Annotated in this window: 108 protein-coding genes and 5 pseudogenes (1 of these 113 only partly in view); 45 read left to right on the forward strand and 68 right to left on the reverse strand. The window is 69.8% G+C overall.

The genetic code is table 11. From position 1 onward, the window contains the following. The 3 genes from RNB18_RS27125 to RNB18_RS27135 form a co-directional block, all read right to left on the reverse strand. The coding region (locus tag RNB18_RS27125) for an ATP-binding cassette domain-containing protein (protein WP_311716722.1) at nt 1-2,074 on the reverse strand (2,074 nt) is incomplete at its 3' end. Nucleotides 2,075-2,085: 11 nt separating this feature from the next. Then, on the reverse strand, nt 2,086-2,955 hold the full coding sequence (locus RNB18_RS27130; protein ID WP_266514068.1) for a branched-chain amino acid ABC transporter permease: 870 nt from the start codon (nt 2,953-2,955) through the stop codon (nt 2,086-2,088). Between the two features lie 229 nt (nt 2,956-3,184). Beyond that, on the reverse strand, nt 3,185-3,985 hold the full coding sequence (locus tag RNB18_RS27135) for an SDR family NAD(P)-dependent oxidoreductase (RefSeq protein WP_311716723.1): 801 nt from the start codon (nt 3,983-3,985) through the stop codon (nt 3,185-3,187). Between the two features lie 111 nt (nt 3,986-4,096). Between RNB18_RS27135 and RNB18_RS27140 the strand changes: the two genes are divergently transcribed. The 5 genes from RNB18_RS27140 (at nt 4,097) to RNB18_RS27160 (ending at nt 10,933) form a co-directional block, all read left to right on the forward strand. Further along, entirely contained in the window at nt 4,097-5,137 is a 1,041-nt protein-coding gene (locus tag RNB18_RS27140; protein WP_311716724.1) for an NAD(P)-dependent alcohol dehydrogenase, read from the forward strand. Nucleotides 5,138-5,308: 171 nt separating this feature from the next. Further along, nucleotides 5,309-6,457, forward strand: a complete 1,149-nt coding sequence (locus RNB18_RS27145; protein WP_311716725.1) for a substrate-binding domain-containing protein — start codon at nt 5,309-5,311, stop codon at nt 6,455-6,457. 200 nt (nt 6,458-6,657) lie between these two features. Next, the gene (locus tag RNB18_RS27150) at nt 6,658-8,310 is read left to right on the forward strand and encodes a GMC family oxidoreductase (protein ID WP_311716726.1); all 1,653 of its coding nucleotides are present in this window, start codon (nt 6,658-6,660) and stop codon (nt 8,308-8,310) included. A gap of 5 nt (nt 8,311-8,315) precedes the next feature. Continuing rightward, nucleotides 8,316-9,842, forward strand: coding sequence for a sugar ABC transporter ATP-binding protein (locus tag RNB18_RS27155; RefSeq protein WP_311716727.1), 1,527 nt, complete (start codon nt 8,316-8,318; stop codon nt 9,840-9,842). Then, entirely contained in the window at nt 9,839-10,933 is a 1,095-nt protein-coding gene (locus tag RNB18_RS27160) for an ABC transporter permease (protein WP_311716728.1), read from the forward strand. Before RNB18_RS27155 ends, RNB18_RS27160 begins: the two co-directional genes overlap by 4 nt. A gap of 273 nt (nt 10,934-11,206) precedes the next feature. Here the strand turns inward: RNB18_RS27160 and RNB18_RS27165 are convergent, their stop codons facing one another. Next, nucleotides 11,207-11,422, reverse strand: a complete 216-nt coding sequence (locus RNB18_RS27165) for a hypothetical protein (RefSeq protein WP_311716729.1) — start codon at nt 11,420-11,422, stop codon at nt 11,207-11,209. 65 nt (nt 11,423-11,487) lie between these two features. Between RNB18_RS27165 and RNB18_RS27170 the strand changes: the two genes are divergently transcribed. The 3 genes from RNB18_RS27170 to RNB18_RS27180 are packed head-to-tail and all read left to right on the forward strand — an operon-like array spanning nt 11,488 to nt 13,631. Next, nucleotides 11,488-12,504 (forward strand): DUF4232 domain-containing protein, encoded by a 1,017-nt coding sequence (locus RNB18_RS27170; protein ID WP_311716730.1) that lies wholly within the window; start codon nt 11,488-11,490, stop codon nt 12,502-12,504. After that, on the forward strand, nt 12,501-13,052 hold the full coding sequence (locus tag RNB18_RS27175) for a hypothetical protein (protein ID WP_311716731.1): 552 nt from the start codon (nt 12,501-12,503) through the stop codon (nt 13,050-13,052). The genes RNB18_RS27170 and RNB18_RS27175 overlap by 4 nt, the downstream gene beginning before the upstream one ends. A 42-nt stretch (nt 13,053-13,094) precedes the next feature. After that, nucleotides 13,095-13,631, forward strand: coding sequence for a GNAT family N-acetyltransferase (locus RNB18_RS27180; RefSeq protein ID WP_311716732.1), 537 nt, complete (start codon nt 13,095-13,097; stop codon nt 13,629-13,631). An 87-nt stretch (nt 13,632-13,718) separates the two neighbouring features. Here RNB18_RS27180 and RNB18_RS27185 read toward each other — a convergent pair whose 3' ends face one another. Next, entirely contained in the window at nt 13,719-14,693 is a 975-nt protein-coding gene (locus tag RNB18_RS27185) for a helix-turn-helix transcriptional regulator (RefSeq protein WP_311716733.1), read from the reverse strand. Nucleotides 14,694-14,828: 135 nt separating this feature from the next. Here RNB18_RS27185 and RNB18_RS27190 point away from each other — a divergent pair, with 135 nt between their 5' ends. The 4 genes and pseudogenes from RNB18_RS27190 to RNB18_RS27205 form a co-directional block, all read left to right on the forward strand. Beyond that, a complete protein-coding gene (locus RNB18_RS27190; protein WP_311717021.1) occupies nt 14,829-15,224 on the forward strand; it encodes a RidA family protein in 396 nt (131 codons plus the stop codon). Nucleotides 15,225-15,430: 206 nt separating this feature from the next. Beyond that, a complete protein-coding gene (locus RNB18_RS27195) occupies nt 15,431-15,715 on the forward strand; it encodes a hypothetical protein (protein ID WP_311716734.1) in 285 nt (94 codons plus the stop codon). Further along, complete coding sequence (locus RNB18_RS27200) at nt 15,690-15,977, forward strand: hypothetical protein (protein ID WP_311716735.1); 288 nt, start codon at nt 15,690-15,692, stop codon at nt 15,975-15,977. Before RNB18_RS27195 ends, RNB18_RS27200 begins: the two co-directional genes overlap by 26 nt. Nucleotides 15,978-16,024: 47 nt before the next feature. Then, nucleotides 16,025-16,171 (forward strand): annotated as a pseudogene (locus tag RNB18_RS27205) (IS5/IS1182 family transposase); the annotation flags it as partial. 93 nt (nt 16,172-16,264) lie between these two features. On the opposite strand, the gene RNB18_RS27210 reads toward RNB18_RS27205, so the two are convergent. Further along, nucleotides 16,265-17,479, reverse strand: coding sequence for an RNA-guided endonuclease InsQ/TnpB family protein (locus RNB18_RS27210; RefSeq protein ID WP_311716736.1), 1,215 nt, complete (start codon nt 17,477-17,479; stop codon nt 16,265-16,267). A 52-nt stretch (nt 17,480-17,531) separates the two neighbouring features. On the opposite strand from RNB18_RS27210, the gene tnpA reads away from it, so the two are divergent. Continuing rightward, entirely contained in the window at nt 17,532-17,960 is a 429-nt protein-coding gene (gene tnpA / locus RNB18_RS27215) for an IS200/IS605 family transposase (protein ID WP_311716737.1), read from the forward strand. A 237-nt stretch (nt 17,961-18,197) separates the two neighbouring features. On the opposite strand, the gene RNB18_RS27220 is transcribed toward tnpA, so the two are convergent. The 6 genes from RNB18_RS27220 to RNB18_RS27245 form a co-directional block, all read right to left on the reverse strand. After that, entirely contained in the window at nt 18,198-18,854 is a 657-nt protein-coding gene (locus RNB18_RS27220) for a hypothetical protein (protein WP_311716738.1), read from the reverse strand. A 151-nt stretch (nt 18,855-19,005) separates the two neighbouring features. After that, the gene (locus tag RNB18_RS27225; RefSeq protein WP_311716739.1) at nt 19,006-19,995 is read right to left on the reverse strand and encodes a zinc-dependent alcohol dehydrogenase family protein; all 990 of its coding nucleotides are present in this window, start codon (nt 19,993-19,995) and stop codon (nt 19,006-19,008) included. Next, nucleotides 19,992-20,843 (reverse strand): carbohydrate ABC transporter permease, encoded by an 852-nt coding sequence (locus tag RNB18_RS27230; protein WP_057613595.1) that lies wholly within the window; start codon nt 20,841-20,843, stop codon nt 19,992-19,994. Before RNB18_RS27230 ends, RNB18_RS27225 begins: the two co-directional genes overlap by 4 nt. Next, a complete protein-coding gene (locus RNB18_RS27235; RefSeq protein WP_057613594.1) occupies nt 20,843-21,805 on the reverse strand; it encodes a carbohydrate ABC transporter permease in 963 nt (320 codons plus the stop codon). The genes RNB18_RS27230 and RNB18_RS27235 overlap by 1 nt, the downstream gene beginning before the upstream one ends. Before the next feature lie 85 nt (nt 21,806-21,890). Further along, complete coding sequence (locus RNB18_RS27240; protein WP_394817674.1) at nt 21,891-23,255, reverse strand: ABC transporter substrate-binding protein; 1,365 nt, start codon at nt 23,253-23,255, stop codon at nt 21,891-21,893. A gap of 157 nt (nt 23,256-23,412) precedes the next feature. Next, a complete protein-coding gene (locus RNB18_RS27245) occupies nt 23,413-24,174 on the reverse strand; it encodes a DeoR/GlpR family DNA-binding transcription regulator (RefSeq protein ID WP_311717023.1) in 762 nt (253 codons plus the stop codon). 705 nt (nt 24,175-24,879) lie between these two features. On the opposite strand from RNB18_RS27245, the gene RNB18_RS27250 reads away from it, so the two are divergent. The 4 genes from RNB18_RS27250 (at nt 24,880) to RNB18_RS27265 (ending at nt 28,649) form a co-directional block, all read left to right on the forward strand. After that, nucleotides 24,880-25,137 carry a substrate-binding domain-containing protein gene (locus RNB18_RS27250; RefSeq protein WP_311716740.1) on the forward strand — a complete coding sequence of 86 codons (258 nt, stop codon included), beginning with the start codon at nt 24,880-24,882 and terminating at the stop codon, nt 25,135-25,137. A gap of 181 nt (nt 25,138-25,318) precedes the next feature. Beyond that, nucleotides 25,319-26,464: an ABC transporter substrate-binding protein gene (locus RNB18_RS27255; protein ID WP_057613591.1), complete on the forward strand. Its 1,146-nt coding sequence runs from the start codon at nt 25,319-25,321 to the stop codon at nt 26,462-26,464. 281 nt (nt 26,465-26,745) lie between these two features. Then, nucleotides 26,746-28,005 carry a sensor histidine kinase gene (locus tag RNB18_RS27260; protein ID WP_057613590.1) on the forward strand — a complete coding sequence of 420 codons (1,260 nt, stop codon included), beginning with the start codon at nt 26,746-26,748 and terminating at the stop codon, nt 28,003-28,005. Further along, on the forward strand, nt 28,002-28,649 hold the full coding sequence (locus RNB18_RS27265; protein WP_057613589.1) for a response regulator: 648 nt from the start codon (nt 28,002-28,004) through the stop codon (nt 28,647-28,649). The genes RNB18_RS27260 and RNB18_RS27265 overlap by 4 nt, the downstream gene beginning before the upstream one ends. 363 nt (nt 28,650-29,012) lie before the next feature. Here the strand turns inward: RNB18_RS27265 and RNB18_RS27270 are convergent, their stop codons facing one another. The 6 genes from RNB18_RS27270 to RNB18_RS27295 form a co-directional block, all read right to left on the reverse strand. Then, on the reverse strand, nt 29,013-30,254 hold the full coding sequence (locus RNB18_RS27270) for a cytochrome P450 (protein ID WP_311716741.1): 1,242 nt from the start codon (nt 30,252-30,254) through the stop codon (nt 29,013-29,015). Between the two features lie 27 nt (nt 30,255-30,281). Continuing rightward, nucleotides 30,282-31,262: a PDR/VanB family oxidoreductase gene (locus RNB18_RS27275; RefSeq protein WP_311716742.1), complete on the reverse strand. Its 981-nt coding sequence runs from the start codon at nt 31,260-31,262 to the stop codon at nt 30,282-30,284. Between the two features lie 69 nt (nt 31,263-31,331). Continuing rightward, complete coding sequence (locus tag RNB18_RS27280; RefSeq protein WP_311716743.1) at nt 31,332-32,114, reverse strand: IclR family transcriptional regulator; 783 nt, start codon at nt 32,112-32,114, stop codon at nt 31,332-31,334. Between the two features lie 30 nt (nt 32,115-32,144). After that, the gene (locus tag RNB18_RS27285) at nt 32,145-32,816 is read right to left on the reverse strand and encodes a 3-oxoacid CoA-transferase subunit B (RefSeq protein ID WP_311716744.1); all 672 of its coding nucleotides are present in this window, start codon (nt 32,814-32,816) and stop codon (nt 32,145-32,147) included. Beyond that, nucleotides 32,813-33,508, reverse strand: a complete 696-nt coding sequence (locus RNB18_RS27290) for a 3-oxoacid CoA-transferase subunit A (RefSeq protein WP_311716745.1) — start codon at nt 33,506-33,508, stop codon at nt 32,813-32,815. Before RNB18_RS27290 ends, RNB18_RS27285 begins: the two co-directional genes overlap by 4 nt. After that, nucleotides 33,505-34,710, reverse strand: a complete 1,206-nt coding sequence (locus tag RNB18_RS27295) for a thiolase family protein (protein WP_311716746.1) — start codon at nt 34,708-34,710, stop codon at nt 33,505-33,507. Before RNB18_RS27295 ends, RNB18_RS27290 begins: the two co-directional genes overlap by 4 nt. Before the next feature lie 71 nt (nt 34,711-34,781). Here RNB18_RS27295 and RNB18_RS27300 point away from each other — a divergent pair, with 71 nt between their 5' ends. Further along, entirely contained in the window at nt 34,782-35,663 is an 882-nt protein-coding gene (locus RNB18_RS27300) for a LysR substrate-binding domain-containing protein (RefSeq protein ID WP_311716747.1), read from the forward strand. Nucleotides 35,664-35,798: 135 nt separating this feature from the next. Here RNB18_RS27300 and RNB18_RS27305 read toward each other — a convergent pair whose 3' ends face one another. The 5 genes from RNB18_RS27305 to RNB18_RS27325 are packed head-to-tail and all read right to left on the reverse strand — an operon-like array spanning nt 35,799 to nt 43,372. After that, on the reverse strand, nt 35,799-38,456 hold the full coding sequence (locus RNB18_RS27305; RefSeq protein ID WP_311716748.1) for a discoidin domain-containing protein: 2,658 nt from the start codon (nt 38,454-38,456) through the stop codon (nt 35,799-35,801). After that, on the reverse strand, nt 38,453-40,252 hold the full coding sequence (locus RNB18_RS27310) for a DUF2264 domain-containing protein (protein WP_311716749.1): 1,800 nt from the start codon (nt 40,250-40,252) through the stop codon (nt 38,453-38,455). The genes RNB18_RS27305 and RNB18_RS27310 overlap by 4 nt, the downstream gene beginning before the upstream one ends. Next, nucleotides 40,252-41,118, reverse strand: coding sequence for a carbohydrate ABC transporter permease (locus RNB18_RS27315; protein ID WP_266375211.1), 867 nt, complete (start codon nt 41,116-41,118; stop codon nt 40,252-40,254). The genes RNB18_RS27310 and RNB18_RS27315 overlap by 1 nt, the downstream gene beginning before the upstream one ends. 8 nt (nt 41,119-41,126) lie before the next feature. Continuing rightward, the gene (locus RNB18_RS27320) at nt 41,127-42,071 is read right to left on the reverse strand and encodes a carbohydrate ABC transporter permease (protein ID WP_311716751.1); all 945 of its coding nucleotides are present in this window, start codon (nt 42,069-42,071) and stop codon (nt 41,127-41,129) included. Continuing rightward, nucleotides 42,068-43,372, reverse strand: coding sequence for an ABC transporter substrate-binding protein (locus RNB18_RS27325; RefSeq protein WP_311716752.1), 1,305 nt, complete (start codon nt 43,370-43,372; stop codon nt 42,068-42,070). Before RNB18_RS27325 ends, RNB18_RS27320 begins: the two co-directional genes overlap by 4 nt. Before the next feature lie 98 nt (nt 43,373-43,470). Here RNB18_RS27325 and RNB18_RS27330 point away from each other — a divergent pair, with 98 nt between their 5' ends. Continuing rightward, nucleotides 43,471-44,520: a LacI family DNA-binding transcriptional regulator gene (locus tag RNB18_RS27330; RefSeq protein WP_311716753.1), complete on the forward strand. Its 1,050-nt coding sequence runs from the start codon at nt 43,471-43,473 to the stop codon at nt 44,518-44,520. 509 nt (nt 44,521-45,029) lie between these two features. On the opposite strand, the gene RNB18_RS27335 is transcribed toward RNB18_RS27330, so the two are convergent. The 3 genes and pseudogenes from RNB18_RS27335 to RNB18_RS27345 all read right to left on the reverse strand — a co-directional run. Beyond that, complete coding sequence (locus tag RNB18_RS27335) at nt 45,030-45,467, reverse strand: HflX-like GTP-binding protein (protein WP_301986779.1); 438 nt, start codon at nt 45,465-45,467, stop codon at nt 45,030-45,032. A gap of 147 nt (nt 45,468-45,614) precedes the next feature. Next, nucleotides 45,615-46,118, reverse strand: a pseudogene (locus RNB18_RS27340) (transposase); the annotation flags it as partial. 5 nt (nt 46,119-46,123) lie between these two features. Then, a pseudogene (locus RNB18_RS27345) lies at nt 46,124-46,938 on the reverse strand (IS5 family transposase); the annotation flags it as partial. Nucleotides 46,939-47,090: 152 nt separating this feature from the next. Between RNB18_RS27345 and RNB18_RS27350 the strand changes: the two are divergent. Further along, the gene (locus tag RNB18_RS27350; protein WP_311716754.1) at nt 47,091-47,609 is read left to right on the forward strand and encodes a cupin domain-containing protein; all 519 of its coding nucleotides are present in this window, start codon (nt 47,091-47,093) and stop codon (nt 47,607-47,609) included. A 126-nt stretch (nt 47,610-47,735) separates the two neighbouring features. Here RNB18_RS27350 and RNB18_RS27355 read toward each other — a convergent pair whose 3' ends face one another. Continuing rightward, a complete protein-coding gene (locus RNB18_RS27355) occupies nt 47,736-47,915 on the reverse strand; it encodes a heme-binding protein (protein WP_311716755.1) in 180 nt (59 codons plus the stop codon). Nucleotides 47,916-48,180: 265 nt separating this feature from the next. Between RNB18_RS27355 and RNB18_RS27360 the strand changes: the two genes are divergently transcribed. From RNB18_RS27360 to RNB18_RS54120, 5 genes and pseudogenes are all read left to right on the forward strand, one after another. Beyond that, a complete protein-coding gene (locus tag RNB18_RS27360; RefSeq protein WP_311716756.1) occupies nt 48,181-48,609 on the forward strand; it encodes a nuclear transport factor 2 family protein in 429 nt (142 codons plus the stop codon). A 142-nt stretch (nt 48,610-48,751) separates the two neighbouring features. Continuing rightward, entirely contained in the window at nt 48,752-50,380 is a 1,629-nt protein-coding gene (locus RNB18_RS27365; protein ID WP_311716757.1) for an aldehyde dehydrogenase family protein, read from the forward strand. After that, nucleotides 50,377-51,432, forward strand: coding sequence for a maleylacetate reductase (locus RNB18_RS27370; RefSeq protein WP_311716758.1), 1,056 nt, complete (start codon nt 50,377-50,379; stop codon nt 51,430-51,432). Before RNB18_RS27365 ends, RNB18_RS27370 begins: the two co-directional genes overlap by 4 nt. An 11-nt stretch (nt 51,433-51,443) precedes the next feature. Continuing rightward, nucleotides 51,444-52,382, forward strand: a complete 939-nt coding sequence (locus RNB18_RS27375; RefSeq protein ID WP_311716759.1) for a dioxygenase family protein — start codon at nt 51,444-51,446, stop codon at nt 52,380-52,382. A 106-nt stretch (nt 52,383-52,488) separates the two neighbouring features. Further along, a pseudogene (locus RNB18_RS54120) lies at nt 52,489-53,184 on the forward strand (phosphatase PAP2 family protein); the annotation flags it as partial. Here the strand turns inward: RNB18_RS54120 and RNB18_RS27385 are convergent. Then, complete coding sequence (locus tag RNB18_RS27385) at nt 53,170-53,850, reverse strand: response regulator transcription factor (RefSeq protein WP_311716760.1); 681 nt, start codon at nt 53,848-53,850, stop codon at nt 53,170-53,172. The pseudogene RNB18_RS54120 and the gene RNB18_RS27385 sit on opposite strands and share 15 nt — an antisense overlap. A gap of 7 nt (nt 53,851-53,857) precedes the next feature. Next, nucleotides 53,858-55,294 (reverse strand): sensor histidine kinase, encoded by a 1,437-nt coding sequence (locus RNB18_RS27390; protein ID WP_394817683.1) that lies wholly within the window; start codon nt 55,292-55,294, stop codon nt 53,858-53,860. Between the two features lie 197 nt (nt 55,295-55,491). Here RNB18_RS27390 and RNB18_RS27395 point away from each other — a divergent pair, with 197 nt between their 5' ends. Beyond that, nucleotides 55,492-55,800 (forward strand): hypothetical protein, encoded by a 309-nt coding sequence (locus RNB18_RS27395; RefSeq protein WP_311716761.1) that lies wholly within the window; start codon nt 55,492-55,494, stop codon nt 55,798-55,800. Between the two features lie 279 nt (nt 55,801-56,079). Here the strand turns inward: RNB18_RS27395 and RNB18_RS27400 are convergent, their stop codons facing one another. From RNB18_RS27400 to RNB18_RS27410, 3 genes are all read right to left on the reverse strand, one after another. Next, complete coding sequence (locus RNB18_RS27400; protein ID WP_311717026.1) at nt 56,080-56,247, reverse strand: SDR family oxidoreductase; 168 nt, start codon at nt 56,245-56,247, stop codon at nt 56,080-56,082. A 4-nt stretch (nt 56,248-56,251) separates the two neighbouring features. Then, entirely contained in the window at nt 56,252-56,431 is a 180-nt protein-coding gene (locus RNB18_RS27405; RefSeq protein ID WP_311717042.1) for a hypothetical protein, read from the reverse strand. Between the two features lie 121 nt (nt 56,432-56,552). Beyond that, nucleotides 56,553-57,752 carry an FAD-dependent monooxygenase gene (locus RNB18_RS27410; RefSeq protein ID WP_311716762.1) on the reverse strand — a complete coding sequence of 400 codons (1,200 nt, stop codon included), beginning with the start codon at nt 57,750-57,752 and terminating at the stop codon, nt 56,553-56,555. Nucleotides 57,753-57,899: 147 nt separating this feature from the next. Here RNB18_RS27410 and RNB18_RS27415 point away from each other — a divergent pair, with 147 nt between their 5' ends. From RNB18_RS27415 to RNB18_RS27430, 4 genes are all read left to right on the forward strand, one after another. Further along, entirely contained in the window at nt 57,900-58,679 is a 780-nt protein-coding gene (locus tag RNB18_RS27415) for an IclR family transcriptional regulator (RefSeq protein ID WP_311716763.1), read from the forward strand. 459 nt (nt 58,680-59,138) lie between these two features. Continuing rightward, complete coding sequence (locus RNB18_RS27420) at nt 59,139-59,423, forward strand: polyprenyl synthetase (protein WP_311716764.1); 285 nt, start codon at nt 59,139-59,141, stop codon at nt 59,421-59,423. After that, nucleotides 59,413-60,468 (forward strand): polyprenyl synthetase family protein, encoded by a 1,056-nt coding sequence (locus RNB18_RS27425; protein ID WP_311716765.1) that lies wholly within the window; start codon nt 59,413-59,415, stop codon nt 60,466-60,468. Before RNB18_RS27420 ends, RNB18_RS27425 begins: the two co-directional genes overlap by 11 nt. Nucleotides 60,469-60,572: 104 nt before the next feature. Further along, nucleotides 60,573-61,730, forward strand: a complete 1,158-nt coding sequence (locus RNB18_RS27430; RefSeq protein WP_311716766.1) for an oxygenase MpaB family protein — start codon at nt 60,573-60,575, stop codon at nt 61,728-61,730. 12 nt (nt 61,731-61,742) lie between these two features. Here the strand turns inward: RNB18_RS27430 and RNB18_RS27435 are convergent, their stop codons facing one another. Then, nucleotides 61,743-61,946: a hypothetical protein gene (locus RNB18_RS27435; protein WP_311716767.1), complete on the reverse strand. Its 204-nt coding sequence runs from the start codon at nt 61,944-61,946 to the stop codon at nt 61,743-61,745. Between the two features lie 18 nt (nt 61,947-61,964). On the opposite strand from RNB18_RS27435, the gene RNB18_RS53760 reads away from it, so the two are divergent. Together RNB18_RS53760 and RNB18_RS53765 are read left to right on the forward strand one after the other, a co-directional pair. Continuing rightward, on the forward strand, nt 61,965-62,417 hold the full coding sequence (locus RNB18_RS53760; protein ID WP_394817675.1) for a carboxypeptidase-like regulatory domain-containing protein: 453 nt from the start codon (nt 61,965-61,967) through the stop codon (nt 62,415-62,417). A 171-nt stretch (nt 62,418-62,588) separates the two neighbouring features. After that, nucleotides 62,589-62,756 carry a hypothetical protein gene (locus RNB18_RS53765; protein ID WP_394817676.1) on the forward strand — a complete coding sequence of 56 codons (168 nt, stop codon included), beginning with the start codon at nt 62,589-62,591 and terminating at the stop codon, nt 62,754-62,756. A 139-nt stretch (nt 62,757-62,895) separates the two neighbouring features. Here RNB18_RS53765 and RNB18_RS27445 read toward each other — a convergent pair whose 3' ends face one another. Further along, nucleotides 62,896-63,816, reverse strand: coding sequence for an NADP-dependent oxidoreductase (locus RNB18_RS27445; RefSeq protein WP_311716768.1), 921 nt, complete (start codon nt 63,814-63,816; stop codon nt 62,896-62,898). Nucleotides 63,817-63,907: 91 nt separating this feature from the next. After that, nucleotides 63,908-64,546 (reverse strand): HD domain-containing protein, encoded by a 639-nt coding sequence (locus RNB18_RS27450; protein WP_311716769.1) that lies wholly within the window; start codon nt 64,544-64,546, stop codon nt 63,908-63,910. A 135-nt stretch (nt 64,547-64,681) separates the two neighbouring features. On the opposite strand from RNB18_RS27450, the gene RNB18_RS27455 reads away from it, so the two are divergent. Together RNB18_RS27455 and RNB18_RS27460 are read left to right on the forward strand one after the other, a co-directional pair. Continuing rightward, a complete protein-coding gene (locus tag RNB18_RS27455; RefSeq protein ID WP_311716770.1) occupies nt 64,682-65,656 on the forward strand; it encodes a GlxA family transcriptional regulator in 975 nt (324 codons plus the stop codon). A 127-nt stretch (nt 65,657-65,783) separates the two neighbouring features. Continuing rightward, nucleotides 65,784-66,095: pseudogene (locus tag RNB18_RS27460) on the forward strand (peptide ABC transporter ATP-binding protein); the annotation flags it as partial. 56 nt (nt 66,096-66,151) lie between these two features. Here the strand turns inward: RNB18_RS27460 and RNB18_RS27465 are convergent. The 12 genes from RNB18_RS27465 to RNB18_RS27520 form a co-directional block, all read right to left on the reverse strand. After that, entirely contained in the window at nt 66,152-67,246 is a 1,095-nt protein-coding gene (locus RNB18_RS27465; protein ID WP_311716771.1) for a tartrate dehydrogenase, read from the reverse strand. Nucleotides 67,247-67,358: 112 nt separating this feature from the next. Further along, on the reverse strand, nt 67,359-68,258 hold the full coding sequence (locus tag RNB18_RS27470) for a LysR family transcriptional regulator (protein WP_311716772.1): 900 nt from the start codon (nt 68,256-68,258) through the stop codon (nt 67,359-67,361). A gap of 42 nt (nt 68,259-68,300) precedes the next feature. After that, entirely contained in the window at nt 68,301-69,452 is a 1,152-nt protein-coding gene (locus tag RNB18_RS27475) for a glycerate kinase (protein WP_311716773.1), read from the reverse strand. Continuing rightward, complete coding sequence (gene dctA, locus RNB18_RS27480) at nt 69,452-70,852, reverse strand: C4-dicarboxylate transporter DctA (protein WP_311716774.1); 1,401 nt, start codon at nt 70,850-70,852, stop codon at nt 69,452-69,454. Before dctA ends, RNB18_RS27475 begins: the two co-directional genes overlap by 1 nt. A 227-nt stretch (nt 70,853-71,079) precedes the next feature. Beyond that, complete coding sequence (locus RNB18_RS27485; RefSeq protein ID WP_311716775.1) at nt 71,080-72,219, reverse strand: ABC transporter substrate-binding protein; 1,140 nt, start codon at nt 72,217-72,219, stop codon at nt 71,080-71,082. Between the two features lie 218 nt (nt 72,220-72,437). Continuing rightward, complete coding sequence (locus RNB18_RS27490; RefSeq protein WP_311716776.1) at nt 72,438-72,818, reverse strand: nuclear transport factor 2 family protein; 381 nt, start codon at nt 72,816-72,818, stop codon at nt 72,438-72,440. 36 nt (nt 72,819-72,854) lie between these two features. Beyond that, a complete protein-coding gene (locus RNB18_RS27495; protein ID WP_311716777.1) occupies nt 72,855-73,265 on the reverse strand; it encodes a nuclear transport factor 2 family protein in 411 nt (136 codons plus the stop codon). A 2-nt stretch (nt 73,266-73,267) separates the two neighbouring features. Next, on the reverse strand, nt 73,268-74,074 hold the full coding sequence (locus tag RNB18_RS27500) for an MBL fold metallo-hydrolase (protein ID WP_311716778.1): 807 nt from the start codon (nt 74,072-74,074) through the stop codon (nt 73,268-73,270). A 36-nt stretch (nt 74,075-74,110) separates the two neighbouring features. Then, nucleotides 74,111-74,722 (reverse strand): DsbA family protein, encoded by a 612-nt coding sequence (locus RNB18_RS27505; protein WP_311716779.1) that lies wholly within the window; start codon nt 74,720-74,722, stop codon nt 74,111-74,113. A gap of 152 nt (nt 74,723-74,874) precedes the next feature. Further along, the gene (locus RNB18_RS27510) at nt 74,875-75,369 is read right to left on the reverse strand and encodes a MarR family winged helix-turn-helix transcriptional regulator (protein ID WP_311716780.1); all 495 of its coding nucleotides are present in this window, start codon (nt 75,367-75,369) and stop codon (nt 74,875-74,877) included. 132 nt (nt 75,370-75,501) lie between these two features. Then, nucleotides 75,502-77,556, reverse strand: a complete 2,055-nt coding sequence (locus RNB18_RS27515) for an RICIN domain-containing protein (protein WP_311716781.1) — start codon at nt 77,554-77,556, stop codon at nt 75,502-75,504. A gap of 223 nt (nt 77,557-77,779) precedes the next feature. Continuing rightward, nucleotides 77,780-78,817, reverse strand: a complete 1,038-nt coding sequence (locus tag RNB18_RS27520; RefSeq protein WP_311716782.1) for a LacI family DNA-binding transcriptional regulator — start codon at nt 78,815-78,817, stop codon at nt 77,780-77,782. Nucleotides 78,818-79,372: 555 nt separating this feature from the next. On the opposite strand from RNB18_RS27520, the gene RNB18_RS27525 reads away from it, so the two are divergent. Genes RNB18_RS27525 through RNB18_RS27540 form a run of 4 tightly spaced genes read left to right on the forward strand, consistent with a single transcriptional unit; the run spans nt 79,373 to nt 84,631 of the window. After that, entirely contained in the window at nt 79,373-80,656 is a 1,284-nt protein-coding gene (locus RNB18_RS27525; protein ID WP_311716783.1) for an ABC transporter substrate-binding protein, read from the forward strand. A 38-nt stretch (nt 80,657-80,694) separates the two neighbouring features. Beyond that, nucleotides 80,695-81,675, forward strand: coding sequence for a carbohydrate ABC transporter permease (locus RNB18_RS27530; RefSeq protein ID WP_311716784.1), 981 nt, complete (start codon nt 80,695-80,697; stop codon nt 81,673-81,675). Beyond that, a complete protein-coding gene (locus RNB18_RS27535) occupies nt 81,672-82,556 on the forward strand; it encodes a carbohydrate ABC transporter permease (RefSeq protein ID WP_311716785.1) in 885 nt (294 codons plus the stop codon). Before RNB18_RS27530 ends, RNB18_RS27535 begins: the two co-directional genes overlap by 4 nt. 47 nt (nt 82,557-82,603) lie before the next feature. Beyond that, nucleotides 82,604-84,631, forward strand: coding sequence for a beta-galactosidase (locus RNB18_RS27540; protein WP_311716786.1), 2,028 nt, complete (start codon nt 82,604-82,606; stop codon nt 84,629-84,631). Nucleotides 84,632-84,672: 41 nt separating this feature from the next. Here the strand turns inward: RNB18_RS27540 and RNB18_RS27545 are convergent, their stop codons facing one another. The 8 genes from RNB18_RS27545 to RNB18_RS27580 all read right to left on the reverse strand — a co-directional run bounded on the left by RNB18_RS27545 (nt 84,673) and on the right by RNB18_RS27580 (nt 93,527). Continuing rightward, the gene (locus RNB18_RS27545) at nt 84,673-85,650 is read right to left on the reverse strand and encodes a helix-turn-helix domain-containing protein (RefSeq protein WP_311716787.1); all 978 of its coding nucleotides are present in this window, start codon (nt 85,648-85,650) and stop codon (nt 84,673-84,675) included. A gap of 177 nt (nt 85,651-85,827) precedes the next feature. Further along, nucleotides 85,828-86,865, reverse strand: a complete 1,038-nt coding sequence (locus tag RNB18_RS27550; protein ID WP_311716788.1) for a 2,3-butanediol dehydrogenase — start codon at nt 86,863-86,865, stop codon at nt 85,828-85,830. 42 nt (nt 86,866-86,907) lie between these two features. After that, entirely contained in the window at nt 86,908-87,441 is a 534-nt protein-coding gene (locus RNB18_RS27555; protein ID WP_311716789.1) for a 2,4'-dihydroxyacetophenone dioxygenase family protein, read from the reverse strand. A 208-nt stretch (nt 87,442-87,649) separates the two neighbouring features. After that, nucleotides 87,650-88,645: a 3,4-dihydroxyphenylacetate 2,3-dioxygenase gene (gene hpaD / locus RNB18_RS27560; RefSeq protein WP_311716790.1), complete on the reverse strand. Its 996-nt coding sequence runs from the start codon at nt 88,643-88,645 to the stop codon at nt 87,650-87,652. After that, complete coding sequence (gene hpaE / locus RNB18_RS27565) at nt 88,642-90,129, reverse strand: 5-carboxymethyl-2-hydroxymuconate semialdehyde dehydrogenase (protein WP_311716791.1); 1,488 nt, start codon at nt 90,127-90,129, stop codon at nt 88,642-88,644. The genes hpaD and hpaE overlap by 4 nt, the downstream gene beginning before the upstream one ends. Beyond that, nucleotides 90,126-91,052 carry a 4-hydroxy-tetrahydrodipicolinate synthase gene (gene dapA / locus RNB18_RS27570; protein WP_311716792.1) on the reverse strand — a complete coding sequence of 309 codons (927 nt, stop codon included), beginning with the start codon at nt 91,050-91,052 and terminating at the stop codon, nt 90,126-90,128. The genes hpaE and dapA overlap by 4 nt, the downstream gene beginning before the upstream one ends. Next, a complete protein-coding gene (locus tag RNB18_RS27575) occupies nt 91,049-92,479 on the reverse strand; it encodes a fumarylacetoacetate hydrolase family protein (protein ID WP_311716793.1) in 1,431 nt (476 codons plus the stop codon). Before RNB18_RS27575 ends, dapA begins: the two co-directional genes overlap by 4 nt. A gap of 10 nt (nt 92,480-92,489) precedes the next feature. Further along, the gene (locus RNB18_RS27580) at nt 92,490-93,527 is read right to left on the reverse strand and encodes a ketopantoate reductase family protein (protein WP_311716794.1); all 1,038 of its coding nucleotides are present in this window, start codon (nt 93,525-93,527) and stop codon (nt 92,490-92,492) included. Between the two features lie 153 nt (nt 93,528-93,680). Between RNB18_RS27580 and RNB18_RS27585 the strand changes: the two genes are divergently transcribed. The 6 genes from RNB18_RS27585 to RNB18_RS27610 all read left to right on the forward strand — a co-directional run bounded on the left by RNB18_RS27585 (nt 93,681) and on the right by RNB18_RS27610 (nt 100,890). Next, nucleotides 93,681-95,303, forward strand: coding sequence for a PucR family transcriptional regulator (locus tag RNB18_RS27585; protein WP_311716795.1), 1,623 nt, complete (start codon nt 93,681-93,683; stop codon nt 95,301-95,303). 139 nt (nt 95,304-95,442) lie between these two features. Beyond that, nucleotides 95,443-96,222: a class II aldolase/adducin family protein gene (locus RNB18_RS27590; protein WP_311716796.1), complete on the forward strand. Its 780-nt coding sequence runs from the start codon at nt 95,443-95,445 to the stop codon at nt 96,220-96,222. A 76-nt stretch (nt 96,223-96,298) separates the two neighbouring features. Next, on the forward strand, nt 96,299-97,645 hold the full coding sequence (locus RNB18_RS27595; protein ID WP_311716797.1) for an MFS transporter: 1,347 nt from the start codon (nt 96,299-96,301) through the stop codon (nt 97,643-97,645). A gap of 90 nt (nt 97,646-97,735) precedes the next feature. Further along, a complete protein-coding gene (locus RNB18_RS27600; protein WP_311716798.1) occupies nt 97,736-98,815 on the forward strand; it encodes an MBL fold metallo-hydrolase in 1,080 nt (359 codons plus the stop codon). Between the two features lie 609 nt (nt 98,816-99,424). Further along, nucleotides 99,425-100,459, forward strand: a complete 1,035-nt coding sequence (locus tag RNB18_RS27605; RefSeq protein ID WP_311716799.1) for an MDR family NADP-dependent oxidoreductase — start codon at nt 99,425-99,427, stop codon at nt 100,457-100,459. A gap of 59 nt (nt 100,460-100,518) precedes the next feature. Beyond that, a complete protein-coding gene (locus RNB18_RS27610) occupies nt 100,519-100,890 on the forward strand; it encodes a MerR family transcriptional regulator (protein ID WP_311716800.1) in 372 nt (123 codons plus the stop codon). A gap of 141 nt (nt 100,891-101,031) precedes the next feature. On the opposite strand, the gene RNB18_RS27615 is transcribed toward RNB18_RS27610, so the two are convergent. Genes RNB18_RS27615 through RNB18_RS27655 form a run of 9 tightly spaced genes read right to left on the reverse strand, consistent with a single transcriptional unit; the run spans nt 101,032 to nt 108,316 of the window. Continuing rightward, entirely contained in the window at nt 101,032-101,295 is a 264-nt protein-coding gene (locus tag RNB18_RS27615) for an FAD-binding protein (protein ID WP_311716801.1), read from the reverse strand. A gap of 56 nt (nt 101,296-101,351) precedes the next feature. Next, nucleotides 101,352-101,717: an FAD-dependent oxidoreductase gene (locus RNB18_RS27620; protein WP_311716802.1), complete on the reverse strand. Its 366-nt coding sequence runs from the start codon at nt 101,715-101,717 to the stop codon at nt 101,352-101,354. 28 nt (nt 101,718-101,745) lie between these two features. Continuing rightward, nucleotides 101,746-102,564, reverse strand: a complete 819-nt coding sequence (locus RNB18_RS27625) for an ABC transporter permease (protein WP_311716803.1) — start codon at nt 102,562-102,564, stop codon at nt 101,746-101,748. After that, the gene (locus RNB18_RS27630) at nt 102,561-103,307 is read right to left on the reverse strand and encodes an ABC transporter ATP-binding protein (protein WP_311716804.1); all 747 of its coding nucleotides are present in this window, start codon (nt 103,305-103,307) and stop codon (nt 102,561-102,563) included. Before RNB18_RS27630 ends, RNB18_RS27625 begins: the two co-directional genes overlap by 4 nt. Then, complete coding sequence (locus tag RNB18_RS27635; protein WP_311716805.1) at nt 103,300-104,655, reverse strand: LLM class flavin-dependent oxidoreductase; 1,356 nt, start codon at nt 104,653-104,655, stop codon at nt 103,300-103,302. Before RNB18_RS27635 ends, RNB18_RS27630 begins: the two co-directional genes overlap by 8 nt. Nucleotides 104,656-104,688: 33 nt before the next feature. After that, nucleotides 104,689-105,741, reverse strand: a complete 1,053-nt coding sequence (locus tag RNB18_RS27640) for an ABC transporter substrate-binding protein (RefSeq protein WP_311716806.1) — start codon at nt 105,739-105,741, stop codon at nt 104,689-104,691. 60 nt (nt 105,742-105,801) lie between these two features. Further along, nucleotides 105,802-106,533 carry an ABC transporter ATP-binding protein gene (locus tag RNB18_RS27645; RefSeq protein WP_311716807.1) on the reverse strand — a complete coding sequence of 244 codons (732 nt, stop codon included), beginning with the start codon at nt 106,531-106,533 and terminating at the stop codon, nt 105,802-105,804. Beyond that, nucleotides 106,530-107,420, reverse strand: a complete 891-nt coding sequence (locus tag RNB18_RS27650; RefSeq protein WP_311716808.1) for an ABC transporter permease — start codon at nt 107,418-107,420, stop codon at nt 106,530-106,532. Before RNB18_RS27650 ends, RNB18_RS27645 begins: the two co-directional genes overlap by 4 nt. Continuing rightward, entirely contained in the window at nt 107,420-108,316 is an 897-nt protein-coding gene (locus tag RNB18_RS27655) for a TauD/TfdA dioxygenase family protein (protein ID WP_311716809.1), read from the reverse strand. The genes RNB18_RS27650 and RNB18_RS27655 overlap by 1 nt, the downstream gene beginning before the upstream one ends. Before the next feature lie 666 nt (nt 108,317-108,982). Here RNB18_RS27655 and RNB18_RS53770 point away from each other — a divergent pair. Then, nucleotides 108,983-109,297, forward strand: a complete 315-nt coding sequence (locus RNB18_RS53770; RefSeq protein WP_394817688.1) for a hypothetical protein — start codon at nt 108,983-108,985, stop codon at nt 109,295-109,297. Between the two features lie 447 nt (nt 109,298-109,744). On the opposite strand, the gene RNB18_RS27665 is transcribed toward RNB18_RS53770, so the two are convergent. The 4 genes from RNB18_RS27665 to RNB18_RS27675 form a co-directional block, all read right to left on the reverse strand. Then, nucleotides 109,745-111,004 (reverse strand): vanadium-dependent haloperoxidase, encoded by a 1,260-nt coding sequence (locus tag RNB18_RS27665; protein ID WP_311716810.1) that lies wholly within the window; start codon nt 111,002-111,004, stop codon nt 109,745-109,747. A 134-nt stretch (nt 111,005-111,138) separates the two neighbouring features. Beyond that, complete coding sequence (locus RNB18_RS53775; protein WP_394817684.1) at nt 111,139-111,213, reverse strand: putative leader peptide; 75 nt, start codon at nt 111,211-111,213, stop codon at nt 111,139-111,141. Nucleotides 111,214-111,408: 195 nt separating this feature from the next. Then, entirely contained in the window at nt 111,409-112,221 is an 813-nt protein-coding gene (locus RNB18_RS27670; RefSeq protein WP_311716811.1) for a TauD/TfdA dioxygenase family protein, read from the reverse strand. 222 nt (nt 112,222-112,443) lie between these two features. Next, nucleotides 112,444-112,503, reverse strand: partial view of an LUD domain-containing protein gene (locus RNB18_RS27675; RefSeq protein WP_311716812.1) — the 3' portion only. It continues 570 nt past the right edge of the window; the window shows 60 of its 630 coding nt (coding positions 571-630); its start codon lies off the right edge, out of view; it ends in the stop codon at nt 112,444-112,446.

The following is a 112,503-nucleotide window of genomic DNA, read 5'->3' on the forward strand; positions in this document are numbered from 1 at the left end:
TCTTGATGTGGGGGCGGCGTTGGGGCCCCCGCGGGGTGCGCTGGTCGCCGGGGGCCTGGCGGGGGCCCGGGGTGGGGGGGTGGGTCCCGTGCAGGATCCGGCCCAGGGTGCTCTTGCCCGCGCCGTTGGCGCCGACGACTCCGAGCACGCTGCCCCGGGGGACGGTGAGGCCGACTTCGCGCAGCGCGGTGACTCCGCCGTAGGCGTGGTCCACTGCGTCGAGGTGCACGGCGGGGTTCTCGGTACCCTGGCGGGCGGGGAGTTCGTCCCGTGTGCCTCCCTCGCCGAGGTAGGAGGAGCGCACTCGGGGGTCGTCGAGGATCTCGCCGGGGGTGCCCTCGCCGATCGGCCGGCCGAAGTCGAAGGCGACCACCCGGTGGGCCACGGCGAACAGGTCGTCGAGGACATGGTCGATGATCACGACCGCTGTTCCGAGTTCCTGTTGCCGCACGATCTGCCGCGTCAGCAGCGTGCGCTCGGTGGCGTCGAGGCCGCCGAACGGCTCGTCCAGGATGAGCAGCCCGGGTTCCTCGGCGAGCGCCCGGGCGAGGTCGAGGCGCTTGTGCAGGCCGAACGGCAGCTCGGCCGGGTAGCGGTCCGCGACGTGCGCGAGACCGAAGCGGTCCAGGAGCTCGGCGGCCCTGTCCCGGTCGTGCGCGGTGATACGGCGACGGGTGCACAGCACGTTCTCCAGGACGGTCAGTTCGGGGAACGTCTCGGCGTGCTGGAAGGTGCGCCCGATGCCGAGCCGGCGGCGAGCGGTGGCACGGCTCTTCAGCAGGGGCTTTCCCACGTAGTGGGCACTGCCCGCCACCCGTCCGCCTCCGACGAGCCCGGACAGGACGTTCAACAGGGTCGTCTTTCCGGCGCCGTTGGGCCCGATGATGGCGAGGGTCTCGCCGGCCCGCACGGACAGGGAGGCGCCCTCGAGCGCCTTGAGCCCGCCGAAGGTGACCGCGATCTCCTCGAGTCGCAGCACCTCGTCCGCGGTTGTCCCCGGTGCCGGTACGCGCCGCGGGGACTCGTCCGACGACTCCACCGGTGTCGCGGGGCGCGCGGGCGGACGTCGCAGCAGCCGGCGCGCCGTCCGTCCGAGGAAGAGCACCACTCCGCCCGGCAGGAACAGCAACGCGGTGATGAGGACGACCCCCTGGAGGATCGGCTGTGCCACTCCCGCGCTTTCGGCCACCGTAGGGGCCCAGGTCAGGTACGCGCCGCCGACGACCGCGCCCAGCAGCGTGCCCGCGCCGCCGAGTACGCACGCGGAGATGAGGGCGATCGCCAGTGCCAGGGAGAAGGGGTCGGGGCTGACGAATCCGACGACCAGGGCGAGCAGCACACCCGCCAGTGCCGCGAACACGGCACTGACCGCGAAGGCCAGCGCCGACTGGGCCTCGGGTGCGATGCCGATCGAACGGGCGGCCATCGGGTGGGACTTGGCGGCGACCAGCCGCATCCGCAGGGCGCTGGGCCGGGCCCCAGCGGCCACGGCGAGCGCGATCCCGGCCGCGCCCACCGCGAGGTACTGCGCCTGGGTGCCGGCGCTGGCCAGCGTGCCGAGACCGAGGGCACTGTGCAGTTTCTCCATCGGTATGCCCTGGTCGCCGCCGGTCACTCCGGTCCACTGGCCCATGACCTCCAGCGACACCATGGTGAACGCGAGGGTGAGCAGTGCGACGTACAGCATCGAGAAGCGGGCCCCCGCGGCCCCCAGGAACGCCCCGAAACCCGCGGCGCACACGGTCGCGCCGAGCAGCACGAGCTCCAGTGACCAGCCGTGTGTGCTGCCGTACGCCGCGAAGTAGGCGCCCAGGGCGAAGAACGCGGGGTGGGCGATCGACCAGATGCCCGCCCATCCGGCGAGCAGATTCACCGAGAGGACGAGGATCGTGTAGACGGCCGCGAGGCCCACGGAATACGCCTGGTAGGGCGGGATGGCCCCGGTGTTCAGCACGACGAGGAGCAGTGCCGCGGCGAGTGGCCCGAGCACCGCCCTGGCGACGGTGGAGCGGCTGACGAGCGAGAGGGTGGAACGGCTGACGAGGGAGTTGCTGGAACGACTGACGAAGGACATGTACCGCTCCCTCAGACCCGCTGGAAGGTGCGTACGCCGAACAGCCCCTGCGGGCGGATCAGCAGCACGAGGATGGTGAACGAGAAGACGAATGTGTCGCGGTAGCCGGCCGAGACATAACCTGCCGCCAGGTTGTCCAGGACGCCGACCGTCAGTCCGCCGATGACGGCCCCGTACATACTGGTCAGGCCGCCGAGGAAGATCCCGGCGAAGGCGCGGAACAGCGGAGCGCTGAGCACGGTCGGCACCAGTCCGGCCCGGGGCGCGTACAGGAAGGCGGCGAGCGCCGCGAGGCCGAGCCCGAGGGCCCAGGCGATCCGGGCGATGCGCTGGGAGCCGAGGCCGAGGATCCGTGCCGTGTCGGCGGACTCGGCGACGGCGCGCATCGCGGTGCCGATGCTGGTGCGTCCGAAGAGATACGCCACCAGAGCCATCGCGACGGCGGCCACCGCGATGGTCAGCAGGCTCTGTGCCGGTACGGCGGCGCTCCCGAGGGAGACCGAGCCCTCCACCAGGCTCGGGAAGAGCCGTGGCTGGTCGTCCCAGATCGTGCTGATGGCGCTCTCGGCGATGAGCGAGACGCCCATGGTCATGACGAGCGCCGAGAGGAGTTCCCCCTGTGCAAGCGGCCTGATCACCGCTTCCCGGGCGACCAGGCCGACCGCGGCGGTCGTGACGATCGCGGCCACGGCGGCCAACAGCAGGGGCAGACCGCGCTCGTTCAGCGCCAGCGCCGCGTACAACCCGACGGTCGCCAGGCTGGCGAGGGCGAAGTTGACCACGTCGGTCGCCCGATAAATGATCACCAGCCCGAGGCCCATCAGGCCGTACACCGCACCACTGGCGAGACCGCTCACCAGGATGAGCAGGAACTGATCCACGTCGACCGTCTCCTCGCACCCAGACCCGCGCGCCCGGCGCACTCAGCGTCGCCTGCGCGCATTACAAACTGAACTCAATTCATGAACCGTAAGCAACGGGCCGGGGAGGGGCAATACCCCTGCACGAGTTCCTTCGACCGCCGGCCACACAGAGAGCCTGGGCCGACGACCCCGCCGGGACCGACGGAAGGGATCCCTGCGAGGCGCGCCCGTACGAGCCCCGCCCCGGTCAGGTCGTGAAACGGCCACCGTTGGCCAGTAGCACCGCGCCGACCAGGTTCACCGAGGCCTCGCTCGCGAGGAACAGGGCGATGTCGGCGATCTCCTCGGGCGTCGCGTAAGGGCGCACCCGGGGGTCGGCGAAGCCGCTGCGCAGGACCTCGGGCGTGCGCGCCGCCATCCCGGTCTCCGTCGGGCCGGGCGCGACCACGTTCACCCGGATCCCGGACGCGATGACCTCCTTGGCCACCGCCTGGCTCAAGGCGTGCACCCCCGCCTTGGAGGCCGCGTAGTGGGGATAGCCGACCGGGGTGTCGAAGGCCGAGGACGAGCCGATGACGACGATCACACCCGCCCCCACCGGGCGCATCGCCCGTACCGCGGCCCGCAGCACATGGAAGGTGCCGTCCAGGTTGACGCGCATGACGCGCCGCCAGGACGCGTCGTCGAGCCGGTCGGTCACCTCGATGGGCCGCTCCTCGACCAGGGCGTCCGCGATGAGCTGCTTGGCCTGCGGGTCGTCGACGCCCGCGGCGTGCACGACGACGTCCAGCCGCCCGTGTTCGCGCAGTACGTCGTCGACGACCGCGTCGACCGCGGCGGCGTCCGACACGTCGAGCGCCGCCGCACGCCCGGCCGTCAGCTCCTTGGCGACGGCCTCTGCCCCCTCACCGTCCACATCCGCGACGACCACGGCCCGCGCCCCCTCGTCGGCCACCTGCCTGGCGACCGCCGCCCCCATTCCCGAGGCGGCACCCGTCACCAGTACGACGCTGCCCTCGAACCTGGCTCCTCGCTCGTTCCCGTCCATCCCGCGCACTCCCTCTCGGCCGCATTATGGCGTCGACCCAATCGTTACTGAACTGACTTCACCTCTGTTACCGTCACCGTCGGCCAACTGACAAGACCCGGGACGGTGTGCATGCAAGCGGTGCGGCTTACTGAATGGGGACGGGAACCGGCGCTCGCCGAGGTGGAGCGCCCGGTCCCGCGGGGGACCGAGGTGCTGGTGCGGGTCGAGGCCGCAGGGCTGTGCCAGTCCGACGTCCACGTCATCGACGCGGCCGAGGGAGCACTCCCCTACCGGCCGCCATTCACCCTCGGCCACGAGGTCGCCGGCCATGTGGCGGCCCTCGGCCCCGACGCCGAAGGTACGGCGGCGGGTGAACGCGTGGTGGTCTACGGCCCGTGGGGCTGCGGGAACTGCACCCGCTGCGCCGCCGGTCGGGACAACTACTGCGACCACCGGGGCGACCTCGGCTGGCACGGAGTCGGGCTCGGCCGGGACGGAGGGATGGCCGAGTACCTCCTCGTCCCCTCCGCCCGCCATCTGGTGCCGATCGGTGACCTGCCCGCCGCGCAGGCTGCACCGCTCTCCGATGCGGGCCTGACGTCGTATCACGCCCTCGCCGGAGTGCGGCATGCGCTCGGCGAGGGCAGCGTCGCCCTGGTCATCGGCGTCGGCGGACTGGGGCACCTGGCGGTCCAGATGGTGCGTGCGACCACTCCGAGCCGGGTGCTGGCGGTCGACATCCGGGAGGAGGCGGTGAACCTCGCCCTGCGGTCCGGCGCGCATCTCGGCGTCCCGATGGGGGCGGACACGGCCAAGGTGCTCAGGGCGGAGACCGGCGGCGTGGGAGTCGACGCCGTACTCGACTTCGTCGGCAACGAGGCCACGTTCGCCCTCGCCGTCCAACTGCTGCGCCCCGGCGGGGAACTGGCCGTGGTCGGTAGCGGCGGCGGCCGGCTGACGGTACGCAAGCCGGGCTTCCTTCCTGCGGGCTTTCGGCTCTCCCTGCCGTTCTGGGGCACCCGCCCCGAACTCGCCGAGGTCATCGCCCTGGCCCGTGCGGGCTCACTCCACGTCGAGACGGAGCAGTTCCCGCTGTCCGCGGCCCCCGAGGCGTTCGGCCGGCTGCGTCAGGGGCGGGTGCGCGGCCGGGCGGTTCTGCTGCCCGACTGACACGTGCCTCCTGGCTTCCTGCCGATCGACGCTGGTTGAAGTGACGCGATCAATCGTGTGCACGACTGTTGCCTGCCGGACCCGACGCGCTTACATTCACCTGAACTGAACTCAGGTTGCACGGCATGGAGGCACGGCGTCAGCCGTAGCCCGGTCGACAGGAGAAGTGCCATGAGTCGTCGCAGAACCAGCTCCAAGGGCCGCACCCGCGCCACAACGGCCCTGTTCACCACCGCCGCACTCCTTGCCCTGGCGGCGTGCGGCGGCAATGCCGACGCCGGCACCTCGGCCAAGGCGGCCGGCGGCAACCCCGCCGGCGTCAAGGCGGCCGAGGAGGTCCTCGCCCAGTACTCGAAGCGCCCGACGAGCATCGGCATCACGCAGCCGGTGGGCAAGCCGGTCCCGACCGGCAAGAAGATCGACTTCATCCTGTGCGGCGTGCAGTCCTGCCAGGACCTGGCGAACTACTTCACCGAGGCGGCCAAGGTGCTCGGCTGGAGTGTCAACAAGATCCCCACGCAGGGCACCCCGCAGTCGGTCCAGGCCGCCTGGACGCAGGCCGTGCGCGACAAGCCCGACGCGGTCATCGCCTCCGGATTCCCACGCAGCGTGTTCGCCAAGCAGTTGAAGCAGCTCAAGGGCATGAACATCCCCGTCGTCGAGTCCTCCACGGACGACACCGCGGGCGACGGCATCAGCATGCTCATCGACGGGCCCGACGTCGTGGACATCGAGGGCAAGATCATGGCCTCCTGGGTGACCTCCGACAGCCAAGGTGACGCCGACACCGTCTACTTCGACATGCCGACCTTCGGCATCCTCAAGCCGGTCGCCGACGCCTTCCGCAGCGACTACGAGAAGTGGTGCGCGGGCTGCGGCTACGACAAGGTCGACGTGCCGATCACCGCCATCGGCAAGGACATGCCGGACCGCGTGGTCTCCTACGTCCGCGCCCACCCCAAGGTCACCCACATCGCCTTCTCGCTCGCCCTGCTCAACGTGGGCGTGCCGGCCGCGCTGCGGGCCGCCGGGCTGCAGAACAAGGTCCACACGATCGTCAACGTCGGCGAGTCCACGAACTACCAGTACATCGAGTCGGGTCAGACGCAGGCCGCCGTCGCGTTCAACAACATCGAGAACGCGTGGGCGCAGGCCGACGGGCTGGCACGGCACTTCACCGGCCAGTCGATGAAGGTGACGCAGGACGCCCAGCTGCCGTTCATGCTCATCGACAAGGACAACCTGATCTCGACGAAGACGCAGTTCCCGCTCGTCGAGGACTACCAGGCACAGTTCAAGAAGCTGTGGGGCAAGAGCTGACGTCCCTCCCCGACGTCCCGCCACCGCACTGACGCTTCGCAGTACTGAAGCTACTTCAGCTTGGCTCACGACCCGATCGCGCGACACGGCGCATATGGGAGTCACCGCATGTCCACACAGCTCCTCCATCTCATACGTTCCCGCCCACTGGAGAAGGACCTGACCGTCCCCGAGAGCCCGCGAGTGGAGGTGGGCGCGTGATGGGCAAGGTGATCGAGGCCGACTGGGTGGTCGTCGGCGGTGGCAGCGCGGGATGCGTGCTGGCCGCCCGGCTGAGCGAGGACCCCACCCAGCAGGTCGTGCTCCTTGAGGCCGGCCCGGACTGGCGGTCCGCCGACGCCCCGCCCGAGATGCGCAGCATGAACGGCTGGCGGGCACTGGACGGGACGGCGTGCGCACCGTTCCAGTGGCCCGGTCTGGAATCGCGGCGCAGCACCGCGCAAGAGCGCCGCCCGCATGTGCGCGGGCGGGGTCTGGGCGGTTCGTCGTCGGTGAACGGGATGATCGCCATCCGTGCGCTGCCGGACGACTACGACCGCTGGGCGTCCTACGGCTGTCCCGGCTGGTCGTACCAGGAGATGCTGCCGTACCTGCGGCGCATGGAGAGCGATGCGGACTTCGGCGACCGGCCCCACCACGGCGCCGACGGTCCGATCCCGGTACAGCGGCTCGGGCGTGAGGCGTGGGGCCCTGCCGACCACGCGCTCGCCGAAGCCGCCCTGGGCATCGGCCACCCGTGGTGCGACGACCACAACGGGCCCACCGGGACCGGCGTTTCGCCCTACGGCATCAACGCCCGCGACGGCGCTCGGGTCACCGCCAACGACGGCTACCTGGAGCCTGCCCGGCAGCGGCCGAACCTGCGGATCGTGGGTGACGCGACGGTCGATCAGGTGATCGTCGAGGGCGGTCGCGCGGTGGGTGTGCGGGTGCGCGTGGACGGCACCTGGACGCAGGTCCGCGCCGCGCGGGTCGTGCTCTGCGCCGGGGCCGTGCACTCCCCCTCGATCCTGTTGCGTTCCGGCATCGGACCGGGCGGGCCTGTGGCGTCCCTGCCGGTCGGCGAGGGCATGCAGGAGCATCCGCTGGCGCTGTTCTGGCTCCACCAGCGCCCCGAGGCGCGGCCCGGCCTGAACGAACGGCAGACCAACTGCTGTCTGCGCTACTCATCCGATCTGGCGGGCGCGAGCGAGAACGACATGATGATCGTGTCGATCAACCAGACCCTCGCCCTGCCCGACATGAACGACTCGCACCTGGTGGCCGACGGGGCCCGCGGCACCTGGGGCGGTGCGGGCGGCGGCCACGTCTCGGGCGGTCCCGGGCTGCTCTGTCTGTGGGCCAACCAGGAGTTCTCCCGCGGCACCCTGCGCCTGTCCTCACCCGACCCGGACGTCCACCCCGTCATCGAACAGAACCTGTTGAACGACCCCGGGGACCTGACACGGATGCGGGACGGCGTCCACCGCTGCCTGGAGCTGGTCCGCTCCGGTGCGTTCGACACCGCCTTCGAGCACATCGCCGTCGACCTCGCCGGCACGGGCACCGACGCGCTCGCGGACGACACCGCCATCGACCGGTGGCTGCTGGAGACGATCGGCGACACCGGCCACATCTGCGGCACCTGCCGCATGGGGGCGCCCGACGACCCGCGCGCGGTGGTCGACCCGACCGGCCGCGTGCTCGGGGTCGATGGCCTGTGGGTCGCCGACGCCTCGGTCTTCCCCGAGGTGCCGCGGGCCAACACCAACCTGCCGACCATCGCCGCCGCGGAACGGCTCGCGGACCTCATGACAGGTCGCACGAACCCGACCACCGGCGTCGAGAGCCTGGCCGTACAGGGCGGGTCGTGAACGGGATGACGGACACAGTGACGACAAGCCCGGTGCTGAGCATCACCGGACTGTCCAAGCGCTTCGGCGGAACCCAGGCGCTGCGGGACGTCGATCTGGACATCGCGCAGGGCGAGATCCACGCCCTGGTCGGCCCCAACGGCTCCGGCAAGTCGACCCTCATCAAGATTCTCGCCGGTTACCACCAGGCCGACGCGGGAGCCGACGCCCGGCTGGACGGTGAGCCCTTCGACCTCGGCTCGGACCACGACCGGCTGCGCTTCGTCCATCAGGAGCTGGGCCTGGTGGGCGAGTTGAGCGCGATGGACAACCTGGCGCTCAGCCGGGGCTTCGCCCGCAGCCGCCTCGGCAACATCCGCTGGCGCGAGCAGGAGCAGCGCACCGTGGAACTCGTCCACCGGTTCGGCCTCGACATCGACGTACGCCGCCCCCTGGTGGACGCCACGCCCGTGCAACGCACCGTGGTGGCCGTCGCCGCCGCGCTCCAGGGCTGGGAGGCCGACCAGGGCCTGCTGGTCCTGGACGAACCGACTGCGGTACTCCCGCCGGGCGAGGTCGGCAAGCTCCTGGACATCGTGCGGGAGGTACGGCGGGGCGGGGCGAGCGTGCTGTACGTGTCGCACCGCCTCGACGAGATCTTCCAGGTGGCGGACCGGGTGACCGTCATCCGGGGCGGCCGGCGCATCGCCACCCGGCCCGTGCGGGGGCTGACGCCGCAGCGCCTCGCCTCCCTCATGGCCGGCGAGGCGACGGAGCGTTCCGCCGAGCGCCCGAAGGTCTCTGCGGCTTCACGGTCCGGCGAATCCGCCCTGGAGGCCCGGGAGTTGACCGGCGGTCCGCTCCGGGGGCTCGGGTTCTCCCTCGCCCGCGGTGAACTGCTCGGTATCGCCGGGCTCGCCGGTTCCGGTCACGACGTGCTGCCCTACGTCGTGACCGGAGCCTGGCCCGGTGACGTACAAGGGCAGTTGCGCTGTCCGGGCCGGTCGCCTGAGTGGTCCGACGCCTCCCGCGCCGCCCGCCTCGGCATCCCCCTGGTGCCCGGGGACCGGGCGGCCCACGGTGTGATCGCCGATTTCAGCGTCGCCGAGAACCTCACGCTGCCGCTGCTGTCCCGGCTCCGTACGGGGCGGCGCATCCTCGACGGCCGGCACGAGGCCGCAGTCGTCGACGACTGGGTGGAGCGGGTCGGGATCCGCACCGCAGGCCGCGACGCCCCGATCACCACACTCAGCGGCGGCAACCAGCAGAAAGTCGTCATGGCCCGCTGCCTGGCCCTCGAACCCGACGTGCTGGTGCTGTGCGAGCCGACGGCCGGTGTCGACATCGCCACCCGGCTCCAGCTCTACGACCTGATCAAGGAGCAGGCGGCCCAAGGGCTCGGCGTCATCGTCTCCTCGTCCGACGTGGGCGACCTGCTCGCCCTGTGCACCCGGGTCCTCGTACTGCGCGACGGCCAAGTCGTCCGGGAGATCGCCGGCGATGCCATCACCGAGCCGACGCTCGTCCATGCCATGGAAGGAACCGAAGAATGAGCACCACCGCCGCCGACCCCACCGGCACCGGCCCGTCCCTCGGCGAGCCGACCGAGGCGCCACCCGCCTCGCCGCCGACTCGACCCCCGCTGGGACGCCGTGCGCTGACGGGTCTGTCCTTCACGAACATCGGCGCGGTCTACGTGTGGATCGTGATCATCGTCGTGTTCTCGTTCTGGGCGCCGGACACGTTCCCCACCTGGCAGACGTTCCAACAGGTGCTCAACAGCAACGCGGTGACCGGCCTGGTCGCGTTGAGCGTGGTGCCGCCGCTGGCCGCGCGCGTCTTCGACCTGTCGATCGCCTACACGATGTCACTGACCGGAGTCATCACCGCCAAGGTGATCATTTCCACGGACATCGGCGCCGGGGGCGCGATCGCCCTCGCCATGGGCACCGCCCTGGTGATCGGCGTGATCAACGGAATCGTCGTGGTGACACTGCGGGTCGACTCGTTCATCGCGACGCTGGCGACCGGGTCGCTGATCCAGGCGTTCATCACGATGTTCACCGACGGCACGTCGATCACCGGCGTCAAACTCCTGCGTGAACCCTTCGCGAGCATCGGGCAGAAGAGCGCGGGCGGCTTCACCATCCCCGTCCTCTACCTTCTGGTGGTGGCGGTCGCGCTGTGGTTCGTCCTGGAGCACACCGCGAGCGGGCGCCGCCTGTACGCGACGGGCTTCAACTCGGACGCGGCACGTCTGCAGGGAGTGCCCACCGACCGCCTTCGCTTCCTCACCCTCGTCGCCTCCTCGGCGATCGCCGGATGCGCGGGCGTCGTCTTCGCCTCGCAGATCGGCTCGGGCTCTCCCGAGGCGGGCACGCCCTACCTGCTGTCGTCGTACGCCGCCGCCTTCGTCGGCGCCACCCAGCTCCGCGCGGGCCGCTTCAACTCCTGGGGCACGGTCATCGCGATCCTCCTGCTGGGCACCGGGACGGTGGGCCTCGGCCTCGCGACCTCCGCCCAGTGGGCCCCCAGCCTGTTCACCGGTCTCGTCCTGATCGTCGCCCTGGTCGTCACCGGCGGACGGCTCGGCCTCCGCACCCGCCTGACCCGCCGCCGCGCACCGCGTAAGGAGGCCGCCTGAGGCATCGCCGCGATCAGGCTGTGCGGCCGGTGTGGCGGCGCGGATTGCCGTAGCGGAGTCGGAGCGCGGGCAACTCGGCGGTTCGCACTGGCATCCAGGGGCGCTCTACGATCACCAGGCCCTGCCGCCCTGATCCCGTGACGCGGACGATGGTTGGCCGGACGAGCCGGAGGGGGCACCGTCGCGCCGTATCTGAGCCAAGTCGAGAGCTACGACGTCCCAGAGGAACCGGTGGGTGTGGATCCCCCCTGGCACCCTCGGGCCCGAACTCGCTCATGTGCTGCTGGGCCAGGCGGAGTTGACCCTGGCCCAGCACAACCCGGGCGCGGCGCGGCCGGCTTGCATACAACGGCGGCCTTCGGTGAGGCCGGGAAGCCGCTCTACGAGACCTCGGCCGGTGCCGTCGCCGCAATCGCGCTGAGTGATCACCGCATTGGTCTGGAAGAACAAGCCCGCGCGCAGGCGCTGTTCCAGAGTGATCTGTGACACCGCTGTGACCGGAGGTGTGGGTTCCGCCACAGCCCACGAGGGTGTCCCCCTGGTGAGGTGGGCGGATGTCGACCGCCTCCCGCACCGCTCCCGCCGTCCTCGCCGCTGCCCTGCTGCTCGCCGCCTGCGGTTCCCAGAGCGTCTCGCCGGGCGGAGGTGCCGGCGGCGGCCCGGTCCGGGCGGAGGCACTGTGCCCGTCGGACTTCTCCCGGTACGGCAGTCCGCCGTCCTCAGAACCGTCCGTTCGTCCCTCCGGCACACCGACCGCGCTGCCCCTGCCCTCCGTCGGAGGTACGGCCGAGGACGGCGTCAAGATCACCGCGCTGTACGCCTGGGGTCCGGAGAGCGGCTGCGCGGGAGTCTCCTACAGCGCGGACTTCGAACTGACCAACCAGCAGACGCAGACGGCCACGTACACGCTGACCTTCGGTTTCCTCTCGGCCTCCGGAGGCGCGGTCGACAACGCGGAACAGACCGTCGAGGCGGTCGGGCAGGGGCGGACGGTCAAGGGCACCGTCGTCATGGGGGAGCCGGTCGGGAACGCGCCCGAGGTGACGGGCATAGAGGTGATCAAGATACGCAGCGTTCCAGAAGCCGAGGCGCCGTCCGCCTCGGGAACGTGCCCGAAGTCGGGCATGCGCCTCTACGCCGACCAGGGGGACGCGGCCATGGGGCTGCGCGTCGTCGGCCTGCACCTGGTCAACTGCGGTACCGGGCCTCTTCAGCTCAACGGCTACCCGAAGCTCACGATCCAGGACGAGGACCACCACACCGTGGACGGCGTACACATCCTCCAGGGGACCGATCAGATCAGTACCGGCCTCGGTGGGGACGGCAGGCCGCAACCGGTCGTCCTGCGTCCCGGGGAGGCCGCGGTGGCCCAACTGGCCTGGCGCAACACCACCCAGGCCGGCGAACCGGTGAACGCGCCCTACGTCCGTGTTTGGGCCACGCCCGCAGCCGATCCCGTGACGGTGGCGCCGGAACTCGACCTCGGGACGACCGGAAAGCTCGGCGTCGGTCCGTGGCGGAAGGACGAGACACACCGGGAGCCCGCACCCACCACCACCGATGGTCCGTGATCGCGCTCCTCGCCCTGATCGCGTGCGCGCTCGCCGTGTACGTGCTCGCTCACCCCCGTACGGCACCCGGGATCAAAGTCGTCCTCCTCACCGCGCCGCCAGTGGCCGGAGTCGTCTGGCTTCTCGAGGAGGTGTACGAGAGGCCGTTCACCGCCGTGGCCGTCGCCGCGGTGTTCGTGGTCGTACTCGTCGCGCTGATCGGGCTCCTCGGCCACCCTCGCCTGCCGATCTGGGCGAAGATGATCGTGTTCGCCACGGTTCCGGTGACGGCGCTGGCCTGGCTGCTGGTCGTCACGGCGGACGACACGCTCAAGGACCCCGGCGAGGACCCCTGCTCCATGTACCACGGGGGCGTCGGCGTCTCGAAGGCGTTCCCCCCACAGGCGTACTGCCGCTACGAGTACGGCAGCACCCACAACCTCGCGAGCGGCGCCCAGTTCGTGTTCTGGGTCTGCTTCGCCATCAGCCTGGGGCTGCTGTCGATGGGTCTGTGGCAGGCCGTACGGGACCCGAGCACGCTCGTGCGGCAGTTCCGCTCCCGGGTGTGAGTGGACTTGGCCGGTGCCCGGCGGAGAGATCATGATGGGGGAATGTCTGACAACCGATCAGCTGCGGCACCGCATGTGGTGCGGCTCCCCCAGTACACGAAGGCGGACCAGGAGGAGATCCTGGGCGACGGCGATGATCCCTTCGGTGTCGCCTCGGCCGGCCTGACCTGGCTGCCGAAAGAAGAACACTTCGGAATCAGACACGAAGACCGGCTCGTGGCACACGCCGGCCTGCGGCTACTGCCTGTCGCGATCGGCGCCGCCGAGACAGAGGTGGTGGGAGTCGGCGGGGTGGCCGTCGCACCCGGCATGCAAGGTCAGGGCCTGGCTCGCCTCGTCGTCACAGCTGCCCTGGAGCACGCCCGCACGATGGGTCCAGGGCACGCACTCCTGTTCTGCCGGCCTCCCCTCGTGCCGCTCTACCGTCACCTCGGATGGCACCCGCTCGACACGGACGTACTTGTCGAACAACCCGAAGACCGCCTGGTGACCATGCCGCTGCGGACCATGGTGACGCCTCTGCGCGACGGTGCCCGCTGGCCGTCGGGACCAGTACGGCTGTTCTCGCTGCCCATGTGACACAGGGGACGCCCAAGGGCTGTCCCGCAATGATCAGGAAGCCCCCGCTCGCGGACACAGAAGCTGCGAGAGGTCGTTAAGTCCGTTTCAGGATGAGTCTCCGTAGCGGGTGGCAATCGCAGCGGCGCGGTTGCGTAGGGAGGTGCGCAACCACTGCGGGGCCAGGGCTTCTGCGTCCGTGCTGATCTGCCACAGCGCCCATTCGGCGTGTCTCGAATCTTGGAAGGTCACCTCCAGGCGCAGCCAGCCGTCTGCATCGGCTTCTTCGGCGAGGACGGCCAGCGTGGTGCCCACCAGGTCCTCCCGCCGCGCCGGGTTCACCCGTACCACCACGGTGACTTGGTCGCCGCCTGTCCGAAACCGTGTGCTGCGTTCTTGCCAGGCCCGGTCCAGATCGACCCGCTCTGGTCGCTGTGCCGGTTCGGCGAGTTCTTCGGCGGCCAGGATGCGGGACAGCCGGTAGGTGCGGTCCGTGCCGGACCGCGTGGCCAGCAAGTAACCCAGGTCGCGCACGGTGACCAGGCCGATCGGGTCCACCGTGCGCCATTTCGGGGTCTGGTCCATGGCCGCGTAGTGGATGCGCAGCTTGTGTCCTGCGAACACCGCGCGCCGGACCTCGGCCGCTATGGGGTCAGGCACATCCTCAGCGACCAGCCGACGCGAGAGGAGGTCGGCCTCAGGGTCAATGAGCAACCGCTCAGCCCGACCGGCCGCGGTGTCCCGATAGCCTTCGGGTAGTGCGTCGACGACCTTGAGCATGGCCGAAGCGAGCGCCGAACCGAGGCCGAATGCCTGCGCGCCGCGACGCGATCCAGCGACCAGCAGGGCAAGGGCCTCGTCGTGGTTCAGACCGGTGAGGTCGGTCCGGAAACCGGGCGACAACATGAAACCGCCGTGCCGACCGCGTTCGGCGTAGACCGGGACGCCAGCCGCGGACAGCGCCTCGATGTCGCGCAGCACGGTGCGGGTGGATACCTCCAACTCCCGGGCCAGCGTGTCCGCAGTCAGCCGTCCGCGCTGACGCAGCAGCAGCACCAGCGAGACCAACCGGTCGGCGCGCATACGAGAACGCTATCGAAATACGTGACCAAGGGTGTCGTGATTTGTTTGGAGGCTCCTCAACACGACGTCGAAGACGGCGGCTATCAAGCCGATGGACGTACGTACTCCTACGAATCGAATGGAGCTGACGTGGCAATGGAACGAACCGCGGTCAACCCGGTGACGTGGTCGGTGGAGATGGGATTCAACCAGGGTGAGGTCGTCTCCGGGCATACCCGGACCCTGTACATCTCGGGGCAGACCGCGATGAGCAGCGACGGCAAGCCCCAGTACGACGGCGACATAGCGGCGCAGTTGACGCTGAGCATCGAGAACCTGGAGGCCGTGCTCGGCGAGGCCGGCATGTCTCTCGCGAACCTCGTCCGGCTCAACGTCTACACGACCGACGTCGATCTGCTCTTCCCGCACTACGGCCTGCTGACGGCGCGGTTGGGCGCCGCCGGGGTGGCGCCGACCACCACGATGCTCGGGGTGACACGGCTGGCGATTCCCGGCCAGGTGGTCGAGCTTGAGGGGACCGCAGTCGCGTGATGCGACCTCGCCGCCCCTGCTACTCGTGCCTGTTGAACCGGCACGAGCAGCAGGCGTAAGTACGCCCTCTGAGAGGAGCTCGTGCGCCGCACCGAGCTGACATGAGGTTCGCTCGCTGAGTCCCGGAAATTTGTTGGACCCGTTGACGGGTGCGCATCATAGGGTTCGGGGCGCGGAGACGCAGTCAGTCGGCGAAGGAACGGTGGATGGCGGGACTGTACGAGATCTGGCAGCAGGCGGAGGTGTCGCGCAGGGGCGATGTGTTGTCGGGTTTCATCGCGATGGGCGTGGCCGGGGACGACGACGCGCGACGTCGTCTCGCCCAGCTGGTTGCCGGCGCGGACGCGGCCCTCTCCGCCTCGCCCCCGGAATCGGGGGTCGCCACGGAGTACCTGGACGAACTCGTCGGGTGGGCTGACACGGAGTGGGCCGATCACCCCTATCGTCCCGTGGAAGCCCGGCCTGATGAGGCCGACCCGGCAGACGCGTGACTACGCCAAGGACCTCCGGCACGCCGCACTCTCAGCCGGCGTGCGGGACGAGATGGGCCGCATCGAACTCAGTCTTGAGGTGCGGTTCCTGGCCCTGTGCCGCCAGCCGGGGTTGTCCTGTCGGATCCGACAGGACATCGTCTACGTCGCCGGGCGTGCCGCGATGGCCCTCGACCTCGGGCACTTGGAAGCGGCGGAGCGGAAGATCCGGCGCATGGAACAGGTGGGCTCCATGGAGCCACGGGAGAGCCGCTGCGGCTGAAGCGCCACTTTCCGAAGTACACAGGTGCTGGGGAACGACTTCTTCACGTGGCTGGTGTGATCACGGCGTCGGAACCACATTGGACAGCCCCGTTCAGCGGGCTGCAACCGCACGACTTCCACTGATCGCTACGTTGCGCCGGGAAGGTGCTGAGCTGACTCGTCGAGGGGCCTCCCGGGTCACTGCCGCTAGAAGGCCATCCGCATGTGGCTGGCGGAGGGGACAGTGTCCCCAAGCCTCACCTATAGCCCGTGACTCCTCCGCCGGCTGAAGCCGGGGGCTTCTCGCTATGCCGGGTTGGCGTGGCGACGGACCAGCCCGGCCCGTAATACGTTGGTCGCTGCCACGGTGTCGGCGTGTGCAGTGTGGCCGCAGGCGACGCAGTGGAACTTTTCCTGGGTGGGCCGGTTCTCCTTCGCGCAGTGCCCGCATTCGGGGCAGGTGCGGGAGGTGTTGCGGGGGTCCACTGCGATCACTTCCCGTCCGGCGCTTTCAGCCTTGGCATGCAGGATCGTCAGGAACACCCCCCAACCGGCATCGTGGATCGACTTGTTGAGCCCGGCTTTGGCGGCGGCTCCGTTGGGCAGGAAGGTGCCCGGCCGGTCGTTGTCGGGCCTGGGTTGTGGGGCCTTGCTCATTTGGCGGATCTTGAGGTCCTCGTGCGCAATGAAGTCGTGTGCGCGGACCAGGCCGAGGGCGGTTTTGTGCGCGTGGTCGAGCCGCTGGCGACGCACCTTGCCGTGCAGCTGGGCAACCTTGTCCACCGCGCGCTGGTGGTTGGCGGTCCGGTCCTTCGCCTTGCAGCGGGGGAACCGGGACAGGGCCTGCTGCGCCGCCTGGAGCCTCTCGGATGCACAGCGGCCGTAGCGCGGGGTGGGCACGAACCCGCCGTTCGAGTCGGCGAGGAAGTTCGCGATGCCCAGGTCGATCCCGGCCACGGAGCCGGTCGCGGGCAAGGGTTCGGGCTGGTCCTGCTCGGCGCTGAGCACGACGAACCACTTGCGGCCCTCGCGCTTGACCGACACGGTCTTGACGTGTCCAACCACCGGGCGGTGCTGGTTGACCTTGACGTGGCCGACGCCCTGGAAGCGGACGCGGGTGACGGGGTCGTGCGGGGTGGAGTTCCACCGGCAGCCGTCCCCGTCCTTGGGGAAGTCCACCGTGTCGAACCAGTTCACCCCGCGAAAACGCGGGTAGCCCGGGGTGTCGCCGGATTTGACCCGGCGGAAGAACGCGGCGAACGCTTTGTCGAGACGGCGCAGGGTGGCCTGCTGCGAGGAGAACGACCAACGCCCCTGACGCTCCGGATCGAACGCCCGGATCTCCTTGAGCTGCGCGGACTGCATCCCGTACTTGACGGTGGTCTTCGACGGGTGCCGCCAGGCATCACGCCGCTCCTGCAACGCCCCGTTGTAGAGGGAGCAGTGGTCCCGCAGCATCTCAGCCAGTGCCTGCGCTTGGCGGACGGTGGGCCGCATGAGGAACTTGTACGCACGGATCATCCGGCCCACCCCCCTTCCACGTCAGCCTCCTTGATCATACTACGCTTGGCGTATGTCACCACGCTGGGAGCCAAACCCCGAGATCCGCACCGGGCGTCATGTTACCCACACCCTGCACGCGCACTTGGTGTTCGTCACCAAGTACCGGCGGGATGTCTTCGATGACGACATGCTCAAGCGGTGTGAGGAGATCATGCGCGAGGTGTGCGCGGGCTTTGATGTGGAGCTGAACGAGTTCAACGGCGACAGGGACCATGTGCACCTGCTGGTGCACTACCCGCCGAAGGTCGCCCTGTCGAAGCTGATCAACTCCCTCAAGGGGGTCAGCTCCCGGTACCTGCGGGCCGAGTACACCGGCCGGATCAACCGCGTCGGCATGGGGTCGGTGTTCTGGTCCCGCTCGTACTTCGCCGGGTCCTGCGGCGGAGCGCCACTGACCGTGATCCGCCAGTACATCGAGGGCCAGAAGCGGCCCGTCTGACCGTCACCACGAGAGAGAAGAGACCTACGGCGCTTCGCGCCTCCTTGGCAAGGATGCGTTTCCCTACCCGGCTGAAGCCGGGGATACCCACGCAAGATCAGGGATGGAGCCTTTCGCCGAGAGGCGACCGCCCTCCGCACGCCACCGCACACGGCCCCGGCTGGTCTCCCCCGTCCAGCCGGGGCTTTCGTGCGCGGACCGTCCGCGCGGCCCCGTATTCGGAAGAAGCAGCCGCCTTCAGGCGAGGTGAAGGGCGCTCAGTGCGGTGGTCCAGTCGGTGACGATCGCCTGTTGTGCGGCGGCGAGGGTGACGGTGCCCTTGCAGACCGCGGTGTGCAGCTTCGTCTCCACCGGGTCCTTCGCGTTGTTGACCCCGGAGCCCTTCTTGTGGCCGGGGTCGGCCGGCTCGACCCACAGGTTGCGGTAGTCGTTGGGGTCCCCGCCCAACTGCAGGCTGATCAGGTGGTCGTACTCGGCATCTCCCATGCGTCCGGTGAACCCGTAGGAGGCGGCGTTGAGCTTTTTCTCTTTGCCTGTCACGTACGTGGAGGGGCGTATTCCGGAGGTGTAGCCGCCCTTGCGGCAGATTGTCGAGGCCAGGTTGGCTTGCGTGACCGCCGGGGATATGGCGCCCGGCGTGCACGTCGGGTCCTCCAGCGGTTCTCCCTTGAGGTACCGGTAGTGGCAGGAGCCCGCGGCCGGCTGCTTTTGCACCGTGTAGTGCTTCTGCGGGCCCGCCCCCACTGCGATCGCCCGCCCCGAGCCGGGCGACACTCCCGTCACCGGGCTCTGCGTCCCGGACGACGTCGACGTGCCGAGGGAGACGGGTGAACAGCCTGCCAGCAGCAGGCTGGTGAGCAGGATGGGTGGCACGGTGCGGCGGGCAGAGCGCATGACGGTCCCTCACAGGCAGACGGTGGCATGGTGGCTGAGCAGATGCTCCTCCATGCCGATGTCCTGCCACCGGGCGGGGTCCGGCTTCGTCGTCCGGCACGGCGCCGCGCCCTCGGGTGAGGTCGGCGGCCGTCTCTTCCTATGGCACTGGTCACGGCAGGACCTGGATCTTGCGGCCCTTGCCTGCCTGGAACTGCTCCAGGGCTCCGGCGTAGTCCGTCAGCGGCAGCCGGTCGCTGATGAAGGTCTCCGGGTCGAGCACCCCACCGGCGAAGAGGTCGGCGGCGCGCTCGTAGCTGTGCAGGACGGCCATCGAGCCGGTGATGGTGATTTCCTCGTTGTAGATCCGGTACGGGTCGATCGTGGCCCGGGTCGCGTAGTCGGCGACGCCGAACTGGAGGTACGTACCCCCCTTGCCGACGCGGCCCAGGGCGTCTTGGATGGCCTTGGCGTTGCCGGTGGCGTCGATGACCACGTCCCAGCCGCGCGGGCGCTCGATCGCGTCGGCGGTGGTGACCGCGTTGCTGCAGCCGAGGGTGCGGGCGGTGGTGAGCCGGTCCTCGTTGATGTCCACCATGTCGACGGTGGCCGCGCCGGTGCGTTTGGCGAGTTCCAGCATCATCAGGCCCATGGTGCCCGAGCCGTAGATCAGCACGTTGCTGGCGAGGGTGGAGCGCAGGATGTCGTAGCCGCGCACGGCGCAGGACAGCGGTTCGATGAGGGCGGCGTCCTCGGTGCGGATGTGCTCTGGGAGCTTCACGCAGTTCGCGGCGGGGGCGACCGTGTACTGGGCCGCGCCGCCGGGGACGGTGACGCCGATGGCGTTCCAGCGCTCGCACATGTTGCCGCGTCCGATACGGCAGTAGTGGCACTCGTGGCAGTACAGCGAGGGGTCGACGGCGACCCGGTCGCCGACCTTGAGGTCCCGTACCTCTGCGCCCAGTCCGACGACCTCACCGGCGAACTCGTGCCCGGGGATGATGGGCAGGGTGGGCGCGAACTCGCCCTGGAGGATGTGGAGATCGGTGCCGCACAGGCCGCAGGCTTTTACCTCGATCACCACCTGGCCGGGGCCCGGTGTGGGGTCGTCGACGGTCTCGACGCCGACCTGACCGGGCGAGCTGATGACGGCGGCTTTCACTTGACTGCTCCAAGGGACAGGCCCTGGACCAGTTTGTCCTGGGCGGCGAATCCGGCGATGAGAACCGGCAGGGAGATGCAGACGGCGGCGGCGCACACCTTGGCCAGGAAGAGGCCCTGGCTGGTGACGAAGCCGGTCAGGAACACGGGGGCCGTGCCGGCGACGACACCGGTGAGCACACGTGCGAAGAGGAGTTCGTTCCAGCTGAAGATGAAGCAGATCAGCGAAGTGGCGGCGATGCCGGGCGCGACGACCGGTGCGACGATCCGGACGAGGACCGTGGGCAGCCCGGCTCCGTCGATGGAGGCCGCCTCCAGTATCTCGACGGGGACCTCGGCGAGGAAGGAACGCATCATCCACACCGCGATCGGCAGGTTCATCGAGGTGTAGAGGACGACCAGCAGGGCGACGTTGTCGAGCAGGCCGGCGTTCTGCGCGATGAGGTAGATCGGCAGCAGTCCGGCCACTACGGGCAGCATCTTCGTGGACAGGAAGAAGAACATCGCGTCGGACCACTTGCGCACCGGCTTGATGGACAGCGCGTAGGCGGCCGGGATGGCCAGTACCAGCACCAGCAGCGTCGACATGAGGCTCGCGGAGAAGGAGTTGATGAGCGGCGGCCAGGGGGAGACGCCGGTGCTGGCTCCGAAGAACTCCTTGTATCCCTGGAGGGTGAGCGGCGCTCCCAGGCTCGGCGGGTTGGTGGCGGCGTCGGACTCGCGGTGCAGCGAGGTGAGCACCATCCAGGCCACGGGGAGGAAGAACAGGCTTCCGCAGAGCCAGGCAAGCAGGCCGAGTGCGCCGCGCCTGCGACGCATCGTAAGGCCCTCGGAGGTGGTCGTGGCCATCAGCGGGTCTCCTCTCGGAGCAGGGAAGAGACGGTCCTGAGCGCGAAGGAACCCACAAGGAGCGAGCACAGGACGACGATGACGCCCTCCGCGGAGGCCTGCCCGTAGTCGTGCGCCTGGTAGAAGGTCTCGTAGACCGTGTAGGGCAGGTTGGCCGTGCCCAGGCCGCCGCCGGTGAGGGTGAAGACGGCGTCGAAGTTCTGCACCACGTAGATGCTGCCGAGCAGCGAGGCCAGCTCCAGGTAGCGGCGCAGGTGGGGGAAGGTGAGGTAGCGGAAGACCTGCCAGGTGGTCGCGCCGTCCACCCGGGCCGCCTCCACGGCGTCCATGGGGCGGCTCTGCAGTCCGGCCAGCAGGATCAGCATCATGAAGGGCGTCCACTGCCAGATCAGCGATGCCTCCACGGACATCAGCGGCAGCGAGGACAGCCAGTCTGGTTGCGGCGGGTTGTCGCTGCCGAACAGGCTCCACAGCCAGGTCAGCGAGCCGTTGATCAGCCCGTAGGTGGCGTTGTACAGCGCGTGCTTCCACAGCAGCGCGGAGGCCACCGGTACGACGAGGAACGGTGTGATCAGCATCGTGCGGACGAGGCCGCGTCCGCGGAACTGACGGTCCAGGAGCAGGGCCAGTCCCAGGCCGAGTACCAGGCTGACCAGGACCACGGTGACGGTCAATGTGACGGTCGTCAGCAGCGAGGAACGCAGCTGCGGGTCGGTCACCGCCTCCTTGTAGTTGTCCAGGCCCGCGAAGGCCTTGTTGTCCGGTTCGAGGGCGTTCCAGCGCATGAACGAGATCGCCACGGTGCCCACGAACGGCAGCTGGGTGACCACGATCATGAAGATCAGGGCCGGGAGGAGCGGGGCGCGGCGGGCCCATGCCCCGCGGGATCGCCGGGGAGGTGCGACCTGCCCGGCGGTTTGCGGCGCCCGCGCACGCCGGGTGAGCGAGTGAGTGAGGGTCATCGGTGTGTCTCCGCTGGGCGACCGTCCCCCGGTCCCGTGGGTGTGGGACCGGAGGGCCGGAAGCGTCGGGTGTGTCGGGAGGGGATCACTTGTCCGCGTACTTGGCGGCGACCTTCTCGGCGAGTTCCTGGCCGGCCTTGAGGGCGTCATCGACGCTGGTCTTGCCGGCGATGGCGGAGCTGATCTGCTGGGAGACCTGTGTGCCGAGGTCGGTGAACTCAGGGATACCGACGAACTGGATACCGGGGGCGGGGCGGGGCTGCACTCCGGGGTTCTGCGGGTCGGCGGCCTTCAGCGCGTTCGCGGTGGCTTCGGCGAAGGACGACGCGGCAGCGATGTACTTGGGGTTCTCGTAGGTGGAGGTGCGCTTGCCCGCCGGGACCTTCGACCAGCCGAGCTTCTCGCCGACCAGCTCCTCGTACTTCTTGCTGGAGGCCCAGGAGATGAACTTCCAGGCGTCGTCCTGGTTCTTGCTCGCCTTCTGCAGGCCCCAGGCCCAGGTGTAGAGCCAGCCGGAGCTCTTGGTCTGGTCGACGGGGGCGGGCGCGTAGCCGATCTTGCCTGCCACCGGCGACTCGGAGGATTCGAGCGACCCGGCGGCGGAGGTCGCGTCGTACCACATGGCGACCTTGCCCTGCGTCATGTTGTTGAGGCACTCGGCGAACCCGGACTGCGGGGCACCCGCCTCACCGTGCTTGCGGACGAGGTCGACGTAGAACTTGGTCGCCTTGGTGAAGGCGGGCCTGTCGACCTGGGCCTTCCAGTCCTTGTCGAACCAGGTGCCGCCCATGGTGTTGACCACCGTGGTCAGCGGAGCCATCACCTCGCCCCATCCCGGCAGACCGCGCAGGCAGATGCCCTTCATCCCGGACTCGGCGCCGTCGGCCTTGGCGGCCAGGTCGGCGACCTGCTGCCAGGTGGGGGCGGCCGGCATGGTCAGCCCCTTCTCCTTGAAGACGTCCTTGCGGTACATCAGGAAGGACGACTCGCCGTAGAACGGCTCGGCGTATATCTGGCCGGACGCCGTCAGGGATTCCTGCATGGCGGGCAGGATGTCGCTCTGGGCGAAGGCGGTGTCCTTCTTCGCGTAAGAGGTCAGCGGGGCGAGCCAGCCGTTCTTGGCGTAGATGGGCGTCTCGTAGTTGCTGATCGTGGCGACGTCGTACTGGCCGGCCTGGCTGGAGAAGTCCTGGGTGATCTTGTCGCGGACGTCGTTCTCGGGCAGCACCGTGAAGTTGACCTTGATGCCGGTCTCCTTCGTGAAGTTGTCCGCCGTGAGCTTCTGCAGGTCGGCCATCTGCGGGTTGTTCACCATCAGCACGTTGATGGAGTGCGCGTCCGAGCCACCGCCGGAGCCGCCTGCGCCGGCGCAGGCGGTGAGCAGGGCGCCGCACATGGCCAGCGCGCCCAGTGGCATGGTGCGCCGCAGAACGGTCCTTCTTGAGTTCATGATCGTCTCTTTCATGAAATGTCGGGTGTGAGCAGCAAAGCGGGGAGGGAATGTGGGATCGGGCAGACGGGTGTGGTCGGCCAAGAGAGCAGGGGGTGCCGTCGGGATGGCTCCGGCGGAGTCGTCCCTGGCGTTGGATGAGGGCGGGCTGAGCGGGTCAGACCCGGTGGACGCGGGGTCCCATCAGTGAGTAGCGGTGCGCCTCGGCGCTGGACAGCCCGGTGTCGGTGACGATCGCCTCGAAGTCGTCCACCCCGGCGAAGCGGCAGAAGCTGCTCGCGCCGAACTTGCTGTGGTGCCCCATGAAGACACGTCGGCGTGACACTGCCAGCGCCTTGGCCTTGACGTCGGCCACGACCGGATCGGGGGTGGTCAGGCCGAGCTCGCGGGAGATGCCGTTCGATCCGAGGAAAGCCAGGTCGATGACGAAGCGTTCGAGCATGGCGCAGGCCCACGAGCCGACCGTGGCCAGGGTTCGGGCCCGGACTCGGCCGCCGAGGAGCAATACGGTGACCTGCGGAGAGTCCACGATCGCGGCTGCGGTGGACAGTGAGGCGGTGACCACGGTCAGAGGCCGGTGGTCAGGGAGGAGCGAGGCGAGGAGCTGGGGGGTGTAGCCCTCGTCCACGAACACGGTCTCCGCGTCGCCGAGGAGCTTGACCGCCTCCGAGGCGATACGGCGCTTGTCCTTGACATGCAGCGTCTCCCGTTCAGGAAGGCCCGTTTCGAAGCCCGCGCCCTCGACGGGATAGGCGCCGCCGTAGGTGCGGCGGATCAGGCCTCGGCGTTCCAGAACGCCGAGGTCGCGGCGGATGGTCTCCGGAGCGACGGCCAGACCGACGGCCGTGGTGGTGACCTCGACCCGTCCATGGTGACGAGCGAGCGCGAGAATCCGGCTCTGACGCTCTTCGGCGTTCATCGCACTCACCCGCCTTTCTGTACCGGTCCGGGCGCTGCGTGCCCGGTCTTGCCGCATATTTATATCAATCACTTTTCCGCGCAAACCTGCCCAGAGCGGGCCCTAAACTGCCCGATGACGCCCGATGTGATGAGCGAAAGCCCCAGCTCACGACGGCGAAGGGGAGTTTGTTCCACTTTCCGCTGACCGTGCGGGGCGTCCTCAGTGCCTGGTTCGGGCAGACGACGAACTGTGACCGACCTCATCGTTGCTCGGCTACCGACTGGAACGACCAGGTCGAGGAGCACGTCGCGCGGGGGGGCAAAGCACACCAGGAGGCCAGTCGCCGTGCTGGTGAACGACAAGAAGCGTTCCGCAAGCCGGGCACTGACAGCCGCGTATCCAGCCACAGTGTTGATGTGCCGCAGTCCGGACACGGTTCCGTAGCCATGCCGCTATGCACTAGGCACGGGGCACGCAGACCGGGGCCCGGATGCGCCTTCGGCCGCCCTGGGGACGTGAGAAGCCGAAGCAGCCGACAGCGGAGGCTCCCCCGGCGTCAGGCTTCCGGCTATCGGCTGGCCATGCGTTCCCTCGGACTCGCGGCGGAGATCGACGTCGTCTCCACCAGCTACACCCAGCGGGGAGGGTATGAGGGTGCCAAGGAACTGCTGGCGCGTCCCCGTCGGCCCACGGCCGTGTTCGCCCGGTGCGGACATCGTTGCCATGGGGGTGCTGGAGGCCTTCACCGAAGCCGGGCTGTCCGTTCCCGGCGACATTTCGGTGGCCGGCTACGACAACACGACCTTCGCCGCCTTCGGCCCGCTCTCACTCACGAGTGTCGACCAGGCGGGCACCGAGATCGGCAGAAACGCCGCGCGCCTGCTCCTCGAGCGGATCGCCGACCGCCGGAAGACTTCCGTACAGGTCAAACCCTCTCCGAGCCTGGTACCGCGACGGACCACCGCTCCGCCTCCGGAGTAGAGCGACGCACCGGGACCTGGGAGCCGCGTTCAACCGATCGGTTGAACGCGGCTTCCACCTCTTGGAGGCCTCTTCCCGCCGTACGGACGACGCGAAGTCGAGCTGAGCCGCACGAGAATGACCATCGCCCATGGCGCGCGCCGGGCCTTCTGTGCCACCCCCCTGAGAAAGGTCTCCTCGCATGCCCAGCTTCCCCAGCAGACGACGTGTCCTCGCCGTCGGTGCCGGTGCCGCCCTCAGTGCCGGTGCCTTCGGCGCCTCGGCCATCCCGGCCTCGGCCTCTCCGGCCGCGTCGGGGCGCTCGAGCGGACGCGAGGAAACGAGGTCGCTCGACGAGCTCTATCAGGCCGCCCTCGCGGAAGGCGGGAAGCTCGTCGTCTACGCCGGCGGTGACACGCCGACGCAGCAGGACGGCACCAAGGCCGCTTTCAAGGACCGTTTTCCGGACATCGACCTGACGCTGATCGTCGACTACAGCAAGTACCACGACGTGCGGGTGGACAACCAGTTCGCCACCGACACCCTCGTTCCGGACGTCGTGCAGTTCCAGACGCTCCAGGACTTCGACCGCTGGAAGCAGCAGGGCCGCCTGCTGCACTACAAGCCCGCCGGGTTCTCGAAGGTCTACGACAAGTTCAAGGACCCGCAGGGCGCATGGGTGGCGACGGGAGCGATCGCCTTCAGCCTCGTGTACAGCACGACGGCGGTCGGCTCGGGCGTGCAGCTCACCCCGCGCGACCTGGTCGACCCGCAGTGGAAGGGCAAGATCGCCTCGTCGTACCCGCACGACGACGACGCCGTCCTCTACCTCTACTCGCTGTACGCCCAGAAGTACGGCTGGGAGTGGGTGGCCAAGCTCGCCGCGCAGGACGTGGAGTTCGCGCGGGGCAGCAACTCCCCCGGCGACGCCGTCTTCGGCGGGCAGAAGCCGATCGGTATCGGCACAGCGGGTTCGGCGGTCCCGTCCACGTCGTCCCCCGTGAAGTTCGTCATCGACCCGCGCCACCCGTTCATGGCCTGGGGCCAGCGCACCGCGATCCTCGCGCAGGCCGAGAACTCGACTGCCGCAAAGCTCTTCCTCAACTGGCAGCTGTCCACCGAGCACCAGCAGCAGTCGTTCAACGGCTGGTCCGTGCGCACCGACGTGACTCCCCCAGCGGGCCTGAAGCAGATGTGGGAGTACCCCAACGCCCACGTGGACGGCTTCCCCCGCTTCATGGCCGACCGTGCCGAGGTGGAGCGCTGGAAGCAGACGTTCGCCCTGTACTTCGGCGAGGTCAAGGGCGACCCCACGCCCGGCTGGCTCGGACTGCACCCGGGCGCCTGAGCACTCCGCTGGGAGTGCCGCGATGTGCCGTCGATCGTCTGCGGCACCATCGTGGCTGGTCGCATCCGCGCGGCGGAGCCGCACATGGATGCAGCCCCGCGGCCCCTGCGGGGCGCTGTACCGCACCGGGCTTCACCAGCCCCGCCCAGCCATCGGCCCGGCTGCCGTTCCGCACTCTTCCTCCCGGAGGAACGGCAGCCCCGCTCTTCACATGAGTCATACAGTCGGCGGATAGACTCGGCCACCCTGTCCCAATGGATCATTCATCCAGGGGGTTTGTCGTGTCCGACCCCGGCCCCGTCCACGCTTCCGCGTCGGCCGACCGCAGACGGTTCGGCCCGAGGCAGCTGCCGCACCTGCTGTTCTTTCTTGTCGTCGGTGCCGCGCTGATCCGTCTTGCCCGTCTGAACACCCCGCTGTGCTGGGACATCGTGACCGTCAGCGGGCTGCTCGCCGTGACGTACGCGGCCGGCCTGGCGCGGTGGAGCAGGTGGGGCAGGCTCGCCCGGCACACCTGGGTCGCGGCCCTCCTCCTGCTGTGGACGATCCTCGTGCTGCTCACTCCGCCGCCCCTGACCGGCGCCTACGTCTGGTGCGCCGTACCGCTGGCGTGCGTGGTGCTGGACGCGCTCGGACGCCGTACCGCCGCGGTGGCGTTGACCGCCGTCAGTGCCCTGCTCGTCGGTCAACTGACCCGAACCGCGGGCGGGTTCGACCCGGAGATGGTGCTGATCCCCGTGGCCGCAGTATGGGGCACGGTGGCGCTGTACCGGACGCAGCAGCGGAACGTCGCGGAGCGCCAGCGTCTGGTCGAGGAACTGCGCGGCACCCGTGACGTGCTGGCGGACGAGCGGCATCGCAGCGGCACACTCGAGGAACGCGCGCGCATTGCCCGGGACCTGCACGACACACTCGCCCAGGAGCTGTCCGGCAGCCTGATGCTGCTGCAGGCGGCGGAACAGGACTGGGAGGAACGGCCCGACGTGGCCCGGACCCGGGTGCGCGCGGTCGCCGACGGCCTGGACGCGGGGCTCACCGAGACCCGGCGGATCATCCAGGACCTCGCCCCGCCCACGCTCGCCGAGGCCGGATTGGAGGGTTCCCTGCGGTTGCTGTGCGGGCGGGCCCAGCAGATGGGCGGCGCCGGGCGGGTGGGGTTCCGCACGGTCGGAACCCCGGCCCTCGGTCTGGACGAACAGACCGCCACGACCTTGTTCCGCGTGGCGCAGAGCACGCTGGCGAACGTCCGCGAGCACGCACGGGCCACCAGAGTGTCGGTGACGCTGCGCCATCTCACGGACCGGATCGTGCTGGACGTGTACGACGATGGTGTCGGCTTCGATCCCGCCCGCGTCGGCGGGGCGGTCCGGCGGGGCCGGGGGTTCGGGCTGCCCTCGGCCCGGGCGCGGCTGTGCAGGGACGGCGGTGATCTGGAGATCGACAGCGCCCCGGGGCGGGGCACGCGGATTCGGGCCACTGTCCCGATCCGTGGGGTGCGGCCCGGTCCTGAAGTACCCCTCTCCGCGGCAGCGGCCCAATGACGGCCGCAACGCGACGCGTGCTGATCGCCGATGACCATCCGGTCGTACGGGCCGGGCTGCGAGCCCTGTTGGAGGGTGCCCCGGACCTCGACGTGATCGCGGAGGCCGGCAGTGGCGAGGAGGCCGTACGCCTGGCGCTCGAGCTGGCACCCGATGTCGTGCTGATGGACCTGCGCTTCGCGGGCACGGACTCCGGCATCGACGGAATCGAGGCGATCCGCCGACTGACCGCCCAGGCCCCGGGCATGCCCGTGGTGATGCTGACCAGTTATTCAGGACGGGCCGACGTCGTAGGCGCGCTGGAGGCCGGCGCACGCGGCTACGTCCTCAAGGCGGGGCCGCCGGAGGACCTTTTCCGGGCCGTGCGCAGCGCCGCCGAGGGCGGCTTGGGCCTCGCGCCGGACTTGGTCGGCGACCTCGTCGGGCAGGCGGTCAGCCCTGCACCGGAGTTGACACAACGGGAGAAGGAAGTCGTCCGGTTGATGGCCGACGGGAACAGCAACCGCTCCATCGCGCAAGCCCTCTACCTCAGTGAGGCGACCATCAAGACGCACCTGGTGCGCATCTACCGGAAACTCGGCGTCGACAACAGGGCGGCGGCGGTCTCCGAGGCGGTCCGCCGGGGGCTGCTGGATCTCATCTAGAGAAGCACCGTTCGGCTCCTGCAGTGGCAGATCGTGAGGGGCCACGGCCGACGACGTCCACAACCCGCCGACCGCCGGTAGCCCGGTTGCGCGGCATGATCAGTACGTTGCTGCCGGGGGCAGCACGAAGACAGGCGCGCCCGGGAACGGCGCGGCTTCGCCAAGGTGGTGGTCGCACCGGGCTTCCGGGGATCGAGCGCCCGGACGTCACGGGAGGAGGGTCAACTTGCTGCAGGGGGAGCCGGATTCGCTCAGCGCATGGGCCTTTGCGGCCTCGACGAGCAGGGGGGCGCTGATGCGAACGGGCGGCCTGTGCCACTGCTCGATGGAGGCCTCCGGCGCGTCGTATGACACACCACGGCGCTACGACGACATCGGCCGCGCCGTGTCCCGTCGCGCTCTGCGGACGCGCACGGGCAGGGATGCCCACGAGCGCAGGGTGTTGTTGGGGTGGCGGTGCGGTGTGCCGGTGAGTTCGATGCGCTCGACGCGGCCCGCCAGCGCGGTCAGCAGCGCCTCGGCCTCCAGGCGGGCTACGTGCTGGCCGATGCACTGGTGGATGCCCATGCCGAAGCCGACGTGCCCCGAGGGGTCGCGGGTGAGGTCGAAGCGATCGGGGTCGTGCCAGCGGTCCGGGTCCCGGTTGGCCGCGCCGAGGAACATGAGGATCTTCGTGCCCGCCGGGACGACCGTGCCGGCGAGGGTGACGGCGGTCGTGGCGGTGCGGAAGAAGGTCTGTACCGGGGACTGCCAGCGGACTGCCTCGTCGAACGCGCTCCGCGCCAACTCCGGCCGCTCCCGCAGCCGTTGCCACTCGCCGGGATGGGTAGCGAAGGCGTACAGGCAGGCCGCAAGGCCGTGCACGGTGGTGTCGACGCCGGCTGTGAGCAGGGAACGCACGACCAACGGCGCCTGTTCATACGTCAGGTCGCCACGGTCGGCGGCGCCCCAGATCCGCGCGCCGAAGCCGTCTTCGCTCAACGCCTCCCGTGCGCACTGGGCGTTCACCCATGCCGACAGTTCGGCCACTCGGTGCGCGTCCGCCGCGACGAGGTCGTTGCGCGGGCCGAAGGCGTTGAAGGCCATGTTGCCGTACGGCAGGAGGTGCTCCCGGCCGTCCGGGCCCAGGCCGACCGCGTCCGGAAACGCCCGCAGCGGGAACGCCTGCGCCAGCGCGGTGAAGGCATCGAACTCGGGCCCCTCGGCGAGGACTTGGTCGACGAGTTCCTCGGCCAGCGTCTGCCACGTCTCGCACAGGCGGCGCAGTGCGGGCGGGGCGAGGATCTCGCGCAGCACCCGGCGCGGGGCGTCATGCCGGGGCGGGTCGGCCTCCAGCAGCAGGCTCGGCGGGCGCCACGGCTCCTCGTGGCGGAAGTTGGCCAGCCCCACGCCCGAACCCGACTCGAAGCGCTGCCAGTCCACCAGCGCGGCGTGCACCTGCTGGTAGCGGGCCAGCGCGTGGACGTCGTAGCGCGACAGATACACGACGGGACCGGCCACGCGCAGGGCCTGGTGCAGCGGTTCGGGGTCCAGGAGGGCCTCGTGGGCGAAGGGGTCGGCGTCACTGACGGGCGGCACGGCGGCACGCTTCCATATCTCGGTCATCGCGGCTCCTTGGCAGGTGAAGAGATGTCAGAGGTCGATGACCAGACGGTCGCCGCAGGAGCGCGACACGCACAGGAACATGCAGTCGTTCGCGGCCCGTTCGTGGTCGGCAAGCACCGAGTCCCGGTGGTCCGGCCGTCCCGCCAGCACCGGCGTCAGACACGTTCCGCAGGTGCCCTGCTCGCAGGAGGACAGCACGTCCGCACCCGCGCGGCGCACCGCCTCCAGCACGGACACCTCCTGGGTGACGGTCACGGTCCGTCCGGTGCGGCGCAGTTCGACCTCGAAGGCGGTGTCCCGCACCGGCGCGGACTGCTCGGCGGCGGTGAAGCGCTCGGTGCGCAGGGCGAACGGCGGCCAGGCGGTGCAGGCCGCTTCGACGGCGGCGAGCAGCGGGGTGGGGCCGCAGCAGTACACCTTGGTGTCCGGTCGCGGTGTGCCCAGCCAGGCCACCAGGTCCAGCAGCCCGAGTTCGTCCTGCGGGACGACGTGGACCCGCTCGCCGTAGGCCGCCGTCAGCTCCTCGCGAAAGGCCATCGACTTCCGCGTGCGCCCGCCGTAGAGCAACTGCCATTCTGCGCCGAGCAGTTCGGCTTGACGCACCATGGGCAGCAGCGGGGTGATGCCGATGCCGCCCGCGATGAAGAGGTACTTCTCCGACGGTACGAGGGGGAAGTGGTTGCGCGGGGCGCCGACACCGACGCGGTCCCCCGGACGCAGCCGGTCGTGCACCTGGGCGGATCCTCCCCGGCCCGCGGGCTCCCGCAGTACGGCGATCCGGTAGGTGTGCGCGTCCCATCGGTCGCCGCACAGCGAGTACTGGCGGGTCGTCCCGTCCGGCAGTACCAGGTCGATGTGCGAACCCGGCGTCCAGTCCGGCAGCCGGGCGCCGCCCGGGTGGGTGAGGGTGAGTGACACGATCCCCTCGGCGACGTGCTCCTTCGCGGAGACCGTCAGCCTCGGACCGATGCCGGGCCCGGCATCCGCCACCGCACTGGTTCCGACCACGTTGTCGCCTCCCGTCGTTGGGGTTGCCCGCAGGATGCGCGGCGACGGGAGACGGCCGCGACGGCATTCTCAATCAGTGAGAGACGAATCCTTGAGAGACGAACTTCCGCCGGCTCCCAGTGCGCGGGAAACACCCCGTGCCGCCGTCCGCACCACGGGCACGACGGACGGACCCCCCGCCTCATTGGGCACGATCACCGCCAGCGCGGCCACCACCTCGCCCCGCGCGTCCCGCACCGGCGCGGCGATGCCCAGGGCGTCCGGGTGGACGTAACCCGGGCAGTACGCGTATCCCTGCCGGCGGGCCTCGGCCAGTACGGCCCGCAGCCGCGCGGCGGTGGCGGGAGTGTCCGGGGTGTAGCGGTCCAGGGGCCCGTCGAGGACCCGTTCCCGCAGTTCGGCAGGACCGTGGGCGAGCAGGACCAGGCCGCTGGAGGAGGCGTGCAGGGGGAGGCGGCCCGCGATGCGGGTGTAGTTGATCACGGCCTGCGGTGCGGTCAGCCGTTCCAGGAACAGCACCTCGTCGCCGTCCAGCACTCCCAGCTGCACATGGTGGCCGACGACGTCGTGGACGCCCTCCATGAACGGCATGGCGGCATTCCGCAGCGACAGGGAGGGCGAGGCCCGGGTGGCCAGCTCCCACAGGCGCATACCGATCCTCACCCGGCGGTGGTCGTCCCGGGTCAGGAAGCCGTACGACACCAGCTCGGCCACCAGACGCGACGCGGTCGCCACGTGCAGCCCCGTACGCCGGGAGATCTCCGAGACGGTCAGGGCCGGCTCCTCCGGCGTGAACGCCTCGAAGATGCGTACGGCCCTCGCCAGCACCGACTCGCCGTTCTGTGTCCTCACCCGGCCATCATCGGATCTCGTCCCGGCACGTCAAGCCCGTGTCGGCTCGACGAGGCCGAGCCGTTCCGCGAGCTCGTGGGCGCTGACGCCGTACGTCTCCCGGATGCGTACGCCGTCGGGGCCGACGTCGAAGACGCCGTGGTCGGTGTAGACGCGGCTGACGCAGCCGACGCCGGTGAGCGGGTAGGTGCAGTGCGGCACGAGCTTCGGTTCGCCGGAGCGGGTGAAGAGCGTCATCATCACGTAGACGTCCTTGGCGCCGATGGCGAGGTCCATGGCGCCGCCGACGGCGGGGATGTCATCGGGTTTGCCGGTGGTCCAGTTGGCGAGGTCGCCGTCGAAGGCGACCTGGTAGGCCCCGAGGACGCAGACGTCGAGGTGCCCGCCGCGCATCATGGCGAAGGAGTCGGCGTGGTGGAAGTACGCCGCTCCCGGCAGTTCGGTCACCGGGACCTTGCCGGCGTTGGTCAGGTCGGGGTCGATCGCGTCGCCCTCGGCCTTGGGGCCCATGTTGAGCATGCCGTTCTCGGTGTGCAGCACCACCCCGGAGTCGGCCGGCAAATGGTCGGCGATCTTGGTGGGCTGCCCGATGCCGAGGTTGACGAAGGCGCCGGACGGAATGTCGCGTGCGATGACGGCGGCAAGCTCGTCCATCGAGAGCCGGTGGTCGGCTCGCACCTGATCGCTTGGCGTGGTGGTCATCGTGCCCCCTGGACGGTGTAGCGGCGGGCCTCGACCTGGACGACCCGGTCGACGTAGATGGAAGGCGTGACGACGGCCTCGGGGTCGAGCTTGCCGGGCTCGACGACCTCGTCGACCTGGACGATGGTCGTCGTGGCGGCCGTGGCCATGACCGGTCCGAAGTTGCGGGCGGTCTTCCGGTAGACGAGGTTGCCCATCGCGTCCGCGACGTGCGCGCCGATCAGCGCGTAGTCGCCCTTGATGGGGTATTCCAGCAGGTACCTGCGGCCGTCGATCTCGCGCTCTTCCTTACCTTCGGCCAGCGGTGTGCCGACCGCGGTCGGGCAGTAGAACGCGCCGATGCCGACACCGGCCGCGCGCATCCGCTCGGCGAGGTTGCCCTGCGGTACGACTTCGAGCTCGATCTTCCCCTCGCGGTAGAGGCCGTCGAAGACCCAGGAGTCGGCCTGGCGCGGAAAGGAGCACAGCACCTTGCGCACCCGCCCTGCGGCCAGCAGCGCGGCCAGCCCGACATCGCCGTTTCCGGCGTTGTTGGAGACGATCGTGAGGTCCTTCGCGCCCTGCCGGATCAGCGCCTCGATCAGATCGAACGGCATTCCGGCCAGACCGAAGCCGCCGACGAGGATCGTGGAGCCGTCCTCGATCCCGGCGACGGCGGCGTCGGTGCTTTCGAGGATCTCCGCCCGGCTCATCGGTCCGCCCCCGTGACAGCGCAGTTCTCGAGTACGACGGCCAGGCCCTGACCGACCCCGATGCAGATCGCGGCGACGCCGTAGCGCTGCCTCGTCTCGCGCAGCACCTTGGCCAGCGTGGCGAGGACGCGGCCGCCCGAGGCGCCCAGTGGATGCCCGATCGCGATGGCGCCGCCCTTCTGGTTGACGATGGTGGGGTCGATCTTCCACGCGTCCACGCAGGCGAGCGACTGCACGGCGAAGGCCTCGTTGAGCTCGACCGCACCCACCTGGTCCCAGCCGATCCCGGCCCGGGCCAGGGCACGATTCGCGGCCTCGACCGGGGCATAGCCGAATGCCTGCGGCTCCAGCGCCATCACACCGCGGCCCGCGACACGGGCGATCGGGTCGGCCCCGATCGTGGCCGCGGCCTTCTCGCTGCCCAACAGCACTGCGGAGGCACCGTCGTTGAGGGGGCTGGCGTTGCCCGCGGTGATGGTGCCGCCCTGCTCCGCGGTGCGGAAGACCGGCTTGAGCCCGGCCAGGACCTCCGGCGTGGATCCGGCCCGGATGCCCTCGTCACGGGCCAGGTCTACGCCCTCGACCGGCACCACCAGGTCGTCGTAGAAGCCCGATTCCCATGCCTGGTGGGCGAGTTGGTGGGAGCGGGCGGCGAACGCGTCCTGCCGCTCGCGGGAGATCCCGAAGCGCTCCTGGAGCTGCTCGTTGGCCTCGCCGAGGCTGACCGTCCACTCCTTCGGCATCCGCGGGTTGACCAGCCGCCAGCCGAGCGTGGTGGAGACCGCGGTGACATCGCCGGCCGGGAACGGCTTCGCCGACTTCGGCAGCACCCACGGCGCACGTGTCATGGACTCCACGCCGCCGGTCAGCACCACCTCGGCGTCGCCGGACTCGATCGTGCGGCTCGCCGTCATCGCCGCGTCGAGGCTCGACCCGCACAGCCGGTTGACCGTGGTGCCGGGCACGCTCACCGGGAGCCCGGCGAGCAGCGCCGCCATGCGGCCGACGTTGCGGTTGTCCTCGCCGACGCCGTTGGCGTTGCCCCACACCACGTCGTCGATCGCGGCGGGGTCGAGACCCGGCACCCGGGCGAGCGTCGAGGTGATCGCTGAGGCGGCGAGGTCGTCGGGGCGGACGCCGGCCAGCGCGCCGTTGAAGCGGCCGAACGGCGTGCGTGTGGCGGAGTAGAGGAAAGCACTCATGGAAGCGACGGTAATCCCGGGCCACGATATTCTGAAGTACGCATATCCGAGCCGATTGATATGGACGACATATGGATCTGCGCCACCTGCGGTACTTCGTGGCGGTGGCCGAGGAGCGCCACTTCGGTCGCGCCGCCGAGCGGCTCCACATGGCCCAGCCGCCGCTGTCCCAGCAGATCCGCCAGCTCGAAACCGAGCTCGGCGTACAGCTGCTTCACCGCACCACCCGCCGCGTCGACCTCACCGAGGCCGGCCGGGCCTACCTGGAGCGGGCGCGCGGGATCCTCGCCGACGTCGACGAGGCAGGCCAGCACGCACGGCTCGTCGCCGCCGGCTCGGTGGGCCACCTAGCGATCGGATGCGTGGGCTCGGCGACGTACAGCCTTCTGCCCGCGCTCTCGCGGCGGCTCACGGAGGAGCTTCCCGGCGTCGACTTCTCCTTCCGCGGGGAGATGCTCGCGCCCGACCAGGTCGAGGCGCTGCGCACCGGCGCGATCGACGTCGCGCTGCTGCGCCCTGTGGCCGCCGACCTCTCCCTCACCGTGCACACGCTGCGCAGGGACCGGCTCGTCGTCGCCGTACCCGCCGACCACCCGCTCGCCCGCAGGAAACGGCTGCGGGCGGCGGACCTGGCCGGTGCCGACCTGATCGTGCACTCCGCCGACCGCCGGTCGGTGATGTACGACGTCGTGGTCGGCCTTCTGCGTGACGCGGGCGTCGAGCCGCACATCCGTCACGAGGTTGGTGAGACGTCGACGCTGGTCACGCTGGTGGCCGGCGGCCTCGGCGTCGCCGTCGTGCCCGAGCCCGTGACCGCGCTGGCGCTCGACGGCGTCGCCTACCGACCCCTGTCCGGGGCCGGCGCACGGGTGGAGCTGGCCGTGGCCCACCGCGCCGACCGTTCCGAGCCGCACCTGGAGCGCACCGTGGGGATCATCCGGGCGATGTTCTGAGTCGGGCCGTGAGGGGGCTCGCCCCGACCGGAGCAACTGGACTCCGTCGCGGCCTGACCTCGGTACCCGGCAGTCATCGCAACCGGGCCGGGCGGCGGGGTTCCGCATCCCGTCACCCGGCCCGGCCCTTCCGTGTCAGGGCTTGATCGTCAGCCAGTCGAGCGCGGCGACCCGGCCCGTGCCCTTCGCCACGAGGTAGAGGTCGTGCGCGCCGGTGACCTCGCGCTTCAGGGGGACGGACTGCTCCTGCCAGTCCCCGGTACCCGTGACGGGCACCACCGCGGCCACCGGACCGTCCGGCGCGTCCAGGCGCAGCTGGAACGAGCAGGCCCGTGCGCAGGCGGGGTCGAGTCGTACGGTGAGCTGCTTTCCACCGATGTTCGCCTGGCGGAAGGCCACCCAGTCGCCGGAGCCGAGGACCCCGGTGGCCGCCGTGCCTCGCTCCACCCCTCGTACGCTCGCGGCCCGTTCGGCCTGGAGTGTCGAGGCGGCGTCGGGCCCGTCGCCGTACAGCCGGATGTCGTTGACGACCCAAGGCGCGGGCCCGCTCGCGGTGAGCATGATCCGTACATAGCGGGCGGTGACCTGTCCGGGGAACACCGCGTCCTGGGTGAAGGAGCGGCCGGAGACCCGGGCGAGCGGTTCGCCCCAGTGCGTGCCGTCGCGGCTGACGGAGACCGTGAAGCCGTACGGCTGCTGGCCGCCGGTGTCGCGGCCCGCGTCGAGGGAGAGCCGGTTGAACGTCTTGCTCTCGCCGAGGTCGACGGTCAGGGACTGGCCGGCGGCCTGCGGAGCGGCGCCCGTCCAGCGGGTGTTGATGTCGCCGTCGACGGTGACGGACGCGTCGGTGCCGTCGCTCGCGGTGGCACTCCAGCTGCCGTGCCGTACCCGCTGCTGGCAGCCGGGCAGGTCGCAGCCGGCGGACCAGATGGGTGCGCCGTACTCGTAAGCGCCCTGGTCCGGAGCCGTGCCCAGGGTATCGGTGGTGATGCCGTCGACCACCTCACCCGCGTCGATGGCCGGCGATCCGGCCGTCAGCCACAACTCGCCGTTGACGGCGTTCGTGTAGCCGGGGGTGGCGCTGATCAGGTTGGAGCGGACGATCGGCAGCGGGTTACCCGTCTGCGTCGCGGTGACCGGTTTGGGTCCGATGATGTTGCTGAAGTACGAGCCGGACGCGTCCGTCGCGCCGCCGAGGGCCGACGAGGCGGTACCGATGCCCACGCCGTAGCTGGAGTTGTGGTCCTCGTTGGCGATGCTGGGGCCCGTGTGGCCGTTGAAGTAGACGCCTCGGGCGCCGGTGTTCCAGGCGACGTTGTGGTGCAGGCGGAAGTGGCCGGAGTAGTTGTCGACGTAGTAGCCGTTCTGGCCGCTGGAGTCGTGCGCGGTGTTGTGGTCGATGGAGCTTCCGGTGCCGTTCAGGTAGCAGCACACGTAGAAGGGTGAGCCGTCGCGGGAGGTGCGCATCGCCTCGGAGATGTCGTTGTAGGCGATGCGGTTGTCGTGGTACTCGGTGCCGTTGATCTGGTAGGCGGTGTCGATGGCCGCCCGTCCGGTGCGCCGGATCGTGTTGTGGGTGACCGTGTGGCCGTTGCCGTTGATCTCGATACCGGGGGTGTAGCTGCCCATCCAGCCGACGTCGTGGATGTAGTTGTTGGTGACGGTGTTGCCGTTGCCGCGCACCAGGACGCCGTCACCGGCCGACTGCGCGATCTCGCTGTTCTTCAGGGTGTTGCCGGTGCCGAGGATCTGGACGCCGGAGTCGAGGATGCGCGAGGCGACGATGTGGCCCTCGGCCGGCTCGATCGCGAGATCGCTGTCCGGCGGCATGGGCAGGGTGGAGTACTCGGAGATGTACGTGGCGTGCAGTCGGTCGACCACAACGCCCGTACTGGCCTTGCCCGTTCGCAGGGAAGTGCCCCGCAGGTCCAGGCCCCGCACGGTGACGTACGAGCTGTCGCTCAGGTCGACGCCCCACAGCCGGTGCTTGGCGGTCACCATGTGTCCGGCGATGCCGCCCTTCGGGGGGACCAGGTAGAGCCGGTGCGCGGTCTTGTCGTAGTACCACTCCCCCGGCTGGTCGAGGGCGGCCTTCGACCCGACGAGGTAGTAGTTGCGGTAGGGCTGGTTGCCCATGCACAGCGGGGTGCAGCGATAGTTTCCGCCCTTGAAGTCCAGCTTGCCGGGTGCCGCAGCCGTGACCGTGCCGGTCTGCTGGGCCCAGGGGTTGGAGCCCGCCCACAGGTGCACGGTCGCGCCGGTCCAGTTCGCGTCGGGCAGGTCGGTGTCGTCGATGTGCTGGTCGGTGGAGGTGGTGTCGGCCTCGGCCCAGGTCGCGTTCAGCGGATCGGCCCCGGAGTTGGGCCAACGGCCCTCCGCCGCACGCGTGTTGTCCAGGAACACCGCGTTGAAGTCGGGGTCGGGCGGCAGGTCGGTGTCGGCGGCGACCAGTCCGCCGCCCGCGTCCTTCCAGCCGGTCACCTTCTCGGTCCCGTCTACGGTCACCGGGCCGTCGCCATAGGCGGCGATCGTGACCGGGGCGCCCTCGGTGCCGGAGGGAGGCGTCAGCTGTTCGCGGTAGGTGCCCCTGTGGATCAGGCAGGTGTCGCCGGGGCGGACGCGGTCGAGGCAGGCGCCGATGCTGTGCAGAGGGCTTGCCTGCGTGCCGTAGGCGCGGTCATTGCCCCGGGGGTCGACGTGGTACGTGTGGCCGGACTGCGCCGCCTGCGCCTGCATCGGGGAGGTCAGCAGCGCGGTCACGGCGGCCAGCACGGACAGATGTCTGAGTCTCAAGTCCCGTCTCCAGTCGTCGGATGTGCGGTGGTCGGGGGATGTGCGGTGGTCGGCGGAGGCGCGGTGGTCGTCGGATGGGTGAGGGGCGGAGGTTCTCGCCACGCCGTCTCGGCTTCGCTTCCGTCCGGGGCTCCGAGCACGGCACACCTCAACCAGTGCTCGCCTGGCGGGAGTCGGCCCACGAGTACGGGCAGGGCGGTACGTCGTGCGAGGACGTTCGTGCCGGGCAGACAATCGACGACCTCGCCCTCGCGCCGGCCGTCGAGGTCTCGCAGGCCGGTGAGCCCAGCGGGGGTCGACACCCGCGCGTGTCCCGGCCCGGCCTCGCGGTCCGTGCCCGCGTCCCGGTCGACGGCGAATCCTCCCTCGGCGGTGTGCAGGGCGCGAGCGGTGCGAATGCGGTGGCTGCGCACATGCCAGGGCGCGGCGCCCGTCAGCCAGGTGGTGATCTCCACGTCGGGCCACGGGTGCCAGGTGCTGAGAACCGTGTCGCCGCTGACGTAGTGCGCGGCCGGCTCCTCGCGCACCCGGTAGTGCGCCCCGCCGTCGTCGCTCAGCGCCAGCATCGAGTCGTACGCGCCCTGCTCGAGGCCGAGCGTGCCGTTAGGCAGGCTGAAGCCGAAGCGGGTCGAGTACGCGAACTTGGCGTACTTCTCGGCGCCATGGCGTACCCAACGGTGGTGCTGACGCCCGGCGAGCAGGGTGACGTCGCCGTGCGCGCGCATCAGCACCGCCCCAGCATGCGGCTGGGCGCTGACGGCGGGCAGGACGGGAGCCGGCTCTTCCTTCGCGGTCCAGAACGCGTGCTGTTCCGGCAGCGCGAGCGGCAGATATGCCTTGAGTGACCAGTAGGGCGAGCCCGGCGCGTTGTACTGCTCGGCCAGCGCGGGCTGCGGATAGCCGTACCCGACGGACAGCAGTCCGTCGGGCCCGGTCACCGGCCGCCCGCGCCACCAGCGCAGATGCCGCAGCAGATAGCCCTTCACCTCGCCCCACGGCAGTACGTCGACGCCCGCGAACGGCAGCGCGCCCCAGAAGGCTGCCTGCGCCCAGCGGTAGGTCAGGCTGCGGCCGTACGGGACGGCGGCACCGTCGTCGGCGAACCAGTGCCGGAAGTCGCCGGCGAACCGGGCCGCCCGGTCCTTGAAACGGTCGCCGCCGGTCAGGGTGTCGTACAGCAGGCCGTAGAAGTGCATGGCCCACGGGACGTAGTAGTCGCGTCGTTCGGTGGGGCCGTCCCCGTACCAGCCGTCACCGAGCCAGAACGTGTCCAAACGGTCGAGACGTGCGGTGATCAGCGAACGGTCGTAGGGCACCCCCACCCGGTCGAGGGCGAGGCCGACCAGCACCGGGAAGAAGAGCCAGTTGTTGTCGGTGGTCTGCCGGGGCAGCGCGCTGAGCAGCCAGCGGGCGAGCCGGTCACGTTCGGGGCCGCTCAGCGGGTCCCACCACTGCTCGGGGGCGAGAGCGAGCGCGAAGCCGATGGCGGCCATCTCGACGATGCGCTGGTCGTGGTCGGCCGGCTCGCCCCAGTACTCGGGGTGCGCGGGATCGCTGCCGTGGGCGAGCCCTCGGACCCACAACTCGGCCTGCGGTACCGCCTGTCCGCCCGCCGCGAGGGGCGCCAGTCCCCACAACGGCCTGGCGAACGCCTCCAGTTCGGCGGCGGTGTCGTCATGGATCGCGGTGTTCACGCCGAGCCGTACGCGCGCCCGGCCCGCGCTGAAGCGGGACACCAGAGGATCCACCAAGTCGCGTACTTCCAAGGCCAGTTCGGTGCGTGCGTCGTCGTCCATCAGCCCTTCTCCGCCCCGGCCAGCAGCCCGGTGCGCAGGAAGCGCTGGGCGAGGACGAAACCGATCAGCAGCGGCGCGCAGGCCACGAGTCCGGCCAGGGCCGCCTCCGGCTGGTGGATGTCGAGGTCGGCGAAGCCGCTGGAGTTGTTGACCGCGCCGGTGGACTGCAGCAGGGACATCAGGCCGAGCTGGAGGGTGAAGGTGCGGTCGTCGGAGAGCATCACGAAGGGCAGGAAGAAGTCGGTCCAGCAGCGGACGAAGCCGAAGAAGGCGATCAGTGCGATGGCGGGGCGGGCCAGCGGCACCGCGACCGACCAGAACAGCCGCAGCTCACTCGCCCCGTCGACGCGTCCGGCGTCCAGCAGGCTGTCGGGCAGGTTCGCCTGGAAGTGCAGGAAGGCGAGGTAGACGCCGAAGGGGTAGAAGGACAGCGGAAGGATCACCGACCAGACCGTGCCGGTGAGGTTGAGTGCCGACATCTCCAGGTACAGCGGGAGCACCAGCGCGGCCGGGGGAAGGATCATCGTCACGATCGACAGGGTGAGCAGAGCCCGGCGGCCGGCGAAGTCGTGTTTGGCGAGGGCGTAGCCCGCGGGTACGCACAGCAGCAGCGAGATGGCCACGCTGGCCGCCGCGTAGATGATCGAGTTGCCTATCCACAGGGTGATCTGGCCGTCGTTGTACGACGTCAGGTGTGACCAGGCGTCGCCCACGTTGCCCAACGAGCCGAAGCCCAGGGGTGAGCCGGTGGTCAGGTCGTCGGCCGTGCGGGTGGGTGCGAGGAGCAGCCAGAGCAGGGGCAGTCCGAAGAAGACGGCCGCGCCGAGCAGGAACAGGGCGCGGGCGCCGCGCGACAGAGCGGTCATCGTCTCACTCACCGGGAGTCGGAGGAGTCGGTGGCGTACATACGGGTGCGGGTGATCACGATCCAGGCGGCCAGGACTCCGACCGCGAGCATGGCCAGCGACAGTGCGGCGGCCTTGCCGAAGTCGCCGTCCTGGGTGGCGTAGGTGTAGGCGAGCTGGTTGACGGACCAGGTGGGACTGATCTGGCCGGGGGCGCCGGTGGACAGCACGGTCGGCTCGACGAACACCTGGCTGCCGGAGGCGAAACTGGAGATCAGTACGAAGGCGACGTACGTGCGGACCATCGGCAGTTTGACGTGCCACATGGTCCGCCAGGCCGAGGCGCCGTCGACCTGCGCGGCCTCCAGGACGTCCTTGGGGAGCGCGTTGAGCGCCCCGTACAGGACCACGATCCAGCCGCCCGCGTGCACCGCGACGCCCATCACGGTGAGGACGGCGATGACGCTGCCGCCGGACAACGCGTCCGTGGCGCTCTGTATGTCCATCAGCTTGAGCAGGGGTGAGAAGGGGCTGCTGTCCGGGCTGACCATGAACAGCCACAGCAGGGCGGCGGCTGAGCCGGTGACCGCGCCGGGCAGGTAGTAGACGAGTTGGAGCGCGCTCGTCGTGCGGCCGGGGCGGGCGTGCAGGGTGAAGGCGAGGGACAGGACGGTCAGCAGCAGGATCGGCAGCCAGAGCAGCAGATAGGTCGCCACGTTGGCGGCCGCGTCGCCGAGCCGGTAGTCCTCGAACACGGTCGCCCAGTCGCGCCCGCCGGTGAAGGAGCCGTTGTCGACGAACGAGGTCCACAGGGCGTATCCGGCGGGCGTGAGCCCGAAGACCACGAGGAACACGGTGTACGGGCCGACGAGGATCCAAACGGCTCCGGTGCGGGCGGAGCGGCGTCGGCGGTGGGGTGTCCCCGGCGCCGCCGCCGCGACCGCGGGCGGGCGGGGTGTCGTGAGCGTTTTCATCCGACCGTGTACCCGCTGGTCTTGGCCGCCGCCTCCAGCTTGTCCTGCCAACTCGCCAGTGCGCTGCGGAGGTTGCCGCCGGAATCGACCGCCTTGACGACCGTGTCGTTGAAGCTGCTCTGCCAGTCGGCCTCGAAGCGGACCGCGCCGAAGCCGGGACGCAGTGCGTTCGCGGCCGCGGCGAGGGCGGGCATCGGGTCGGATGCGTAGTACGGGTCCTTCGACTTGGCCTCGCCCCACTTCTTCGCGGCTGCCGTGAAGGCGGGGTAGGTGGGCTGCTCCGACTGGAGGTTGATGTCTGTGGTCATCCAGCGCACGAGATCCGCGGCCTCCTTGGTACGTCCGCCGGCGTGCGCGGAGACGAGGAAGGCGCCGCCGCCGACCTGTCCGGCGTAGGGCTTGGTCTCGCCGGGCCAGGTGGGCATGGGGGCCGCGGCGATCCGGCCCTTGGGCACCTTGAAGGCGGGGCCGAACATGAAGTCGCCGAACCAGGCCGGGGCCGGCAGCATCAGGATCTGGTCGCCCTTGCCGAACTTGGCGAAGCCGGGGTCGATGGGGACCACGGTGGTGACGGCTTTCTTGCGGGCGAGCGGCTGGAGCAGATCGGCGACTCGGGTGCAGGTCGCCTGGCCGAGGTCGATGTGGACCTCGGCCAGGCTGAGGGTGTCGCGGGTGGGGCAGCCGCTGCTGCCGAAGTAGATGCCGGCGCCGTACTTGCCGTTGACGGCTCCGACGATGGTGCCGGGGTGCTCCTGGGCCGCCTTCAGGCCGGTCTGCTGGTACTCGGCCCAGGTCTTGGGCACCTCGTAGCCGTATCGCTTCATGAGCGTGGCGTCGTACCACAGGACGGTGGGGGCGATGTCGTTGCGCAGGCAGTACGTCTTGCCGGCGAAGGTGCAGGTGTCGAGGGAGCCGGGGGTGAAGCCGTCGCGGACGGACTTCGGGACGAGGTCGTCGAGCGGGGCCGCGTAGCCGAACTTCTCACTTGCGAGCGTCGCCGCTTCGGCCGGGTTGGCCAGGAAGGCGACGTCGGGCCAGCCGCTCTTTGTCCGGTTGGCGAGGGAGATCTTGGTGGGTACGTAGCCGGCGTCGGGCGGGATGGTGACGATGCGCATCTTCAGGTCGGGGTGGGCCTTCTTGTACTGCAGGGCCGCGGGCATCCGGGTGTTGTCCACCCAGACCAGCAACTCGCCCTTGCCGGCGCCCGAACCGCCGGCACCGCCGCCGGTTCCTCCGCAGCCGGAGAGGACCAGAGCCAGGGCCGCGGCCGCGGCCAGGGAAGCCGCGCGCCATCGCTTCATGGGAGACCGCCTTTTCGCCGAGGAGTCTTACGTCGACAGCGAGGATTGCGATAGTTTTCGCAAAACTCGATCGCCCGGCAACGTAGGAGATTCATCCGATGACGTCAACGGTTCGGACAGGATCCGGTGAGGCGAGACGGCGCACCCTGGCCGAAATCGCCGACCAGGCAGGCGTTTCGGTGTCTACCGTCTCGAAGGTGCTGCACGACAGATCCGATGTATCGGCTGAAACGCGGGCCAAGGTGCAGCGCCTGCTGGGACAGCACGGCTACCTGGCGAAACACCGCCCGGCGGCCACCGCGGCCCCACCCGGCGGGCTGATCGACTTCGTCATCAACGAACTCGACAGCCCCTGGGCGGTCGAGTTGATCCGGGGCGCCGAGGACGTCCTGCACGACGCCGGCATGGGACTGGTCGTCTCCTCCACCCACGGCCGGACCAAACGCGCCCGTCAGTGGCTGGACTCGCTGGCCACCCGCTCCACGCGCGGAGCGATTCTCGTGGTGCCCGAACTGACGCCCGAGCAGCACGAGGAGCTGAGCCGGCTCGGCATCCCCTTCGCGCTGGTGATGCCGATCGACGAGCCCGCGCCGGGCACGCCGTGGGTGGGCGCGACCAACTGGCCCGGCGGACTGGCCGCGACCCGCCACCTCATCGAGCTGGGCCACCGGCGCATCGCGATCATCAGCGGCCCGGAGCGCCGGCTCACCTCCCGGGCGCGGGTCGACGGCTATCGCTCGGCGCTCGCGGAGGCCGATCTGCCCTTCGACCCCGAGCTGGTGCGCTACGGCGACTTCACCCACAACCTCGCGCACCAACACGCCCTGGAACTCCTGGCGTTGCCCGACCGCCCGACGGCCATCTTCGCCGGCAGCGACCACCAGGCACTGGGCACCTACCGGGCCGCCGCCGAACTGGGCCTGCGCATCCCGGCCGACGTCAGCGTGGTCGGCTTCGACGATCTGCCCTTCGCGGACTGGGTGACCCCCCGCCTGACAACGGTCCGCACTCCCCTGGCCGACATGACGGCGCTCGCGGCCCGGATGGTGCTGCGTCTGCTGTCCGGGGAGCAGCCGGAGACGACGCGGGTGGAGGTGGCGACGGAACTGGTGGTGCGGGAGAGCAGCGGACGCCGTCCACCGCACTGAGCCCTCGGTGCGGGCGCTGGTCCGCTCGGCGAGGTGGCGCTCGATCCGGTCGGCGGCGGTCGGCGGCGGCAGGTCGTAGGTCGCAGGGCTACCAGGATTCGGCCGATGACAGCCTCGCGCTACCGGATACCGGCTACCGGCGGTCTCCGCCGCCGGAGTGACGCTGGGCATGCGGGGCCCAGGCCCTGTTGCATCCACCAGTTGCTGAACCGGATCGAGTGCGACGCAGTGAGTTCATCCAGCGGCATGCGGGCCTGTCCGTACGACAGCTCGACCAGCCCGGTGGCCGGGGCCCCGTGGGGCTGGCTGACGACCTTGCGCGGGCCGGGCGGCAGTGAGTGATGCAGACCGGGCTACATGCGCGACGACGAGGTCATCGTCTAGGCTACGGCTGACTGCGTTGAGGCCGGGTGTGAGAGGCAGTGCCGACGGAGACCTGGCGGGTCTCCTTGGATGACCGGCTCATCGACCACGAAGGCCTGTTTCAAAAACCTGCCTCGTGCGAGCGGTCAGTCGGCGGAGAGGATGTCGGCAAGACTCACAGCGGGGCGACCAAACATGTCTGTCAGCGTGCGCTGCTGGCGCTCGGTCAAGGTGGCAACGAAGATCACTGCGTCAGCTTTAACCTGGTCACAGGCCTGAGCGACCTCGCGGACCTTTCCGTAGCTCAGCAGAGTCCGCGAGGAGTAGGGCAGGCCCATCTTCTGGACCCCGCCGTCCGAGACGCCTCGTCGTTGCACGATCTGCACGACGACCCGAGCGCCGTGCGCTGCCAGTTCCGTCGCTGCCGACGCCATGAGCGCTTCGAAGTCCTTCTGCTTGGCAGAGAAGTAGCCAACCAGGACCACATCAGCGCCCACGGCTGTGAGCCGGAACGCCTCGCGCTGGGCCGGCTCCGACGGCGCACGGCGAGCCAGGCGCCGGTCGCGCCTTCGTGGCTGATGCATGCGCCACAGGCTAATGTCTGGCTACCTGCAGCGATACCGCATTTCTCGCTAACCGAGGCCGGCGAGCAAGGTCAGAGCCACTCGTTGATGGCGGCGATGGTGACGGTGGCCTCGTAGCCGACCGAGAGCTTGATGCCCCTATGGATGTCAAGCAGCTGCTCTTGGCTTGTCCATATTCGGTCGGAGCGTGACGATCGCCTGGTAGATCTCGCGGGCGACGTAGCGTTTGAGGCAGCGTATGGCTTCGCGGCGTGTCTTGCCTTCGCAGACTCGGCGTTCGATGTAGGCGCGGGTGCGGGTATCCCAGCGCATCCGGGCCAGGACGATTGTGTAGAGGGCGGAGTTGGCCTGGCGGTCGCCGCCGCGGTTGAGTCTGCGGCGCTGGGTCTTGCCGGAGGAGGCTTCGACGGGGCTCGCGCCGCAGAGAGCGGCGAAGGACGCCTCGCTGCCCATCCGTTGCGGGTTGTCCCCGGCCGCTGTCAGTAACGCGGCAGCGGTGTCGGGGCCGACGCCGTAGACATCGAGGAGATTGGGCGCGCAGACGCCGATGGCCGAAGTGATTTGCTTGGTGAGGTCGCTGATCTCGTCGGTGAGATGCAGGATGCGCCTGGCCAGGAGACGGAGCGTGTGTCGGGCGGCACCCCCACATCCTCACAGTCGTATCTCGTGGCCACCGCTCGGTGGCGCTTGAGGCGATTGATCCCGCACTCGACAGCGTGGCGCTCGCGGTAGTCGTCCTTGTCGAATTTCGGCGGACGACCGCCGCGGGCGCTCAGCTTCTTGCGGTTGCGGATCTGGTCGGACTTTTCCGGGATCGTGCAGCGGATTCCGCGTTTGCGCAGGTAGTCGCGGTTGGCTCGGGACCCGTAGGCCTTATCGGCCCGTACCCGGTCCAGTCGCCGGCGCGGCCTTCCGACGCCTACGCGGGGCACCCGGATGCGCTCCAGGACCGGCTGGAACTGGGGACTGTCGTGCCAGTGGCCGGCGGTAACCAGGTAGGACAGCGGCTTCTGTGCGTGCTCGACAGCCAGGTGCGCCTATGTGGTCAGTCCACCGCGTGAGCGTCCGAGCCCGTGGTCGGCGGGCTCGACTGCGACTCCGCCGGGTTTGTCTCGCTGCAGATCCCCCTTTTGCGAGCTCCGGCGGCGTGCTGATGGGCTCGCGCGACGGTGGAGTCAACGCTCACGTCCCAGGTGATCAGACCTTTCGCGTCGGCCTCGGCCTGCAGTTGGGTGAGGATCCGACTCCAGGTGCCGTCGCGCTGCCAGCGACGGAAGAGTCCGTAGACGGTCTCCCACTCGCCGTAGCGTGCGGGAACGTCGCGCCAGAGGGCGCCGGTTCGCGTAGGCCAGCGTATGCCGTTGATCAGCTGCCGCTTGGACCAGACCGGAGGCCGTCTCGGCTTCTTGTCTGCCGGTAACAGCGGTTCCAGTCTGGCCCATTGCTCGCTCGTCAGATCTCCACGCCCCACGAGTGGATCATGACAGACCTTGATCCACTTATAAACAGGCCCTAGGTCTCCAGCCCTCGGCCCGGCCCAACCCAAGACCATCCGCAAGCCCGATGCCCCCTTCTGGATGCGGGAGCCACCATGCCAGTGGAGCCTGCCAAGAGGAGCGCATCATGTCGTACCCGGAACACCTCGAGTACCCGGAAGCCCGCTACCACGGCAACAAGGGCGAAGTGAACGCAGCCTTCCGCCCGGCCGACAGCCCACCGGACATCTCCTCACCCGGCGCCTCTACCCACTACCTCGCCACCGACGAGTCGACCGGCGGCGAATTCGGCCTGTACAAGGTGGAGTTGGGCGCACGGTCCGCCGGGGCCAAGACCCACTTCCACAAGGCCATGTCGGAGTCCTTCTACATCCTCTCCGGCGAACTGGAGTTGTACAACGGCGAGAAGTGGGTGACGGGCCGCGCGGGCGACTTCATGTACGTACCGGTCGGCGGCCTGCACGCCTTCAAGAACGTGACCGACGGGCCCATGTCCATGCTCATGCTCTTCTCCCCAGGCGCCCCGCGCGAGGAGTACTTCGAGCGGGTCTCGGAGCTGGCGCAGCGCGGTGGCGAAGAGCTCAGGCAGTTTCGCATCCGACACGACAGCTACTTCCTGGAGGACTTCGAGCCCGGGGAGGAGTAGTTCGGGTCGGTTGCTGGACTACCGCTCCCCACCGCGACGGCCGCTCCAGGGCGAGCCCGGCCTGGCGACAGCGGTCCTCGACTCAGCCGCTGCACCGACCAGTTGGCAACCCCGCGCAACAACAACCTACGCAACGACCTTCGCGACGGAATCGCGAGCCCGCTGCGCGATGCGGTCGTCCGTGGTGTCGTTCGCCCCGCCCACGCCGATGGCGCCGATGACCTCCCCGTCGGCCGTCACGATCGGCGTGCCGCCGGCGCCATGACGTACGCGTTCGAAGCCGGCGGCGCGGAGTACGCGTTGCACTACTGCGCCCGAAGCCGGGCGGAGTCGGCGTTCCTCGACGAGTTGGAGAGAACCCCCGCGTGCGGCTCCACTTCGACGACGGTCCGGACGAGCAACGCCTCAGTATCGCCACCGACTTGGGCACGCCCGACCCCGACACGGCGCTCTACGTCTGTGGCCCCGGGGGCTTCATGGACTTCGTGCTCCTCCGCCCGCGGCGCGGGATGGCCTGCCGAAGCGCCCCTACTCCTGCCGGCAGGGGATCTGCGGTGAGTGCATCGTCCACGTGCTCGCCTGCGAGCCCGACCACCGCGACGACATCCTGACCAAGTCCACCGGGCCCATCGAAGCTGTCGAGCAGGCGGAGGTCGCATGGCTCACGGCTCTCACCAAGGGCGAAGAAGCGATCACCTCTCTCATGCTCGAGGACAGCCGAGCCGTCCACGGCCCGGTCGGAAAGATCGACGACCGCGAGACCTTCGCCCATTTCACCTGGACCCCCCGCCGCCACGTCTTCGCGAAGGCCGAGGATCTCAGCATCACGGTGCGCGATACCACCGCGATCACCTCGTGCCTCCTGGAGATGCACATCGTCTTTGACGAGAACCTCCCGCCGTTCCCGGTCCAGGAGGCGGTGACGCGGCTGTGGGAGGAGATCGGGGAGGGCTGGCGCCTGGCGCACCTGCACCAGGCCAAGCGCATGCCGCCGGGCTGAGGTCCGGGAAGACCGAACGCCCTGGACCCACGGGGCTGTTCGATGAACGGACATCAGGGTTCAGGGCGTGACGCCGGAGGCGGAGAGTTCCCCATGCAGGTTTCGTGCGGCGATCGCCGCTGTTGCAGAGGTGAGGCACCACATGTCAGCCACTGAGACCGAGGCACCCACGTCCGGGGCGGTCCGGACCAGCGACCTCCTCGTCGCCGCTGCTTCCGTACGACCGAGGCCCTCACCGGTGAACCGATCGCGCGGGTCGCGGCGGCCTCCGTCGAGGACGTCAACCTCGCGGTGGACGCGGCGGCGGCCGCGCTCCCGCCGTGGTCGGATCTTCCGCCCGGCCGCACGGCGGTCGGTTCTGGAGCGTGCGGCCGTCCTGCTCGGCGAGCGCACCGACGACATCGTCGCCACGATGAGCCGCGAGATGGGCGCCGCTCTCCCCTGGTGTGGCTTCAACGTGCACGTCGCGAAGGGCATGCTCATCGAGGCGGCGGCCCAGGCGTACGCGGCCGTCGGCGAGGTCATCCCGTCGGACGTGCCCGGCCTCACCGCCCTCGGCGTACGTCAGCCGGTCGGCGTCGTCGTCGGCGTCGTCGTCGTCGGCATCGCACCGTGGAACGCGCCGCTGATCCTGGGCGTACGGTCCATCGTGTGGCCGCTGGTGTGGGGCGACACCGTGGTGCTGAAGTCCTCCGAGCAGACGCCCCTCACCCAGGCCGCCATCGTCCAGGTGCTGCACGACGCCGGAGTGCCGGACGGAGCGGTCAACCTCATCAGCAACGCGCCCGAGGAGGGTCCGAGCGTCATCGAGGCGCTGATCGCCCACCGCGCCGTGACGCGCGTGCAATGCACGGGCTCCAGCCGGGTCGGCCGCATCATCGGCGAACTCGGCGGTCGCCACCTCACCCGTGTCGGGCTCGAACTCGGTGGCAAGGCGCCTTTCCTGGTGCTCCCCGACGCCGATCTGGAGGAGGCCGCCGCCCCGGCCGGCTTAGGCGCCTTCATGAACCAGGGCGAGCTGCGGCCTTCAGCCCGGCGGTGGGAGCGGCATGGCTGGACGCCCGCGAGACAGCGGCCTCCCAGCGGCTCGACCGAGAGCTGGAGGAGTTCTTCCGGTCCGTCTGACGAGGCCCCTGAGACCAGGGATCTCCACCCCTCCGAGGAGTCAACAATGTCGCAGGCCGACAACGACCGCCACGAGATACGGCAGCTCATCGAGAACTGGGCGCTGTGGCGCGATGCCGGGGACTGGGGCCGCTTCGCCACGGTCTGGCATCCACGCGACGGCCGGATGAGCGCCACCTGGTTCCAGGGCAGCGCCACCGACTTCATCAAGGCCAGCCGCGAGGGCTTCGAGAACGGCATCAGCATCCTGCACTTCCTGGGCGGCCACACCGCGGACATCGTCGGCGACCGGGCCGTCGCCCAGACGAAGATGACGATCAATCAGCGCGCGAGCGTCGACGGCGTCGAGGTCGATGTCGTGTGCACCGGCCGCTTCTACGACTTCCTCGCCCGCCACGAGGGTCGCTGGACCCTGGTGCGCCGGCAGCCGATCTACGAGAAGGACCGGCTCGACGTCGTGGACCCCGCTGCCTCACTGACGTTGGACCCGGACCTCCTGAACCGGTTCCCGATCGGCTATCGGCACCTGGGCTACTTGCAGACCAAGGCGGGTTTCACGGTGAAGGAAGGGCTTCCCGGCCTCACCGGCACAGCAGTCGAGCAGCTCTACGGCGAAGGCAGGCAATGGCTGGTGGAGGCCCGATGAAGTTCACCCACGCGACCCTTCCCCAGCGAGTGGTGTTCGCCGCCGGGGAGTCGCCCGCCGCGGTGGCGGCGGAGGTCGAGGCGCTCGGCGGCTCCAAGGTCATGTTGATCGCGTCGGACCGCGAGAAGGAGCTGGCCGACCCGATCGCCAAGGAGATCCCGGTCGTCCTGCGTCACGAGGAGGTCGTGATGCACGTACCGGTCGAGGTCGCGGGGCGAGCCCTGCGGACGGCGGTCGACGCGGGCGCGGACATCCTGGTCAGCGTCGGCGGCGGCTCGACCACGGGGTTGGCCAAGGCGGTGGCGCTGACCACCGGGCTGCCGATCGTCGCGGTCCCCACCACCTACGCGGGCTCCGAGGCGACCAACGTGTGGGGCCTGACCGAAGGCGAGACCAAGACCACCGGCGTGGACGACACGGTGCTGCCCGCCTCGGTCGTCTACGACGCCGGTCTGCTCACCTCCCTGCCCGGCGAGATGACCGTCGCCAGCGGCCTGAACGCGATGGCGCACTGCGTGGACTCGATGTGGGGGCCGCGTGCCGACCCGATCGACCGCGCGCTGGCGCAGGAGGGCATCCGCGCACTCGCCTCCGGTCTGCCCGCGGTGGCCCACGACTCGACCGGCGTCGAGGGCATCGAGCAGACGCTGTACGGCGCCTACCTCGCCGCCGTCGCGTTCGCCTCGGCCGGCTCCGGGATGCACCACAAGATCTGCCACGTCCTCGGCGGCATGTTCAACCTCCCGCACGCACAGACCCACGCCGTCGTACTGCCCTACGTGCTGGCCTTCAACGCCCCGCACGCTCCCGAGGCGGAAGCCCGTATCGCCCAGGCATTCGGCTCCCGGAACGCCGGCGCCGGACTGGCCGCCCTGCGCCCGGTGCTCGACGCGCCGAGGGCACTGCGCGACTACGGCATGCCCGAGGGCGGCATCGCCAAGGCGCTGGGGCCGATCACGAAGGCGATCCCCGACAACAACCCGGCCCCCGTCACCGACGAGAACCTGACCGCGCTGCTGAAGGCGGCGTGGGCCGGCGACCCGATCAACTGAAGGAGGCCGTCATGGCTACCTACGTCAACCCCGGCTCGGCTCAGGCCGGTGCCCACGGCACCATCTACCGCGAGGTGTCGCCGGAACAGCAGGCGGTCGAGCAGCAACTCGTCGACAACGTCGTCGCCTCCTTCGACGCCTGCCAGGACCCGCGGCTGCAGGAACTCATGACCGCCCTGGTCAAGCACCTGCACTCCTTCATCCGCGAGGTCCGGCTGACCGAGGAGGAGTGGGGGACGGCGATCGAATTCCTCACCAGGGCCGGCCACATCACCGACGAGGTCCGGCAGGAGTTCATCCTGCTCTCCGACACCCTCGGCGCGAGCATGCAGACCATCAACGTCAACAACCGGGCCTACCAGGGCGCCACCGAGGCCACCGTCTTCGGGCCGTTCTTCGTCGAGGACTCCCCCGCCATCGAACTCGGCGACGACTTGGCCTTCGGTGCCCCCGGCGAGCCCTGCTGGGTCGAGGGCACCGTCACCGACACCGACGGCACCCCGCTCGCCGGCGCGCTCATCGAGGTCTGGGAGGCCGACAAGGACGGGCTGTACGACGTGCAGTACGAGGCCGGCAAGCGCGCCGGCCGGGCGCACCTCTTCTCCGCGGCCGACGGCGGCTACCGCTTCTGGGGCCTCACCCCGACGCCGTACCCCATCCCCGACGACGGGCCCGTCGGCAAGATGCTCGACGCGGTCGGCCGCTCACCACTGCGCGCCGCCCACCTGCACTTCATGGTGTCCCACGAGGGGGTGCGCACGCTGGTGACCCACATCTTCGCCGAGGGTGACCCCATCGGTCGCAAGGACACCGTCTTCGGCGTGAAGGACTCGCTGATCAAGCGGTTCGAGCAGCAGCCCGCCGGTGCGCCGACGCCCGACGGCCGCGTCATCGACGGCACATGGAGCCGGGTCCGCTTCGACATCGCCCTCGCCCCCGCGGGCGCATGACCTGCCTGCCGCTATGACCGTCGGGGTCAACCCTGACGATCGTCAAGGTCCGGAGTTGTCGTTCGGCTCGGGTTTCCCACGGGCCCCGCTTCTACGTTCGGGCTTCATGGAACGAGAACCGCGAAGGAAAGTCCGAACCGGTCGGCTGCTCGGCGCGTTGGCCGTCCTGGGCGTGGGTGCCGGAGTAGTCACTTGCCTGTCCCCCGGTGGGCTGGGCGAGACCGGTCCTGTGGAGGTCACGGGTGGCGCCTCGGCGTCCGTGTACCGGTCGGTGACCAGGGCGGCGGCGGATGCACCGTCGTGGCTGGGGCCCCTCCTGGAAGTGGCCACCGAAGGCACTCTGGTGATCCTCGGAATGTTGCTGGTCTGGATGTGGGCGACGGCAATCCGCCGCAAGGACACGCGAGGGGTTGCCGGATCCGTACTGACCGGCCTCGGCACCGTCGCTGCCTATACGGTGAGCGAAGCGGTGAAGCTCGTCGTGGACGAGGAGCGTCCTTGCCGCGCGGTACACGCAAGCGCCGAACCCGTCGCGGAATGCCCCGGGCCAGGAGACTGGTCGTTCCCCAGCAACCACGCCACCCTGGCCGCCGGCCTGGCCGTCGGTCTTGCCGTGCTGCGGCCCCGCCTCGCCTGGATCACGCTGCCCACAGCCGGGGCGGCTGCGCTGCTGCGCGTGCTGGTGGGGGTTCATTACCCGCACGATGTGCTCGCCGGCGCGACACTCGGCGGGGCTGTCGTGGCGGCCGTGCTGCTCGCGTTCATGCCCCTTGCCCAGGCTGCGGCATCACGGCTGGGAAGGCTGAGGCGGAATGATCCCGGCCTCGTGGGCCACCACCGCGGCAGCGGCCCGGTTGTCGACGCCCAGCCTCGCCAGAATGGAGCTCACGTGGGCTTTGACCGTTCCCTCCACCACGTGGAGCCGCCGGGCGATCTGCCCGTTGGACAGGCCGCTTCCGACAAAGGCCAGTACCTCTCTTTCCCGGGCGGTGAGGGCGGCGACGCGATGCCGGGCGGCGGAGCGCCGACCGGCCAGGGTGCCCACGCCCGTCGCGGCGAGGTGCGCGATGACCCGGGCCGCGACCTTCGGTGACAGGTAGGCGGCCCCTTCGGCCACCGCGCGGACTCCGGTGATCAGTTCCTCGGGCTCACCCGACTTGATCAGGAAGCCCGCCGCACCACCACCGAGCGCCTTGAGGATGTAGTCGTCCTCGCCGAAGGTCGTCAGCATGATGACGCTCGTGGCCGGCACTGTGTGGTGGATCTCCGCGGCGGCGTCGATGCCGTTGATTCCCGGCATGCGGATATCGAGGACGGCCACCGCGGGACGATGGCGTCGGACCAGTTCCACGGCGTCGTGTCCGTCGACGGCCTCGGCGACGACTTCGATGTCCGGATCCGTGGCGAGAACGGCGCGTACCCCCGCACGGATCATCGGCTCGTCGTCGGCGATCAGTACCCGGATCATCGAACGCTCACGGGGTGATCGTGTCCAGGGACACGAGGGTGTCCTTCCGGAAGCACAACTGGTAGGCGTCGCCGGACCGGTCGTCGAACCGGTTGGCCGTCATCGCGTAGTACTCGCACGTTGTGCCGTCTCCCGTCGGCTCGGCGGTCAGCGGTCGGTGGTTCGTCTGCCTATCCGGCAGGAAACGCTCCACCTCGGCACGATCTTGCCCCACGTAGAGGCGGGCATAGTCACGCGGGTCCAGGACCGACTGTGCCGCCGACAGCGTCTCCCAGCCCATGAGAGCCCCGCTCAGCAACGCTCCCGTCACGAGGGGCACCATGACCGCGGCGACCAGGGCCCGCCCGACCCGGCGCCGAGCGCGGCGATGCTCCTGCGGCAACTCGTCACCACGAGAGGCTGACCGCAGGAGCGGCGCTGGCGGCGAGGGTGTGTGCGGGATACGCGCGACGACTGCGTAACCTCCGTCGCGCGGGCCGTGATCGAACCAGCCGCCGGTTAACCGGACACGTTCTTCGAGACCGATCAACCCACGCCCTCCACTGCGAGGCCGGAGCCGCTGGTCGGCCGCAGACGATGACGGGCCGTTCTCCACGACGACCTTTGTTTCTGTCGCCGTATGGGTCACGTGGACGGTCGCGGTCGCGCCGGACGCGTGCTTGGCCACGTTGGTGAGAGCTTCCTGCACGACCCGGTGAGCCGCTCGTTCTACTACGGGCGGCAGGCCGTCCGCCGCGCCGTCGATGCGCACCTCCACCGTGAGGCCGGCCGCGGAAGCCTCGGAGGTCAGACTTGTGATGCCGGAGTTGCCGGGGGCCATCGCCGTTGTGTCGGTCTCCTCCCGCAGGACACCGATCACCTCGCCGAGACGCTCCACCGCGGCCGCGGCTCTGGCTCGGATGTCCCCGGCGGCGCTTTGGTGGTGTTCTTCGAGGTCCGGCGCGAGTTTGAGTGCGCCGGCCGACAGGGCGATCAGGCTGAGGTCGTGGCCGAGTACGTCATGCATGTCCTGGGCGATACGCGCCCGCTCGCGCAACCGGGCCTGATCAGCGATCAGTTGCTGCTCGCGTTGCAGCTGATCGGCACGCTCCCACCCGGCCCGGACAAGCTGTTGATACTGGCACCAGAACCGGCCCGCGAACCATGGCAGCATCGTGGCGGCAACCACCACGGTCACCAACCGGCCGGCCAGGGGCAGCCAAGCAGGAACGACGGACAAGACCACCACACCGGCCGCGAGAATCGCGACCAGGGCGAGCGCTGTCGGCGCCGTCCGTCCAGGCCGTCGTCCTGCCAGGAACGCGGCGACGGCAGCAGAGACAGCCCACCACAGGTTCATCACGCTCAGACCGGCAGCCATCGCGGCAGCCGCGGTGAGAGCGGTCCCCGGATCAAGTGCCCGCCGTGATACGGCGGTTCCGGTCGCCGTCTCACCGTTGATCATTGTGATGTCCACGGGGGTGACGGTACGGACATCGGGCGCCGTCCGACCACTGCCGAAAGTCCAATCCGCGCCGGTGCCGCAACTCCCGTTGTGGAGACGGGCATCGAGGACAACACCCAAACCAAGTTACTGGCGGGTTACAAGGGACTGTAAGATCCACTCCGACCAATGCAAGCCCTACCTGGGGGAAACAACTCATGACCAAGCGCTTTTCCGCCCTTGCTGTCTCCGCGGCCATCGTCGGAGGCTTCTTCATCACCTCCGTGCCCGCTCACGCCGCCACGTCGGCCGACCGGGGCGGGGTATCGGTCAAGGCCTCCGTCACCTGCAACACGAGCCAGCTGCGCCAGCAGATCGCCAACCTCAAGACCAAGGCCGCGAAGCTGAAGCAGCTGGGGGAAACCGCGGCGGCCAGGAAGGCGCTCAGCGACGCGGCCGCCCTGCAGAAGAAGCTCGACGCGTGCATCAAGGCTGACGACGACGCGAGCAAGCCGTTCCCCGGATAGGTTTCCGGTTTCGATGTGTGGCGCTGCCCATCCCGTTCCAGGGATGGGTGGCGCCACACGCTTGTCCGGCCCGCACGCACATTCCGTCACCCGCACCGATGCCGCGCGGCCGACGCCGAATTCACCGGTCCATCAGCGCATCCCGGCAGCTCGTCTCTATACCGGCGGGCGAGTGAAGCCGGTGGCGCCGCCGTCCACCGGGAGGGCCGCGCCCGTGATGTAACTGGCTTAGGACGAGGCCAGGAAGAGCACAGCGTCGGCGAGCTCGTCCGGTTCCCCTTACCGGAGCATGGGCGTGCTGAGCCTGACCCGCTCCCGGAAGGCCTCGGCTCCGCCGGATGGATGACCCGTCGTACGTGCGGCGATGTCGGTGTTCATGCCGCCCGGCATGACGATGTTGACCCGGATTCCGTCGCCGATGACTTCGGCGGCGAGGATACGTGTCAGGTGCTCAAGTGCGAACTTGCTGGTCCCGTAGGCGGCGGTTGCCCGCGCCGGCCCTTCGGCCGGCCGCCGAGCCGCAGAAGGCGACGGCCCCGCCGGGAGCGAGCAGGGGCCGCAGACCCTGCATGAGGAAGAACGAGCCCATGACGTTGGTGTCGAACACCCTGTCCCAGGTGGCTTCGTCCATGTCGTCGAGGCTCTTGGTGCCCGCCCGCCCGGGAACGCCTTGTTCGGCAGGAGAAGGTCGAGACCCGTCGGCCGGGCCCGCCGGGCGGGAGGGCGCCGGGCCGGAGAGCGTCGGGGCTGATTCACACCGAGGCCGAGACGGCGACCTCGGGGTCGTACTCGTAGATCCAGCCGTTCGCCCTGAGGGGGTCGGCCTGCGAGTACGCCAGGTCCCGGGCCTGCTGCTCCGGGCCGTCCGGAAGGTGGTTGAGGTGGGACCGCCCGTGCGACACCTCCTGCAAGCGCGCCGTGCGGCGTCGACGGAGCCCTTCGTAGCGTCCCAGCGCCGCCGACGGGCTGTTCGGGTCCTCCGCCAGACAGAGGGCCAGGACGGCGCCGTCCTCGATCGCCTGGGCAGCGCCCTGCGCGAAGAAGGGGAACATCGGGTGGGCCGCGTCACCCAGCAGGGTCGCGTTGCCGCGGTTCCAGTGGTCGAGAGGTTCACGGTCGAGCAACGCCCAGCGCCCCGGGGTGTCGGCCGACCTGATCAGCTCCACCAGACGCGGATCCCAGCCGTCGAACTCGTCGAGCAGTTCCTCCAGCGTCGCGGTGGCCGTCCACGACTCGACACTGCTCGCACCGGCCGGTGCGAAGGCGACGAGGTTGACGTACTCCCCGCCGGAGACCGGGTAGTGCACGAGGTGGTGGTCGGGGCCGATCCAGAGGGTCTGGGCGCGCCGCCTGGCGAATTCGGGCGCCTTACGCGCCGGCACGAGGGCCCTGAAGGCACAGATGCCCGACTCCCTGGCCTGAGTCGGCCCGACGATCGCGCTCCGCACGCGTGAGTGGACTCCGTCGGCACCGATGAGGATGTCCGGTCGAACCGTCTCGCCGTCCTCGAACCGCAGCACCGCCTGGTCGCCTGCGAACTCGACCGAGACGCAACGCCTGCCGAGATGGAGCGAGTCCTCGGGGACGGCCGACCTCAAGGCATTCAGCAGATCGGCGCGGTGGGCGGCGTAGGTGTGCTCGCCGTACAGGCGTTTGCACCCGTCCCGGAGGTTCTCCGCGGAGAGGACGGTGCCGTTCTCCCAGCGCCGGAACTCCCAGCCGATCTCCATCTGCACCGCGCGCTCGACGAACCGGTCCAGCACGCCCAGACGCCGGACCAGGCGGGCGGCGTTGGGGGCGATCACCAACCCGGCACCGACCTCGGTCAGGGCTGCGGCCTGCTCGTAGACGTCACTGTGGAAGCCCTTGTCGCGGAGGAAGGCCGCGGCGGCGAGGCCTCCGATGCCGCCGCCGAGGATCGCGATCCTGGGGCCTGCTTCCGTAGTCATCATGCTCTTTCACTCCCGTTGGCCTCTGGCGAGGTGGTGACTGGCTGCCTGCAAGAGTTCGGCAAAGTACGCACTGAAAGAACAGCTTCGTCCATCCAACGAACATCGGAGGTAGAGTCGCCGGCGCCACGCAGGATGAAGGAGAGGCCCATGCCTCGTGCGAACGAGCCAGGACGCACTGTCAGCTCCCGGCTCTGGGATCTGCTGTTCGCCTTTGACCCCAACAACACCGAGCTGACCCTCGCCGACCTGGTCCGGCGCACCGGCATGCCGCACGCCACCGCCAGGCGCCTGACGCTCGAGCTCGTGGAGGCGGGCGCGCTGGAACGCACCAGCGACAACCGCTTCGCGATCGGCCTGCCGCTGTGGCGCCTCGGGACCCTCGCACCACGCGCCGAGACGCTGCGCCGCGCCGCGCAGCCGTTCGTGGAGGACCTGTACACGGCTCTTCGCCAGCATGTGCAGCTGGCTGTCCTCCAGGGCGACCAGGCCGTGATCATCGAGCGCTTGTCGGCCGTCAACGCCGTCGGTCTGACGTCACAGATCGGCGGCCAGCTGCCCCTGCACTGCTCAGGCGTCGGCAAGGTACTGCTGAGCCACAGCACTCCGGCGTTCATCGATGATGTGCTGGCCGGAAGACTGCGACGCTTCACTCCTCGAACGATCGTGGACCCGGCCGAACTCCGTGGCCAGCTGGCGTCCTGTCGCTCGACCGGAACGGTGGTCGTCAAGGAAGAGCTGAGCGAAGGGGCCGAGTCGGTCGCGACGCGCATCGTCGACGGCCGCGGCAAAGTCGTCGCGGCCCTCTCCGTCGTGGTGGCCGCGGGCTCGATCAAACTGCAGGCGGCCGTTCCCTCGCTGGTCGCGAGCGGACTGGGATTGTCCAGGAGTCTGGGCTGGAGGCCGGGCATCCCCATTCGCACCTCGTGACCCATCGTGGGAAACCGGCACGCCATGCGCGTCACGCCGACGGTTGCCGCCGGGAGAGCTGCATGTGGCCGAGGCACATGGGGGCGCATGGACGTTCCCGACCGGGCCGTGGACGATCACGCAGTCGGGGAGCATCGCCGTCGACGGCGTCGCGGCGAGCCTGGTCCGAACGGCCACGGCCGCGGAGAGCGTGTGCAAATGCCGGCCGACGTCTCGGGCGTCGTGGCGTTCTCGCCTCCACGACGCCTCGTTCATCACAGGGCAGATCGTCGTCGCGGACGGCGGAAGCACGCGCCGCTGAGAGGTCTCTCCGGAGCGAATCACGGGATTCGCATGGTTGAGCGACTAGATCACCCGATCGTGAGTTCTTCCAAGGTCGCATCCTGTCTGACGCGATGCTCGGGAGGACGGTGTGCACCCAGGACTGCCAGGGCTGCACGACGGACGAGGGGGGATGGCGTGACGCGAGAAGCGGGACCGCACGGAGGCAGAAACAGCGACAGCCAAGCACTCCTGCTGGCTGCCGGACTGGCCGATCTGGCGGTGAGCACAGTGGGTTCGGCCCTGGGGACGGTGCGAGGACTGTTGCGCCGGTCGGACGCCACCGAGCTGGCCGGGGAGGCGGAGCGCGAGCTGGTGGCGCGTGGGCGTCTGGTGCTGGACCGGTATGCGGCCGTACCCCCGGCCCACTTGGAGATCCTCGCCCAGCGCGCCCTCGCCCGGAAGGCCGCCGGTGGCGCATGAGCGGTGGGAGCCGGCCGCGTTCAAAGCCCGCGTGGACGAGGTGCTGCGGCGGTTCGTCGCGCGGGAGGCCGATGAGTTCGCGGCGGTCGATCCGATGCTCGGTGCCGTGGCCGAGAGGCTGGAGGCGGCGGTAGCGGAGGGCAAGCGGCTGCGGGCGGCGTTCTGCTACTGGGGGTGGCGGGCGGTGGGGCAGCCGGACAGCGACGCGCTGGTGCGGGCGGCCGCCTCGATGGAACTGGTGCATGCCGCCGCGGTCGTGCACGACGACCTCATCGACGACAGCCCGTTGCGGCACGGCCGGCCCACGATCCACGTCGCCCTGCGCGGGGCCGTAGGGGCTCGTCCCGACGCCGATGCCGCCGGGCGGTCGTTGGCGATGCTGGTGGGAGACCTGCTGATGGCGCTGGCCGGGCAGTTGTTCGCCGCCAGTGGTCTGCCCGCCGCGTATCTCGTCCGGGCCCGCCCGTTGTGGGCCGTGATGGCCCGTGAGCTGATCGCGGGCGAGTGTCTGGAGATCCTGCGTACCGGTGCCGGTCCGGACATCGAGGCGTCGCTGAAGGTGATCCGGTACAAGACCGCCAAGTACACCGTCGAACAGCCCCTGTTGATCGGTGGTGCGCTGGCCGGCGCGGGCGTGCGGCTGCGCGAGGGCTACTCCGCGTACGGGCTGCCGCTGGGCGAGGCGTTCCAGCTGCGGGACGACCTGCTCGGGCTGTTCGGAGACCCCGAGCTCACCGGCAAGGCCAATGCCGACGACGTGCGCGGCCGACGGCCCACCGCGCTGCTGGCGGAGACATGGCGTCTCGCCGACGACGCGGAGCGGGAGCTGCTGCACACTCTGCTGGGCCGGGACGACCTGGACGGGGAGGGGCTGGACACGGTGCGCGAGGTGATGCGCCGGCTGAAGGCGCCCGACCGCATCGAGAGCATGATCGGGGCACGGGTCGAGGAGGCTCTCGGCGCCCTCCACGAACTGGATCTCCCGGCGGGCGCCGTCGGCGGACTTACCGCGCTGGCGCATTCCGCGGCGGTACGCCTGTCCTGACCGCCCGCATACAGACCGCTCGCATCCGGCGCGAGCCCTGCCCTCCCGGCAGCCGGCCCTTCCGCCTGTCGTGGACGTTCCAGAGGAAGACGAGGAACCCTGCCATGACCTACACCGACGCATCGCTGGACGCCCTGCGGCGGACCGGGGACGAACTCGCCGACGCCACCGTCGCCGAGCTCTTCGCCCGCGGGGAGGTGGGCACGTTCAACACCCTGATGCGGTACGTCTCCACCGCCGGCGCTCCCCTGCCGGACGGTCTGCCCGACATCGCACGTGAGTACCTCGAAGCCACCCGCACCCCGCCGTCCTGGGTGGACTGGGCGGAGATGGAGAAGGCCCGGCTGTTCTTCATCGACAACAACGTGCACATCTCCACCGCGCTGTCCTTCGCCTCGATGCCGGCCTGCTACGTCGTCCCGCACGTGGCGAAGCTGCTGTCGGCCAGTCACGGCCTGAAGTACCCGTCCAAACGGATGGCGGAGACCGGGCAGTTCACCGTCCATCTGATGCAGCCCGACGCCTTCGAGGCCGGCAGCCGCTTCATCCCCGCCGCCCAGAAGGTGCGCCTTTTGCACGCCTCCATCCGCCACCACCTCACCCGTGAGAACCACTGGGACACCGCGACCCTGGGCACGCCGATCTGCCAGGAGGACATGATCGGCGGGCAGATGTTCTTCTCCCTGCTCGTCCTGGACAGCCTGCACCGCCTCGGCATCCACATGTCGGCCGAGGGCGCGGAAGCGTACTACTACGCGTGGCGCGTCGTCGGCGCCATGCTGGGCGTCGACCAGGACGTCGTCCCCCGAACTCTCGACGAGGCCCGCCGGTTCCTCGACCTGTACATGGTCCGGCACATGGGGCCCTCCGAGGAAGGCGCCCATCTGACCAAGCAGCTGATCGACCTCTACGAGGAGGTGGTGCCCGGCACCTTCTTCGACCCCATCGTCTCCGCCCTCATCCGCCACCTCATCGGCGACACCTGCGCCGACTGGCTCCAGGTGCCGCGCACCTCGTGGGACACCGTCGTCAAAGCCGTGCCCCACCTTCTCGGCGTCCTGGAGACCATCGAGGACCGCTCCCCGCTCGGCGCCTGGGCCCTGGACCGCCTCGGCCACCTCACCACGGTCCTCGAACTGTCCTCCCTCACCCGTGGACGCGTCATGCACTACGCGATCCCCGAAACCCTCAAGAAGGACTACGGCATCACCGGCGTCGTACCCCGCCCCCACCGGTGGACCCCACCGACCAGCACTGTCTGACGCCCGGGCAGTTCAGTCGCGATGGGCGTTCGCTTCGGTCTCCGACGCGATGCCCGCCCAGCTCAGGGCAGCCGTGGTGGAGGGCAGCCACACCGCGTACATGAACGGCGTCCACTCCGCTGCCTGGTCACCGGCATCATCGCCCTCGTATGCGCCGCCTTGCCTGCGTTCGGCCTCCGCGGCCGGGAGGACGGGACCCAGAAGAACTCCGAGCACACCGAGCACCTCGCGAGGGTGCCGAGCCCGGCCGCCGTCCGGTCCTCCGCCGGTGTTGCGGTCAGCGGGCATGTCATCGGTTCCGAGTCGGCACCCGTGCCGCGGGCGGTCATCACCCTGATGTCGCTGGGCGGACGGCAGGTGGGCCGCATGGTGGCCCAGTCGGCCGGTGCGTACACGGTGGATGCGCCGGGCGCGGGAAGCAACGTACCCATCGCCTCCGCCGAGGGCTACCGGCCGCAGGCGTCCACGGTCGTGGCCGGCGGCGAGCCGGTCTCGTACGACATCCTGCTCTCCGGCACCAGCGGCCTGGTCGGCACGGTCAGGTCGGCCGACCACGGGAAGCCGGTCGCCGGCGCCATGGTGGTCGCGGCCGACGTGCGCGGCGATGTGCTCGCCGCCGGGCTCCCCGACATGGACGGCACCTTCGGCTCGCCGAGTTGGTGCCCGGCAAGTTGCCCCTCGCGGTGACCGCGGCCGGCTACCGGCCGATCGCGCCGCCCGTCGAGATCGCCGCGCACGGCGTCACCAGGACCGAGCTCGAACTCTCCCCCGGCCTGCACATGCGGGGCATGGTCCAAGCCGCGGGCCGGGCGCTGAGCCGACGCGCGAGTCACGCTCATCGACACAGCCTGCAAGGTGGTGGCCACCGCGACCACCGGCGAGGACGGCGGCTATGCCTTCACCGACCTCGACGGCGGCGAGTGCATGGTCACGGCGGCCGGCTACTCGCCGAAGGCCACCCAGGTGACCATGCACGGCTCGGGTGTGGACAGCCACGACATCGAGCTGTCCCACGCGGGCGAGTGACACTCGCCGGGCCGGACACGCCCTTCCCTTCAGGCGTGTCCGGCCCGGCGGCGAAGAACCCTGGACCAGGTGAACCCCGGGCCGGTGGCGTCAGTGGCCGTACCGTTGGACGCCGCCGACCACGTCGCCCCTCCCGCTCTCAGTCCTCGGCGACCCGAATGATCGTGCGGCCGGGGACACGCTGGCCCGAGGTGAAGGCGGCGGGTGCGTCGGCGAGCGACCTCACCTCACCGACACGCACCCGCAGCCGGCCGTCCCGCAGACGCCGGGCGAGGTCGGCGAGGCGTACGCGGTCGGGTTCCACGACGAAGAACACGGTCTGCCCGTCGTCGGGGCGCACGGTGGGCTGATGGGCGATGCTGACGAGCGTGCCGCCAGGGCGTACGAGGGCGGCCGAGCGGTCGAGGATGTCGCCGCCGATCACGTCGAACACGACATCGACCTGGCCGGTGTCTTCCCACCGGTCGGCCTCCAGGTCGAGGAACGCGTGCGCGCCCAGGTCGAGGACGGTGTCCCGGTCGGCGGAGCGGCCGGTGCCGACCACACGGGCTCCCGCTTCGTGAGCGAGCTGGACGGCGATCGAGCCGACGCCGCCGGCGGCGCCGTGGACCAGGACGGTCTGGCCGGTGGTGAGACGGGCGTGGTCGAACAGGCCTTGCCAGGCGGTCAGTCCGGAGATCGGCAGTGCGGCGGCCGCCGTGTGGTCGACGTCGACGGGGAGCGGGGCGAGGTTGCGGGCTTCCACTGCGACGTACTCGGCGAGCGAGCCGTCGCGGGTCCAGTCGGTCGGTCCGAAGACTCGCTGGCCGACGGTGAGGCCGGTGGTTCCGTACCCGAGTTCCGTCACCACCCCCGAGACCTCGTGGCCGGGCACGCTCGGCGTGCGGTCGCGGCCGGCACGGTCGGTCCAGGTCGCGGGCCAGTCGAGTTCGCCTCGGGTGAAGCCGGCGGCATGCACCCGGACGATGACATCGTTCTCGGCGGCATGGGGGTGGGGAAGATCCTCCAGGATCAACCCCGTGAGCCCGGCCTCGCGATCCCGGACAGTGATGGCTCGCATGAGCCTTCCTTTCTCGGTTTGTGGGGTGGGCAATGCAAGAGGCAGCGATTACGGAGGGCGGTCTTGTGACTCGATTCCGGCTGCTGCCCGGTCATCGCGGCCAGGGAGCCACGATGATGCGCTCCACCATGGACGTACGGCGAAAACCCGGAACGAAGTGTTCCAGGATATCCGCGTTGACGGTTCCGTAGGTGGTGTCAGGGCGGTATTTGAGGCCGTCGACGAATACCTGCAGGAATTCCTTCTTGAAATCGCCCCGCGGGTGAACGGCGACGATCTCGTCCATCTGGTCGACTTCCAGCCTGTCCATCCCCCAGCCGATCGCGTCGGTCAGCACGCCGTAGTTCGTGGCGGCGACCTCGGGCTCCATGCGGCCTGGAATCCCCGGCGTCGTGTGCAGGGCGATGGCCTTCCAGGCCACCTCGGCGGCGCTCTCGGAAAACCCGCGGTCGAGCAGGAACTTCCGTGCATGATCGGCGCCGTCCAGCTCGAAGCGCTGCTGCGTCTCGGAGAACGGGATCACAAGGCCCGCGTCATGGAACATCGCCGAGATGTAGAGCAACTCGGGATCGGGCCGAAGGTCCCTTGCCAGCGCGTGCAGAGAGCCGAAGAGAAATACCCGCCGGGAGTGGTGGAAGATCAGGAGATTCGTCCTCTCCCGAAGAAATTCCGTGGCCTCCACGACTGCCGATGTCTCGGGTATCTCCACCCCTGCGATGATGTCCGTCATGACGTCCCTGCTTTCCGATGCGATGCGCTACGAGTGGACCGTGCGTCCGTTCTCCACAGTGCCGACCACACGGTCCGCGGCGCCGCCTCCGTCCGGCCATGAACCCCTCGAATCCGGTCATCCCAGGGTGGGCCCGTGAGCACCGGCCCGCATCGGGTGGCCGTCCTCGTCTACGACGGCGTCAAGCTGCTGGACGTCGCCGGTCCCGCCGAGGTATTCGGGGAGGCGAACCTGCTCGGCGCCGACTACCGGATCGCCCTGGTGTCGACGACGGGCGCCGACGTCACCTCGTCGATCGGCATGCGGATCGCCGTCGACGGCAGCGCCACCACGCAGCCGGACCCCGACACGTTCCTGATCCCGGGCGGAGACGTCTATCCCAGGACCCCCGTCACCCGCGAACTCGCCGAAGCGGCCAGGGACCTGGCGGCCCGCGCCGGCCGAGTCGCCTCGGTGTGCTCCGGTGCCTTCGTTCTCGGCGCGACGGGCCTTCTGGACGGCAGACGGGCGACCACCCACTGGAAGATCACCGGCGAACTCGCCGCCCGGCACCCGAAGGCCCACGTCGAGCCCGACGCCATCTATGTGCGCGACGGCACTGTCTACACGTCAGCGGGCGTCACAGCGGGCATCGACCTCGCGCTCGCTCTGGTCGAGGAGGACCACGGTCCCGACATCAGTCGGCAGGTGGCCCGCTCGCTGGTGGTCTACCTGCATCGAGCAGGCGGCCAATCGCAGTTCTCCGCTCCTCTGCAGGGCCCACCGCCCCGGTCGCCCGCCCTGCGCAGGGTCGTCGACCTGGTGACGGCGGACCCGGCCGGCCCCTACTCCCTGGCCGAACTGGCGGGGCGACTCAACGTCAGTACGCGGCACCTCACCAGGCTGTTCCGCGAGGAGTTGGGCACCACGCCGGCCCGGTACGTCGAGTCGATCCGCTTCGACATCGCCAAGTCCCTTCTGGACCAGGGGTACACCGCCACGCAGACGGCGTCCATGGCCGGATTCCCGAGCTACGAGAGCCTGCGCCGCGTCTTCGCCCGGGAGTTGTCCATCAGCCCCGCCGCCTACCAGCGCCGGTTCGCCACTGCGCGGCGCGAGCAGGCCGGGTAGCGTCCGGGCGGCGGCGACAGCGTCGGTGCGTGTGCGTCACTGCGGCTGCCACCCTGCCGCATCGGGGCCCCGCCGTTCGGTGATCGCGCCAACGGCCAGAAGCCGCGGGCGGCCGCAGGTCACGCCCGCCCCGCGGCTCGTCGTCTACGGCGAACCGGTCTCCGCGCTCGACCTCACCACCCAGGCCCGCGTCCTCGATCTGCTCGTCGACATCCTGCGGCGCACCGGCGTCGCCTACCTGCTTGTCCACGACCTCACGGTCATCCGGCACGTCAGCCACCGCGTGAGCGTCACCCACCGGGGCGACATCGCCGAGACCGGACCGGCGGGCGAGGTCACCACGACCCCCGAACATCCCTATACCCAACGCCTGTTGCTCGCCGCACCGGTCGCGGACCCGGCCGACCAGCGACGGCGGCGCGAGGCGCGGCAACGTCTGCGATGCCTTGTCGCACCGCATCCCCGAGTTCCGGAAGGCCGCTCCCTTTCGGACCGTCAGCCGTCGAGCGCGTCGATCAGGGCCTTGACCACGTCGTCCGTCGTGGCCGTGCCGCCGACGTCGCGGGTGAGGATGCCCGCACCGGTCGTGGCCTCGATCGCCTTGTTCAGACGGGCCGCCTGGTCGGGCAGGCCGAAGTGCTCCAGCATCAGCGCGGCGCTGCCGACCGCGCCGATCGGGTTGGCCAGGCCCTGGCCCGCGATGTCCGGGGCGGAGCCGTGGACCGGCTCGAACATGCTGGGGAAGCGGCGCTCCGGGTTGAGGTTGGCGCTGGCGGCCAGGCCCAGGCTGCCGGCCAGTGCGCTGCCGAGGTCGGAGAGGATGTCGGCGTTGAGGTTGGAGGCGACGACGACCGAGAGGTCCTCGGGGCGCAGGACGAACTTGGCGGACATCGCGTCCACGAGCACGCTCTCCGTCTCGACGTCCGGGTAGTCGGCGGCGACCCGCTTGAAGACGTCGTCCCACAGGACCATGCCGTACTGCTGGGCATTGCTCTTGGTCACCGAGGAGACCTTCTTGTGCGCCCTCGTGCGGGCCAGGTCGAAGGCGAACCGCATGATCCGCTCGCAGCCGACCTCGGTGAACAGGGCCGACTGGACGGCGACTTCACCGCCGTGCCCGCGGGCGGAGAGGTTGCGGCCGCCGAGGCCCGCGTACTCGCCCTCGCTGTTCTCTCGGACGACGACCCAGTCCAGCTCGGTGTCGTCGGCCTTGCGCAGGGGGCTCTGGACGCCGGGCAGGAAGTGCACGGGGCGGACGTTGGCCCACTGGTCGAAGTTCTGGCAGATCTTCAGGCGCAGGCCCCACAGGCTGACGTGGTCGGGGACGGTGGGCCAGCCGACCGCGCCGAAGTAGATCGCGTCGAAGTCCTTGAGCCGCTCCAGGCCGTCGTCGTCGATCATCTTGCCGGTGCGCTCGTAGAAGTCGCAGCCCCAGGGGAACTCCTCCCAGGCGAAGGCAAAGGGGGTCGCGGAGGCCTTGGAGGTCTCGGCCAGGGCGTCCAGGACGGCACGCCCGGCGGCGACGACCTCCTTGCCCACCCCGTCGGCGGGTATGGCGGCGATACGAAACGTGTGGGGTGCGGCTGTCATGGGTGCCTCCGGCTCGCTGGCGTGCGGTCGGTTCGAGTCAACACACCGACGTCACCGTGCGTCCAAGACCTGCTTTCGATACGACGTATAGGCGTGGCCGATCGGTCCGGCGTCAAACCGCCAACGCCCGCCGCTGTGCCAGGGATGTGGTGAGGGCGAGGAACGCCCGCGCGGCCGGTGTGAGGTGCGCGGGCAGACTGACCATCGCCACATGGAGGCGGGCCGTGGGCTCGATGGGGGCGACCACTGCTCCGCAACGACGGGCCAGCCGGGTCCAGGAGGAAGGCAGGACCGTGACACCCACCCCGGTGAGGACCAGCGGCAGGATCGACGTGCGGTGGTCCACGACCGTCACGATCTCCGTACCGGTGCCGCCCGCGGTGATGTCGTCCACAATGCTGCGCATCAGGCTGCCGGTCCGGGAGGCGATGAGCTTCTGACCGGCCAGGTCCTCGGGCCGGATGGTGACGTCGTCCTGGATCGCCCCGCCGGGTGCAGCGACGACCACGAACGGCTGGTCCTCGACGTGCAGGACGTCCAGGCCGGACGGGTGCACGGGTGCGGCGCTGCCCAGCAGGCCCAGTTCGCAGGCGCCGCTGCGCACCAGGGAGACGACCTCGTCCGGGGTGAAGGCGGCCTGGGTGCTCACCGTCACCGACGGATGCAGTTCGGTGAAGCGGTGGATGAGGGTGGTGAGCGGTTCGATGCCGGGCGAGGGCATGGTGGCGACCTCGACGGTGCCGCCGTGCAGCCCGGCGAGCGCAGCGGCGGTGTCCCGTACGGCGTCCAGGTCCCGCAGCACACGTCGGCTCGGCTCCAGCAGTTCCGCACCGGCTTCGCTCAGTACGACGCCCCGTCCCACCCGGTGGAAGAGGGCCACCCCGAGATCGGCCTCCAGATTGGCCATCGCCTGTGACAGCGACGGCTGGGCCACGTGGAGGGCGGCTGCGGCCTTGCTGAAACCGCCGTGCTCGACGATGGCGAGGAAGTACTCCAGTTGCCGGGCGTCCACGGCGTCTCTCCGCTCTGTGCTGCTACGACAGGCGGAGCGAGCCTACCTGCCGGTTTCCGTTCCTCCGCGTCCGAACCATCGGTCGGCGAGGGTCCGCCCGCACCGGGCGAGCAGGTGCGCCGACAGGGTGCTGTCGTTCGCGCAGTCCTGGTCGGTGAGGTCCGTCAGGGCCTGGACGGAGCGAAAGTAGGCAGCGGTGCTGTCGGCGGGAAGGGTGCAGCGGCCTGCCACTGCGTGCACCGGTGTGCCCTGCCGACGGGCCCGCCGGGCGAGCGCCACCGGCAGCTTGCCCGACAGGGACTGCTCGTCGAGGCTGCCTTCGCCGGTGACGACGAAGTCACTCCGGGCCAGCAGTTCGTCGACACCGAGCAGGGTGAGGAAGTAGTCGGCCCCCGACCGCACTCGACCGCCCAGCAGCATCCCGGCATACCCGAGCCCGCCGGCCGCCCCGGCGCCTGGAACCTCGGCAAGAGCAACCGCCTCGGCGACCCCCGCCGCTGCCAGTCGCCGTACGAATCCGGCGAGCGCGTCGTCCAGTTCCCGCACCTCGCTTGCGGTCGCCCCCTTCTGGGGACCGTAGACGGCGGCCGTGCCGGTCGACCCGAGCAGCGGGTTGTCCACGTCCGTGGCGAGGACGAGATCGACTCCCGCCAAGGCCGCGCGAGCCTCGGCGAGATCGACCGTGCGAAGAGCGGCGAGTCCTGCGCCGCCCGGGCCGATCGGTGTGCCGTCCTCCTCGGCCGGCGTCCCACCGAGGGCCTGCAGCAGGCCGACGCCGCCGTCGGTGGTGGCGACCCCGCCCAACGCGAGGACGATCGTGTCCGCCCCGCCCGCCAGCGCGTACTGGAGAGCCTGACCGACGCCCCGGCTCGTGGCCGTGAGCGGCACCTTGCGCCCGCCCGGCAGCATGCCGAGTCCGCAGACGGCCGCCGCCTCGATGAGGACGGTACGGCCGTGCACCGCGACCTCGGCCGTGACGGGCCGACCGGTCGGCCCGGTCACCGTGACCTTCTCGGGGCTGAACCGGCCCGCGCAGGCGGCGGCCACGCTCCCCTCTCCCCCGTCCGCGAGCGCGAGTCGGTCGACCCGGGCCCGGGGAGCCGCTTCCAGCAGCCCGCGTTCCAGTGCGCGGGCTACCTCGTCGGCGCTGAGGGAGCCTTTGAACTTGTCCGGGGCTATCAGCACGGACCCCATCAGGACGCCACCTCGGCGGTCTGTGGGGCGGGCAACGCGGCGACCGGCCGGGCCTCTTCGGCCTCGGCGTCGGTTGTCAGCGGCGGCTCGCCCGCCTTGCCGGCCAGCACCGCCCGGGCCCGCTCCAGGTCCAGACCGTTCTCCCACTTGGCGACGAACAACGTGGCCACGGCATTGCCGAAGAAGTTCACCAACGCCCGGCACTCCGACATGAACTTGTCGATGCCGAAGATGAGCATGATGCCCGCCGCCGGGACGGAGCCGACCGTCGACAGGGTCGCCGTGAGCGCGATGAACCCGCCACCCGCGACGCCTGCCGCCCCCTTGGACGTCAGCAACATGACGGCCAGCAGCCCGAGTTGCTGGCCCAGGGAGAGGGAGGTGTCGGTGGCCTGGGCGATGTACAGGGTGGCCAGCGAGAGGTAGATCGCCGCGCCGTCGAGGTTGAAGCTGTAGCCGGTCGGCACGACGAGGCCGACCGTGGACCGCTCCGCACCCATGAACTGCAGCTTGCGCATCAGTCCGGGCAGCGCGGGCTCGGCGGTCGAGGTGCCGAGGATCAGCCAGAACTCCTCCTTGAAGTAGCGGAAGAGCTGGAAGATGTTCAGCCGCACGTACAGGGCGAGCACGCCGCCGAGCACGACCACGACGAACAGGGCGGAGGTGACGTAGAAGAGGAGGATCAGCGAGCCGAGGCTGGTCAGGGTGGACAGGCCGAACTTCCCGATGGCGTACGACATCGCGCCGAAGGCGCCCAGCGGAGCGGCCTTCATGACGAACGACAGGACCTTGAAGACGACCTCGGTCAGCCGTCCCACGGCCGCGATGATCGGCTCGCCCGTCTTCCCCACCATCTTGATCGCGATGCCGAAGACGACGGCCAGGAAGATGACCTGGAGGATGTTCCCCTCGACGAACGGGCCGAAGAAGCTGTTCGGCACGATGTTGGTGAGGAACTCCCACCAGTGCTGGTGCTCGCCCTGCGAGACGTACTGGCTCGCGTCGCCCGACGTCTTCAGCGTCGACGGGTCGGCGTGCACGCCGTCGCCGAGCCGGAAGACGTTGATCGCCACCAGGCCCGTCAGCAGCGCGACGATCGTGCCGACCTGAAAGTAGGTCAGCGCCTTGATGCCGGTGCGACCCACCTTCTTCAGGTCCGCGACGCCGGCGATGCCACCGATGATCGTCAGGAAGACGATCGGGCCGATCAGCATCTTCATCGCGGTGATGAACGTCGTGCCGATCGGCTCCATGTCGGTGGCCAGATCCGGCCACCGCCAGCCCAGCACGATGCCGACCACGATCGCCACCAGAACCTGGACGTACAACTGCCGATACCACGGCTTCGCCGCGATACGCGCGGCTTGCTCGGCCCGACCGTGGCTTGGGGTATGCGCCATTGCAGCCTCCCTGATCGCGCGACACCGAGCCCGACCGGTCCGCGCAGACTTTCGCCACAGTGAACCGGGACACAGATGAGGGGTCCACGACCAAAAATCGATGCCCCGTATAGGCCGGGCCTATCAGTACCGGCATAGGCCGTGGGCTCCACTGCGAGGGAGGCCGGACTGAGGCCGTCCCCCCTGCTGGGAGGACGGCCGAGGTCCAGATACTGCCGACATGCCAATCAGGCTCCCGGGTGCAGCCCGAGCCAGCCGGGCGAAGGGTCGCCCTTGACCTCGCCGAAATACAGCGCGAAGGTCTGCTTCCAACGCTCGACCTCGGCCCGGTCGGCCATGAAGCGGGGGAAGCCGTCGAGGTTGCCGTTCGGGTACTGCCAGATGGGCTTCAGACCCGTCGGCGGGGTGAGGTCGGTGCGGACCGACCAGCCGTTGGTGGCGGCCTGCTGCTGCTCGACGGACAGCCGCCAGTTGAGGTAGAGCTTTGCCGCGGTCGGGTGCTTGGCCTGCTTGAGGATCGCGGCCCGCTGCCCCCAGGACATGAACGGCGTCGCCTCGTCGGGGAGCACCCATTTGACGGGCCCGGTCGCCAGGGCCGCACCGGAGCCACCGACGCCGATCGCCTTCTGCCCGCTGGTGACGGCGTCTCTCGGGGTGTAGCTCCCGCGGGCGAACTGCACGTCCTGGGCCGCCAGTCGGGCCAGCCACTCCCAGCCGTACTTCTCCACGTAGAGCGTGTAGAGGTAAAGGGCCGCGTCGTCGTCGTGCGGGTAGGAAGAGGCTATCTGCCCCTTCCACTTGGCCTCGACGAGGTCCAGTGGGCTGCGCGGTGCGTCCGAACCGACCGCCGCCGGACCGTACATGTAGCTGAAGGCGCTCACCTGGACAGCGACCCAGGCTCCGTGGGGGTCCTTGAAGGGGGCGTACACCTTGGAGTAGCCGGCCGGCTTGTAGGCCAGCAGACGGCCCTGCTGCTTCCAGCGCACGAAGTCCTGCACGGTCTGCAGCTGTACGACGTCGGGCACGAGGGTGCCGGTGGCGAACTGGTTGTCCACGCGGACGTCGTGGAACTTGCTGTAGTCGACGACGACCGTCAGGTCGATGTCCGGGAAGCGACTCTTGAAGCCGCTTCGGAGGCCGTCCGCCTGCGTCGAGACATCACCGCCTGCGTAGATGACGAGCTTGCCGCCCTCGGCGAGAGCCGCCTGGTAGAGCTCGTCGAGCGTCCTGGTCTCCTCGGCTCCCGCTGTCGAACCGAGGCCGGGGGACGCTGCGGCGGGCGAGGCGGTGGCGGCTAACGCGCCGAGGCCGAGGGCGGCACCCGCTCCGGTGGCGAGCAGGCGGCGGCGACTGGGAAGGTCGGTCATGTGGGGGGACCTTTCTGACTGAGAGGAAGAAGGGCACCGGTTGCAGCGGCGCCCTGGGCGCCGGGTGGCATCGGCGGACCGGGACAGTTGTGCGTACCCGGACGGGGTGACGAGTCCGTCGCCTGACCGGCATCAGCGGGGCCCGGTCCCGGGAACGCCACCGCAGCTCCGGGTTGCTGCCGGTCAACTGCACGGCGCGGGAAGTGCCGCCGCGGACCTCAGAACATGGTGTTGTCGTTGGCGCTCTTCTCCGGGACCTCCTGGATCACGTCCCAGTGTTCGACGATCTTCCCGTCGACGACGCGCCAGAAGTCCGCGACGGCCATGCCGCGGTCGCCGGGCTTGAGGTGCAGGTTGCTGTGGGTGACCACCAGGTCCCCTTCGGCGACCGCGCGCTTGATGTCCAGGCGCAGGTCGGGGAACTGCCCGCGCAGCCAGTGGACATAGCCGACGAACGCCTGCGGACTGTCCTGCGCCTCGGGGTTGTGCTGGATGTAGCTCTCACCGAGGTGGGCTTCGGCGGCAAGTTCCGGCTGGTAGTCGTTGAAGGCCTGCTCGTAGAAGGCGATCACGAGCGCCTTGTTGTCGTCAGCTGACATGCTGTTCTCCTGCCATGCGGATGGTATGGAAACGCGTCAGCCGGTCATGGCGTCGCGGACGAGTGCGGTGTCGACGAACTGTTCGAAGCGGACGATGAGTCCGCCGCGTACGACGAAGTGGTGGGCGACCCGCACGTTGATCCGCTTGCCGGTGGCCTTGTTGGCCGCGGTGTAGCGGGCGAGGACGACGACGTTCTCGCCGTCGACGACGTAGGTGTCGTCGTGGGCGGTCCAGCCGTCCCAGTCCTTGCCGAGCTGTTCCATCACATTCGACGTGACGCCGTTGGGGGTGCGGTAGGTGCCGGCCAGGGGGAAGCCGGCCATCTCGGTCCACTCCACGTCGGGGGCGAGGGTGGCGCGCAGGGCCTCGAGGTCTGCGGCGGCGGAGGCCAGGTACTGGCGCCGTACGACGTCGGCGGGTGCGGTGGAAGTGGCGAACTCGCTCATGGTCAGCCCCACTTCATCTCGCCCTTGGCGACCTTCGCGCCGATCTGGGCGGCGATCAGCATGCCGTTGTCCGGGTAGCGGGCCACGAGCGCCTCGGTCAGTGCGGCGCCGTCGGCCGCCTTGGCGAGTTCCTCCTCGAAGGCGAGCAGGTAGTCGCGGGTGGCGGTGATGGCGGAGGCGTCGGCGGCGGTGGCGGGCAGGCGGTGGCCGGGGACGACGAGCTGCGGGTCGAGGGCGGCCATCTCGTCGAGCAGGTCGATCCAGGTCGCGCGGGACTCGGGGGTGGCGGTGTCGGCGACCCAGACGTGCTCCTGCTGGAACAGCAGGACGCCGCCGAGCAGGGCGCGGGACTCCGCCTGCCACAGGTAGTGGCGGTCGGGCAGACCCGAGGGGCCGCCCTTGAGCTCGAAGCGGTGACCCTCCAGGGTGAGGTCGCCGGTCAGCGGGGTGAGGTCGACCAGGCGGGTGGGCAGGTTCGGGCCGAGGGCCGCCCACGCCTTCAGCTTGCCCTCGTAGGAATGCTGGATGTGCTCGATGACGATCGGGGTGGCGACGAAGACCGCGTCGGGGAAGGCGTCGGCGATCACCTCGGCGCCGAAATAGAAGTCGGGGTCGGCGTGGGAGACGAAGACCGTGGTGAGCTTCTTGCCGGAGTCGAGGACCGCGGCGGCCAGGCGGTGACCGTCGGCGCGGGTGAACGCGGCGTCCACCAGCAGGGCATCGGTCTCGCCGGTGACGAGGGTGGCGGTCTTGTTCTTGGATCCGGCGGGGAAGTCGAGGTCGAGGATCTTGAAGTCGAGGGCGCTCATGCTCGGGGCTCCTTGGAGGGGTGGAGGGTTGCGGGGTCAGTTGAGGTTTGTGAGACGCCGGTCCACCTCGTCGGCGGTGGCGTGTCCGAGGGCCAGGGGGACGACGTGCTCGCCGTCGACGGCGAGGAGGGTGGGGAAGCTGGAGACCCCGTGCTGGGCCGCGCGGCGGAAGTCGGCGTGGGCCGCAGTCTGCGCTTCGGGCGCTTCGAAGGCGGCGACGACGGCATCCGCGTCGAGCCCGGCCGCCTGGGCGACCGTCCGGTAGGTGGCAGCCTCCGACAGGCTCAGGCCGTCGACGTAGAAGGCGTGCTGCAAGGCCGTGGCCAGCTCCGCCGCGCGGTCGGGGGCCACCTGACGCACGGCTGCGACGCCACGGGCGGCGGCCTCGGAGTCCATCACGAACGAACCGTCGGCGATCAGCCGTTCGTAGGCCTCGCCGAACTCGGCACCGGTCTGCTCGGCGATCTGGGCGTTGGCCCCCTGGACGTAGCCGAATTCGCGGATGGGGACCCGGCGGCCGCCGGTGAACAGACCGCCGGAGACGACCTCGACCGGCAGGTCGGGGTGGCGCGTGGTGATCTCGCGCAGGGTCGCGGTGAATCCGTGCGACCAGCCGCAGTAGGCGTCGAAGACGTAGACGAGCTTCATCGAGGACCTCGGCAGAGAGGGGCGCCCGCCGACTGCGAGCGATTCATCTGATCAAACAGTAACTGACTCGTCAGATATTTCTCGACCCGTGTGATCTGAGGCACATGCGAGCACTCAATGCCATTAGATCTGCGCCACCGCCAGCCCGCAGGTCAGGGAAGTCGAGGCAGTACATCCCGGGCTGTATGGCTGAGGATGCGCAGATCCTCCGCGAACCGCTCACGGTCGGCCGCCGGGAGCGGCTCCACGAAGTACCGCTTGATGTTCTCCAGGTGCACCCCGGCAGCGCGTACGGCCGTCTCCTCGCCCAGCGGGGTCAGCCGCACCAGCTTCCCGCGCCGGTCGCCAGGGGACTCCACGCGCGTCACGAGACCAGCCGTCTCCATGCGATCCACCAGCCGGGTGGCACCGCCGGTGGTCAGGACCTGCTCCTGTGCGACGGCCCGCATGGAAAGCCCCGGCTCACTCGCCCGCCCGAGGATCAGCAGCACCTCGAAGACCAGATGACTGATGCCGCATTCCACCTCAAGGGCTCGGCCGAGGATGTACTCCAGTCGGTTCGCCGCCCCTTGCAGGCGTCCGAACGCCAGGATGAGCTCATGGTCGGCGGCCTCCTTCGCCGTCCTGATCTCCGCTTCCTCATCCACAGCCGCGCTGCCCCTCTCGTCGTCCCGGTACCACCGTACCGATCACGCACGTAGGGGACGGTGCCCCAGGGCCTCCTGCCACTCGGTTCGCCTCGCGATCCCGAGCCGGCAGGAGGCCCTTCGTCAAACCGTTCAGTTGATGCGCACGATCTTCCAGAACTGGTCGTCGATGTTCAGGTCGTTCCACTGCACGACTGCCGCGCCGCTGGTGGTGGAGGACTGGGCGACGGCGGCGTTGAAGCCGCTGCCCACGTTCTTGAGTTCGTAGTAGCCGTTGCCCGCGTCGGTGAGGGTCCATTTCTGTGAGTTCGCGCTGGACGGCGTGTTCTGGACGACGGCGGCTCCGGCGGTGGTGGAGCCGTTACGGATGTCCAGGTTCAGGTTGCTGTTGGCGTTTCTGATGGTCCAAGCTCCGCCGCCGGCGGACTGGAAGGTGAACAGCTGGCAGAAACATGCCGAGTTCTGCCACTGCTGGGCTGCCGTGTTGGTGGCGGTCGAGCCCTGCGGGATGTCCAGGTACTTCCCGCTGTTCTTGTTGACGAGGACGTACTGCCCGGTGCCCAGCGCCGGCGGAGCGGTCTGCGTGACGTTCCAGCGCTGGCAGGCGCAGCTGGTCCCGCTCCACTGGCCGGCGGCAGTACCGGTGGCGGCGGAGGCGTTCGGGATCTCCAGGTACTTGCCGGTCACACGGTTGGTGAGGCTGTACCCGCCGGCCGGGTTCGGGGCGACGGCCCACTCGTGGTCCAGGGTGCCGTTGTCGTCCCACTGGAGGATCTTGGCTCCGTCGGCGGTGGACTGGTTCTCCACGCCGAGGACCTTGCCGCTGGCGACGTTGAGGATCTTGAAGTAGCCGGAGCTCTGCTGGACGAAGCGCCATTGCTGGTCGGTGGCGTTGTCGGCGTTCTGCTGGGTGGCGTTCGTGCCGTTGGCGGTGGAGCCGCCCGCGATGCTCAGCATGAGGTTGCTGCCCGCGTTCGACACGGTGTAGGTGGCACCGTCCGAGATGCCGCCGCCCAGGTCGATGGTGCTGTAGGTGACGGGGTTGGAGAGGCCAGGGCCGCCGCTGCCGCCGCTGAGCACAAGCAGGCTGTGGCCGTCGGACAGGGGCACCATGCCGCGGCTGTAGCCGCCGGCGACGTTGGAGCTGATGCGCGTCCAGGTGTTCGCGGCGCCGTTCTGGGTGTTCAGGAACAGGTCGCTGGTGCTGTAGGCGCCGACGACCAGCGTGCCGTTCGGACCGCCGGTGGGCAGCCAGGTGATGTACGGGGTGCTGGTGGGTATCGTGCCGTCCGTCGCCTGCAGGGGAATGCCCGTGACGGAGTTGAAGGCCTCCGGGTCGGCGGAGATCTTGTAGTAGACGGCGAAGTTGCCCGAGGGCGAGCCGCCGTACTCATACGTCATGACGTAGTTGCCGTTGGGCAGCTTCGCGACGGTGGGCATGCCTGGGCGCTGGCTGTAGGTCGGCATCGCCACGTCGTCCACGACCGGACCCCAGGTGTGGAGGTCGGTGGTGACCTGGTGCACGACCTTCTGGCCGTGGTCGGGGTCGCGCTGGTCGGAGTAGTAGACGATCAGCTTGCCGTTGGCGTAGAGGAAGAACGGCTCCCATACGGGGGTGTTGCCGTTGGTGTCGAACGCCGGGCCGCCGGTGGCGATGTTGCTGACGAAGGTCCAGGTCTGCCCGCGGTCGGTGCTGGCGTAGACGTCGATCTTGATGGCCGAGCGGTCGGAGGGGACCGAGGCGCCGGCGGCGAGGATGGTGCCGGCCGGGAAGCCGCCCACCGCCGTGGGCAGTTCGAACAGCTCGGGCTCCCAGCGCATGCCCCAGCCGTTCTGGGTGTCGGCGACCTCGGAGATCTTCGACCAGGAGTTGCCGTTGTCCGTACTGCGGTAGATCGGAAGGACCGGCGTACCGGTGGTGTACTGCTCGAACGTCGCGAGGAGGGTGCCGTTGGCGGAGCCGTTGTGCTGCATCCGCATCGCCCGCGGGTAGAGCGACCCGGGCGAGGGCGCACCCGACGGCGGGGTGTACATCGTCTGCGAGGGACGAGCCAGAGCGTCTGCCCGGCCGGCGGGTATGACCATGGTCATCACCGAGACGAGCAGGATGAAGGCCAGGGACAAGAAAGAGAAGGGACGGGAACGCGGAGCGACGCCGGGTCTGGCGCCTGTCTGCGCAGGGGACATTGCGGCTCCCAGGGGAAGGTGTGTTTCGGTGTCCGCCGGCTCGGAACGGCTCGGAGTGACGCGGCGGGGTTTGTTGGGCGCGTGGCCCGGGGGCAGCCGGGCGACACTGCCGGGCGCGGCTCGCGCGCGCAGGGGCGCGGCGCGACAAGCGCGGAAACGGCGGAGGTGGGGCGGCTCCGGCGTGTGGGTGCGCCGGAGCAGTGGCACGAGGGGATGGAGTGGGTCAGAGGGAGGGCGGGGGTGCCGTCGAGCCGCGGACGACGAGTTCGACGGGTGGGTCGTTCGCGGGCGGCAGTTCGGTCTCGGGCTTCTCGATGGCGTGGAGGAGAAGCCGGATTCCTTCGCTCGACGCGGCCTCGAAGGGCTGACGGACGGTGGTCAGCGGTGGGGTGACGTAGGCGAAGACGGGGTTGCCGTCGAAGCCGACGACGCTGACGTCTTCCGGCACCCGACGGCCGCTTTCCCGCAGGCCGTGGATCAGTCCGATGGCCATCTCGTCGCCCGCGGCGAACACCGCGGTCACCAAGCGGTCCGAGGCCAGCCCGAGGCCCGCGGCATACCCGGAGTCCGCCGACCAGTCACCGTTCAGCACGGGCGGCTCATGCGCGCCCCGGGCCGCCAGCGCCGCCTGCCATCCCTCGATACGGTCCTTGGTGGCGTACCACCGCCGCGGCCCCGCGAGGTGATGGACGGTCGCATGGCCCAGGTCCAGCAGGTGTTCGGTGGCCGCGCGGGCCAGTTGATGGGCGCCCACGCCGACGGTCAGGGTGCGGGCGGCGGTGAAGGCGGGGGGCGCTCCGACGAAGAGGACCGGCACGTCGACGCCGAGCGGGACTTCGCCCTCGACGATGGGTACGGAGACGACGATGCCGTCCACTCCCTGTTCCAGGAGTGATTCCAGCGCGCCGGCGATGCTTTGCGGATCGCCGTCGGGGGTGTTGACCACGCGCAGCGCATAACCGGCGTCCCGTACGGCCTGTTCGATGCCGACGAGGAGTGAGGCGGTTCCGTACCCGGCTGTTGCCAGGGCGACCACACCGATGGACCGGGTGCGGCCGGAGGCCAGTGCCCTGGCCGCGTGGTTCAGCCGGTAGCCGAGTTCCTCGGCGGCCGCCAGGACGCGTCGGCGGGACTCCTCGGAGACGTACGGCTCGTTGTTGAGGACCCGGGAGACCGTCTTGCGTGAGACGCCGGCCAGCCTGGCCACGTCCTCACTACGCGGCGCGGAGGAGCCCGCACCGCGCTCCAGCCCTGTTGTCATGAAGTCTCCCCATGGCCGTGTTCTCCATCGAACGAGGTCAAATTACATGACCGCGCGGTCTGACCGCGCGGTCAATGTGTAGTCATCCGCCGAGCGCACGTCAAGAGTTCCCGCAATGCCACTTGCCTCCGGCGCGACGGACCTCGAGGCCCGCGGGCCGGCGGAGCGAGGCGGCGGAGGCACCCAAGCAAGGCGTGCCGGTATACATTCATGCAGCTCAATGGCCAATTGGCGGGCCTTCGCCTGTTCGCCGGCGAGCCATGCCAGCCCCGTCCGCCTGGTCCGACTGTCGGCATATGGAGCTCGTGGCCGAAGCCGGCCCACCATGGATTACCGGACGGAAAGTCTTGACAGAGAGTCCACGGAGCGTCCACGCTTCCTGGCGTCCGACGATCGTGTTTGTTCGATCGTGTTGGATTCTGGCTCGCGACTGACCTTCAAACGGTCCCTCGACGACCCGCCCTCCGTCATACCCACCGTCCGGCTGACGTGCCACACCTGGGTACCGCCAGCCCTGTAGGAGCCGAAATGCACCGTTCCTCCCTCGGTCAGCCCATGTCTGGCACCAGCCGCCGCACCGTGCTCCGCGGACTCGGCGGAGCCGCGGTACTGGGTGCCGGCATCCCCCTGCTGAGTGCCTGCGCCGGTAGTTCCGCCTCGTCGGACACCAAGACCGTCACCGTCGGCTCCAACGCGTCCGACGCCGTCCCGAAGAAGGCCTACGGCGACGTCTACGCGGCCTTCACGAGCCAGTCCGGGATCCAGGTCGCCATCAACACCAAGGACCACAACACCTTCCAGGAGCAGATCAACTCCTACCTCCAGGGCACGCCGGACGACGTGTTCCAGTGGTTCGCCGGCTACCGGATGCAGTTCTTCGCGGCCAAGGGTCTGGCCACTCCGATCGACGACGTGTGGAAGACGATCGGCGGCAACTTCCCGCCGGCGATGCACGACCTGAGCAAGGGTCAGGACGGCAAGTACTACCTGGTGCCGCTGACCACGTCGCCGTGGGCGGTCTTCTACCGCAAGAGCGTCTTCCAGAAGTACGGCTACCAGGTCCCCACCACGTGGGACGCGTACATCGCCCTGTGCAAGCAGATGAAGAAGGACGGCCTCGTCCCGATCGCGTACGGCGACAAGGACGCCTGGCCGGCTATGGGCTCCTTCGACCAGATCAACTTCCGCCTCAACGGCTACGACTTCCACGTCGAACTGATGGCGGGCAAGGCTTCGTGGACCGACGCGAAGGTCCGCAAGGTCTTCGACACCTGGGCTGAGACCCTCCCCTACCACCAGGAGGGCGCGGTCGGCCGTACCTGGCAGGACGCCGCCCAGACGCTGGTGGCCAAGAAGGCCGGCATGTATATGCTCGGCATGTTCGTGGCCCAGCAGTTCACCAACAAGGCCGACCTGGACGACCTCGACTTCTTCGCCTTCCCCGAGATCGACCCGGCGCACGGGCAGGACACCGTCGAGGCGCCGACCGACGGCATCATGCTCAGCAAGAAGCCCAAGAACCACGCCGGTTCCGTCAAGCTGCTCGAATTCCTCGGCACGCCGCAGGCCGAGGAGACCTACCTGAAGGCCGACCCGAGCCTCATCGCCGCCTCCTCGAAGGCCGACACCTCCGCCTACACGCCGCTGCAGAAGAAGGCGTACGAGATGATCAGCGGCGCGAAGCACCTCACGCAGTTCATGGACCGTGACTCCCGTCCCGACTTCACCTCGACCGTGATGCAGCCCGCGCTGCAGAAGTTCATCCGCGACCCCAAGGGGATCGACAGCCTGCTGTCCTCGATCGAGCGCCAGAAGAAGACGATCTTCGCGTCCGGCTGAGACCGACCCCCCTTCTGAAGCGGATGAACACCGACACCATGAGCTCCGAAACGACGACGAAGATCTCGGAGGCGGCCGCTGTGCCGCCTTCGGGCCCTGCCCCTGTCAACAAGCGGGTCCCGCGGGGGCACAAGCGCCTGCTGACCCGCCGTGACCGCATCACGCTCGGCTTCATGGCCGGCGTGCCCACGGTCCTGCACGTGGCCCTGGTCTGGGTCACCGCCCTCGCGTCGATCGCGCTGGCCTTCACCAGCTGGGACGGCATCGGCTTCGACTCCATCAAGTGGGTCGGGCTGGACAACTTCCAGCAGCTGTTCAGCGACAACCCGCAGTTCTGGCCCGCCGTCCAGCACAACGTCATCTGGTTCGTCGTGCTCATCCTGATCCCGACGCCGTTCGGCCTGTTCCTGGCCGTCCAGCTGGACAAGAAGATCCGTTTCTCCCGGGTCTACCAGACGGCGTTCTTCCTGCCGGTCGTGGTCTCGCTGGCCGTGACCGGCTTCGTGTGGCAGCTGGTCTACAACCCGGACACCGGCCTGATCAACAGCCTGATCGGGGCCAACAAGCCCGGCCACTACATCGACTGGATCGGCGACCCGCACCTCAACCTGTGGGCGGTGCTGATCGCCGCGTCCTGGCGGCACACCGGCTACATGATGATCCTCTACCTGGCCGGCCTCAAGGGCGTCGATCCCTCTCTCAGGGAAGCGTCCTCGCTGGACGGCGCGAACGAGTGGCAGACGTTCAAGAACGTCATCTTCCCGACCCTGCGCCCGACCAACACCGTCGTCCTGGTCGTCACCATCATCGAGGCGCTGCGCGCCTTCGACCTGGTCTTCGTCTTCAACAAGGGCGCCCAGGGCACCGAGCTGCTGTCGATCCTGATCACCAACAACATCATCGGCGAGTCCAGCCGGATCGGATACGGCTCCGCGATCGCCGTCGTCCTGCTGGTCATCTCCCTCGCGGTCATCATCCCGTACCTGATCGCCACCTTTCGGAAGGAGCGGCAGGCATGAGCACCGCCCTGGTGACCAAGCAGCGCACCCCCGTCCGCCCCGCCCGCGTCCTGCTGCACACCTTCCTGGTCGTGACGGCCTTGGCCTGGCTGGCCCCTCTCCTGTGGGCTGCTTTCTCAGCGCTGAGGCCCTACTCCGAGACCAGCGAGAAGGGTTACGTGTCCTGGCCCGACAAACTGAGTCCGGACAACTTCACCAATGCCTTCGAGCAGTCCGACATGCTGCACTACTTCGGGAACACGCTGCTCATCGCGGTCCCGGCGGTGCTGGTCACCCTGCTGCTGTCGTCGATGGTCGCGTTCTATGTCAGCCGCTTCGACTTCCGGCTCAACCTCTTCCTGCTGCTGGTCTTCACCGCCGGCAACCTGCTGCCGCAGCAGGTCATCATCACCCCGCTGTACCGGATGTACCTGCTCATCGACCTGCCCGGCATCACGACGAGCGGCAAGCTGTACGACTCCGCGCTCGGCCTGGTCCTGATCCATGTGGCGTTCCAGTCCGGGTTCTGCGCCTTCGTGCTCGCCAACTACATGCGCTCGCTGCCGCACGAACTGACCGAGGCCGCCCTCGTCGACGGCGCCTCCGTCTGGCGCCTGTACTGGCAGATCGTGCTGCCGCTGTGCAAGCCGGCGATGGCGGCTCTGGCGACGTTGCTGTCCATCTGGATCTACAACGACTTCTTCTGGGCGCTGGTCCTGATCTCCACCGGCGACAACATGCCGATCACCTCGGCCCTGAACAACCTCTCCGGCCAGTACTTCACCGACCCCAACCTGGTCGCCGCAGGCGCCCTGCTCACCGCGATCCCCACCCTGATCGTGTACTTCGCGCTGCAGCGGCAGTTCGTCAGCGGCCTCACGCTGGGCGCCAACAAGGGCTGACACCACCCCACTTGCCCCTCCCCTACACCCCTCCCGGAGCACCACCAGTGAGTACCGCACGCCGTCTTCGCATTCCTGGAATCGCCTACGGAGGTGACTACAACCCCGAGCAGTGGCCCGAGGAGGTCTGGGCCGAGGACATGCGCCTGATGCGCGAGGCCGGAGTGACCATGGTCAGCGTCGGCATCTTCTCCTGGGCCCTGCTCGAACCGGCCGAGGGTGTCTACGACTTCGCCCGCATGGACAAGATCCTCGACCTCCTCCAGGAGAACGGCATCGCCGCCGACCTGGCGACACCGACGGCGGCGCCGCCGGCCTGGTTCTTCCACAAGTACCCGGAAGCGCTGCCGGTCGACAGGGACGGCAGGACACTGTCGTACGGCAGCCGCCAGACGTTCTGCCCGAGCAGCCCCGCCTACCGGCGAGCAGCGCTGCGTATCGCCGGGGCGCTCGCCGAGCGCTACGCCGACCACCCGGCCGTCGCCATGTGGCACGTGCACAACGAGTACGGCTGCCACAACGACGCCTGCTACTGCGACACCAGCGCCGCCGCCTTCCGCACCTGGCTGCGCGCCCGCTACGGCGACGACCTGGGCGCCCTCAACCACGCCTGGGGCACCACGTTCTGGAGCCAGTGGTACTACGACTGGGAACAGATCCTGCCGCCCCGAGCCACCGCAGCTCCCCCGAACCCCACCCACCAGCTCGACTGGCGCCGCTTCTGCTCCGCCGAACTGCTCTCCCTGTGCACCGCCGAACGCGACGTACTGCGCCGGGCCGCTCCGGACACCCCCGCGACCACCAACTTCCTGGTCCTGCGCACCATCGACGCCCTCGACTACTGGCGCTGGGCACCGGAGCTGGACATCCTCTCCAACGACCACTACCTGCTGTCCGACGACCCGGAGGCCGAGGTCGACATCGCCCTGCACGGCGACCTGATGCGCTCGCTCGCGGGCGGGCCGTGGTTCCTCATGGAGCACTCGACCGGCGCCGTCAACTGGCAGCCCGTCAACCGCGCCAAGCGGCCCGGAGAGATGCGCCGCAACGCGCTCGCGCACGTGGCACACGGCGCCGACGGCATCGCGTTCTTCCAGTGGCGGGCGGCAAAGGCGGGCGCCGAGCAGTGGCACTCGGCGATGCTCCCGCACGCCGGAACCGACAGTCAGATCTGGCGGGACGTCGTCCAACTGGGCGCAGACCTGAGGGCGTTGGCCGAGGTACGGGACTCCACCAGCACGGCGCAGGTGGCGATCGTGTGGGACTGGGACGCCCGTTGGGCACTGGAGCTGCCCTCCCAGCCCAGCGGCGAACTCCGCTACCAGGACCTGGTGAGGGACTGGTACACCCCCTTGTGGCGGGCCGGGGTCGCCGTCGACTTCGTACGCCCCGACGACCCCGAACTCGACCGCTACAAACTCGTCCTGGCACCCTCTCTCTACCTGGTCGCGGAGGCAGACGCGGCGAACCTCGCCCGGTTCACCGAGCGCGGGGGCACGCTGGCCGTCGGCTTCCACAGCGGCATGGTCGACGAGAACGCCCATGTGTACCTGGGCGGCTACCCCGGCGCGTTCCGCGACGTCCTCGGCGTGGTCACCGACGAGCTCTTCCCTCTGCTGCCTGGCGAGACGACCGGCCTGACCGGAGACGTGGCGTCGGGTGCCACGGCCGACCTGTGGTCGGAACGCATCCGGCTCACCGGCGCGCAGGCCGTCGCCTCCCACGCCGACGGCCCACTGGCCGGCCGCCCCGCCGTCACCCGCCACCGGCACGGCGACGGCACCGCCTGGTATCTGGGGACCCACCCCGACCAGGACACTCTTGCCGCCCTGCTCGACCGCATCCGGCAGGAGGCCGGCGTCACACCGGAGCACGACGCACCCGCCGGGATCGAGGTCGTCCGGCGCCGCGGCGCGCAGGCCGACTACCTGTTCCTCATCGACCACACCGGCAAGGGCGCCGAAGCACCTGCCGAAGGGGTCGAACTCCTCACCGGCGCACCGGTCACCGGAACCGTCCCGATCCCTCCCGGGGGCGTCGCCGTCGTCCGAGAACTACACCGCAGCACGTCCTGACGCCGAGGCAAGAGGTGTCCGGATCCTGACAGGAGTCCGGTTCATTTGCGCTGACTGGTCGCCTCCGCGCGGGCCTCGCTCGGGGTGAGACCGAACCTGGAGCGGAAGAGACGGGCAAAGTGGGCCTGACTGGAGAACCCCCACCGATGCGCGACGTCGGCGATCCTGGTCTCCCGCGCCCCTGCCCCGGTGAGTTCCTGATGCGCCCTGACCAGGCGCCGTTCCGTGATGTGCCGGGCGGGAGACCTGCCGGTCGATTCGAAGATCCGCCCCAGGTGCCGTACCGATATGCCCATGACACCGGCCACCTGCGCGGCTCCGAGACCGGGGTCGTGCAGGTGCCGGTCGATGTAGTCCCCCGCCACGACCAGCTGCGAACGGTAGGCGTCCAGCCCAGGCCGCCCTCCCGTACGCTCCTCGGCGAGTTGCCTCAGCAGGCCGAGCACGATCCCCTCGGCGTCGGCGGGATCGTGCTGCCCGCCACGCAGCGCTGCCAGTCCGCCGAGCAGAGAGCTCAGCGCGGCCACGAGCGCACCCTCCCGTGCCGTTTCCCGCCCGAACAGCAACGGCCCGGGCAATTCTGCTTCCATGCACGCCTGCGCGAACAGGTCTCGCGGCACGTCCACCAAGATCTGCCGCATCGAGGAGGAGAATCCGAACAGATACGGCCTTCGCGTGTCGTAGAGCAACAGCCCGCCGGCCGTGGCCGCGAGGCAGCCGTTCTCGTGCAGGAAGACCGCGTCCCCCTTGAGCAGCAGGGTCGCGAACACCGAGTCCTTGGGCGTCGATCTGACCGTCTGGGGGCTGCGCTCGATGACGTGGGCGTTGCCGGCGATCTCCGCGAGGCGCAGACCGCCGAGCTCGAGGTTGGTCTGACGTGCCAGCAGACCCTGCTCGGAATAGGAGGTGCAGGACAGGCCCACCAGCGCCGTGCGGTTGTAGTCCTCCCAGTAGTGGATGCGCTCGGCGGGTGCGATGTGCTCGGTGGTGGCCCGGGAGATCACCGACAGGGCGGACATGTGACCTCCTCGTGCTGCGTGCATGGCAGGAGGCTCAGCGTAGGTGACCGTCACACGGCCAGGTAGCCCTCGCGCGGCTGCCCGAGACGCCCAGCCGGGACGCGGGCCGACAAAGGCCGGTCGGTCCGGCCGCGGTGCCACCGGTCACGAACTCCCGCCGCCCCGTGGGCCCGCCGCTCACGGACGCTGCCGCCTTGGTCGTACCAGCACTTTGACCTGCTCCTGTCCGCGCAGCAGCGTCTCGAATCCCTCACGTACGACGTGCTCCAGCGCGATGGTGGAAGTGACGATCCCCGCCAACTCCACGCCCTCCTCGGCCACCAGGCGGATCAGCTCTGGATAGGCGTCGCGATACCCCACGCTGGTCATGATCGTCTGCTCGTTGTTCACCAGCGCGAAGGCGTCCAGGCGGACCGTGCCGGTCAGGCCGAGGAACATCACCCGGCCGCCCCGCCGGGTCGCGGCCAGGCAGACACGCAGGGTGTCCTCCGAACCAACCGCCTCGAACACGAGATCCGCTCCCTCGCCGGCCACCACGTCGGCGAGGTCCGCGCCGGCCTCGGCGGCTCCCAGCCGCAGCGCCAGCTCGCGGCGTGCCGGAGACCGGTCGGCGACGACGACGTGCCCGGCGCCGAAGTGTGTGGCGAGCTGGGTCACGAGCAGCCCGATCGGGCCCAGGCCGAGGACGGCGACGGTCTCGCCGGGGCGGATCCCGGCCCGCCGCACCGCGTGCAGGGCGACGGCGGCCGGCTCGAACACCGCCGCCTGCTCCAGGGAGACCGGCTCGGGAAGCCTGTGCAGCATGTACGCGGGCACCGTGGCGCGCTCAGCCAGCCCGCCGTGCCCCATGAGCCCCGCGAAGCCGAAATGCCGGCAGATGTTGTACTCCCCGGCGAGGCACCGGGGACAACCACCGCACCGGTAGTGCGGCTCCACCGCCACCCGGTCCCCGGGGGCGACGCCGGTGACATCGCCGCCCACCTCGGTGACGGTGCCGCAGAACTCGTGCCCCAGGACGATCGGAGCGGCCACGCCGGACAACGGGTGCGGGTCGCCCACGGGGATGGCGTGCGGCCCATCTGCGTACTCGTGCAGGTCGCTGCCGCAGATACCGCAGTAGGCCACCTCGATCGTCACCTCGCCCGGCCCGGGCGGCGTCACCGGCACGTTCTCGACGCGGACATCCTTGGCCCCGTACCAGACGGCCGCCCTCATGCGGCTCCCCCGGTCCCGGCCCTCAGGGGCGTGCACCACGGTTCAGCGGAACAGAGAGTTGACATGGTCGGCACCGATCCCGACCTTCTCGTAGTGCTCGCGGCACATCTTGATGTAGTCGTGCACGTCGAAGAAGCCCTCCGCCTCGCCGTTCTCGTCCAGCCAGACGAGCGGGCCCTTGACGATGAAGAACGCCTTCATCGGCTCGGCACTGGCGTAGGCGACCAGCGTGTGCCCCTCGCCCGGGGCCTCGTAGACGAAGTCGCCCGCGGTTGCGGTCCACGGTCGCTCCAGGTAACCCCACTTGCCGGAGATCGTGTACGCGAACACCTCGTGCGGGTGGTAGTGCCGGTTGACCAGGCCCGCCTCCTTGGCCCGCAGGATGTCGGCCCAACTGTTGTCCTTGACGTTGATCCACAACGGGCGGGACCCGACGGTCTCGGTGAACGGCACGTAGTAGCGGTCGTCGTCCGTGGCCACCTTGGACAGATAGACCTCGGGGAGGGCGTCGGGGCGGAAGGAGTTCTCGATCGGCCTGAGGTCCTTCCAGAACTCTCCGGCGGGCATGTCGAGCATGTGAAAGCCTCTTTCCTCGCGAACTTGCGAGGAGTGAATCCCGGAGAGACCGGTGACGTCTTTCCCGTGGCAGACGTCACCGCTTGCGGATTCCGGACATCCGCCCGTGGCAGCTGCCCGCCTACTGATTCCGGCCCCCGGAGTGTGACGACCGCCGTGCTCGCACGGGCTCGTGTCCGTGGCCTTCCTGCCGCCGTGCGTCGGCAGGTCAGCCGAGGCCGTCCGCGCCGACCTGCACGGCGGACTCGTCCAGTACGGCGTCGGAGACGGGCTTCGGATTCCCGTCGAGGTCGAGGACGGGGGTGGCCTCCTTGTACCAGGACTCGATGACGGCGTTGCCCCAGAAGTCGCGGCGACGGTCGTCGCGCACGTTCCACCGGTACGTCTCGTGGTCGGGGTCGCCGGTGTAGTAGTCGGAGGTGTAGATCTCCACCCGGTGGCCGTCGGGATCGCGCAGGTAGAGATAGAAGGCGTTGGAGACGCCGTGCCGTCCCGGGCCGCGTTCGATGTGGTGTTCCTTGCGGATCGAGCCGAAGAGGTCCGCGGCGCGCAGGACTTGGTGTGATTCGTGGGTGGCGACGCCGAGGTGGTGCAGTCGGGGTCCGGCGCCGCCGGTGAAGGCGACGTCGTGGACGGTCTGTTTGCGGTACATCCAGGCCGCGTACAGCTCGTGCTCGTCGCCCTCGATGGTCTCCGAGCAGCCGAAGCCGAGGGACCGGTAGTGGGCGTAGGCGGCCGGGATGTCGGGGGTGCAGATGTTGAAGTGGTCCAGGCGGGCCACCTCGGCGCCGTGGCGCAGGTCGTAGCGCTGGATCAACCGCTCGGCGCGGTCGATGTCGTAGAAGAACTCGACGGGGAAGCCGAGCGGGTCGATGACGCGGACGGCGTCGCCGACACCGGGCGTGCCTTCGCCCTTCTGGAGGCGCCGCACCGGGCAGCCGAACTCGGCGAAGAACTTCTCTGCCTTGTCGACGTCCTCGGGGGTGCGGACCCGGTAGGCGAGGTGGTCGAGGGCGGCGAGGTCGCCCCTGCGCAGGACGAGGGAGTGGTGTGTCAACTCGTCGGTGCCGCGCAGGCACAGGGTGTCGGCGTCCTCGTACTGGACGTGGAAACCGAGCATGTCGACCCAGAACCAGCGGGCCGCCCCGAGGTCGGTGACGGCGAGCTGGGCGTAGGCGGAGCGGATCACATCCGGCGCGGTCACGAGGCGGCTCCGAAGCGGGGGGTGTGAACATCGCCTAGGGCGACGTGGACGATCTTCGACTCGGTGTAGAAGTCGATGCTGTGCGCGCCTCCTTCACGGCCGACGCCGGAGGCCTTGACGCCGCCGAAGGGGGTGCGCAGGTCCCGTACATTGTGGGAGTTGATCCAGATCATGCCGGACTCGACGGCGTGGGCGATGCGGTGGCCGCGCTTGAGGTTCGAGGTCCAGATGTAGGCGGCGAGGCCGAACTGGGTGGCGTTGGCCAGCTCGACGGCCTCGGACTCGTCGTCGAAGGGGGCGACGGCGACCACGGGGCCGAAGATCTCCTCCTGGAAGATCCGGGCGTCACGGGGGACGTCCGCGAAGACGGTCGGCTGGAGGTAGTTGCCGTCGGCAAGGTGGGCGGGCCGGGTGCCGCCGGCGACGAGGCGGGCCTCCTTCCTGCCGATCTCGACGTAGTTCAGGACGCGTTCGTAGTGCTCGGGGTGCACCAGCGCGCCCACCTCCGTGGCCGGGTCGGAGGGCGCCCCGACTCGGACGGCGTCCGCCCGCTCCGCCAGACGGCGGGTGAACTCCTCGTACGCCGGGCGCTCCACCAGAACCCGTGAACCCGCCGTGCAACGCTCGCCGTTGAGGGAGAACACCCCGAAGACGACCGAGTCGAGGGCGGCTTCGAGGTCGGCGTCCGCGAAGACGACGGCCGGGGACTTGCCGCCCAGCTCCATCGAGGTGGTCTTCAGGTGCTGGGCACTGGAGCGGATGATGTGCCGGCCCGTGTCGGTGGAGCCGGTGAAGGAGAGCAGCGGCACGTCCGGATGGTCGACCAGTGCCTGACCGGCCTCCTCCCCCAGGCCGTGCACGATGTTGACCACCCCGTCGGGCACTCCTGCCTCGGCGAAGATCTCCGGCCACAGCGAGGCCGACAGCGGGGTCCACTCGGCGGGCTTGAGGACCAGCGTGCAGCCGGAGGCCAGGGCCGGTGCCAGCTTCCAGCTCTCCAGCATGAAGGGGGTGTTCCACGGCGTGATCAGTCCGGCCACGCCGACCGGCCTGCGCACCACGTAACTGAACTGCTCGTCACCCTGGCGGAAGGCCTCCTCGCCGAGGGCGACGATGACGTCGGCGAAGTAACGGAAGTTCTCCGCCGCCCGGCGGGCCTGACCTCTCGCCTGGGTGATGGGGAGCCCCGTGTCGTACGACTCGAAGGACGCCAGCCGCTCGTGGCGGGCTTCGACGGCGTCCGCGATGCGGTTCAGGACGTTCGCGCGCTCCCGGTTGCCGAGGGACGACCAGGCGGGGAAGGCGGACCTGGCGGCTGCCACCGCCCGTTCGACGTCGGCCGGACCGCCGGCCGCAGCCTTGGCGTAGGACGTGTTGGTCACCGGATCGGTCACGGGGAACGTCCGCCCGTCGGCGCTGTCGACCAACTCGCCGCCGATCCAGTGCTGGATGACGGGAGGCAGGTTCTCGATGCTCATGGTCATGCTCCGATCTGTGCGGTGAGGTCGCCGCCCTCGGCCAGCAGCGCGCGGATCTTCGTCAGGCCCGCCTCAGTGGGTGTCGTCAGCGGCGGTCGGACGTGGGCGGAGGCGATGCGGCCCTGCTGGGCGAGGACCAACTTGGCGGGGGCCGGATTGGTCTCGACGAACAGCAGGTCGACCAGCGGGTGCAGGCGGTAGTGCAGGTCACGGGCCGCGTCGAACTCGCCGGCCTCCCACAGCTCGTACATCCGCGCCACCGCGGTCGGGGCCAGGTTGGCGACGGCCGACACGAAGCCCGCACCGCCGAGTGCCATCAGGGGCAGGCAGAGCAGTTCAATGCCGGACCACACCAGCAGCGAGCGTCCGCAGGCGTGCAGTACGCGGGAGAAGTGCTCGAAGTCCTTCGTGGTCTCCTTCACGCCGACGAAGTTGTCGAAGTCGGTGAACAGCCGCTTGACCGTCTCCGGGGCGATGTCGACGGCGGTGCGGGAGGGCACGTTGTAGGCGACGATCGGCAGGTCCGGGAACTCCCGGGCCACCCTCGCGTACCACTGGTAGAGGGCCTCCTGCGTGGGCCGCGCGTAGTACGGCGTGATGACCAGGGCCGCGTCGGCGCCCAACTCCTGGGCGGCCGCGGTGAGTTCCAGGGTCTCGTCGAGCTTGTGGGAGCCGGTGCCGGGCAGGAAGGGCACCCGGTCGCCGATCTCCTCGACCGCCGTGCGCATCGCGGCGACCCGCTCGGTGACGCTCTGCGCGCTCGGCTCGCCGGTCGATCCGCCGAGCGAGATGCCGTGCGAGCCGGACTCCAGCTGGAAGCGGATCAGGCCGCGCAGGCTGTCGTGGTCGAGTGCGCCGTCCGCGGTGAACGGTGTGACGACGGGGGCGATGGACCCGCGGATGGCCGACGGGTCGCTGCGGAACTTCACTGTGTTTCTCCCTTGCACCAGTTCTCGTAGGCGTCCCGCCAGGCCGGGCCCAGCGGATACAGGCCGTCGATGCTCTCGCCCGCGGCGACCTGCTCGGTGATGAAGCGCTCCTGCCGTTCCTGTTCGCGGCAGTCGGCGACCAGTTCCTCGGCGAGGTCGGGCGGCACGACGACCACGCCGTCGGCATCGCCGACGATCAGGTCGCCGGGCTGCACCAGAGCCCCGCCGCAGGCGATGGGCACGCCGGTGTCCCAGGGGACGTGCCGGCGGCCGAGGACGGAGGGGTGCCTGCCTGCCGCGTAGACGGGCAGGCCCAGGCCAGCGATGGCGGCGGCGTCGCGTACGGCGCCGTCGGTGACGACACCGGCCGCCCCGCGCCGGGCAGCCCTCAGCGCGAGGATGTCGCCGAGCGTGCCGGCGGTCGCGTCCCGTCGGGCGTCCATGATCAGGACGTGTCCTGGGCGCAGCTCCTCGACCGCCCGCTTCTGGGCGTTCATGCCGGTGCCGTACCGCTTGAACAGGTCCTCACGCAGCGGCAGATAACGCAGGGTGTGCGCCACGCCCACCAGCGCCGTGCCGCTGACCGGCCGCACGCCGTCGATCGACATGTGCGGCAGACCGCGCGAGCGCATCTGCGCGCTCAGCGTCGCCACGGCCACCGAGCGAAGTCCGTCGGCAAGGCCTTCGGCCAGCAGCGGCTCGGGCACGTACGCCGACCCGTAGGCCGATTCCTCCTCGGCCCGGTCGGTCCTGGGCTGCGCGCCCCACGGCTCCAGGTCGTGATCGGCGTCGGCGATCGGGTTGCGCAGCACTCCTGTGCTCAACCGGCCGTCGCCGACCTCGACTTCGACCACGTCGCCCGGTCCGACCACCGAGGCCCCGGCCGGGGTGCCGGTGAGGATCACGTCCCCGGGTTCGAGGGTGACCAGTCTGGACAGGTCCGCGACCAGCTCACCGAAGGGGAACAGCAGGGTGTCGGTCGTGTCGTCCTGGGCCGGCTCGCCGTTGACCCATGTCCTCAACCGCAGTGCGTCGGGGTCGAGTTCGGTGGCGTCCAGCAGCCGTGGCCCGATCGGGGTGAAGCCGTCCGCACCCTTGGAGCGCAGGTTGGAGCCGCGGTCGGCGTACCGCAGGTCGTAGACGCCCGCGTCGTTGGCGGCGGTCACCCAGCGCACATGGCGCCAGCCGTCCTCCGGCCGCACCTGTCGGGCCCGCGTACCGATGACGAGGGCGATCTCGCCTTCGAAGCCCAGGAGTCGGCAGCCCCGCGGCTTGATGATCGCCTCCTGGGTGCCGGCCAGGGACGACGGCGGCTTGAGGAAGTAGGAGGGGTGGGCGGGGGTACGGCCGCGCTCCTCGGCGCGGCTGCGGAAGTTGAGGTGGACAGCGATGATCTTCGATGGGGGGTTACCCAAGGGGTGTGACACCGGGGCTCCTTCAGCTGCCGGACGACTCGCCGTGACCGCGGACCCGCTCGCGCAGGGCGAGCAGTCCGTGCACCGCGTCGAGGGAGGGGGACGGGACACCGGTGCGGCGCGCGAGTTCGCGTACGGCGCCGACGAGGGCGTCGAGTTCGAGGGGCCGACCATGGTCCGCGTCCTGCAACATCGAGGTGCGGAACGCGCCGAGCTTGCGGGCGATGTCGAGCCGGTCGTCGGCCGTCATGGCGCTCTCGATGCCCAGTGCCCTGCCGACGGCCGCTGTCTCGGCGAACATGGCGGCGCAGACCTGCCGTACGTCGGGGTCGTCGAGGATGTCGAGGACGGTGGCGCCGGTGAGTGCGCTGACGGGGTTGAGGTTGACGTTGCCCAGGAGCTTCTCCCAGATGTCCCGGCGGATGTCGGTGCTGGGTTCGGGGCGGACGGGGCCCGCGGACAGGGCTTCGGCGCAGTGTGTGACGCGCTGGGAGACGCCGCCCGACGGATCGCCGATGATCAGACGGGTACCGCTGACATGCGTCACCCGGCCCGGTCCGTCGACCGCGCTGCTGAAGTGCGCCACCCCGGACATCACCCGCTCGGCGGGCAGGAGCCGCAGCAGCTCCCCGTCGGGGTCGACCGACCGCAGCACGGGTTCCTGCCCGGCGTGCTCGACGGTGGACAGCAGCCACCAGGGCACTCCGTTGGCCACGACCAGCACGTCCACGCCGTGCTCGACCCAGGTCCGGATACCGCGGGCGACCGGGAGCAGGTACTGGCTCTTGACGCAGACGACGGCCAAGTCGGGGACGGGGAGCCGCGCGGCGTCGTGCGCCGTGGGGAAGCGGTGACGAACCTCGGCTCCCGTCTCCCGGCGGCGCAGCAGAAGCCCCTGCGCGGCGATCGCGTCGAGGTGCGGGCCGGGCCGCCCGAGCAGACAGACCTCGGCGCCCGAGGCGGCGAACGCCCCGGCGAGGGTGGCGCCGACGGCACCCGGGCCCACGACGGTGATCCGCGGTGGCCGGCTGCGCGGCGGAGATGCGGGTGGATGCGACAACGCCGTCGCACCTCCTTTTCGGGTGTGGCCAGGGGGCCGGTGTGACCGTTCGCAGCGAGCATGCGCCGCCTCACGGCCCGCAACAATGTCGGTGCCTCCACTCACGGCGGTTGCGTGATGTAGATTCCGACATCACCGTGAACGGAGGTCGGTATGACCGCGATGCCCCTCGAGCAGCTCGTCGAGGCCCTGCGAGGCGGTGTCATCAGCCTGCTGTCCGACGGCAGTGCGGCTCAATGGCGCGTCACCGGCGCCGAGTTGCTCGACCACCCGGAGGCGGTTGCGACCACCGCCACCGGACATCTGTTGCTCGGGGTCGGCCTGGACATCGCCGACCGCGACGCGTTGGGCGCTGCGCTTCGGACGGCGGCAGACCAGTCCTGCGCGCTCGCCGTCAAGTGCCCCACTCCCCCGCCGCCGGAGGTGTCGGCACAGGTCGCCACGGCCCGCGTCCCCGTCCTGGCCGTCGATCCGCGGGTGCCGTGGACGCGGGTGCAGCGCCTGGTCACGACCATCCTGGCCGCGCGCGCGGCGGTCGCGGAACCGAGCGGTGGGGCGACGGGCGGCGACCTGTTCTCCCTGGCCAACGCGGTCGCCGGAATCGTCGGCGGCGCTGTCGCGATCATGGACACCCAGCAGGTCGTGGTCGCCTACTCGAACCTGCCCGACCAGCCCATCGACGAGACCCGGCGACGCGGCATCCTGGGCAGGCGGGTGCCCGAGGACGCGATCGCCGATCACCTGGACCGTGAAGTGTGGGTGAGCGACACGGTCGTACGCCGGCACCGGCCTGGCGATCTGCCGCGCACGGCCGTGGTCGTCAGGGCGGGCGAGGACGTACTCGGTTCCCTCTGGGTCGCGTTCCCCGACGAGGCCGCGTCCGCCGACTGCGGGCCCACCCTGCAGGAGGCGGCCCGGGTCGCGGCACTGCACATGCTGGCGCTGCGCCGCCAGGTCGACGCCGAGCAGGAGAGCCGCGACCGCGCGCTGCGACACGCGCTGGAAGGCCGGTCGGGGCAGGGAGACCCGTCCGGCGGTGTCCGCCTTCCCGCCGTGCTGGTCGGGCTGACCGAGGCGGTGCAAAAGGGCGGCGACGAGGAGTCCTGGGAAGCCGGCACCGCGGCCCGCCGCCGCGCCGCTCTGCTTCGGGCGCTGGATCTGGCCGTCCTCGACGGGCGCTCCCTCGGGTACGAACCGGCGGCGGCCCTGCTCGGGGGCCGCGTCTACGTGCTGCTGCCGACCGCCGGTTCCGGCTCCGTGTCCACCGGTGTCCTGCTGGACCACCTCCTGGACCGGGCCCGGCACAGCCTGCACCGGTCGTTCACGGCGGTCGACTCCCCCACGGTCGAAACGACTTCCGCCCTGCTCGCGGCCCGCCGCGATCTCGACGCCGCGCTCGACCACCTCCGGGAGCAGTGCGCAGGTCCTGGCGCTCACCACGCCGAGGATCTGCGGCCGGAGTTGGTGCTGCGGCGGCTCGTCGGCGCAGTACGCGAGGACGCCGAACTGCGCACCGGCATCGGGGAACGCCTGCGGGCCCACGACGCCGAACACGCCACCGACTACTGCGCCACGCTGCTCACCTATCTGCGGCATTTCGGCGATGTCGCTGCGGCCAGCGGCGAGTTGCACATTCACCAGAACACGTTGCGGCTGCGGCTGCGCCGGGCAGAGGAACTCTTCGACGTAGCGCTCGCCGATCCGACAAGGCGCCTTCTGCTGACGCTGGAACTGACGGCCCTGGCCGGCCTGTCGGAGCCGCCGACGAGGGGTTGATGTCGTATCGGCCACCGCTCTGCCGGATTCACTGTCGATCCCGACATTGGCTCGCGGGCGGTCGCGCGCCCATGCTCCTGCTCACCGAGGCCTTCACCCGGTACCGGCGATGCCCACGCAGCAATCAAGGAGCACGGCAGTGACCGTTCTGGACACCCCGACGAGCACGGCGAAACCGGCGTACATGAGTGATGCGGAGTGGCGGGCGCGGCTCGAACTCGCCGCCTGTTACCGCGTCTTCCACCACCTCGGATGGGTGGAGATGATCTTCAACCACATCACCGTCCGGGTGCCCGGCGAGGAGGGACACGTCCTGATCAACCCGTTCGGCCTGATGTACGACGAGGTGACCGCGTCGAACCTGGTGAAGATCGACCTCGACGGCAACGTCCTGTCGGACTCGGAATGGCCCGTCAACGAGGCGGGGCTGCTGATCCACTCGGTGGTCCACGCCGGCCGGCCCGACGCGCACTGCATCATGCACACCCACACCACAGCAGGCACCGGAGTCGCCTGTCTGCGCGGCGGACTGGACCCGGACAACTTCTACGCCGCCCAACTGCACGACATGGTCGCCTACCACGACTTCGAGGGCATCACCGTCGACCCCGAGGAGAAGCCACGGCTGGTGGCCGACCTCGGCGACCGTGACCTGATGATCCTGCGCAACCACGGCCTGCTGGCGGTGGGACCGACCGTCCCCGCCGCCTTCGCCGCCCTGTGGACTCTGCAACGGGCCTGTGAGATCCAGCTCGCCGCCCAGCAGTCCGGGCAGCCGCTGACCCCGGTGAGCCGGGAGGCGGCGGTGCGCTCGACCAAGGAGTCCTTCCAGATGGGCGACCGTACGGAGGCGGGCAGGACCTTGTTCGACGCACTGCGCCGCAGGATCGACCGCGTCGCCCCCGACTACGCCGTCTGACCCCCAACCGAACGGCGCTGTCCAGCACCTCCCGCTCCCCCGGGCCAACGACGACCCGACGACGATCGGACTCCCCATGTCCCCATCCGCTCAGACATCCGGCAACCGGAGTCAGCACCGCACCGTCGCGCTCGCCGCCATGGCGGGCACCACCATCGAGTGGTACGACTTCTTCATCTACGCCCTGTGCACCGGACTGGTGTTCGGCAGCGAGTTCTTCGACGGGCTCGGCGAGGACTCGCTGGTCATCTCGTTCGCGACCATCGGCATCAGCTTCTTCTTCCGGCCTGTCGGAGCCGCACTCGCCGGCCATCTCGGTGACCGGCTGGGCCGCCGCGCGATGCTGATCGCCACCCTGCTGCTCATGGGCGTCTCCACCACCCTGATAGGCCTGGTGCCGTCGTCCGCCTCCATCGGCATGAGCGCCCCGGTCATCCTCGTCCTCCTGCGCATCCTTCAGGGCCTGTCCGCCGGCGGCGAGTGGGGCGGCGCCGCGCTGATCTCCGTGGAGCACGCACCACCGGGACAGCGCGGCAGGTTCGGTTCCTACCCCCAGCTCGGCGCACCGCTCGGCCTGCTGCTGGCCAACGGCGCCCTCGCCGCGGTCACCGCGCTCACCACGGACGACCAGTTCCTCGCCTGGGGCTGGCGCATCCCCTTCCTGCTCAGCGTCGTCCTCGTCGCCGCCGGGTTCGTCATCCGCCGCAAGGTCGAGGAAAGCCCCGCCTACCGGGAGCTGAAGGAGTCCGGGAACCAGTCGCGTGCCCCGATCGCCGTGCTGTTCAAGAACCACTGGCCGCTCGTCGTGGCCGGCGCCCTGCTCTTCGCCGCCAACAACGCCGTCGGCTACATGACCACCGGCGGCTACGTCCAGAGCTACTCCGTGAACCATCTGGGCATGGACCCGACGCTGATCCTCATCTGCGTCATGGTCGCCGCGGTGGGCTGGCTGGCCAGCACCTTGGCGGGCGGCCGGTTGTCCGACCGGTTCGGCCGCCTCCGTGTCTACCGCATCGGCTTCGTCATCCAACTCGCCTGGATGTTCCCGTTCTTCGCCCTGCTCAACACGGCGAACACCGGCCTCGTCGTGGTGGCGCTCGTCCTCTACAGCATCGGCTTGGGGCTCACCTACGGTCCGCAGGCGGCACTGTTCGCGGAGCTGTATCCCACCGCCGTCCGGTACAGCGGTGCGGCCCTGTCGTACGCCATCGGAGCCGTCCTCGGCGGCGCCTTCGCCCCCATGATCGCCGAAGCCCTGCAGTCCGGCACCGGCACCGTGTACTCCGTCGCCGTCTACCTCGCGGGAGTGACGGTGGTCGGGCTCGCCGTCACCTTCGTCCTGAAGGAGCGCAAGGGCGTGCCGCTCAGCGAAGCCGAGGCCGAGGCCGGCGAGAAGGACGAGCAGGCGGTCGTGACCGCCTGAGCAACGTCGGACCGGCCGACGCAGCCCAGGCCGCGGCGACAGGCGGCCGGCCACAACACCCCGTCCCCCCACGCATCAAGGAGCTCCCGCATGAACGAGCCGCACACCGCCCCCGTCCGCCAGGCATCCCCCGAAGTCCGTCCCCACGGAGCCCTGACGCGCCGCCGCCTGTGGCAGCTCGGCGCCGCCGCGGCACTCACCGCCGGCGCAGCGTCGCTGCTTCCCGGACGTGCCTCCGCCGAGACCTCGGCGTCCGCGCTCCCCGCCGCACAGGACTACTTCGACCGCGCCGCCGAACTGGCCGGCGACAACCCGGTCCTCAAGAGCATCGTCAGCGCGCTCACCGCCGGCTACACCCCGCCGAGGCCCGCTGCTCCCGCGCCACTGCGGATCTTCGACAACGTCGCCGTGCTCAGCGTCGGTTTCGTGTCGGCCACGGCGATCCTCACCCCCGGCGGCATCATCCTCATCGACGCCCTCGACAACGCGGACGAGGCAGAGCAGTACATCGTCTCCGGACTGCGCAGCCTGGGGGCCGACCCGTCGACGATCAAGTACGTCGTGGTCACCCACGGCCACGGCGACCACTTCGGCGGCGCCCAGTACCTGGCCGACCGGTACGGCGCCCGGGTCATGATGGCCCCGGCCGACTGGGACCTTCTCGCCTCCACGTCACCGGCCAACGCGCCCACCCGCGACCTGGACATCGCCGATGGCCAGAAGCTGACGCTGGGCGGTACCACCGTGACGCTCCACCACACGCCGGGACACACACCCGGCACCGTGTCGCCGATCTTCCCGGCCCGCTGGCGGGGCCGCACCCACACGGCGATGCTGTGGGGCGGGACCAACCCGCCCGCGGCCACCGCGAGCAAGGAGACCTACCTCTCCTCCGCCCTGACCTTCGCCTCCCGGGCAAGGCGGGCGGGTGTCGACGTCGAGCTGAGCAACCACGGCTTCGCCGACTACGGACTCGAGCGCATGGAGGATCTGCGCAGTACGCCGAACGGTCGCCAGAACCCGTTCGTCGTGGGCACCTCGACAGCACAGCGCTTCATGAAGATCGTGGAGACCATGCTGCGTGGCCGCATCGCCCAGGATCAGCAGGCCGCCACCACGACTGCGACGACGATGGCGGCCACGAGCGCCCCCACGGCAGGCTGCTGCTGAAGTTCGCGACAACACGACGGTCACCGGCCGCCCGCGCGGCGGTGACCGTCGCAGGCAGGGTTGCACAGGGCGAAGCGGCGGACGTAATGACCGACGTTGGGCGGCATCGGTCCAGCCGTCGTCCTTGTGACCGCCGCGCTGTGCCGGACGACCAGCTGATCACGCGTTACCTGACGCCTCTGCCAACGTCCTTGGTCCACGGCGCGATGACGAGTCAGAAGCCGCGGCAACGGCATGGCAGGGTGCTGGCACGCGGGGCGGAAGGTGCCAGCGGGGCGATGCGTCAGGTAGGCGACCGCCCTGGGACGTCGGCCGCTGTGGCTGCGGAGACCTGCCCTCGGGGCGGTAGTGGTGCGCCGGACAGCAGGTCGCACCTCGCCGGCCCGTCTGTACCGGTGGCGCGCAATGGGTGGCAGCCGCTCGTTCCCGTAAGCACTCCACCGCGCGAGTGAACCTGCCATGCCTGTCGACGAGTTGCTCTCGTGCGGGTGCCGCAACCACCTTGCCTTTGACGCGCACGTCAGGGGTTAACGTCTGCGCTCCGAAAGCCGGAAAGGTCCGGCTGCTTGCAGCCCGTGCTCACCCTCCAACCCGTCCAGGAGCCCCGACATGGCCGCTGTCCTGCCTTCCGCGACCCGCGAGATTCTGCTGGCCGACATCCCCGACGGGCTGCCCGGGCCCGAGCACTTCGCCATCATGCAAAAGCCGGTCCCCGTCCCCGGACCGGGACAAGTCGTCGTCCGGAACCAGTACTTCCTCGTGTTCCCCGGGCTGCGAACTCTGATCGGCGGCCACGCCGACGGCGTACCGCTGCCCCGCATTCACGCCGGTGACGCGCTGTTCGGTCCCGCTGTTGGTGAGGTCGTCGCGGTCGGGCCCGGCGGTCCGCTGCGCCTCGGGGACTCCGTCGTGCACATGCTCGGCTGGCGCGAGCACGCGCTGGTGCCGGCAGCCGAATGCACTCCGTTGGTCAATGCCCTGCCCGACCCGGTGGCCCACCTGTCGTCCGGGTCGGCCGCCTACGGAGCACTGACCCGGCTCGCCGAAGTCCGCCCCGGCGACACCGTGTTCGTCACGGGCGCGGCGGGAGCTGTGGGAACGCTGGCAGGCCCCGTCGCCCGGCTGCTGGGCGCCACGCGGGTCATCGGGAGCACCCGTTCGCCGGACAAGGCAGAGCGGCTGAGGGCGGAACTGGGCTACGACGCGGTCGTGGTGCCGGGATCCGCGCCGATCGACGAGCAACTGGCCGCGGCGGCGCCGGACGGCATCGACGTGCTGCTGGACACGGTCGGCGGTGAGCAGCTGGCCGCGGCGGTTCGCGCTGCGCGCCGGGGTGCCCGTTTCGCGCTGGTCGGCGCGCTGGCAGGACAGTTGTCGCCACACCGGGACGGTGGCAGCGCACCCGCGGAGATCGACACGTTCCGGCTGGTCAACCAAAGCATCTCGCTGCACGGCTACAGCGGCGCGGACCATCCGGAGGTGAGGGAGGAATGGACCGAGCGCTTCGGAGAGTGGCTGCGCTCCGGCGAGATCACCTTCCCGCAGGTACGGATCCCGGGCATGGATCGCGCTCCTCGGGCGTTGCAGGAACTGTTCGAGGGGCGGCACTTCGGGACCGTGGTCGTCGAGTTGCCGCCAGGGTGAAGCGTCGTCACGTTCGGCTCGCGGCGACGGAGGCTGCGGCGTGAGGCGTGAGGACGGACATGCGGATCGGAGATGCGGCGGCAGCCGCGGGGACCACCCCGCGGGCACTGCGGTTCTACGAGGAACGAGGCCTGCTGCCACCACCGCGGCGCACCGCCACCGGGCAGCGTGAGTACGGTCCGGGTGAGGTGGTCAGGGTCCGCGTCATCCGTGAGCTGCTGGCGCTCGGGCTCACCGTCGAGGATCTGCGTGGCGTCGCCGACCGGATCGGCCTGCTGGTCGAGAATCCCCAACGGCGGTGCGGGCGCCCCGACTCCGACATCCCCGGCTCCGGGGTGGTCGACCGCAGACTCGCGGCCCTCGACGCCGAGATCGACCGCCTGACCCGGTTGCGCGCCCGCCTGGCACTGCGCAGCTACCGACAGCCGTGACGACACCTTTCGCACATGGCTCACTCAGGGAACTCAGGCCCGACCGCGGTACGGGCACCGAGCGCAGTGCAACGAACAGCGCGTCGGTCGGGCAGTACGCCTGACGCTGGAAGCAGGTCTGGCAGCTGTCCTGTCTCGCAATCACCGGAACGCCATCAGGGCCTCGGTCGAGGCGGTCCTGGTCAGTGACGTGCCCTTCGGAGCTATGGCGTAGGCGTTGGAGAACTCCATCCCGGACAGCTGCGCTCCCGCCTCGGCGGCCAACAGCGCACCGTCCCCGGTGTTGACGTCGCATCCGGGGGTCTTGGACTGGAACGCGCACCCGCCGACGGCGAGCACGACCGTGCCCGCCTGGATGCGGACGGTCTCACTGGTCGTGCGATCCAGCGCCCGCGCGCCCGACACGACCCCCTCGCTGCACTCGGATGCGTTGGCGCCACATGTACTCGGGCCCCTGAAGATCACTGCGGATCTGGTGCCCATGGGCGTCGACGGGGAACGGGTAGCGCTGTACCCGGGCGAGTTCGTCCATGCGGGTATAAGCCTCGTCGAGGACGCGCGTCATCCAGTCCCGGTCGGCGCGGTAGGCCACCGAGGCCCTCCCGGCCGGCCATGGCGGCCTCCCGCCGTTCGGGAAAATCGTCGACGAACCAGATGCCGGTACCGACCGCTGCGGTCGCACCGCTCGCGCCGGTGTAGCCCTTGTCGGTCAGAACGACTTCGGCGCCGGCCTGGGCGGCCTTGATCGCGGCCCAGGTGCCCGCGGGGCCGCCGCCGACCACGAGTACGTCGGTGGTCAGCGTGTGTTCGGAATCGGGGCTCGTCATGGCATGCGTTCCTTCCCGGGACCGGCGATCAGGGCTTGAGACGGCCGGAGGCGAACATCGCGGCGGACCACGCCGAGAGTGCGGCCGCGAGGGCCCAGACCACGAGCAGGGCCCACCCCGCGCCGACATCGCCCTGGCCCAGGAAGCCGATCCGCTCGACCTGGACCAGCCAGAAGACCGGGTCGAGGTGGCTCAGGACGTCCCAGGCCGGGGGCAGTTGCCGTACCGAGTAGAAGACGCCGCCGAGAAAGCCCAGCGGCAGCAGAACGATCGACTCCATCGAGTAGACGTGGTCGAGCGACTTCGCGAGGCTGCCCGCGATCACGCCCACCTGCGCGGCGACCAGGAGCACCCCGAGGGTTCCGAACAGCAGGACGAGGGGGCGGGCGACGCTCCCGCCGCCGGTGAGCGGGAGAGCCACCGCCAGCACTCCCCCGCCCACGACGGCGCCTCGGACGACACCACCGCTCACCAGTGCCGCGTTGATCTCCCACCAGCGCAGCGGACTGGCGAACACGTCGTGGATGTACCGGTCGCGCCGGGCCTCGAACAGGCTGGTCGTCCCGTTGAAGAAGCCGACGTTGACGATCGCCTGCGCGAAGAGTCCGGGCACGATGAACCCGCCGTAGGAGACGTCGTCGACCGTGTCGACGTGCCGTCCGAGAGCCGACCCGAAGACGACGACGAACAGTGCGGTCGACAGCACCGGACCGACGACGCTGTAGCGCCAGATGGTCAGAAACCGCAGGACCTCGCGCTCGAAAAGCCACAGGAACGGCGACCGTTCGGGCTTGAAGGGCCCGTCGTACGACGGGACAGCCAGCAGGGCGTCTGCGCTGCTCGTCATGCCACCTCCTCCCCGGTGATCACCCGGTCGTAGACCTCGGAGATGTCCCGGGCCTCGTAGCGGTCCCGCAGCAGGGCCGCTGAGCCGCGGTCGACGATCCGGCCCGCGCGCAGCAGCGCGATCTCGTCGCACAACGTCTCCGCCTCCTCGAGGTAGTGCGTCGTCAGCAGGACGGTGGTGCCCGCCGCATTGAGGCCCTTGACGAGTCGCCAGATCTCCGAGCGCAGCTCGACATCGACGCCGGCGGTCGGCTCGTCGAGGATGAGCAGACGCGGACGGTGCATGAGCGCCCGCGCGAGCACGAGACGCCGCTGCATGCCCCCGGACAGCTCATAGGCACGCGCGGCAGCCTTGCTGTCCAGCCGGAACACCTCGAGCAACTCGTCCGCACGCCGGACGGCCGCCTTCCGGCCGATGCCGTGATATCCCGCGTGGTAGATCAGGATCTGCCGGATCGACAGGAACCGGTCGACATTGATCTCCTGCTCGGCCAGGCCCAGCAGGCGCCGGGCCGCACGGCTTCGGTGGTCGTGACCGAAGACGGTGAGCGTGCCGGTGGTGGGACGGACGATGTTGCAGACCGAGCCGATCAGCGTCGTCTTGCCCGCGCCGTTGGGGCCGAGCAACCCGAAGAACGCGCCGTCGGGGATCTCCAGGTCCAGACCGGCGACGGCGGTGAAGCCGTCCCCGTACGTCTTACTGAGCCCCCGGACGAGCAGAGCAGGCGGCTTTCTGTCAGCCACCGGACACTCGCGTCGCTTCCGGGTGGAACTGGTTGGGCGGCACCGGCAGCCCATAATGCTCGCGCAGGGTCGTGCCTTTGTACTCCTCACGGAACAGCCCCTTGCCGCGCAGGATCGGCAGGACGTGCTCGATGAAGCTCTCCAGGCCGGACGGCAGAGCCGGCGCCATGATGTTGAACCCGTCCGCGGCACCGCCCTCGAACCAGGCGATGATCGTGTCCGCCACCTGTTCGGGCGTCCCGATGAACTCGAAGTGACCGCGGCCGCCCCCGAGCCGCGAGATGATCTGTCGTACCGTCAACTTCTCACGTACGGCGAGTTCGATGATCAGGTCGCTGCGGCTCTGCGTGCCCTCCAGCTTCGGTCTCGCGAGGATGAAGTCCGGCAGCGGCGCGTCGAGTTCGAAGACCGACGGCTCGGTTTCGAAGACCGCGGCCAGCTGACGCAGTCCGTACTCCGGGACCCGCAGTTCGTCGAACTCCTTCGCCAGCGCCCGGGCCTCCTCCTCGGTCGACCCGATGTACGGGACGATGCCCGGCAGCACGATCACACCGTCCGGGTCACGCCCCGCGGCCCGGGTCCGTGCCTTGATGTCGGCGTAGAAGCCGGCCGCTCGCTCGTACGTCTGGTGGGCGGTGAAGATCGCCTCGGCGTGGCGTGCCGCGAAGTCCTTGCCGTCCTCGGAGGAGCCGGCCTGCACGAGCAGGGGGTAACCCTGCGGCGGACGCTCGACGTTGAGCGGGCCGGCCACCGAGAAGTACGTGCCCCGGTGGTCGGGCCTGTGGAGCCGGGCGGGGTCGGCGTAGCGCCCCGTGGTCTTGTCGGCGACGACGGCCTCGGACTCCCAGCTGTCCCACAGTGCCTTGGCGATGTGCAGGAACTCGTCGGCACGGGCGTAGCGTTCGGCGTGGTCGGGGCGGTTGACGAGGCCGAAGTTGGCCGCCTCGTCGGCTCCGGCCGAGGTGACGATGTTCCAGCCGGCGCGGCCGCCGCTGACATGGTCGACCGACGCGAGCCGGCGAGCGAGGTTGTACGGCTCGTTGTACGTCGACGACACGGTCGCGATGAGTCCGATCCTGCTGGTCGCCTGCGACAGCGCGGTCAGCAGGGTGAGCGGCTCCAGCTGGCCCGGCGGCCGGAACTCGCCGGTGCCGATGAGAGCCGGGCCGTCCGCGAGGAACAGCGAGTCGAACTTGGCGCTCTCCGCCAGCTGAGCCAGTTCGATCCAGTGCCGCAGGTCGAAGTCCGCCCGCGGGTTGCTGTGCGGGAGGCGCCAGGCCGCCTCGTGGTGGCCCGCCTCCATGAGGAAGGCGTTGAGGTGGAGCCGGCGTCTTGTCGGGTCACTCATGGGTGCTCTCCAGTCCGTTCTTGGTGCGCCGGCTCAGCCGACCGACAGCTTCGAGCTGTCGTAGCCGGCCGGGAGGAGGTTGTCGGTGATCGACGAGACGTCGACCTTCTTGGTGATCTGGCCCGCCTCCAGGAATGCGTCGGCGAGCTGCTGTTCCGCGGCGATGTCCGACTTCTCCACCGGGGTCACCCGGGTCTCGAAGGTCTCCAGGGACGTCTTGGCATCGTCCAAGGGGATGCCCTCCTCCTTGGAGATCGCCTCCGCGTACTTGTCCTCGTGCTTGATCGCCCAGGCGAACTCGTGGGCCAGACGCTGCAGGACGTCGGTGAGAGCCGCCCGCTTGGTCTTGTCGTTCAGCGAACTCTCACTCGCGACGTAGTAGCTGCTCGTCTGGTCGATCGGCGGAAGACCCTTGGCCAGGATCCGTGCGCCGTTCTTGACCGCGATCGCCGACTGCGGGTTCCAGATCGACCAGGCGTCCACCTTGCCGGTGTTGAACGCCGTGGCGGCGGCCGCGGGGTCGAGGAAGACCAGCTTCACGTCCTTGGGGGTCAGGCCCACGCTCTTGAGCGCGTTCAGTGCCAGACCGTGGGCCGAACTGCCCTGCGGCACAGCGATCTTCTTGCCCTTGAGGTCCGCGAGCGTCTTCAGCGTCGAGCCCTTCGGCACGATGATGTTCTCGTTCGCCTGGGTGGGCCTGAGGGAACGGTTGACGGCGACGACCTTGAAGCCGTACTCCTTCGCGGCGCCGGTGATCGGCGGTACGTCACCGACGCTGCCCAGGTCGATGTCGCCCGACGCAGCCGCTTGCACCAGCGGCGGGCCGTAGGTGAAGCGGGCGAACTTCACCTTGTAGGGCGCGTTGTCGAACACGCCGGTGATCTTCGCCAGCTCCTGGCTGCCGTCGCCGCCGTTGTCACCGATGGTGAAGGTGTACTTCTTCCACTCCGGGTGACTGCCGGCACCCGATCCGCTCGAGCTGCTCAGCGGCGCGGCGGCCTCCGACGTCGATGCGCACGCGACCAGGGTGCTCCCCAGGGCGAGCAGGCCGGCGGCGGCGACGAATCGGGAGGGTCTTCTGGACATGGGTTCTCACGTGCTTTCTGTGCTGGGGTGGGAGAAGTAAGTCGGTGTGGTGGGGAGAAGTCAGTGCTGGTTGGCCAGACCGAGGTCATCCAGGAGTGCGGAGCGCAATTCCTCTCGCGCGACGCTCGCCTCACGATCCGCGGCCGACAGCCCGACGAGGCGGGAGGTGCCGATGCGTCCGTTGCTCATGACGAGGACGCGGTCGGCCAGTGCGATCGCCTCGTCGACGTCGTGGGTGACGAGCAGCATGGCCGCGTGGTGCTTGCTCCGCAGCGCCCGTACGAGGTCGTGCATGCGCAGCCGAGTGATCGCGTCGAGCGCCGCGAACGGCTCGTCCAGCAGCACGAGTTCGGGCTCCGAGACCAGCGCACGTGCCAGCGACACCCGCTGGGCCTCGCCGCCGGACAGCTCCTTGGGCCATGCCTTCTCACGGCCCGAGAGTCCGACCTCGGCGAGCACGTCGAGGGCCCGCTGGTCGGCGCCCGGTCCGTGCAGACCGAGGGTGACGTTGCGCAGCACCCGCTGCCACGGCAGCAGCCGGTCGGCCTGGAACACGATCGCGCGCTTCGCCGGGACCTCCACCCGCCCCCCGTCGGGTCGGTCGAGGCCGGCGAGCAACCGCAGGAGGGTGCTCTTGCCGCAGCCGGAGGGGCCCAGCAGGACCACCAGCTCCTCGTCGGCGATGGTGAGGTCCAAGTGGTCGAGGACGACCCGGTCCCCGAACCGGCGGACGACCTTCTCGACGACCGCGCCGGCCTGTTGCCGGGGTTGCGTCTGAACGGTGGTGCTCATGCTGCCTCATAACTGGGGCGCCACCGCAGCAGCACCCGCTCGAGGGCCCGGACGAACTGGTCGGCGAGCAGACCGAGGAGCGAGTAGATCACCAGCCCCACGAAGACCTGGCCGGTCTGCAGGTATGTCTGTCCCTGGGTGATGAGGAAGCCGAGACCCTTGTCGGCGTTGACCGTCTCGGCGGCGACGAGACCCAGGACGCTGTAGGCGAGGGAGAACCGCAGGCCGACCAGGAACCCCGGCAGGGCTCCGGGCACCAGTACCCGCGTCACCAGGCGCCAGGTGCCTGCGCCCGTCGTCCGCGTCATCTCGATCAGCCGCTGGTCGACCCCCCGGATCGCGGCAAAGAGGTTGACATACATCGGGACGCCCGCGCCGAACGAGATCAGCAGCACCTTCGTGAGCTCGTCGATGCCGAACCACACGATCATCAGCGGCAGCACCGCCAGCAGCGGGATCGTGTTCAGGATCTGCACGACGCCGTTGAACAGGTACTCGCCACTGCGCAGCAGACCGCCGAGCACACCGGTGACGATGCCCACCGTCAGACCGATCGCGAGACCGATGCCGGCCCGTTGCAGCGAGATGGCCAGGTCCGGCCCGAGGACGCCCTGTTGCCACAGATCGACGGCGGACTTGACGATGGAGGTCGGTGCCGGAGCGTAGGTTTTCTTCAGGACTCCGGCCCTGGCGAGGATCTCCCAGGCGATGAGGATCACGACCGGAGTGGTGTAGATGCCAAGCGGCCAGCGCAGCCGCTCGCGGAGCGTATGGAGCAGAGTCTGGCGGCGGGCGTCGCGTGGCAGGAACACCTCGCGCACCGGGGCACTCGTCGGCTCGGTGCCCGCCGAGCCGACGGCCGGTCTCTCGATGCTGACCTCGGTCATCAGGCTGCCACCTCCAGCACCTTGCTGTAGTGCGAGGCGTCACCGACGAGCGGTTCGCTGCGGCGGCCGTCGACGCCGACCGGCACGTCTCCCGCGACGGTCACACGATTGAGGCGGCGCGGGTGGTCGTCGTAGTTGTCCACGCCGTAGTGCTGGGTGATCCGGTTGTCGAAGATCAGCAGCTGATCGGGGGCCCAGGTCCAGCGCAGGATGTTTTCCGGGCGGGTCACATACGACTGCAGGATGCGCAGCAGATCGGCCGACTCACCGCTCGACAGGCCGACTATCCGTTTGGCGAACCCGCCGATGAACAGCCCGCGTTCGCCCGTCAGCGGATGCACGCGCACGAGAGGGTGCTCTGTCTCGTACGGCGTCGAGACGAAGACACGGTCGTACTCCTGCCGTTCGGCCGTCGTGGCCGAAGTGCGCGCGTAGTCGTACTGGTTGGTGTGCACGACGCGCAACGAGTCCGCGAGGGCGCGGAGGGACTCGGGCAGGTCCCGGTAGGCCGCGGCGGCGTTCGCGATCAACGTCTCGCCGCCGTAGGGCGGGATCACGATGGACCGGAGCGTGGTCAACTGCGGCGGGTTGACCACGAAGGTGACGTCCGTGTGCCACTCGTTCGCCTTGGACGTCTCGCTGTCGACGGCGAGCACGTTCGTCGTACCGTCGGCGGCCGGCACGTTCGGATGGGCGGTGGTCAGGTCGCCGAACCACTCGGCAACGCGCTCCTGACCGGCGTTGTCGAGGCGCACGTCGTCGAACACGATCGCCTTGTGCTCGTTGAGGGCATGACGGAGCGTCGTGATCGTCGAGGGGTCGGGGGGCGCCGTGAGGACGACGCCCTCGACCACCGCGCCGATGCGGCCCGTGAGCTTGCGGATGGACGGAGGCATGGGAGGTCCCTCTTGGAGAATCCGGGGGCACTGCGGTGCCGGGAGTCGGAGTGAACGGGCGACGGGCAGGGATCGGCCGCGCAGTCAGTACCCGGTCCGGGCACGATGCGAGGGACCGACAACTGCTCGAGAAGTGCCGGACGGGGGTCAAGCCCTGGAGGTAGTGCGATCGCGCTGGTCAGCGGCGGCTGACCGGGGTGTCCTGCGGAAGACTTGAGGGCCCGCGTCACGTGCACGACAGGCTGTCTGCGCGCAGGGGACGAACATCCCCTCGCGGACCTCAAGTCGGCCCGCACATACTCCCCACGGAGGGAGCACGGGCGATGAGGACAGAGGGGACGAGGGTGGTCTTGCGGTGGAAGCCGCAGTCCCTACCGGCCGCTGCCGAGGGCCGCTTCGCGGATCAGCGACACACTTTCCGGATCAACGACAACAGAACGCGCTGGAGACGTGCGCCAGGTCGATGTGGCGCCTCCGGGTCAAATCCACGCGCGGGGTCATGGAAAGTGAGTTGAGCAGACGCCCGCCCCGTCGGTCAATAAGTTCCGGACAGGTCTCACATGGCGGAAACGTGGATGCGGGCCTGCCCGGCTCCGACCGCACCGCTCCGGCAAGGCCACGCTCGCCCGGCTCCTCGCCGCGCGGCTTCGGGCGGTCCACCTGCGCGTGGACACGATCGAACAGGTCATCGTCCGCTCCGGCCTGGCGGAGCATCCCGTAGGGCCAACTGGATACGCGGTCGGATGCACCCTGGCCGAGGAGGGCACGGTCGGGTGCGCCACGGGCTCGCCCAGCAGGCGGCCGAACGCCTCGTGGCTGTCGGCGTCGAGGCGTCGAGGTGCCTGGCGCGACGGCGTCTTCCCGCTCCAGGACGCCTCCGAGGCCCTCGCCCTGAGCGACCCGGCAGAGGTAAGGCTCGGCCGCCAGGTCACCCTGCTCCGGGGACGCCCGAACTCGAGCGCCACCTTTCGTCCCGCCTGATCGCCTTTGACTCCTTCACGGTCACGGTCGACGCGGACGTCCTGGTCTCGCACCGCGACCACGGTGGCGGCTACAGCCTGTACGTCGACGACGGCCGCCTGCACTCCGCGTACAACGAGTACGGCGCCCTGCGCGAGACGGACACGGGCCCCTCGCCCCCCGGGACCCGCACCGTCCTCCTCACGGCCACCGCCGAACCGGGTCTGCGCCGGCGCTTCGCCCTTGCCGTGGACGGCGCCGCACGCGCCGCGCCCGAACCGGTCCACCAGCTCCTCGGCATGGTCCCGTTCCAGGGCGTCAGTGTGGGCGTCGACCGCAAGTCCCCGGTCTTCTGGCCGCTGTACGAGCGCCACGGTGTCTTCCGCTACACCGGCGCCCTCCGCTCGGTCACCTACCACCCGGGCGCCCCGGGACCGTGGCGCAGGCACTGCGGGAGGCAGCGGCCGCTCACCGCACGTCGAACAGGCGTTCCGCGTTGTGCAGCGCGTGCCCCGCGACCCGCTTGCCGAGGACGAGACCGGCCTCGTCGGCGGAGCGGGTGTGGATGCCGGAGTAGACGCGGGCGTCCAGGTTGTCCTGGGACAGCTGGCTCCAGGCTGTGTAAGTGCGGGTCACTCCGGGAGCGGTGGGACTGGTCAGCTCGAACGGCGCGGTACGCGGTCCGCTGAGTGTGAGGACCGTCTCCGCTGCGCCGGCGTAGGTGTTGTGCCCGCTGGGATAGTCGGGGTGGGCCGGCGTGATGTGCAGCGGGGACCACTCGGGATCGGGGTCGATCGCACCGGTGCGGATGGCGGTGACGGGGCGCCAGCGCAGGTAGGCGTACTTGGTGTCGGAGGTGGCGATCTGCGTGTCCACCGCGGCGATGTGGAACAGTGCCACCAGCGCGGCCTGCGCCGGGGTTGAGCGCTGCGAGCGGGCCACGGCGACCCGCAGCGGCTCGGTGTACAGCGTCAGGGAGGAGCCGAACCAGAAGGTGGCGGTCTCGGTCTGCCGCTCGGTGCGTGCTGTGCTGTTCACGGCCCCGTACGCCCGCACCTCGGCCAGGTCGGCACGGTAGCGCGCGGAGTCCGGGGCGGGCGGGGCGGGGAGCCGGTACTGGTCCGGGCTGTCCAGCAGGAAGGGCCGGGCGAGCCGGTTGCCGTACTGCACGGCCGGAGCATAGGCGGGTGGCGTCGGCTGCCACACACCGGGGGCCGCCGGCGGCACGGTGAACGGCGCGTTCACCGAGGCCGGGTCGAGACCGTCGCCCTCACGGGAGGCGAGGACCAGCCGTGCCTCGCGCGCGCCGGCCGCCGCACCCTTCGACTTGGCCGGCCCGTCCGGGATCCGGTCCAGTGTCGTGCCCAGCACGGTGTCCAGTTCCCGGGCGCGGGACGGGATCAGCTCCACCAGGGCATCGTGTACGGCGGATGCCAGAGCCGCGTCCTGGAAGTCCCTCCGGCCGACGCCGGGCGGTACCTGGCGGGTGGCTCGGGCTGCCGCGAGCCAACTGACGGCCCAGGTGCGGCTGTTGGTGATCTGCGTGGCGGCGCCGGCCGCCGCGATGGTCACGGCCGTCGTGTTGTACCAGTCGAGCAGCACGGACGGGCTCGACGTCCGTTCGTCCGCTACGGCGGCAGCAGCGGACGTGACAGTGGCGGAGGCGGCCAGCAGCGTGGCCGAGCCGAACGCCTGCAGGGCGGAGCGGCGGGTTCTGAGCGGGTTCACGGGTACTCCCTCTCGGACGTGCGGGTGATTGCTGTTGCCTGGGCACACGCACCGACGTGCACGCACTCGGCACCGCTACCAACGGCGGGCGGGCGTGGGGACGAGCGGTGCGGTGCAGTGAGGTGCGGTGAGGGTCAGCTACACAGCGCGGCGGCGACACGCAACAGATCAACGGCGCGCCGCCGGGTGAACCACAGAGAGATCCACATGCCGGGGACGCTACATTTGCCCCAACCCACGGTCAACGGGCGGAGGTTGACCGCTCGTGACTGCAACGACGCCTTCGTGTTCCTGCCATGTGCCCGTTACCAGATCGGTCGCGGGGAGCACCGGACCCCGGTGCGCTGTGCCTTGCGCCCGCCGTCGCTGAAACAGCGGGCGCAGGGCCCTTCACCGAAACCTGGTCAGGCCGCAGACTGCCGCACCGGCTCCACTCCGATGACCTTGCGGTAGGCGCGGGCGCCGTCGCCGTAGTCGTCCACGGCATAGTGCCAGGTCGCCCGGTTGTCCCAGAGCACGAAGTCGCCCGGGTTCCATCCGAAGCGGATCGTGTAGTCGGGTGACGAGGCGTGCCGGAGCAGATGGTCGAGGAGCACCTTCCCTTCCTGAGGCGTCACACCGGTCAGGCCGATCGCCGACGTGCTGATGAACAGCCCCTTCCGGCCCGTCTCGGGGTGCGTCAGGACGACGGGATGCTCGACGGTCTCCCCGCCCGCTGTCCGCTTGCTGCCCTGCGCGTAGTTCTCCGCGTTGCCGTCGTAGAGCGCGCCGACCGACTCGAGCAGCACCTTGAACGGCTCGGACAGGTCGTCGTACGCCGCCTGAAGATCGGCCCAGAGTGTGTGCCCGCCCAGCTCGGGGACGACCTCGTAGGTCAGCGACTCGATCGCGAAGACGGGCTGCCGCCACAGACCGCCGATGTGCCAGGTACTGGCCTTGCCGGTCTTCTGCACGTTGTACGGGTAGACCAGCGGATCGGCGGGGTCCTTCACGGCGGTCGGGTGGTCGAACGGTTCCGCGAACACGCGGATGGCCTCGACGTGCTGACCGGGTGTCAGGTGCTGGTCGCGGAAGACCAGCACTTTGTGGTCCCGGAACGCCCGGCGCAGTTCCTCGGCGGTCCGGTCGTCGATTCCGGCCTTCAGGTCGATGCCGGTCACCTCCGCACCGAACCGCGGTCCGGCCCGTCGGATCTCGTGGCTGGCGACAGTGCTCATGGCTCTCCCTCTGTGTGCTGCCGTACGGGGGGTCTCGCGCTGCGGTCACCTCTCACCTGACAGATGAAGGCGACGTCAGACGCGGCGACACGCGGACGCGTCGACGCGTGCCAGATCCACGTACAACCTGCGGTACAGCAGCACTGGGATGCCCACCCCACCATGTCTACCAGGCGAGCCCGAGACGGATCATTGCAGCTGCATGAATCTTCCGGGCAGGCGTCAGAAGCCCACGGTGTCGCGGACGAGGACGACCACACCGCGCTCGGGGAAGGCCTCGCG

The organism is Streptomyces doebereineriae (genome assembly GCF_031845645.1).
Taxonomy (GTDB): domain Bacteria; phylum Actinomycetota; class Actinomycetes; order Streptomycetales; family Streptomycetaceae; genus Streptomyces; species Streptomyces canus.

Coding starts and splice junctions, on each gene's coding strand:
- RNB18_RS27135 (WP_311716723.1), bottom strand. CDS start 3,985: ATGGACGGGAACGAGCGAGGAGCCAGGTTCGAGGGCAGCGTCGTACTG.
- RNB18_RS27140 (WP_311716724.1), top strand. CDS start 4,097: ATGCAAGCGGTGCGGCTTACTGAATGGGGACGGGAACCGGCGCTCGCC.
- RNB18_RS27145 (WP_311716725.1), top strand. CDS start 5,309: ATGAGTCGTCGCAGAACCAGCTCCAAGGGCCGCACCCGCGCCACAACG.
- RNB18_RS27150 (WP_311716726.1), top strand. CDS start 6,658: ATGGGCAAGGTGATCGAGGCCGACTGGGTGGTCGTCGGCGGTGGCAGC.
- RNB18_RS27155 (WP_311716727.1), top strand. CDS start 8,316: ATGACGGACACAGTGACGACAAGCCCGGTGCTGAGCATCACCGGACTG.
- RNB18_RS27160 (WP_311716728.1), top strand. CDS start 9,839: ATGAGCACCACCGCCGCCGACCCCACCGGCACCGGCCCGTCCCTCGGC.
- RNB18_RS27170 (WP_311716730.1), top strand. CDS start 11,488: ATGTCGACCGCCTCCCGCACCGCTCCCGCCGTCCTCGCCGCTGCCCTG.
- RNB18_RS27180 (WP_311716732.1), top strand. CDS start 13,095: ATGTCTGACAACCGATCAGCTGCGGCACCGCATGTGGTGCGGCTCCCC.
- RNB18_RS27185 (WP_311716733.1), bottom strand. CDS start 14,693: ATGCGCGCCGACCGGTTGGTCTCGCTGGTGCTGCTGCTGCGTCAGCGC.
- RNB18_RS27190 (WP_311717021.1), top strand. CDS start 14,829: ATGGAACGAACCGCGGTCAACCCGGTGACGTGGTCGGTGGAGATGGGA.
- RNB18_RS27195 (WP_311716734.1), top strand. CDS start 15,431: ATGGCGGGACTGTACGAGATCTGGCAGCAGGCGGAGGTGTCGCGCAGG.
- RNB18_RS27200 (WP_311716735.1), top strand. CDS start 15,690: ATGAGGCCGACCCGGCAGACGCGTGACTACGCCAAGGACCTCCGGCAC.
- RNB18_RS27210 (WP_311716736.1), bottom strand. CDS start 17,479: ATGATCCGTGCGTACAAGTTCCTCATGCGGCCCACCGTCCGCCAAGCG.
- tnpA (WP_311716737.1), top strand. CDS start 17,532: ATGTCACCACGCTGGGAGCCAAACCCCGAGATCCGCACCGGGCGTCAT.
- RNB18_RS27220 (WP_311716738.1), bottom strand. CDS start 18,854: ATGCGCTCTGCCCGCCGCACCGTGCCACCCATCCTGCTCACCAGCCTG.
- RNB18_RS27230 (WP_057613595.1), bottom strand. CDS start 20,843: ATGGCCACGACCACCTCCGAGGGCCTTACGATGCGTCGCAGGCGCGGC.
- RNB18_RS27235 (WP_057613594.1), bottom strand. CDS start 21,805: ATGACCCTCACTCACTCGCTCACCCGGCGTGCGCGGGCGCCGCAAACC.
- RNB18_RS27240 (WP_394817674.1), bottom strand. CDS start 23,255: ATGAACTCAAGAAGGACCGTTCTGCGGCGCACCATGCCACTGGGCGCG.
- RNB18_RS27245 (WP_311717023.1), bottom strand. CDS start 24,174: ATGAACGCCGAAGAGCGTCAGAGCCGGATTCTCGCGCTCGCTCGTCAC.
- RNB18_RS27250 (WP_311716740.1), top strand. CDS start 24,880: ATGGGGGTGCTGGAGGCCTTCACCGAAGCCGGGCTGTCCGTTCCCGGC.
- RNB18_RS27255 (WP_057613591.1), top strand. CDS start 25,319: ATGCCCAGCTTCCCCAGCAGACGACGTGTCCTCGCCGTCGGTGCCGGT.
- RNB18_RS27265 (WP_057613589.1), top strand. CDS start 28,002: ATGACGGCCGCAACGCGACGCGTGCTGATCGCCGATGACCATCCGGTC.
- RNB18_RS27270 (WP_311716741.1), bottom strand. CDS start 30,254: ATGACCGAGATATGGAAGCGTGCCGCCGTGCCGCCCGTCAGTGACGCC.
- RNB18_RS27285 (WP_311716744.1), bottom strand. CDS start 32,816: ATGACCACCACGCCAAGCGATCAGGTGCGAGCCGACCACCGGCTCTCG.
- RNB18_RS27290 (WP_311716745.1), bottom strand. CDS start 33,508: ATGAGCCGGGCGGAGATCCTCGAAAGCACCGACGCCGCCGTCGCCGGG.
- RNB18_RS27295 (WP_311716746.1), bottom strand. CDS start 34,710: ATGAGTGCTTTCCTCTACTCCGCCACACGCACGCCGTTCGGCCGCTTC.
- RNB18_RS27300 (WP_311716747.1), top strand. CDS start 34,782: ATGGATCTGCGCCACCTGCGGTACTTCGTGGCGGTGGCCGAGGAGCGC.
- RNB18_RS27310 (WP_311716749.1), bottom strand. CDS start 40,252: ATGGACGACGACGCACGCACCGAACTGGCCTTGGAAGTACGCGACTTG.
- RNB18_RS27315 (WP_266375211.1), bottom strand. CDS start 41,118: ATGACCGCTCTGTCGCGCGGCGCCCGCGCCCTGTTCCTGCTCGGCGCG.
- RNB18_RS27320 (WP_311716751.1), bottom strand. CDS start 42,071: ATGAAAACGCTCACGACACCCCGCCCGCCCGCGGTCGCGGCGGCGGCG.
- RNB18_RS27325 (WP_311716752.1), bottom strand. CDS start 43,372: ATGAAGCGATGGCGCGCGGCTTCCCTGGCCGCGGCCGCGGCCCTGGCT.
- RNB18_RS27330 (WP_311716753.1), top strand. CDS start 43,471: ATGACGTCAACGGTTCGGACAGGATCCGGTGAGGCGAGACGGCGCACC.
- RNB18_RS27335 (WP_301986779.1), bottom strand. CDS start 45,467: ATGCATCAGCCACGAAGGCGCGACCGGCGCCTGGCTCGCCGTGCGCCG.
- RNB18_RS27350 (WP_311716754.1), top strand. CDS start 47,091: ATGTCGTACCCGGAACACCTCGAGTACCCGGAAGCCCGCTACCACGGC.
- RNB18_RS27365 (WP_311716757.1), top strand. CDS start 48,752: ATGTCAGCCACTGAGACCGAGGCACCCACGTCCGGGGCGGTCCGGACC.
- RNB18_RS27370 (WP_311716758.1), top strand. CDS start 50,377: ATGAAGTTCACCCACGCGACCCTTCCCCAGCGAGTGGTGTTCGCCGCC.
- RNB18_RS27375 (WP_311716759.1), top strand. CDS start 51,444: ATGGCTACCTACGTCAACCCCGGCTCGGCTCAGGCCGGTGCCCACGGC.
- RNB18_RS27385 (WP_311716760.1), bottom strand. CDS start 53,850: ATGATCCGGGTACTGATCGCCGACGACGAGCCGATGATCCGTGCGGGG.
- RNB18_RS27390 (WP_394817683.1), bottom strand. CDS start 55,294: ATGATCAACGGTGAGACGGCGACCGGAACCGCCGTATCACGGCGGGCA.
- RNB18_RS27395 (WP_311716761.1), top strand. CDS start 55,492: ATGACCAAGCGCTTTTCCGCCCTTGCTGTCTCCGCGGCCATCGTCGGA.
- RNB18_RS27405 (WP_311717042.1), bottom strand. CDS start 56,431: ATGGACGAAGCCACCTGGGACAGGGTGTTCGACACCAACGTCATGGGC.
- RNB18_RS27410 (WP_311716762.1), bottom strand. CDS start 57,752: ATGATGACTACGGAAGCAGGCCCCAGGATCGCGATCCTCGGCGGCGGC.
- RNB18_RS27415 (WP_311716763.1), top strand. CDS start 57,900: ATGCCTCGTGCGAACGAGCCAGGACGCACTGTCAGCTCCCGGCTCTGG.
- RNB18_RS27430 (WP_311716766.1), top strand. CDS start 60,573: ATGACCTACACCGACGCATCGCTGGACGCCCTGCGGCGGACCGGGGAC.
- RNB18_RS27445 (WP_311716768.1), bottom strand. CDS start 63,816: ATGCGAGCCATCACTGTCCGGGATCGCGAGGCCGGGCTCACGGGGTTG.
- RNB18_RS27450 (WP_311716769.1), bottom strand. CDS start 64,546: ATGACGGACATCATCGCAGGGGTGGAGATACCCGAGACATCGGCAGTC.
- RNB18_RS27465 (WP_311716771.1), bottom strand. CDS start 67,246: ATGACAGCCGCACCCCACACGTTTCGTATCGCCGCCATACCCGCCGAC.
- RNB18_RS27475 (WP_311716773.1), bottom strand. CDS start 69,452: ATGGGGTCCGTGCTGATAGCCCCGGACAAGTTCAAAGGCTCCCTCAGC.
- dctA (WP_311716774.1), bottom strand. CDS start 70,852: ATGGCGCATACCCCAAGCCACGGTCGGGCCGAGCAAGCCGCGCGTATC.
- RNB18_RS27485 (WP_311716775.1), bottom strand. CDS start 72,219: ATGACCGACCTTCCCAGTCGCCGCCGCCTGCTCGCCACCGGAGCGGGT.
- RNB18_RS27490 (WP_311716776.1), bottom strand. CDS start 72,818: ATGTCAGCTGACGACAACAAGGCGCTCGTGATCGCCTTCTACGAGCAG.
- RNB18_RS27495 (WP_311716777.1), bottom strand. CDS start 73,265: ATGAGCGAGTTCGCCACTTCCACCGCACCCGCCGACGTCGTACGGCGC.
- RNB18_RS27500 (WP_311716778.1), bottom strand. CDS start 74,074: ATGAGCGCCCTCGACTTCAAGATCCTCGACCTCGACTTCCCCGCCGGA.
- RNB18_RS27505 (WP_311716779.1), bottom strand. CDS start 74,722: ATGAAGCTCGTCTACGTCTTCGACGCCTACTGCGGCTGGTCGCACGGA.
- RNB18_RS27515 (WP_311716781.1), bottom strand. CDS start 77,556: ATGTCCCCTGCGCAGACAGGCGCCAGACCCGGCGTCGCTCCGCGTTCC.
- RNB18_RS27520 (WP_311716782.1), bottom strand. CDS start 78,817: ATGACAACAGGGCTGGAGCGCGGTGCGGGCTCCTCCGCGCCGCGTAGT.
- RNB18_RS27525 (WP_311716783.1), top strand. CDS start 79,373: ATGTCTGGCACCAGCCGCCGCACCGTGCTCCGCGGACTCGGCGGAGCC.
- RNB18_RS27530 (WP_311716784.1), top strand. CDS start 80,695: ATGAGCTCCGAAACGACGACGAAGATCTCGGAGGCGGCCGCTGTGCCG.
- RNB18_RS27535 (WP_311716785.1), top strand. CDS start 81,672: ATGAGCACCGCCCTGGTGACCAAGCAGCGCACCCCCGTCCGCCCCGCC.
- RNB18_RS27545 (WP_311716787.1), bottom strand. CDS start 85,650: ATGTCCGCCCTGTCGGTGATCTCCCGGGCCACCACCGAGCACATCGCA.
- RNB18_RS27550 (WP_311716788.1), bottom strand. CDS start 86,865: ATGAGGGCGGCCGTCTGGTACGGGGCCAAGGATGTCCGCGTCGAGAAC.
- RNB18_RS27555 (WP_311716789.1), bottom strand. CDS start 87,441: ATGCTCGACATGCCCGCCGGAGAGTTCTGGAAGGACCTCAGGCCGATC.
- hpaE (WP_311716791.1), bottom strand. CDS start 90,129: ATGACCATGAGCATCGAGAACCTGCCTCCCGTCATCCAGCACTGGATC.
- RNB18_RS27585 (WP_311716795.1), top strand. CDS start 93,681: ATGACCGCGATGCCCCTCGAGCAGCTCGTCGAGGCCCTGCGAGGCGGT.
- RNB18_RS27595 (WP_311716797.1), top strand. CDS start 96,299: ATGTCCCCATCCGCTCAGACATCCGGCAACCGGAGTCAGCACCGCACC.
- RNB18_RS27600 (WP_311716798.1), top strand. CDS start 97,736: ATGAACGAGCCGCACACCGCCCCCGTCCGCCAGGCATCCCCCGAAGTC.
- RNB18_RS27605 (WP_311716799.1), top strand. CDS start 99,425: ATGGCCGCTGTCCTGCCTTCCGCGACCCGCGAGATTCTGCTGGCCGAC.
- RNB18_RS27610 (WP_311716800.1), top strand. CDS start 100,519: ATGCGGATCGGAGATGCGGCGGCAGCCGCGGGGACCACCCCGCGGGCA.
- RNB18_RS27620 (WP_311716802.1), bottom strand. CDS start 101,717: ATGACGAGCCCCGATTCCGAACACACGCTGACCACCGACGTACTCGTG.
- RNB18_RS27625 (WP_311716803.1), bottom strand. CDS start 102,564: ATGACGAGCAGCGCAGACGCCCTGCTGGCTGTCCCGTCGTACGACGGG.
- RNB18_RS27635 (WP_311716805.1), bottom strand. CDS start 104,655: ATGAGTGACCCGACAAGACGCCGGCTCCACCTCAACGCCTTCCTCATG.
- RNB18_RS27640 (WP_311716806.1), bottom strand. CDS start 105,741: ATGTCCAGAAGACCCTCCCGATTCGTCGCCGCCGCCGGCCTGCTCGCC.
- RNB18_RS27645 (WP_311716807.1), bottom strand. CDS start 106,533: ATGAGCACCACCGTTCAGACGCAACCCCGGCAACAGGCCGGCGCGGTC.
- RNB18_RS27650 (WP_311716808.1), bottom strand. CDS start 107,420: ATGACCGAGGTCAGCATCGAGAGACCGGCCGTCGGCTCGGCGGGCACC.
- RNB18_RS27655 (WP_311716809.1), bottom strand. CDS start 108,316: ATGCCTCCGTCCATCCGCAAGCTCACGGGCCGCATCGGCGCGGTGGTC.
- RNB18_RS27670 (WP_311716811.1), bottom strand. CDS start 112,221: ATGAGCACTGTCGCCAGCCACGAGATCCGACGGGCCGGACCGCGGTTC.